81 protein-coding genes and 2 pseudogenes are annotated in these 104295 nt (G+C 45.3%); 42 read left to right on the top strand and 41 right to left on the bottom strand.

Annotated elements, in window-relative coordinates:
- Positions 1 to 89: 89 nt before the first annotated feature.
- Entirely contained in the window at positions 90 to 1538 is a 1449-nt protein-coding gene (locus QUB37_RS13600; RefSeq protein ID WP_333162731.1) for a RecQ family ATP-dependent DNA helicase, read from the bottom strand.
- Between the two features lie 169 nt (positions 1539 to 1707).
- Between QUB37_RS13600 and QUB37_RS13595 the strand changes: the two genes are divergently transcribed.
- Entirely contained in the window at positions 1708 to 2538 is an 831-nt protein-coding gene (locus tag QUB37_RS13595; RefSeq protein ID WP_333162728.1) for a phytanoyl-CoA dioxygenase family protein, read from the top strand.
- A 271-nt stretch (positions 2539 to 2809) separates the two neighbouring features.
- Here QUB37_RS13595 and QUB37_RS13590 read toward each other — a convergent pair whose 3' ends face one another.
- Entirely contained in the window at positions 2810 to 3193 is a 384-nt protein-coding gene (locus QUB37_RS13590; protein ID WP_333162726.1) for a hypothetical protein, read from the bottom strand.
- A 33-nt stretch (positions 3194 to 3226) separates the two neighbouring features.
- On the opposite strand from QUB37_RS13590, the gene QUB37_RS13585 reads away from it, so the two are divergent.
- Together QUB37_RS13585 and QUB37_RS13580 are read left to right on the top strand one after the other, a co-directional pair.
- A complete protein-coding gene (locus tag QUB37_RS13585) occupies positions 3227 to 3397 on the top strand; it encodes a hypothetical protein (protein WP_333162723.1) in 171 nt (56 codons plus the stop codon).
- Positions 3398 to 3634: 237 nt separating this feature from the next.
- The gene (locus QUB37_RS13580) at positions 3635 to 4189 is read left to right on the top strand and encodes a M23 family metallopeptidase (protein WP_333162736.1); all 555 of its coding nucleotides are present in this window, start codon (positions 3635 to 3637) and stop codon (positions 4187 to 4189) included.
- Positions 4190 to 4344: 155 nt separating this feature from the next.
- Here the strand turns inward: QUB37_RS13580 and ftsH are convergent, their stop codons facing one another.
- Positions 4345 to 6279 carry an ATP-dependent zinc metalloprotease FtsH gene (gene ftsH, locus QUB37_RS13575; RefSeq protein WP_333162721.1) on the bottom strand — a complete coding sequence of 645 codons (1935 nt, stop codon included), beginning with the start codon at positions 6277 to 6279 and terminating at the stop codon, positions 4345 to 4347.
- 458 nt (positions 6280 to 6737) lie between these two features.
- Between ftsH and QUB37_RS13570 the strand changes: the two genes are divergently transcribed.
- Entirely contained in the window at positions 6738 to 7283 is a 546-nt protein-coding gene (locus QUB37_RS13570; RefSeq protein WP_333162734.1) for an NADPH-dependent FMN reductase, read from the top strand.
- Between the two features lie 167 nt (positions 7284 to 7450).
- On the opposite strand, the gene QUB37_RS13565 is transcribed toward QUB37_RS13570, so the two are convergent.
- On the bottom strand, positions 7451 to 7681 hold the full coding sequence (locus QUB37_RS13565) for a hypothetical protein (protein WP_006635545.1): 231 nt from the start codon (positions 7679 to 7681) through the stop codon (positions 7451 to 7453).
- Between the two features lie 132 nt (positions 7682 to 7813).
- Between QUB37_RS13565 and psb32 the strand changes: the two genes are divergently transcribed.
- Positions 7814 to 8536, top strand: coding sequence for a photosystem II repair protein Psb32 (gene psb32 / locus QUB37_RS13560; RefSeq protein WP_333162719.1), 723 nt, complete (start codon positions 7814 to 7816; stop codon positions 8534 to 8536).
- Between the two features lie 59 nt (positions 8537 to 8595).
- On the opposite strand, the gene QUB37_RS13555 is transcribed toward psb32, so the two are convergent.
- Positions 8596 to 8979 carry a DUF4346 domain-containing protein gene (locus tag QUB37_RS13555; protein WP_333162717.1) on the bottom strand — a complete coding sequence of 128 codons (384 nt, stop codon included), beginning with the start codon at positions 8977 to 8979 and terminating at the stop codon, positions 8596 to 8598.
- A 333-nt stretch (positions 8980 to 9312) separates the two neighbouring features.
- Here QUB37_RS13555 and dcm point away from each other — a divergent pair, with 333 nt between their 5' ends.
- Positions 9313 to 10275 carry a DNA (cytosine-5-)-methyltransferase gene (gene dcm, locus QUB37_RS13550; RefSeq protein ID WP_333162716.1) on the top strand — a complete coding sequence of 321 codons (963 nt, stop codon included), beginning with the start codon at positions 9313 to 9315 and terminating at the stop codon, positions 10273 to 10275.
- Positions 10276 to 10332: 57 nt separating this feature from the next.
- On the opposite strand, the gene QUB37_RS13545 is transcribed toward dcm, so the two are convergent.
- From QUB37_RS13545 to QUB37_RS13530, 4 genes and pseudogenes are all read right to left on the bottom strand, one after another.
- Entirely contained in the window at positions 10333 to 10716 is a 384-nt protein-coding gene (locus tag QUB37_RS13545) for a hypothetical protein (RefSeq protein WP_333162714.1), read from the bottom strand.
- A gap of 200 nt (positions 10717 to 10916) precedes the next feature.
- Entirely contained in the window at positions 10917 to 11327 is a 411-nt protein-coding gene (locus tag QUB37_RS13540) for a hypothetical protein (protein WP_333162712.1), read from the bottom strand.
- 290 nt (positions 11328 to 11617) lie between these two features.
- Positions 11618 to 13426, bottom strand: a complete 1809-nt coding sequence (locus QUB37_RS13535; protein ID WP_333162710.1) for an aspartate kinase — start codon at positions 13424 to 13426, stop codon at positions 11618 to 11620.
- Between the two features lie 294 nt (positions 13427 to 13720).
- A pseudogene (locus tag QUB37_RS13530) lies at positions 13721 to 14484 on the bottom strand (Uma2 family endonuclease).
- Positions 14485 to 14595: 111 nt separating this feature from the next.
- Here QUB37_RS13530 and QUB37_RS13525 point away from each other — a divergent pair.
- On the top strand, positions 14596 to 15255 hold the full coding sequence (locus tag QUB37_RS13525) for an HAD family hydrolase (RefSeq protein ID WP_333162708.1): 660 nt from the start codon (positions 14596 to 14598) through the stop codon (positions 15253 to 15255).
- Between the two features lie 407 nt (positions 15256 to 15662).
- A complete protein-coding gene (locus QUB37_RS13520) occupies positions 15663 to 19007 on the top strand; it encodes a PAS domain S-box protein (RefSeq protein WP_333162706.1) in 3345 nt (1114 codons plus the stop codon).
- 594 nt (positions 19008 to 19601) lie between these two features.
- Here the strand turns inward: QUB37_RS13520 and QUB37_RS13515 are convergent.
- Positions 19602 to 21890, bottom strand: a complete 2289-nt coding sequence (locus tag QUB37_RS13515) for an iron uptake porin (RefSeq protein ID WP_333162704.1) — start codon at positions 21888 to 21890, stop codon at positions 19602 to 19604.
- A 164-nt stretch (positions 21891 to 22054) separates the two neighbouring features.
- On the opposite strand from QUB37_RS13515, the gene QUB37_RS13510 reads away from it, so the two are divergent.
- The 3 genes from QUB37_RS13510 (at position 22055) to QUB37_RS13500 (ending at position 23686) form a co-directional block, all read left to right on the top strand.
- Complete coding sequence (locus QUB37_RS13510; RefSeq protein ID WP_333162702.1) at positions 22055 to 22789, top strand: sucrose-phosphate phosphatase; 735 nt, start codon at positions 22055 to 22057, stop codon at positions 22787 to 22789.
- Complete coding sequence (locus QUB37_RS13505; RefSeq protein ID WP_333162700.1) at positions 22786 to 23073, top strand: hypothetical protein; 288 nt, start codon at positions 22786 to 22788, stop codon at positions 23071 to 23073. Before QUB37_RS13510 ends, QUB37_RS13505 begins: the two co-directional genes overlap by 4 nt.
- 247 nt (positions 23074 to 23320) lie before the next feature.
- On the top strand, positions 23321 to 23686 hold the full coding sequence (locus QUB37_RS13500) for a DUF6464 family protein (protein ID WP_333162698.1): 366 nt from the start codon (positions 23321 to 23323) through the stop codon (positions 23684 to 23686).
- Here QUB37_RS13500 and QUB37_RS13495 read toward each other — a convergent pair.
- The 6 genes from QUB37_RS13495 to QUB37_RS13470 all read right to left on the bottom strand — a co-directional run bounded on the left by QUB37_RS13495 (position 23673) and on the right by QUB37_RS13470 (position 33287).
- Positions 23673 to 24023 (bottom strand): late competence development ComFB family protein, encoded by a 351-nt coding sequence (locus QUB37_RS13495; protein WP_333162696.1) that lies wholly within the window; start codon positions 24021 to 24023, stop codon positions 23673 to 23675. The two genes, QUB37_RS13500 and QUB37_RS13495, sit on opposite strands and share 14 nt — an antisense overlap.
- A 74-nt stretch (positions 24024 to 24097) precedes the next feature.
- On the bottom strand, positions 24098 to 24406 hold the full coding sequence (locus QUB37_RS13490) for a DUF1830 domain-containing protein (RefSeq protein WP_333162694.1): 309 nt from the start codon (positions 24404 to 24406) through the stop codon (positions 24098 to 24100).
- Between the two features lie 1068 nt (positions 24407 to 25474).
- On the bottom strand, positions 25475 to 25861 hold the full coding sequence (locus QUB37_RS13485; protein WP_333162692.1) for a response regulator: 387 nt from the start codon (positions 25859 to 25861) through the stop codon (positions 25475 to 25477).
- A gap of 297 nt (positions 25862 to 26158) precedes the next feature.
- On the bottom strand, positions 26159 to 29605 hold the full coding sequence (locus QUB37_RS13480) for a PAS domain S-box protein (protein WP_333162690.1): 3447 nt from the start codon (positions 29603 to 29605) through the stop codon (positions 26159 to 26161).
- A 270-nt stretch (positions 29606 to 29875) separates the two neighbouring features.
- Positions 29876 to 31798 (bottom strand): response regulator, encoded by a 1923-nt coding sequence (locus QUB37_RS13475; protein ID WP_333162688.1) that lies wholly within the window; start codon positions 31796 to 31798, stop codon positions 29876 to 29878.
- Positions 31799 to 32000: 202 nt separating this feature from the next.
- Positions 32001 to 33287, bottom strand: a complete 1287-nt coding sequence (locus QUB37_RS13470; RefSeq protein ID WP_333162686.1) for a chemotaxis protein — start codon at positions 33285 to 33287, stop codon at positions 32001 to 32003.
- 245 nt (positions 33288 to 33532) lie between these two features.
- Here QUB37_RS13470 and QUB37_RS13465 point away from each other — a divergent pair, with 245 nt between their 5' ends.
- The 4 genes from QUB37_RS13465 (at position 33533) to QUB37_RS13450 (ending at position 37846) form a co-directional block, all read left to right on the top strand.
- A complete protein-coding gene (locus QUB37_RS13465) occupies positions 33533 to 33775 on the top strand; it encodes a hypothetical protein (protein WP_333162684.1) in 243 nt (80 codons plus the stop codon).
- 301 nt (positions 33776 to 34076) lie between these two features.
- Complete coding sequence (locus tag QUB37_RS13460) at positions 34077 to 36623, top strand: ATP-binding protein (protein ID WP_333162682.1); 2547 nt, start codon at positions 34077 to 34079, stop codon at positions 36621 to 36623.
- 107 nt (positions 36624 to 36730) lie between these two features.
- Entirely contained in the window at positions 36731 to 37015 is a 285-nt protein-coding gene (locus QUB37_RS13455) for a four helix bundle protein (protein ID WP_333162680.1), read from the top strand.
- Between the two features lie 153 nt (positions 37016 to 37168).
- Entirely contained in the window at positions 37169 to 37846 is a 678-nt protein-coding gene (locus QUB37_RS13450) for an N-acetylmannosamine-6-phosphate 2-epimerase (protein WP_333162678.1), read from the top strand.
- 181 nt (positions 37847 to 38027) lie between these two features.
- Here QUB37_RS13450 and QUB37_RS13445 read toward each other — a convergent pair whose 3' ends face one another.
- Complete coding sequence (locus QUB37_RS13445) at positions 38028 to 38387, bottom strand: phage holin family protein (RefSeq protein WP_333162676.1); 360 nt, start codon at positions 38385 to 38387, stop codon at positions 38028 to 38030.
- A gap of 224 nt (positions 38388 to 38611) precedes the next feature.
- Here QUB37_RS13445 and mrdA point away from each other — a divergent pair, with 224 nt between their 5' ends.
- Positions 38612 to 40426, top strand: coding sequence for a penicillin-binding protein 2 (mrdA, locus tag QUB37_RS13440; RefSeq protein WP_333162674.1), 1815 nt, complete (start codon positions 38612 to 38614; stop codon positions 40424 to 40426).
- A 110-nt stretch (positions 40427 to 40536) separates the two neighbouring features.
- Here the strand turns inward: mrdA and QUB37_RS13435 are convergent, their stop codons facing one another.
- Both QUB37_RS13435 and QUB37_RS13430 read right to left on the bottom strand, forming a co-directional pair.
- On the bottom strand, positions 40537 to 41277 hold the full coding sequence (locus tag QUB37_RS13435; RefSeq protein ID WP_333162671.1) for a Uma2 family endonuclease: 741 nt from the start codon (positions 41275 to 41277) through the stop codon (positions 40537 to 40539).
- A gap of 309 nt (positions 41278 to 41586) precedes the next feature.
- Positions 41587 to 42618, bottom strand: coding sequence for a hypothetical protein (locus tag QUB37_RS13430; protein ID WP_333162669.1), 1032 nt, complete (start codon positions 42616 to 42618; stop codon positions 41587 to 41589).
- A 102-nt stretch (positions 42619 to 42720) separates the two neighbouring features.
- On the opposite strand from QUB37_RS13430, the gene QUB37_RS13425 reads away from it, so the two are divergent.
- Together QUB37_RS13425 and QUB37_RS13420 are read left to right on the top strand one after the other, a co-directional pair.
- Positions 42721 to 43656, top strand: coding sequence for a metallophosphoesterase (locus QUB37_RS13425; RefSeq protein WP_333162667.1), 936 nt, complete (start codon positions 42721 to 42723; stop codon positions 43654 to 43656).
- A gap of 27 nt (positions 43657 to 43683) precedes the next feature.
- Positions 43684 to 44166, top strand: a complete 483-nt coding sequence (locus QUB37_RS13420) for a PD-(D/E)XK nuclease superfamily protein (protein ID WP_333162665.1) — start codon at positions 43684 to 43686, stop codon at positions 44164 to 44166.
- Positions 44167 to 44254: 88 nt separating this feature from the next.
- On the opposite strand, the gene QUB37_RS13415 is transcribed toward QUB37_RS13420, so the two are convergent.
- Entirely contained in the window at positions 44255 to 45130 is an 876-nt protein-coding gene (locus tag QUB37_RS13415; RefSeq protein WP_333162663.1) for a DNA adenine methylase, read from the bottom strand.
- 274 nt (positions 45131 to 45404) lie between these two features.
- Here QUB37_RS13415 and QUB37_RS13410 point away from each other — a divergent pair, with 274 nt between their 5' ends.
- The 3 genes from QUB37_RS13410 to QUB37_RS13400 all read left to right on the top strand — a co-directional run bounded on the left by QUB37_RS13410 (position 45405) and on the right by QUB37_RS13400 (position 47201).
- Positions 45405 to 45608: a DUF751 family protein gene (locus tag QUB37_RS13410; protein ID WP_333083642.1), complete on the top strand. Its 204-nt coding sequence runs from the start codon at positions 45405 to 45407 to the stop codon at positions 45606 to 45608.
- Positions 45609 to 45951: 343 nt separating this feature from the next.
- Positions 45952 to 46344, top strand: coding sequence for a PadR family transcriptional regulator (locus tag QUB37_RS13405; RefSeq protein ID WP_333162661.1), 393 nt, complete (start codon positions 45952 to 45954; stop codon positions 46342 to 46344).
- A 323-nt stretch (positions 46345 to 46667) separates the two neighbouring features.
- Positions 46668 to 47201, top strand: a complete 534-nt coding sequence (locus tag QUB37_RS13400) for a cofactor assembly of complex C subunit B (RefSeq protein WP_333162659.1) — start codon at positions 46668 to 46670, stop codon at positions 47199 to 47201.
- Between the two features lie 325 nt (positions 47202 to 47526).
- Here the strand turns inward: QUB37_RS13400 and QUB37_RS13395 are convergent, their stop codons facing one another.
- On the bottom strand, positions 47527 to 47850 hold the full coding sequence (locus QUB37_RS13395) for a DUF3155 domain-containing protein (protein ID WP_015176770.1): 324 nt from the start codon (positions 47848 to 47850) through the stop codon (positions 47527 to 47529).
- 106 nt (positions 47851 to 47956) lie between these two features.
- The gene (locus tag QUB37_RS13390) at positions 47957 to 48091 is read right to left on the bottom strand and encodes a hypothetical protein (protein WP_333162657.1); all 135 of its coding nucleotides are present in this window, start codon (positions 48089 to 48091) and stop codon (positions 47957 to 47959) included.
- A 154-nt stretch (positions 48092 to 48245) separates the two neighbouring features.
- On the opposite strand from QUB37_RS13390, the gene QUB37_RS13385 reads away from it, so the two are divergent.
- A complete protein-coding gene (locus QUB37_RS13385) occupies positions 48246 to 49631 on the top strand; it encodes a GAF domain-containing sensor histidine kinase (RefSeq protein WP_333162655.1) in 1386 nt (461 codons plus the stop codon).
- 28 nt (positions 49632 to 49659) lie between these two features.
- The gene (locus QUB37_RS13380) at positions 49660 to 50352 is read left to right on the top strand and encodes a hypothetical protein (RefSeq protein ID WP_333162653.1); all 693 of its coding nucleotides are present in this window, start codon (positions 49660 to 49662) and stop codon (positions 50350 to 50352) included.
- Positions 50353 to 50369: 17 nt separating this feature from the next.
- On the opposite strand, the pseudogene QUB37_RS13375 reads toward QUB37_RS13380, so the two are convergent.
- From QUB37_RS13375 to QUB37_RS13360, 4 genes and pseudogenes are all read right to left on the bottom strand, one after another.
- Positions 50370 to 50616: pseudogene (locus tag QUB37_RS13375) on the bottom strand (hypothetical protein); the annotation flags it as partial.
- A 360-nt stretch (positions 50617 to 50976) separates the two neighbouring features.
- Positions 50977 to 52512 (bottom strand): ATP-binding protein, encoded by a 1536-nt coding sequence (locus QUB37_RS13370; RefSeq protein WP_333162651.1) that lies wholly within the window; start codon positions 52510 to 52512, stop codon positions 50977 to 50979.
- Between the two features lie 176 nt (positions 52513 to 52688).
- Entirely contained in the window at positions 52689 to 57992 is a 5304-nt protein-coding gene (locus tag QUB37_RS13365; RefSeq protein WP_333162649.1) for an ATP-binding sensor histidine kinase, read from the bottom strand.
- A 557-nt stretch (positions 57993 to 58549) separates the two neighbouring features.
- The gene (locus tag QUB37_RS13360; protein ID WP_333162647.1) at positions 58550 to 63418 is read right to left on the bottom strand and encodes a CHAT domain-containing protein; all 4869 of its coding nucleotides are present in this window, start codon (positions 63416 to 63418) and stop codon (positions 58550 to 58552) included.
- 569 nt (positions 63419 to 63987) lie between these two features.
- Between QUB37_RS13360 and QUB37_RS13355 the strand changes: the two genes are divergently transcribed.
- Entirely contained in the window at positions 63988 to 64182 is a 195-nt protein-coding gene (locus tag QUB37_RS13355; protein WP_333162645.1) for a hypothetical protein, read from the top strand.
- A 98-nt stretch (positions 64183 to 64280) separates the two neighbouring features.
- On the opposite strand, the gene QUB37_RS13350 is transcribed toward QUB37_RS13355, so the two are convergent.
- Complete coding sequence (locus QUB37_RS13350) at positions 64281 to 64571, bottom strand: hypothetical protein (protein ID WP_333162643.1); 291 nt, start codon at positions 64569 to 64571, stop codon at positions 64281 to 64283.
- A gap of 220 nt (positions 64572 to 64791) precedes the next feature.
- Here QUB37_RS13350 and QUB37_RS13345 point away from each other — a divergent pair, with 220 nt between their 5' ends.
- From QUB37_RS13345 to QUB37_RS13335, 3 genes are all read left to right on the top strand, one after another.
- A complete protein-coding gene (locus QUB37_RS13345; protein WP_333162640.1) occupies positions 64792 to 66366 on the top strand; it encodes a nucleoside transporter C-terminal domain-containing protein in 1575 nt (524 codons plus the stop codon).
- Between the two features lie 378 nt (positions 66367 to 66744).
- A complete protein-coding gene (locus QUB37_RS13340; RefSeq protein WP_333162732.1) occupies positions 66745 to 67350 on the top strand; it encodes a DUF3318 domain-containing protein in 606 nt (201 codons plus the stop codon).
- A 47-nt stretch (positions 67351 to 67397) separates the two neighbouring features.
- A complete protein-coding gene (locus QUB37_RS13335; protein ID WP_333162638.1) occupies positions 67398 to 67670 on the top strand; it encodes a hypothetical protein in 273 nt (90 codons plus the stop codon).
- Between the two features lie 43 nt (positions 67671 to 67713).
- Here the strand turns inward: QUB37_RS13335 and QUB37_RS13330 are convergent, their stop codons facing one another.
- The 4 genes from QUB37_RS13330 to QUB37_RS13315 form a co-directional block, all read right to left on the bottom strand.
- A complete protein-coding gene (locus tag QUB37_RS13330) occupies positions 67714 to 67944 on the bottom strand; it encodes a hypothetical protein (protein ID WP_333162636.1) in 231 nt (76 codons plus the stop codon).
- Between the two features lie 95 nt (positions 67945 to 68039).
- Complete coding sequence (locus QUB37_RS13325) at positions 68040 to 68270, bottom strand: hypothetical protein (protein ID WP_333162634.1); 231 nt, start codon at positions 68268 to 68270, stop codon at positions 68040 to 68042.
- Entirely contained in the window at positions 68251 to 68757 is a 507-nt protein-coding gene (locus QUB37_RS13320; protein WP_333162632.1) for a CdiA C-terminal domain-containing protein, read from the bottom strand. Before QUB37_RS13320 ends, QUB37_RS13325 begins: the two co-directional genes overlap by 20 nt.
- A 183-nt stretch (positions 68758 to 68940) precedes the next feature.
- Positions 68941 to 69198: a helix-turn-helix transcriptional regulator gene (locus tag QUB37_RS13315; protein WP_333162630.1), complete on the bottom strand. Its 258-nt coding sequence runs from the start codon at positions 69196 to 69198 to the stop codon at positions 68941 to 68943.
- 151 nt (positions 69199 to 69349) lie between these two features.
- On the opposite strand from QUB37_RS13315, the gene QUB37_RS13310 reads away from it, so the two are divergent.
- Positions 69350 to 69760 (top strand): hypothetical protein, encoded by a 411-nt coding sequence (locus QUB37_RS13310; RefSeq protein ID WP_333162628.1) that lies wholly within the window; start codon positions 69350 to 69352, stop codon positions 69758 to 69760.
- 54 nt (positions 69761 to 69814) lie between these two features.
- Here the strand turns inward: QUB37_RS13310 and QUB37_RS13305 are convergent, their stop codons facing one another.
- Together QUB37_RS13305 and QUB37_RS13300 are read right to left on the bottom strand one after the other, a co-directional pair.
- Positions 69815 to 71620 carry a glycosyltransferase family 39 protein gene (locus tag QUB37_RS13305; protein WP_445300026.1) on the bottom strand — a complete coding sequence of 602 codons (1806 nt, stop codon included), beginning with the start codon at positions 71618 to 71620 and terminating at the stop codon, positions 69815 to 69817.
- A gap of 144 nt (positions 71621 to 71764) precedes the next feature.
- On the bottom strand, positions 71765 to 72982 hold the full coding sequence (locus QUB37_RS13300; protein WP_333162624.1) for a glycosyltransferase: 1218 nt from the start codon (positions 72980 to 72982) through the stop codon (positions 71765 to 71767).
- Positions 72983 to 73122: 140 nt separating this feature from the next.
- On the opposite strand from QUB37_RS13300, the gene cofH reads away from it, so the two are divergent.
- Complete coding sequence (gene cofH / locus QUB37_RS13295) at positions 73123 to 74280, top strand: 7,8-didemethyl-8-hydroxy-5-deazariboflavin synthase subunit CofH (protein ID WP_333162622.1); 1158 nt, start codon at positions 73123 to 73125, stop codon at positions 74278 to 74280.
- A 3-nt stretch (positions 74281 to 74283) separates the two neighbouring features.
- A complete protein-coding gene (locus tag QUB37_RS13290; RefSeq protein WP_333162620.1) occupies positions 74284 to 74889 on the top strand; it encodes a hypothetical protein in 606 nt (201 codons plus the stop codon).
- Between the two features lie 58 nt (positions 74890 to 74947).
- On the opposite strand, the gene QUB37_RS13285 is transcribed toward QUB37_RS13290, so the two are convergent.
- Positions 74948 to 75232 carry a hypothetical protein gene (locus QUB37_RS13285; protein ID WP_333162618.1) on the bottom strand — a complete coding sequence of 95 codons (285 nt, stop codon included), beginning with the start codon at positions 75230 to 75232 and terminating at the stop codon, positions 74948 to 74950.
- A 218-nt stretch (positions 75233 to 75450) separates the two neighbouring features.
- Between QUB37_RS13285 and QUB37_RS13280 the strand changes: the two genes are divergently transcribed.
- Entirely contained in the window at positions 75451 to 75687 is a 237-nt protein-coding gene (locus QUB37_RS13280) for a helix-turn-helix transcriptional regulator (RefSeq protein WP_333157786.1), read from the top strand.
- Positions 75688 to 75718: 31 nt separating this feature from the next.
- Here QUB37_RS13280 and QUB37_RS13275 read toward each other — a convergent pair whose 3' ends face one another.
- From QUB37_RS13275 to QUB37_RS13260, 4 genes are all read right to left on the bottom strand, one after another.
- A complete protein-coding gene (locus tag QUB37_RS13275) occupies positions 75719 to 76660 on the bottom strand; it encodes a hypothetical protein (RefSeq protein WP_333162616.1) in 942 nt (313 codons plus the stop codon).
- On the bottom strand, positions 76650 to 77786 hold the full coding sequence (locus QUB37_RS13270) for an AAA family ATPase (RefSeq protein ID WP_333162614.1): 1137 nt from the start codon (positions 77784 to 77786) through the stop codon (positions 76650 to 76652). Before QUB37_RS13270 ends, QUB37_RS13275 begins: the two co-directional genes overlap by 11 nt.
- Positions 77787 to 77992: 206 nt before the next feature.
- Positions 77993 to 79231 carry an LL-diaminopimelate aminotransferase gene (locus QUB37_RS13265; RefSeq protein ID WP_333162612.1) on the bottom strand — a complete coding sequence of 413 codons (1239 nt, stop codon included), beginning with the start codon at positions 79229 to 79231 and terminating at the stop codon, positions 77993 to 77995.
- A gap of 125 nt (positions 79232 to 79356) precedes the next feature.
- Positions 79357 to 80415: a transposase gene (locus QUB37_RS13260; RefSeq protein WP_333162610.1), complete on the bottom strand. Its 1059-nt coding sequence runs from the start codon at positions 80413 to 80415 to the stop codon at positions 79357 to 79359.
- A gap of 464 nt (positions 80416 to 80879) precedes the next feature.
- Between QUB37_RS13260 and QUB37_RS13250 the strand changes: the two genes are divergently transcribed.
- The 7 genes from QUB37_RS13250 (at position 80880) to QUB37_RS13220 (ending at position 94841) form a co-directional block, all read left to right on the top strand.
- Positions 80880 to 81971 carry a hypothetical protein gene (locus tag QUB37_RS13250; RefSeq protein ID WP_333162607.1) on the top strand — a complete coding sequence of 364 codons (1092 nt, stop codon included), beginning with the start codon at positions 80880 to 80882 and terminating at the stop codon, positions 81969 to 81971.
- A gap of 357 nt (positions 81972 to 82328) precedes the next feature.
- Positions 82329 to 84083 carry a DUF3352 domain-containing protein gene (locus tag QUB37_RS13245; RefSeq protein WP_333162606.1) on the top strand — a complete coding sequence of 585 codons (1755 nt, stop codon included), beginning with the start codon at positions 82329 to 82331 and terminating at the stop codon, positions 84081 to 84083.
- A gap of 840 nt (positions 84084 to 84923) precedes the next feature.
- The gene (locus QUB37_RS13240; protein WP_333162604.1) at positions 84924 to 88958 is read left to right on the top strand and encodes a CHAT domain-containing protein; all 4035 of its coding nucleotides are present in this window, start codon (positions 84924 to 84926) and stop codon (positions 88956 to 88958) included.
- On the top strand, positions 88958 to 89164 hold the full coding sequence (locus QUB37_RS13235; RefSeq protein ID WP_333162602.1) for a hypothetical protein: 207 nt from the start codon (positions 88958 to 88960) through the stop codon (positions 89162 to 89164). Before QUB37_RS13240 ends, QUB37_RS13235 begins: the two co-directional genes overlap by 1 nt.
- Positions 89165 to 89310: 146 nt before the next feature.
- Positions 89311 to 91692: a dynamin family protein gene (locus QUB37_RS13230; RefSeq protein WP_333162600.1), complete on the top strand. Its 2382-nt coding sequence runs from the start codon at positions 89311 to 89313 to the stop codon at positions 91690 to 91692.
- A gap of 6 nt (positions 91693 to 91698) precedes the next feature.
- On the top strand, positions 91699 to 92514 hold the full coding sequence (locus QUB37_RS13225) for a hypothetical protein (protein ID WP_333162598.1): 816 nt from the start codon (positions 91699 to 91701) through the stop codon (positions 92512 to 92514).
- 11 nt (positions 92515 to 92525) lie between these two features.
- The gene (locus QUB37_RS13220) at positions 92526 to 94841 is read left to right on the top strand and encodes a dynamin family protein (protein WP_333162596.1); all 2316 of its coding nucleotides are present in this window, start codon (positions 92526 to 92528) and stop codon (positions 94839 to 94841) included.
- A 374-nt stretch (positions 94842 to 95215) separates the two neighbouring features.
- On the opposite strand, the gene QUB37_RS13215 is transcribed toward QUB37_RS13220, so the two are convergent.
- Together QUB37_RS13215 and QUB37_RS13210 are read right to left on the bottom strand one after the other, a co-directional pair.
- A complete protein-coding gene (locus tag QUB37_RS13215) occupies positions 95216 to 95515 on the bottom strand; it encodes a DUF4351 domain-containing protein (RefSeq protein WP_333162594.1) in 300 nt (99 codons plus the stop codon).
- Between the two features lie 53 nt (positions 95516 to 95568).
- On the bottom strand, positions 95569 to 96858 hold the full coding sequence (locus QUB37_RS13210) for a transposase (RefSeq protein WP_333162592.1): 1290 nt from the start codon (positions 96856 to 96858) through the stop codon (positions 95569 to 95571).
- A gap of 865 nt (positions 96859 to 97723) precedes the next feature.
- Here QUB37_RS13210 and ccsB point away from each other — a divergent pair.
- The 3 genes from ccsB (at position 97724) to tilS (ending at position 100765) form a co-directional block, all read left to right on the top strand.
- On the top strand, positions 97724 to 98794 hold the full coding sequence (ccsB, locus tag QUB37_RS13205) for a c-type cytochrome biogenesis protein CcsB (protein WP_333162590.1): 1071 nt from the start codon (positions 97724 to 97726) through the stop codon (positions 98792 to 98794).
- A gap of 272 nt (positions 98795 to 99066) precedes the next feature.
- Complete coding sequence (locus QUB37_RS13200; RefSeq protein ID WP_333162588.1) at positions 99067 to 99492, top strand: KGK domain-containing protein; 426 nt, start codon at positions 99067 to 99069, stop codon at positions 99490 to 99492.
- A gap of 127 nt (positions 99493 to 99619) precedes the next feature.
- Positions 99620 to 100765 (top strand): tRNA lysidine(34) synthetase TilS, encoded by a 1146-nt coding sequence (gene tilS, locus QUB37_RS13195; protein ID WP_333162586.1) that lies wholly within the window; start codon positions 99620 to 99622, stop codon positions 100763 to 100765.
- On the opposite strand, the gene hmpF is transcribed toward tilS, so the two are convergent.
- Complete coding sequence (gene hmpF / locus QUB37_RS13190; protein WP_333162584.1) at positions 100762 to 102507, bottom strand: pilus motility taxis protein HmpF; 1746 nt, start codon at positions 102505 to 102507, stop codon at positions 100762 to 100764. The genes tilS and hmpF overlap by 4 nt on opposite strands.
- A 751-nt stretch (positions 102508 to 103258) precedes the next feature.
- Between hmpF and QUB37_RS13185 the strand changes: the two genes are divergently transcribed.
- Positions 103259 to 104245: an RNA-guided endonuclease TnpB family protein gene (locus tag QUB37_RS13185; protein WP_333162582.1), complete on the top strand. Its 987-nt coding sequence runs from the start codon at positions 103259 to 103261 to the stop codon at positions 104243 to 104245.
- The last annotated feature ends 50 nt before the right edge of the window (positions 104246 to 104295 follow it).

Genomic DNA, 104295 nt, shown 5'->3' with positions numbered 1-104295 from the left:
ACTGTAATTAACTCATAATTTTGCCGGAAATATCATTCTACTATGTATTTGTGTAATTAATTGTGTCTGACTACTTATAATCGTCAATTCTATCGACAATTGTCGCAGTGGCCGCAGCGCATTGATGTAGCTTCCTTGGTAAAACCAAAAGCTTGCAGCAAAAATTGCCACCTACACTCGCGATGTTTGAGATATTTAGCCATTTCTTCCGCTGCGCTAAAGTTTTGTTTTTCGCCTTTTTGCTGTGGAGATTTATTAATCGTATAATTAAAAGGATCTTGCCATGTTAATTGTCCGCTACTGTGCAAGATTGAAAGGGCGATCGCACTTTCGGGAAATTCCCGCCCCACAGCATCTACATCACCTTTAAGTGGGAGTTTTTTGGCTAATTGCTGAGCTTCTCGGTATTGCGATCGCAATTTATCTTGAAAAAATTCCTTTCTTTGTTTATCTTCAGGATAAAGCAAACCCGTCGGTTCGCTAATCAATGTCAGGGCGATCGCCGATTTGCCGTCGCGTCCGCCTCTACCAATTTCCTGAATGTATTCCGATAATAGCAAAGGTGCTTGAAAGTGAACAACCCACCGGACATCGGGTTTATTAATTCCCATTCCGAATGCTGAGGTACAAGTCACAAATTTAAGGTCATTGTTCAGCCAAGCTGTTTCTATTTTTCGTCGTGATTCTGGACTCAAACCCGCATGATATGCTGCGGTTTCATAACCTGCTGCGTCCAACAAATCCGCCAAGTTTTCGCTATCTTTTCTAGTGCGGACATAGACTAAACCTGCTTGTTTTGGTCGAGCCTTAATAAAATTTAATAACTGCTGCTTGCGTCCTCTCGGCGTCCAGACTGTCTGCACTTGCAGGTGCAGATTAGAACGGTAGGGACTTAGCAGAAATGCTTCGGGTTTTTGCAGTTGCAAGACATTTTTGATTGTCTGCTGTGCTTCCGGGTTGGCGGTAGCGGTGAAAGCTGCGATCGCAATTTTACTATTTGCTGGTTTAGCTTTTAACAAAGCAGATCGCACTGTTCCCAAACGGCGGTAAGCTGGTCGAAAAGTATCACCCCACTGTACTAAACAGTGAGCTTCATCTAATATTAAACCGTTGATTTGGATGTGTGGCTGACTGATAATTTCCCAAACAGGTTTGCTGAGTAACGTTTCAGGAGACAGGTACAGCAATCTTAATTTGTTTTGTTGCAGCGACTGCATAGTTTGTCGGCGCTGCGCTGTTGGCAGTTGACTGTGGAGGAGGGAAGCGGGAAGATTGCGATCGCGCAATTCTTGTACTTGATTTTCCATCAGTGCGACTAACGGCGAAACTACCAACGTTAAGCCTGTTTGTAACAAAGCTGGCAGTTGAAAGCAAATTGATTTGCCACCACCTGTAGGCATAATTATAATTGTATCTTTTCCGGCTAATAAACTGCCGACTATTTCTCCTTGGGGTGGTCGAAAGTCGTCGTATCCCCAGATTTTTTGGAAGGCGGCGCGGGCTTGATTTAATGATGTTGGTTCTGGTTTGTATTTCATTTGATTTATCCCCAAATCCGACGTAATGTGAGCAGTGCGTGCCCTACATAATTAAATTTTGTGTAAGTCCTGATGTACCAATAAATCGGCTGGCTGGTTTCATAGTATGCAAGTATCGAGCAGAATAAGTGTTAATTTAATAACAGTTAATAATTTTACTTTTTGAATTATGAACGCAAGCACGTTAAGCGAAGTTTTCAGCTATCGACAAAAAACTTGTGATCTTTTCGATACCGCAGGTCTAGCAGAAGCAGTGCATGAAGATGGTTTTGCGCTGATTCCTGGTGTACTCAGTCCCTCGGAAGTGGCGCAAACAAAGGAAGCACTCGATCGCCTGCAACCCTTTGGACTCGATGGTAGCAGTTGGAGTGAATTGAACCAGCATTTTAAGTGCGTTTTTAATCGCGATCGCCTGTGGCTCTCCTATGCCGATCGACCGGGTATAATTGAATTAGCAGAAGCATTAATGGGCAGCGATTGCCATATTATCGGCATGACTGCGTGGAAAAGCGGGCCCGGTTATGATGGTTGGCGCGTCCACGTCGATCAGGTGTTTGTACCCGTGCCCGAAAGCGTGTTTGCCGTTACCGCAGCCCTCGGAGAGGATCGCACTTTTCAACTACCAGTATGGATTTGTACAGCCCATTTCTATCTCAGCGACATCGCAGAAGACCTCTGTCCTACCTACATTATTCCTGGTAGTCATAAATCTGGTCGAAAACCCGATCGCGGGGAAGAAACTTGGAACGGACACTCCCCAGAACCAGTTTTGTGCAAAGCTGGAGATGTGTTATTTTTCCGCAGTGAAATTTGGCATTCCGGCGGCAAAAATACGACCACAGATGGAACTCGCTACTTACTGCAAGTGCATTATTCCCACCGCAACATCGCGCAGAAATTTTCGCCTTGGCCCTGGCAGTTCAATCCCGAAATTATCGCTACCGCTACTGAACGGCAACTGCGGCTTTTAGGCAAACATCCTGAGTCAAATTACGGTTAAAATACATGGCTAATTCTGTTTGATAACCTGTATAACAAGCCTTAGAAGAAATATGAACACCATCTATTCTCTTCTATTCCTTTCTCTTTTCTTCTCTTTCTCTGTGTCCTCTGCGCCCTCTGCGGTTCATCAAAAAAAATATCTGTCATATAATGTCCAAGTTATTTGAGACTTGGAGTTTTGGATTTGAGATTATCATCCATTCTAGAGGCTGGTAAATCTCCGAATATCTTGAGCAATCCAAAATCCAAAATCCAAAATCCAAAATCCCCTAAGACTCCTCGCCGTCTCGGCGGCCGAGCTCGTACACGCCGCCGCCAATACAGGCGATCGTACCCATAGATACCGCCCAACCAGTGCCCAGAGACAATTCGACGCCCCAATTGCACAATCCGCCCACAATCAAAAAGGGCAGAATGCTCAACAGCGAAGCGTAAAAGGCATTTTGGGCTTCTCTGGCTTGGCGGGTTCTTTCAAACTCGGCTTCCGAGGTGTAGAGGGATCTCTCGGCAAAATTCATCCAGCGGTTGAGTTGCAGGATCACCCATTCTGTAAGGGGCGACAGCCCCCAGTACAGGGCCAAAGACCACAAAGACGCACCGGCGATCGCAGTTGCATCTATCGCAAAACTAAAAGGAAAAATTTCAGTAAGCATTGCTTGATGTGTGTTATGAATTTGAAATTTTGGATGACATCCAAAATCCCGGAACTAACTAACTATAGTGTCAAGCAAAAGCTCGATCGAATTCAACTGCAGCAGGAATTCCTCGGCCAATTTTTTTTATTACCCCTGGCTATTTACCCGGAAGCCTTGACACCGGTTTTGGATGGAGTAAGATACACGTTGTTATTAAACTGATTCGCGATCGCGGGTAGGGTTCAAAGCCAATCTTGCAGCGAATTGGCATAACTTACATCTTGCACCTCAGAAACGGGCCGGAAAGCCCGCCCCTAAAAGCTTTATTGACATTGGTGCAAGATGTAAGCCTAACAGACAACGCAAACTCCCACACACATTTAACTTTGAGCCGTGAAAAAAATCCTGCAAGACTCTAGAGGCCCGCTGACGGCAAAACGCTTTTTTCGTCTCAGACAGATGCTGCTGCTGGCACTTTCGATCGGCATTGTGTTGATCAGCCCTTATTTGCAGCAGCAGGTGGTCAAAGCTCAGTCAGGCTTACCAAGCAGAGTAGCGACGGGTAATTTGTGGCAAGAAGCTTCTTTTCCAGTCGAAAACTTTGAAACATACACCTCCGCCTTCGGGCCCCGTGGCGGCGATTTTCATTACGGTTTGGACTTGGCCGCCCCGGAAGGCAGCTATATCCGCAATTGGTGGGGCGGGCAAATTGTGGAAGTTTGGGAAGATGGCCGGTGTGGCACTGGTATGGTGGTGCGATCGGGAAATTGGGAACACATCTACTGTCACCTTAGAGGCCGAGTGCTAACGGCTAATGGAGGGCGTTATTATACCGATCGCGAAGGTACCTTGCAAATTTGGCAAGGTCAAACAGTGCCTGCGGGTGCGAGAATTGCCAGAGTTGGGATGACCGGCCGCACCAGTGGCCCTCACTTGCACTGGGGATTGAAGTACGGCGGCCGCTGGGTAGACCCGGCTTTGGTATTGCGGGAAATGTACTCCCAACAATCTTAATTGGTCATTAGTTAGTAGTCATTAGTCTTTAGTTAGGAGTCATTTTTATTGGTTTGTAGTAAGGACTAAAGTCCTTATTTTTTCGAGAATGAGGAATAAAGTCCTCACTACAAACTTGAATAACTAATGACTAATGACTAATGACTAATGACTCTTTACGTTGGCGCCAACTCTTTTTTGGTCAACTCGGTGTAGCGAGCGACAATTTTGCGGAATTCGTCGCCGTCGATCGTTTCTTCCTCCAACAGCGCTTCGACAAGTTTGTCTACCAAAGCGCGGTTTTCGCGGATTATTCGGCGAGCTTCTTCGTAGCAGTCAAAGGCAATTTCCCGGACTTGGCGATCGATCTTGATTGCCATGTCTTCGGAATACTCCGATGGCGAATTCCAGTTCTGCCCCAAAAACACCTCATTGTTGGGACTTTCAAAAGCCACAGGCCCCAAATCCGACATTCCATAAAGCGTTACCATCTTCCTAGCGAGATTGCTGACTTGTTTGATATCGCTGCTGGCACCCATAGTTACTTCAGCATCGCCGTAAATTTCAGCCTCTGCCGCCCGTCCCCCCAAAGCTACTGTAATCTGGCTTAACAGCCAAGCCCGACTCATCAAACCTTCGCTGTCGAGCATTTCCTCGTCGAGAACCAAGGTAACAAAGCCTCCGATGCCGCCGGAACGCGGAATAATCGTTACTTTTTCAAGTGGATCGGCGTTTTTGAGCATGGTCGCGACTAGGGCGTGTCCGATTTCGTGGTATGCTATCATCCACTTTTTCTTGCTGTCCAGCAGCGGATTGAGCGTAAGCCCGATCGTGATCCGGTCGATCGCATCGTGAACTTCTAAGTTACTAATCGTGTCTTTGCGACGCCTCGCAGTGAGAATAGCTGCTTCGTTGAGCAAGTTTGCCAAGTCAGCGCCGGAAAAGCCGGGAGTGCGGCGGGCGATCGTGTCTAGGGCAACTTCTGGGTCGAGTTTTTTGTTGCGCGCGTGAACTTGCAAAATCCCCAAACGCCCTTTGTAACTGGGTAAATCTACCGTTACTTGTCGATCGAACCTGCCTGGCCGCAGCAGGGCGGTATCGAGCACGTCGGGCCGGTTAGTAGCTGCAATCACAATCACGCCGCTGTTACCCTCAAAGCCGTCCATTTCTGTCAGCAACTGGTTGAGAGTTTGTTCCCGTTCGTCGTTGCCGCCGCCGATACCAGCGCCGCGCTGCCTTCCTACGGCGTCTATTTCGTCGATGAAGACGATGCAGGGGGCATTTTCTTTAGCTTTCTTGAACAAGTCGCGGACGCGGGATGCGCCAACTCCGACAAACATTTCGACAAATTCGGAACCGGAGATGCTGAAGAAGGGGACGGCTGCTTCGCCTGCGATGGCTTTTGCCAGCATTGTTTTGCCGGTTCCGGGAGGCCCGATTAACAGAACTCCTCTGGGAATTTTGGCGCCGATGGCGTTGAAGCGTTCGGGTTTTTTGAGGAAGGTTACGACTTCTTGCAGTTCTTCTTTAGCTTCTTCGATGCCTGCTACGTCGTCGAACATCACGCCGGTTTTGGCTTCCATTTGGAAACGGGCTCTGGATTTGCCGAAGTTCATGGCATTTCCTTGAGATTGGGTCGATCGGCGCAGGATTGCCATCAGCACTGCCAACACTGCAAAAATCACTAGCAAGTTTACTACTAAACTGACTGCGGCGGCGTTGTCGGCTGTTTGTTTGACTTCAAAGTCAATCTTTTTGGCGCGGATTTGCGAGTACAGTTCTCGGTTGTTGTAGTCGAACAGACTAACTGATTGGGTTTGATCGCTTTTTTGATTTTTTAGCCTAACCTTGGCAATTTTTTGAGTTTCGTCTACTTCGACTCTACTGACTTGCCCTTTTTCTATGTTGTCGATCAGTTGGCTGTAACTCATGGTGTTTGGCGCGCTGTCGGCAAACACCGGGGTCGAGAGCAATATTCCTTGAGAAATCACCAAACTGCCCAGGATGCGCCAAAGATTCCGTCCTGGAATTGATTTTTTAGGATTCTGGCTCGACTTGTCTTTGTTTACAGCTAGATGCCCCAGCCATGCGTGTTTCCAAGAATTTTTCATATTGCTTTGCCCAAGGTTGAAGAGTGCCAAGATTGACCGCTTTTGGTTTGCTACGTTCATTTATTTTAACAAGATGGCGGGTGTTGGATGGGTTTATCTCTCGCGGGCATCTTAAGAAACCCCTCAAGAGGGGGGGTTTTGAATCCACGGCTGCTCAAGAAACCGGGTTTTTTACCTCATCTGTGGGCTATAACCCAGGATTTTGCTCAAATAACCTGGTTGCTGGGCCCCCTCCACTGAACTTACCCACGGCTGCTCAAGAAACCGGGTTTTTTACCTCTTCTGCGGGCTATAACCCAGGATTTTGCTCAAAAAACCGGGTTTGTGGGCTCCGTCGGTAAATCTCAAATCTCAAATCTCAAATCTAAAATCGATTGACAGTTGCCGATCGAACTTGCTATGTTAATCATACTCGTAATGAGTACGTTTTAGTAAAGCAGTTATTGTTTTTAAGCTTTATGGTAAAAATTGTCGGCATTGGTGGAAGTTTGCGGGCTGGCTCCTACAGCCAGTTAGCGTTGAAGGTGGCAGCAGAACGGGCCGAGGCCCTGGGCGCGGAAGTTGAAATATTCGATTTGCGATCGCTCAATCTGCCATTCTGCAATGGTGAGAATGATTATATCGATTACCCGGATGTGGAAAAGCTGCAGAATGCGGTTAAGCAAGCCGACGCCTTGATTTTGGCAACGCCGGAGTATCACGGTAGCGTCAGCGGTGCTCTCAAGAATGCCCTGGATTTGATGAGTTTTGAGCATTTGGACGGGAAAGTTGCGGGTGGGATTAGCGTTTTGGGAGGGCAAGTTAACAACAACGCACTCAACGATTTGCGAACCATTTTGAGATGGGTGCACGCTTGGGTAATTCCCGAACAAATTGCGATCGGACAAGCTTGGAAAGCTTTTAGTCCTGATGGTAAATTGTTAGATGAAAAACTGTCTGAAAGGTTCGACGCATTTGCTCAAAGTTTAGTAGAAAATACGCGGAAATTGCGAGGAATTTCCTAATTGTATCTCAGGAAAAATGCAGTCTTGGACGCAACTGGCATAGTCTTTGGGTGCGTCCCTTCCCATAATTTCTCGATTTGAAGAGGTTTTTTCTCTACCAGAGCAACCTACAAGCTGTAATCTTAACAGTCAACAGCCAACAGTCAACAGTCAACATTCAACTGACTTCAAAATGGCATATCGATCATGTCTCCGAAAGGATGGGGTACGTCGATCGGCATTCTTCCGGGTTTTGACTCATATTTGTCTATCCACTTTTTGGCCAATTCCAAAGCTTCCTCCTCAGTCTTGGCATTTTGGACGGCGACGTGGCGGTTGCCGCGGCTATCCCAAACCTCGACGTAGAAGACTTTCTGGGATTGAATAATCCAACCTTTATAAGTGTCTGCTGGTTCCATAGTTAGAATCCTAAAATAATCGGGCAGGGAGTTCCACTGGCTAGCTAATTGTAAATATTGACCTGTGTAAAATGAATTTTACGGGGGTTTCTATAGTATTTTTGGAAAAAAGTCAGTTTTACGGTTAACCTCATGACCAGACTCCTGAAGCAATTATTTAACTGGAGAAAATATCTCCAACCTTTGGCGGCGGCGATCGCGATCGCCCTAATCGCATCCCAGATGGCGGTATTGCCGGCATTGGCGACTGGCGTTTACGAAATACCGGTGTTGTCAGCGGGCGATCGAACTTGGGTGTTCGACAAAGGCGACGTGCTCAGCCGCAGCAGCGAAAGCAATATCAGCAGCGTGCTCGACAACCTGGAAAACAAAACAGGGAAACAAGTCCGATTTGTCACCATCCACCGCTTAGACTACGGTGAAACGGCTGCCACTTTCACCGACCAACTGTTTGAACAGTGGTTTCCCACAAAAGAAGACCAGACTAATCAAATTTTACTCGTTCTCGACACTGTTACCAACAGCGCGGCAATTCGCACGGGGGAAGGGGTGAAATCCCTGCTAACCGATGAAATTGCCCAGAGTGTGGCTGGGGAAACCGTGCAAGTGCCGCTGCGGGAAGCCAATAAATACAACGAGGCATTTGCGGCTGCAAGTACGCGCATTGCAACTGTTTTGTCGGGCGAACCCGATCCGGGTGCTCCTGAAGTTGTTGACAACATTCAAGTTGAAGGCACGTTTAAAAAAGCTGAAGAAACAGACCAAGGCAATGCCACAGTTGTTGTGGTTGTGCTGTTGGTATTGGCGACAGTGATTCCGATGGTGACTTATTTCTGGTATCAAGGTTTTTCGTGATCGGTGCTGCTTGCATCCGATCGGTTGCCGTTTTGTCCCGAAATTAAGGCAGGGCTGCACTAATCTTGAACGTATTCTCGATCGCTCAACAATGCAATTTCTGCCCGTACAAATTCCCGTCCCAGATAAGCCGCGTGATCTAACATTGTCACCGGGCTGGGGCGGGTTTCTTCTAGGATTTTGACACAAAGTTCTTTGGCGGTTCTGCCGGTAAAAAGTGTGACCTCAGTGCGTTCTACTTTGCCGCGGGCGGGGATTGGTTTACCAGTTTCGGGATCGACGGCGAGGCCTCGATCGTCGATGATGTTGGTGAAATGTTTGGCACAAATTAAGCTGGTTTCGCGATCGAGATAAATGATGAAGTAGCCGCCCGGATCGAGGTCGAGGTGGCGTTTGGATAGCTTGTCATCGATTGCGGTGAGGTTTTCCAAGGTTTGACTCATGGTTGGTAAAAGGAAGTAAACAATAACTGTAATTTTTGCTGCTATTTCTAGTTTAGTCGGCTGCGGGACAAGTTTGGGACATTGGTTGGTTGAATGCGGGGGAAATTTCGGGCGATCGACATTCTACGCGATATCTGTGGGGACACAGCCCAGGCTAAGTCCGGTTCGGGCTTCTGAGACTTTTAATGATTGGTATAAGATTGAGGACTGTAGCAAAACTTGTTGAAATTGATAGAATGAACCGCAGAGAACGCAGAGAACACAGAGTCAAATAATAGAGAGGAACAAAATCTGTTATCATTGGGGTGAGTATTTTTTGGGATTAAATTATAAATGAACTTTATAGATTTATTTGCAGGAATAGGAGGTTTCCGACAAGGTTTTGAAAAAATTGGCTTTAAATGCGTTTTTTCCTGCGAAATTAACAGCAAATGCCGACAAGTTTACACGGAGAATTTCGCTGATGTTCCTTTTCCCGATATCAGTAACATCAATCCCACCGATTTAGCAGACTTTGAGATTTTAGTCGCCGGGTTTCCGTGCCAACCTTTTAGCATCTGTGGCAAAAAGTTGGGTTTTGAAGATACTAGAGGTACGCTATTTTTCGAGATTTGTAAAATTATCAAAATCAAGCAGCCTAAAGTTATCGTTCTCGAAAATGTCAAGCACTTAATCCATCACGACAAGGGAAATACCTTAAAAGTAATTATTGCCAGTCTGGAAGATTTAGGATACAGCGTGAATTACAAAATGCTGAATGCTAAAAACTTTGGAATTCCTCAACATCGTGAAAGAATATTCATTATTGCAACTAAAGGTAAAGAATTTAATTTTTCTCGACTTAAAAGCAAGTTTCCTCCGCAACTCAGGGAATTTCTAGACAAGACAGGAGATTTTGAAATATTGGACAAATCAGAGTATACTTTAATTGATTATCCGAGAAAGCAAGATTCGGGACTTTTGTTTGTAGGTTACAGAAATAAAGGTACTTGGAAAACTGGCGTGAGACCAAATACAGAACATTTATCGAGAGTTCACAGACAGCCTAATCGCATTTATTCGGTAGATGGAGTGCATCCGACAATTCCTTCGCAAGAAACATCAGGCAGGTTTTTTATCTACATTCCTGAGCAAGATATGGTGAGAAAATTGACGCTGAAGGAATGTTACCGTCTTATGGGTTTTCCTGAAGATTTTAAGAGTTATCCGAGTGCGGGGGAAAGTTACAAGCAAATTGGGAATTCGGTTTGTGTGCCGGTTGTGGAGGCGATCGCGCAAGAAATACTCAGCGCTTGAAACCGCCGAGTATTATCAGGGGCTTTTAACCCGAATTTTATCTGACAACTTGCGACGCTATACTTGCGAAGGTTGCCATACAATTATCGATCTCTCTGCTAACAAATCGGCTAATCTTTCAGCTCTGTCTCGGTCATCTTTCACATGAGGTAAGCCGACAATCTGAGCGTGGGATGCTGAATCAGATACTGCATCTAAACCTAATTCACGAATTTGTCCTACTTGCAGACTAGCAACTCCGTAACAATTTTGAAATTTGGCTGCACATTGTTCTGGCGAACAAACACTGGCAATTGTTACCGATAAACCCGCTTCATTGGGTCGCAGTAAATAAGCAAAAAATACAACTAAGTTTGCTTCGTCAATCCACGAGCGGCGGAGTAAAGCTCTATAGACAATAGCACCGTCAGCTAAAGAATCAAAGAGATAGTTTGGACTCATAAGTATTTAGTGATAAGGATATCATTCGCAGAACATAGCGGATAAACTCGGTTCACGAACAATAAATACTATAGCACTATTTAACACTTGAAATAGTTTTTTACACGCAATATAGAAGCTATCTGTTATTCTATTTGCCACTATAATGAATCATTAGATATTTATGACTACATCTGAGTTACTCCTAAAATATGTATGTGTCATACTTTGTTAAACCACTCTAGCCAATAAACTAAAATTGCTCCTGAAGTAATATTTTCTGAGGCATATTTATCACTATCTTGATGATAAATGTAAGCTTTCTCATCAGAAGAGTGGGGGCAGAATAAGCGTACTCTGCGATCGGCTTTTATATTTTGCCAAGCAAGTCTAATACTGCCTTGGTCATCTGTACCTGTTGAGGCTTTTGGAAAACTGTTTCCCATGCTATCGTAGGCTTCTACAACTAACTTCATAGCTGTCCTGAAAGCATATTCAGTCGGCCTCAAAATTCCGTACTCATCGTCTTCTTCTAAATCTAAAAGCTCGATCAGACGTTCGACCGTAATGCGGAAATTTGATAAACCACTATTGCTACTGCTATCAGTAATCTGTTCTTTCGCTACTGTCATAAGATTCAATCCCTTTTAGCCGATCGCCAATTTCATTTTAACACAGCCTCATGCTGTGCAATTTGCACTCAAAACTCCGATCGTTGACTGTCGATCGATATTTGTATGAACACGGCAGTGCGGTGTCCAAATCGGAATATATTTGTAGGGATACAGCAATGCTGTGTCCGCGATATTTGCAAGGACACGGCACTGCCGTGTCCCTACTGAAAACTCTAATTAATGAAATTTTTAAGCTTGTAGTTGGGATTCAGAGTCTGCCGGTGCTGAAGCGCAACTACAAACCTCAATTAGGCGGGAACTTGGATTCTTTCGGTGCCGGCAAGTTCAAAGGCTGCGTGAATTGCCTTCAAAGCAGTTACGGCTTGTTCCTCATCCACAACGCAGCTAATTTTAATCTCGGAAGTGGCAATCATTTGAATGTTGATTTGCTGGCGGGAAAGCGCTTCAAACATTTTTGCCGCTACTCCCGGATGCGCTACCATCCCGGAACCGACGACGCTAACTTTGGCTATTTGTGTATCGACTGCTACTTCGCCCCATCCAAATTCGGGGGCGGCTTTTTCGAGGGCTTTTTTAGCAGCTTCGGCGTCAATTTGTGCTACGGTAAATGCAATGTCGCGAGTTAATATGCCGTCAATATTGTGGCAGCGCTGCGACTGAATGATCGTGTCTACGCTGATATTTTCCTCGGCTAAAAGTCCGAACAGTTTTGCTGCTACTCCGGGTCGATCGGGCAATTGGCGAATTGCTAGACGCGCTTGATTGAGATCCAACGCAACGGCGCGGACTGCAGGCGGTTTGTGGGATGATGAACGCAGCCCAATAGGGGAGTTGGCAACATCAAATGTTTTGCAGAGTTCGGCAACGGCCCGATCGCAATCTTCGGCATCGATCGCACAACTAACTTTCACCTCGGATGTAGAAATCATTTGAATGTTAATTCCTGCATCCGCTAAAGTCTTAAACATCTGCGCCGCTACCCTCGGACGACCGATCATTCCCGCACCCGCAATGCTAACTTTAGCTATTGGCCGCTCTTCTGCTTTCACTTCCGGTTCTCCCAATTCTGGGCGAGAATTCTTGCCGAGGGCGGGTACGATCGCATCAGCAACCGCGACAGCTTGATTCAGCGAATTTCTCGTCACTGTGAAAGCAATATCGTTAGTATTTCCTTCATGAATTGACTGGATAATTAAGTCTACATCGAGGTTTTGTTGCGCGATCGCACCAAACAACCGCGCTGCTACGCCGGGGCGATCGGGCAAACGCAGCAGCGACACCCCTGCCTGATCTAAGTCAAATTCCACCGCATCCACCGCTGTTGCGAGCTCCAAACCCTCCAAAGGCCGAAGTTTCGGGGGTGGGGACACTACCCGCGTACCGGGGGCGTCACTCCAGCTAGAAAGCACTACCAGGGGCACGCCGTAATTCTTGGCAATTTCTACCGCGCGCGGGTGGAGGACTTTTGCGCCCAAACTCGCCAATTCCAGCATTTCGTCACAAGTGATTTCATCCATCAATTGGGCGTCGGCAACCAAGCGCGGATCTGTAGTCAGAATTCCGGGCACGTCGGTATAAATTTCGCATCTGTCGGCCCGCAGCGCTGCGGCGAGGGCAACTGCTGTGGTGTCGGAACCGCCACGCCCCAAGGTGGTAATTTCCAATTCTCCGGCATCGGCGATACCTTGGAAACCCGCAACCACAACGACTTTACCGCTTTTTAACTGGGTTTCGAGCCGACTGGGGTCGATTCGCAAAATCCGGGCGCGGGTGTGGGCGGCTTCGGTGACAATGCCAACTTGGGCGCCGGTGAGGGAAATTGCGGGCTGTCCCATTTCCTGCAATGCCATGCTCAAAAGTGCGATCGAGACTTGTTCCCCAGTGGAAAGCAACATATCCATTTCCCGCTTGTTGGGATTTGCGGAAATTTCCTTGGCGAGTTTAACTAAACCGTCGGTGGTTTTGCCCATCGCTGAAAGTACGACAACCAGAGAGTTGCCAAGCTCTGCTGTTTTTACAACTCGTCGGGCTACTTCCAAAATGCGATCGACTGTACCAACCGAGGTTCCGCCATATTTCTGAACAATTAGTGCCATAGGACTTACACAAAAAGTGATGCAATACTTTAAGCTAATATACGCAAATTTTTGATAATAACCGATGAATGTTTATATCGTTTCTGAGGAGGCTGCTAGGCGATCGGGTTTTTACAGCACATGATGTTCCTAGGGACAATGAATAGCCGTGTCCCTACCGGAACCTGCGACTTATGCGAATTTAGATTTTTGATTAAAGAATTGAAGAATTGCCAATGACTTATGAACATCCCAACCCCGATAGTCCTCAGTCATCCCCAATCTAAAATCTAACATCTAAAATCTCAAATCGAATTACTCGCCTTCTAACTCTCGCAAACGCGCTTCCAAAGCTTGAATTCGCAACTCAGCTTCTATGCGCCTTTGTCGTTCTCGTTCTGCCACTAATTCGGCTTGTTCTGCCCGTTCCTCTGCCGCCGGCAGCAAATTCCCGGAGGCATCGCACCAGCGCAGCCAAGGCAGTTCTACGCCCTGATAAACCCCTTGCCAAATGCCTAATTCCACTCCTATTTGTGCGATCGCGTAATGTCCGCGCTGATTTTGTGGGACTAACTCGAAGCGATCCTCTACCAAATGATACACTTCAACTTGTGCTTTTGTGACTTCATAAATGCCGTAAAAAGCAGGTCAAATTATCCGCTCGTAAATCCATAATTTTCCCTGGCGAGGAGTCCTATCTCTTTCTTCACTGCCATCGCCAGAAACAAATTCAAGTACAATCAGAGGCGGCATTAATTCCCGCCACATGACATAGGAATGGCGCAGATTTCCGTCAAGAGTTGGCGGCACGTCGGGAACGTAAAACAATCAGGTGCTTTGGCTCCTCTTTCTGGCGGTTCCGGGGGCCGGGCCACTCGCCAATAAATACCGGAATCTTGACCGATGCAGTATTGTCCGTCGGAATGAACTTGGTCTAAAATCGGTCTAATTGATGTTGTTAACAGGATGCTTTGAGGATGTTCTTGAAAATTTTTTACAAAAGTACGGTCGGAGTCTGGTAATTGATTGTAGTCAGGGAAATCTGTGGCTAGAATTTCTGATTTTTCGGTAACACTCATGTTGACCTCTTGAATGTTGAAAAATTATACTTATAGTTGGTAAATGAGAAATTAATTATGCTATTATATCGTGGCAAACCTCCGATTGCTAGATAGAATATATTAAATAATATGAGTCAGTACAAGTTAATTATTTTTGACTTCGACGGCACTTTGGCAATTACTCACAAAGCTATTGTATTTTGCTTTACCCAAACTTTTGAAAATTTCAATATTGTCCCGCCTGCTGCTGATACTATTATAGGTACGATCGGCATCAATTTACCAAATAGTTTTAAAATTCTCCATCCGGCGATCGAGGAAAGCGCAATTCCCGAATGGGTTGAAACTTACCGCTCTTATTATCGGACTGAAGGTGAAAAGCAGGTAGAGTTATTTAACGGGACAAAGCAAGTCTTGCAGTTGGCGCGTCAGTCTGGATTGAGCCTGGGAGTTTTCAGCAACAAACAGGTTACTTTTGTTAATGTGTTACTAAAAAATTTGAGAATTCACAGTTTTTTTGATTTGATATTAGGTGATAACGGACAAATAATTCCGAAACCAAATCCGACTGCTTTTCACTCGATTATTAAACCGCTGTTCCCGGAGTTGGATAACAGTCAAATTTTAATGGTTGGCGATACAGCGATTGATTTGCTGTTTGCTAAAAATGCTGGGATAGATGTTGGTTGGGCGGCTTACGGATATGGCGATCGCGCTCAGTGTCTCGCCCTAGAGCCGACTTTCGCGATCGACGATATTTCAGAACTTGCTGTGTTCGTTCAAAATTAATTTTTCCTCGGTTTGTTTTAGAGAAGAGTTTGACTCATTTAACTATAAAGGATTTAATTATTTTTTTTACTAGAGCCGGATAATGTAGTTTTTATTTAATTAAAAAAATAAATGAACGAAATTGTAAGCCGCCTAAACTCTGCCAAGTAAACCATACCAGAGATAGAGTTATCGCTGGAACAACTATTATAAATTAACAACAAGGATTCCTTTGAAGGTAGAAGGCAGAAGGCAGAAGGCAGAAGGAAAAAAAACCGAGGGAAGCCAGATTTTATTTAGGTAGAATTTACCGCCCCAATTCTGCATGATAGCCTTTTAACTTCTGCCTTCGGAAAACAGACAATTCTGTTAAACTATAGGGTGTGCTGGCAGTCGGTATCTACAATAAACTCAATTTATAGAAACTCATGCAGATCGATATAAGCATTCCTTCTGAAACGCTATCGCCGACTCGTACTGGCGGCACACCAAATTTAATAGAAGAAGTCTGGAGGCTGTACGATCGCGCCCTGGCAGCTACCAGCAACGGCATCGCGATCGCGGACGCTACCCAGCCGGACAGGCCTATAGTTTACTGCAACGGTGCTTTCGAGCGGATTACAGGCTACAATCGCAGCGAAATAATCGGGCAGAACTGCCGCTTCCTGCAAGGCCCGGATACCGATGGCGCTGCCGTCGATCAAATCCGCGTGGCCCTCAAAGAACAACACGACTGCAAAGTAGTTCTGAAAAACTACCGCAAAGACGGCACCGCCTTCTGGAACGAACTCAGCATCTCGCCGGTGCGCGACAGCAGCGGACTCGTTACCCACTTCATCGGCGTCCAATCTGATATCACCGATCGTAAACAAGCAGAAGAAGCCCTCAAACAAGCCGAGGCAAAATACCGCAGCATCTTTGAAAACGCCACCGAAGGCATATTTCAAACCGCCCCAGACGGGCGCTACCTCAGCGCTAACCAGGCACTCGCCCGAATGTACGGCTACGATTCCCCGTCAGAACTGATCGCAAAATGTTCGGCAAAAAACCTTTACGCCGATCGCACCCGCCGCGCTTCCTTCATGGCAGAAATCAGCAAAAACGGCTCCCTGAAGGAGTTTGAGTCCTGCGTCCGCCGCAAAGACGGCAGCACTACCTGGATCTCGGAAAACGTGCGCGAAGTCCGCGACGAAAACGGCGAACTCCTTTACTACGAGGGAACTGTGGCCGAAATCGTCGCCCGCAAAAAAGCCGAAGCAGCCCTGCGAAATCAAGAATACTGGCTGAAAACCGCGATCAACGCCGTCCCCGACGCGATCAACCTCACAGACAGCGAGGGGCGCTGGCTGATTGCCAACGACTGCGCCCTGCAACTTTTGGGGTGGGAAACCGCAGACTACCAGGGCAAAACTACTGCCGAACTAGCTGCCGCCGCCGATCCCAGAGTCAGAGAAATCCTGCTAACTTGGCAGGAAACCGACGAAACCACCTGGCAAGCAGGCACTCTCACCTCCAGCCGCCAAATAGTCTCCTTGCCTACAGGTGGCAGCAATTTGTTTGAAGTGCGAAAAGTGCCACTGTTCAACCCCGACGGTTCGCGCAAAGGTTTGGCAGTGGCGGGGCGGGACATCACGCAGGAAGTGGCAGCGGATGCAGCTTTGCGAGACAGCGAACAGCGGTTTCGGGCAATTTTTGAACGCGCTGCGATCGGCATGGTAGTCGCTACCCTCGAAGGTGTTGCGATCGCCACTAATCCGGCATTTCAAGCCATGCTGGGGATCTCGGAAGCTCAACTGCGGGGTGTCGGCCTCGACGACTGCGCGCATCCGGAAGACGCACAAACTTCGCGCGAGTTGCGCCAACAGTTGGCCGCGGGCTTGCGCGAAGCTTACCAAATCGAGAAGCGCTACCTCCGCCAAGACGGCAGCATCAGGTGGGGACGCCTCAGCGCCTCTGTTATCGACAGCAGTCAGGGAACGCCACAGTTTATTTTGCAAATGGTAGAGGATATTACCGATCGCAAAGAAGCCGAGTCAGCTTTGTTCCAAAATGAGGCTAAGTGGCGATCGCTAATTCTCAACAGTTCCGACATCATTACTATTCTCGACGCCAGCGGTCGCATTGTTTACGAAAGCCCTTCTGTAGAAAGAGTTTTAGGCTACGAACCCGATGAACTCGCCGGTCAAATTGCTCTCGATTTGATCCACCCTGACGACCTTGCCTCGGTGATTTCCGACGCCGAAAAACTGATCGCAAATCCAGGCGATCCGATCGCCCTAGAAGGTCGGTTCCGCCGCGCTGACGGTTCTTGGTGTTTTCTCGAAGGTGTCGGCATCAACTTGCTAGCAGACCCCGCTGTGAAAGGAATTGTGATCAACTCCCGCGACATGACGGCGCGCCGGCAAGCAGAGTATCGCCTCAGCAAAATCAACGAGTGCTTTTTGGGATTCACCACCGACGCCGCTGATAACATCCAGCGGCTGACATCCTTAGCCGGCGAGCTTTTGGGCGGAAGCTGCGCCATCTACAGCCGCGTCGGTGGCGGTCTGCTGCGGGCGATCGGGACTTGGCAAGCGCCGCCGGACTACCCGCTAGTCGATCGCGCCGAGGGCCACATCTGCACCGACGTATGCAGCAAAGGAAGCGATCGGGCTGTTGCGATTCCTGACTTGCAGAGCACGATCTACGCCCAAACCGATCCCGCTGTCATCCGCTACCAACTGCGAAGCTATCTGGGACAAGCAGTGCGGCTGGGCGGCAATTACGTGGGTGCGCTGTGCCTTCTCTACACTGAGTCGATGATCGCGCCCACAGAAGCCGACTGCAAGCTGATCGGAATTATTGCTGGGGCGATCGGAGTTGAGGAAGAACGGGCCGCCGCCGCCGATCGCGATCGGCAAAAATCCCAAGAATTGCAAACAGCTTTGCGCGAATTGCAGCAAACTCAAATGCAGTTAGTACAAACCGAAAAAATGTCTTCCCTCGGACAGGTGCTAGCAGGAATTGCCCACGAAATTAACAACCCAGTTGGCTTTGTCGCCGGCAACCTCTGCCACGTCCGAGGCTACGTTCTAGACTTATTAGAAATCGTGCAAGTCTATCAAGAAGAGTACCCAAATCCCCCAGCAAAAATTCAGCAACAAGCCGATGATATAGACTTAGAATTTCTAGCAGAAGACCTGCCAAAATTGCTCAATTCAATGCAGACCGGATGCGAGCGAATTGTAGAAATTATTCAAACTCTCCGCAATTTCTCGCGGGCGGACGAAGCGAAAATCAAGACTGCCGACATTCACGAAGGTTTAGAAAGTACCTTGTTAATGTTGAACAGTCGCCTGAAAGCAAAACCCAACTGGCAGGGCATTAAAGTGATTAAAAAATACGGAGAACTGCCGCAAATAAACTGTCATCCCGGACAGTTAAATCAGGTATTTATGAATGTATTGGCAAATGCGATCGACGCCTTGGAAGAAAGCAGCAACCAAGCAAAAGACACCGCAGATGATACCTTTCCTACTATCACGATTCAAACTGAAACGATTGATAATCAGAGCATTTTAATTCGGATTAAAGACAACGGTCAGGGCATTCCCGAAGATCATATTGTGCGTTTGTTTGACCCGTTTTTCACCACAAAACCCGTAGGTAAAGGCACAGGTTTGGGTTTATCAATTTCGCACCAAATTGTCGTTGAAAAACACAACGGCCAATTGCAGTGCCTATCAGAACCCGGTAAAGGTACTGAATTTATCATCGAAATTCCAATTCGTTGACATCAGGACGACGCTAATTAGGATATCATGCTTGATAGGATGGGTATTTTTATCCCAATCCGCTTTAAAAAACCCTTGATAAGACTGGTTGAAACCGCTCATACCCAATCGAAGTCCGAGTCCAGACTGACTAAGAAATAAACGGGGTATTTAAGCCGAATTTGGTATTAGACGAACATGAGAGGCAACAAGTGCTTGGATATCAAATCTGTTAGCATCGCAATTATTCCTACCTCTATTCTCGACCTCTGCGTTAACCAGCGTCAATCCCTTGTCATCTGCAGTTAATAAATTATATTTTCAAAACCGCAGATACAGGTAGATAAACACAAATTAACGCAGATGAATTCTCTTAATTTCGCTTGCACCATCCATCGGTGATTGTTGACTGTTGACTGGATTTGACTATTCCGATGCAACCGAAATTGATATGGCACCCTACCCTAATGCGGTAAGTTGTTTCAGGCGTACCTTACATATAGCAGTTTTCAACTGAGTCACGTAATCTACACTCAGCGCCCCATTACCCATTATTAATGTGTACCTGACTCAACTGAAAATACTATAATTAGGTTCAAGTCAGCCCTAATTTACTTAAAAGCTAAACTGAGTCCGCAAATTGCCCACAAAAATTGTCGGGTTGTTATCGAAATTATTGGCATTGCCGATCGCATAAAATGCTGGCACGATCGAAACATGGTCGGTGATAGGAAAATAATAAGTTGCCTCAATTTCGTACTGCGTGCCACCGTTACCCCCGCCAGAAATCAGAAATCTCCGACCGCCAGTAAAGTCAAAAGGTACTAAATATGACACCGTAAGCAAAGCTCCTTCTTTGAACAAATCGGGAAATGCAAGTCCTAACTGATAAGATTGATTTTTGATCGTGCCGTCCGGTCGGTTAGTCTTGGGAAATATGTTGGTTTCGGCGTAGCCGTAGCGGCCGAAAAGACCAAAGCGGCGAGTGACTAACCAATCGAAATTGAAACTATAAGTATTCGCAGTCGAATTACCCAGGCGGCCACCAAAACCGTCATCTGCCACACCGTTTAACGGCTTGCTGTTAGGAGATCCAATTAAGCCGCCGATTTGCTGGATGTTTGAACGGCTGTACAAAAAGCGCAAATTAGTCCGATCGCTCGGACTGAATGTTAATTCTGCTGTAGTCGTATTTGTCCCACCAAACAAGCCTTGAGACGGATTGGAAGCGGAATTAAACACGGAAGTTGGCAAAAATTCTGTACTCTCGCCCAAATAGCCAAAACGCAGTTTCAATGCGCGGGCGATATCCCACAAAACCACAGCACCGGCACCGCGTCTGGTAGCGCTTAACAAAGGGCTGTTGTTAGAATTAAAGCTGCTCGCACCGTCTACGAAAAAGTTAAACCGATTGTTGTCAAAGTAGCGGTAGAAATTAATCCTCGGCCCGACTACTACTTGGAAGCGGTTGCTAAGCGGGAACCGATAGGAAAGTTCTCGCAGGGTAACTTCATTGGGATTCACCCCAGCAGTCTGGTCGAGAAAAGGAGTGCCAAAGGTATTGAACAGGCCCGTAGAAGTATATTGGTTGGCTGGGGAATTGCCGTTACCTACAGCTAGCTGTGTAATCAATTCGTCTTTCCCTGTAAAGGAAGTAGTGAGAGTCAACCAAACTAATTGGCTGAAAGTGATTTCTGGATCATCGTCCACTCTCTGCACAATTGGTCTATTGGTGACTGGATCGCGTCCGGCTACTCGATCGAGCGGAGCAGCATTTCCATTTGTTGCTTCAACTCGGACTCGATCGCCCGCAAAAGCTCCAGTCAGGTTAAACCAAGCAAATCCGTTGAGTTTAGTAGTAGTTGAAAATTGGTTTGCCTCCAATTCGGCAGTGCGGGCTTCTAAAGCATCTACTCGACCGCGCAATGTAGCTAATTCTGCTGCAAATTCTTCTTGCAATCTTTGCAAAGCAAGTAAATCTTCTCGCTTGACTAAATTACCAGTAGAACCGCCAAGTTGTTTGGTAATTTGGTCTAAGCAAGCGTTTAATCCGGCGGCAAATTCGTAGCGAGTCATTGCTCGATTGCCTCGGAATGTGCCGTCTGGATATCCCGCAATGCAGCCGTATCTTTCTACTAAGGATTGCAAGGCTTGAAAAGCCCAATCTGTCGGCCGCACGTCGGAGAGTTGGGAAACAGATGTGACTTGTGCTGCGTCTTCTTGTATGCTGAGGTCATCAGCGTTTCCCGTCTCGCTGCTGATGTCGGCAACTTTGCTGGCTTCAGCAACTTTTTGAGATTGAGGAGAGTTTGCAATTTCTAACTCCTGTGGGGGCAATTCGCGAATTGCCTCCGTTATTTCTGGGGTTGTTGTTGCACGATCGACTGTTGCTATATCTTGTTTGGGTAAAGCACGATTCACCCATGCTATATCTGTTTGAGGTAAAGCACGATCGACTGTTGCTGCATCTGTTTCGGGTAAAGCGCGATCGACTGTTGCTATATCTTGTTTGGGTAAAGCACGATTCACCCATGCTGCATCTGTTTCGGGTAAAGCGCGATCGACTGTTGCTATATCTGTTTGAGGTAAAGCACGATCGACTGTTGCTATATCTTGTTTGGGTAAAGCACGATTCACCCATGCTATATCTGTTTGAGGTAAAGCGCGATCGACTGCTGAGTTAGTCTCTGCGGTAATCGCCGCTAACTGCGGTATCTCAATCTTACCTGCTGCCAGCGCTGCATCTGGGGTAGCCGTAGGGACGGCACTCGCTTCTAGCGCAACTTCTGGAGTTGAGGTATCCTGAATTTGAGCTGTTGCTGCGATCGGCCCCAAAGGCACTGCCGCACCAGAAATCAAGAAAGACAGCCAAAAAGCTTTAACAGAGGTTGCATTATTCACCATAAAACTCACACCACTTGTTGAAAACTAAATCTGGCCAAGCTTAACCGATAAGCTTGCTTATAAATGTAGTTGGTTTAACAAATTCTTATAAATAGTTAAAATTATTTTAGGAAGCGATCGATTCCCAATCCCTAATCACTGATGACTACTGACTAATTCCCAAAATGAAGTTTTTATTAGTTACAGATTTAGACCACACGCTAGTCGGAGATGACGAAGCAACTCAAGTTTTAAACCAGCGCTTGCAATCAAAATTGCGATCGCAAATTTGTTTGGTTTACGCTACCGGGCGTTCTCATGCTTCAACTTGCGAATTAATTGCCCAAAAGCAACTGCTAGAACCCGACTATTTGATCGCAGGTGTAGGCAGCGAAATTTACCAAAACGGAACCCTCGATTTAGATTGGGCGGAGTATCTTTCTCAAGACTGGGATAAAATGGCGATCGCCTCTTTAGCTCAGCAGTTTTCCCAGCTTAAACCCCAATCCCCAAAAGAACAAAATCCTTGGAAAATCAGTTATTGTTTGGAACCAGCAGCAGAAAATAGCTCGACTGTCCAGGCTTTGCAGCAAAAGTTAACTGAATCGGGGCTGCCAGCTCAAATCATTTTTAGCAGCAATAGTGATGTGGATCTTTTACCGCAAACTAGCAATAAAGGCAATGCCCTTACTTATTTACAAAAGCGCCTCCAAATTCCATCTGAGGCAACATTAGTTTGCGGTGATTCTGGCAATGATATTAATATGTTTGAACAGGATGTCCGGGGAGTAATCGTCGCTAATGCTATGTCAGAACTCTTAAAATGGCATCGCGAATTTGGCACTGAAAATCATTATTTAGCTGGTTCTGCTTGCGCTTGGGGAATCATGGAAGGAATGGCATATTTTTGGGAATTGTGATTACCAAAAATTCGGTTTGGTTTGTAGTTAGCTGTGAAGTCCTCAGTACAAACGCACCCCAAGCACCCCAAGTCCTGCAAACCGTTAAAATCTGTTCAGGAATCTCAACCGCCTATCGATCGAACCTGCGAGTTGCGATACCATCAGCGTGTACTGCTTTATCAAAGCTAATCGAACTTAACTTTAGCTACCTCAAGCGAGTTGAAGTTTATTTCCTAGCCTTTTGGGCCCAACGTAGTGGAGGGAGTCGGCTATCCCCCGATCGCCAAAGGTTCTATAGTTAAGTGTAGCGCCTCAACCGAAATTACTTTCTCTAGGAGAAGTTATTTTTCTAGATGAGGAAGATGTAGGTTTAGCTCACATCTTGCACCATTCTCACTTAAAAAGCCTTTCGTGCCTGTTCCACAAAGAGTGAAGTTCTGGTGGAGTGGGCAGGATATCCCGCCCATAAAAGGCTTATTGAGAAGGGTGCAACATCTCAGTTGAGTCAACTATTTGCCCCTTTAGTTCAGTTCGCGAACGCACCGCCAAATGGAACAAAATACTTTACCCGTAGAGGTGATTCTCTCTCACCCCCGCCAATATTTAGGTAGCATTCGGCTGGATTGGACGCCGCAACCGGGGAACTATCTAGATTTAGAGGGACAAACCTACGCTGTCTTGGAACGCCACCACCGCTATCAACTCAAATCCGGCCGCTACCGACTGCAAAAAATTGCCCTGTACGTGCAGTCGGCCACACCGCCGACGGAAAGAACTTTTGTAAGCGGTATCTGGGTTATCGGAGATGCTAGCTGTCGCTTTAATGCTCGATCGGAAATTTTGCGCTGTGCTGTCAATCCCAATGGCCCGTGCAACTGCTGCTGCGATTACCAAGAAACTATCAAAACCAACTAGCAACTCTCGAATCGAATTTAACTTCTTCAGGAAGGCAGTAATCTATCTTCTGATAGCTGTGGAGCACCTCGCGAATGCCAGTATGAATCAAATTTTCTATGTGCAGCAACTGCTCCGAAGAACAGCGAACCTGAACTGTTTGGTTTGACACAGACTCGCCGGAGTCGATCGCAGTATATCTATTAGGAACTCGGCTGAGCACATAAGCAATTAAATCTTGTCGCAATCCCGAAGGCGAAAAAGCTTGTTGGTATGGGTGCTTCGGATAAGACTCCAAGATAATTTCTACTTCCTCTGTGACTACAGCTAAGGTAATATTGACAAGATTTTTCTGCATTTTCCCCGTCCCCAAACACTCGTTAACTAATATTTTCGTGACCGTTCTCGATCTCGTCTGATTTCTCATGAATTTTAACCGGCTAATACCGCCAATCGTTCTTCGGTAATCATCAGCTCGAACTCGGAACTTACCTCTTCTATAACCCGCAGCACGTAGCAGGGAATCTTGTCCGATAAAATAGCACTTGCCACCGTACCAGTGTGAATTTCTAAGACTGCTTCAGCAGCAGCTTCAAACATCAGTCGCTGTCCCGGAAACATCACTCTTTCAAAGTACCAATTAGGAATGTTCCCAATCCGAACCACTTGAACTAGGTTGGTAACATTTGCGTAATAGCACAGAATCTGGTTGTTACCTTTATAAGATAGCTGATCAGACATTGAAAAAATCTCCACACTCTTTCAAAAACTTACTGAGACTTGGCTTTGCCTGTTAGTGGCAATTGCGAGTTTGGCTCTCGATCAAACGACCGACTTATTTTTGGGGTGTTATTCGAGATCGCAAATCACATCTTCAGTTATTAATTTTTGTAGCTTTGAGTTATCCTGCCAACACTTAGAGGTATGGCGCATAAACTCCGTTTTTCCAGATTTAAAAACCCGGTTTGTTTGGTATGCAGGGCCTAGGTCCTGACTTATTGAGGTTGGTTGTGCTGTAGCAGCAGTTAATTGAAAGTACCGTCACTTTCCCGAACTCTCCTGACAACAGATTCACTCTTTGGCAGCGGAATGGTGCTGAGAGTGTGATCGGCCTTCAAATCCAGAGCTTCGAGTAAACTTTATCTAAAAAATATGAGGAAATTATGAAGACCATCATTTTTTTTGATAAATATACTTTTGCCGAAGCAGGGATTACAACACTTAGGCAAAAACCTGGTTTTTTACCCAAAAACTTGGCTGCATCTGTCATCCGGGGTTAAAAAACCAGGTTTCTGAGGGAACTCTGCGTCAATCTTGGATTAGCAGGCCGAAACCGGGTTTTTTAGCAAAAAACTTCGCTGCATCTGTGATTCCGGGTTAAAAAAAACCGTTTTTGACACAAGTGTGCGTAACTTCTGGCGGGGTTATTCGGCCTGTAAATACGGTATTAGCCGATCGGCTTTGCGGGTAACAAAAAACCCCGACTCCCTGAGATCATCTCTAGAACTTCTAGGGAATCAGAGTTTAAATTAACCAATCACCGATCGATCTCAAAGCTAAATTAAAAAAATGAGGAAATTATGAAAATAACAGGAAAAACTAGAACTTTCCTGGACGCATAAACCCGGTTCAATAACATAATTTCATGATTTTTGCAAGAATCAAGGGAATGAGAAAGCGGATTTTTGATCGTCATCCGGTTTTAATGCCCCCTTGATTCTTCCGTCGGGCTGGGCTGACTTTGTTGGTCTAGTAGCGGTTTCAACTGCCGAGTTTGATCTGCTATCTGCGATCGAATTTTACCCCAGTTTAAAGCAACGGTTCCCAACCCAGAATTTCCGCCACTTGCTGTGCCAAATTCAAAGGATCGAAAGGCTTTGCAATCACCCCCGCTACCCCCAAATCAGCAAATTCGCTCAAATCCATCGCCTGCACCTTAGCCGTCAGGAAAATCACCGGAATCCCGCGAGTAGCCGCATTGTTTTGCAGCAAACCAAACAGAGTAGGTCCGTCCATATCCGGCATCATCACATCTAGCAGAATAGCGTCAGGGAGTTGAGTTTCAGCTAAAAGCAATCCTTGGCCGCCGTCGGGCGCGCTTAGTACCGTCCAGCCGCCTAAATGTTCCAGACAGGTCTGAATCACGCTGCAAAGGTTTTTTTCATCATCGATTACCAGAATGCGTTTTGCTGACATAATTAAAACTCAAATTTTAAATTAATCATGGTAAACTAATCATCGTAAACTGAAAAATGACTTTTGCACCCTGGCTCATCAACCCGCTTTATTCACAGATGTAGCAACAGGAAGAACCAATAAAATAAAGAGTTTCAGCAATTAAAAACGTCCTAATCGTCGGGAACGGTTGCTATATTTTGCAGATCCCCTACTTAAATCGAGAACAGAAAAATCGAAATATCACCCTCGCCAACTCACCCTCCCCGCGTGGGTTGCCAGGAACTTGAGCTTTCGCGAGATCTTATCAAAGCAATCTCAAACCTCCAAACTTTTTCCCCCTTCGCCTTCCAACGGTGCAGGCACTGTGAAATAGAAACTGCAGCCTTGTGAGACAACACTTTCGACCCAAATTCTGCCGCCGTGCTGCTGTACTATGCTGCGACAGATAGCCAAACCCAAACCCGTACCTCCTTTTTGGCGGGAGTCAGAAGCATCGACCTGTTGAAACCGTCCAAAGATAGTTTCTAGTTTATCTGCAGGAATCCCCCGCCCTCGATCTTTGACTTCAAATAAAACCCGATTGCCCAAATCTTCAACCCTGACAGTTACTGTACTCCCTGAAGCGGAAAATTTAATCGCATTGCTCAACAAATTTACCAGCAGTTGAACGATTCTGTCGGGGTCAGCCCAAATTTGGGCTGACCCCGACAGAATCGACAAATCAATGTTATTTTCAGCAGCCAAAGAAAGTACAGCTTCAGCAGACTTCCGCATCAAAACCTGGGCATCGCACCACTGCTTGACGAGGATAACTTGGCTCGAATCGAGCCGCTCTAAGTCGAGAATATCGTTTACCAAACGCACTAACCGTTCGGTATCGCTCGAAGCGATGTCTAACATCTGTTTGGCAGTTTCCGGTTTACTTTTCAGTACCCCAGCCGCCAGCAAACCTAAAGAACCGCGAATGGACGCAAGCGGAGTTCGCAGTTCGTGGCTGACAATCGAAATAAACTCATTTTTCATTTTTTCAATTGCCCGACTTTCTGTGATATCTGTAACTGTGCCGACGTGACCAATTAGTTGAGATCTGTCGGAAAAAATCGGAGCTGTTTTAAGCCGACAAAACCGAATGGTTCCGTCTCGCTGGATGTGGCGGAATTCGCAGGAAAATTCCCCATCTAGCGATTGCGATTGGGACCACTTAGACAGAATTAGTTTGAGGTCTTCGCGGTGAACAAACCGCATCCAGCCATTGCCTAAAGCTGCTGCCGGTGCGAAGCCGCCAATTGCTTGACAGCGGGGATTTGTATAGGTACATTTCCCCTCAGTATCGATTTTGAAAATGCCCACGGGGGAACTCTCGCTCAGAGAGCGAAATAAAGCTTCGCTTTCCTGAAGTTCTGCTTGAGAGCTTTCTAGTTCTCTGGTTCGCTGCAAAACTCGCATTTCTAACTGTTCGTTGAGCTGTTGGAGGGCGGCTTCAGCAAGTTTGCGATCGCTAATATCCCGGTGCACTGATACCCAGTGGGTAAATTCACCATTTTCGTCCGCTATGGGCACAATGCTCATTTCTACCCAAAATTCCGTCCCGTCTTTGCGGTAATTGATCGAGTCAACCCGCACAGGCTGCCAGGTTTTCAAAGCTGTCCGAACTCGATGGAGACTGGCGCGGTCTGTTTTTTCTCCTTGCAAGATGCGTGGCGTTTTGCCCACAACTTCTTCTAGCGTATAGCCAGTCATCCGCGTAAAAGCTGGGTTGACATAAATAATTCGCGGGCCCGGTTCCTCAATCGGTTCAGCTTCGGTAATTAACACGGCGTCGTTTGTGGTGGTGACTGCTGATTCCAACAGGCGCAACTGCAATTCTCTAGCTTTGCGATCGGTAATTTCTGTAACTGTCCCCACCATCCGCACTGCATCGCCGGCTTCGTTGTAAAAAAACTTACCTTTTCCCTCGATCCAGTGAATGCTGCCGTCGGGCCAAACCACGCGGTATTCCAGAAAGTAATCTGCTCGCTGGGCCAGGGTCTGATTTATAGTATTATCCGTATTTTTTAAATCTTCTGGGTGAATGCAAGCTGCAAAACTTTGATAAGTTCCCGCAAAAGTTCCCGGGGTCAACCCAAACAACTCTTCGTGTTCCCTCGACCAAACAATGCGATTTTTCTGCAAGTCCCAGTCCCAAAATCCGATTTTGGTAGCCGACAAAGCTAAGCTAAGCTGCTGATTCGTTTTCCGCAACTCCATGCTAGTAATAGCAACCCGTAGTTCTTGGGCTATTTCGATTTCGCACCGCTGCCAAGGCAAAGATTTTAACCTAACAGTTTCTTGCCACAAGTCAAAGGAATTGCGAGGAGACAGCGGCCGACTGCCATCCGGTTTAAATTCGATTTCCCCGTCTGGTTTGCCGGCCCAGTTGACAGTTTGAATTGTTTCGGGACGGAACCACAAAATGTAATAATTTTGCATTTCGGACATGGCAAGGACGAGCAAACCGCTAGCAACTTCTTTAAACTTCTGCGAGGGCGGATACAGTTTGGAGAGAGAATCTGTATGAAAAATATCATTATTTATTTGAGTTTTTATCCAAGCAATTAAGTTTTCTATTTCTAGCAATTCCGGGGTGTTGCCGATGGTTGTTAAATTTTCATTTGCACACACAACTCCACCAGTAGCGCCCACTAAGGTCAGCAATTCATCTCCGGATTTAAGTAAACCTTCTACAAACCAGTGTGATTGAGGAATTTTGGTAATAAACTTATGGCAATTTTCTTTTAAATAAATTGCATATTCCCAATTTTCGCTATCTTGTTTGTAGCTAAGTTCTAGATTCACAAACTTGGCTAGCAGTTCGCAAGCCTTTCTTGTTTCGTAGCTGACATACTTTCGTGTTGGGTGGTGACAGGCGATCAATCCCCAGAGTTTTTGATCTTTGATTAATGTCAAGGTCATGCTAGCACCAATGTTCATATTTTTGAGGTATTGAACATGGCAAGGGGAAACTGTTCTCAACAAAGAGAAGCCCAGATCCAGGGGGCGACCGGTCAGCGGATTGCAGTGAGGAATTAGTTCTACAGGCTGACAGTTAATATCGGGGATAAACCGAATTAAATTCATGGTGAACAGGTTTCTTGCCTGGGGGGGAATATCGCCAGCCGGATAGTGCAGTCCCAATAAAGGAGCCAAACTTTCTACTTTGTCTTCGGCGACAACTTGCCCCGCACCTGTGGCATCAAATTGATAGACCAGGGCTCGATCGAAACCGATCATCCTCCGCACTTCTTCAACTGCTGTCTGACACAGCACTTGCAGGTTTGGTGTTCTGTGGATTTTGTCTACTGGCTCTTGGACTAAATGATAAAAATTGAAAGCATCGCTAGGTTGTGGGGAAACAGCCGACTCGAGTTCAAGAATTAATGCTGAACTAGATTGATGCAGCGTCCCCTGAAAAAAAGACTGGCGGTTTTGACTTTTGAATGATAGTCTGATACCGTTAGATTGATCGCCGTTTTCAAATAAAGCTTTTTCTATAGCCTCAATTTCCTCAGTTGCGACAAATTCCTGTAAAAATTTGCCCAAAAGTTCTTCGGCATAAATGCCGAGATCCTCAAAAATATTGTTACTAACTTGCAAAATTTTTAACTCAGGAGGTTCCAGCACTAAAAGGATGCCATGAGGTTGGATCGCAGCCGGGGCGTAAATTAGTTCGCAGTCGCTGTCATTGAGATTGTCTGTGTCTGAGGGCAATACCATTGCTTTCATCTGATTAATAATTCTCTAAATTAGTCTGTGTTCTTGATCGGCGGGCAAGCATCAATCAACAGCACCGCGTCGAAATCACACAATCTAACAATCCCAAGTCTTGGCGAAGGCTTCCTGATTTGTTGCGGACACGCACTGCATATTTGCTCCTAGTTATACCAGTTTAAAAAAAGAATACAACTGTAGGTACGTGCTCGAAACCCATATCTCATCAGTCATTCCCAGTTCTTCACTTCTTTAATTCTTTAATCTTTTAAATCTAAAATGGGATTAGCGCTGTGCCTGAGCCAGTCTGTTTCTGAGTTGAGTCCGCTCCAAACGATTCAGGAGGCGAGCAATTAATTCCGGTTTCACGATCGGCTTATTCACGTAGTCGTCAGCACCTGCGACAAACATTTGGCGCACTATTTCCGATTCGGAATGAGCTGTCAAAAATAGTACGGGGAGCTTGCTCCAGCGCAAATCGTTGCGAACTGCCAAACACAGCTCGATACCGCTGTAACCGGGCATCTCCACATCTAAAATTAGCAAATCCGGACAAGTCGTTTCGAGTACCTCCCAGAACTTTTCGGGATCGTCCAATGTTGTTACTTGAAATCCCCAAGGTTGTAGAATCACTTGCAGTGCAGCCAATAGATCCACGTCATCGTCTACCACCATAACTTTAGCTTCAGCAGGGCCCGTCTGGTCGAGTAGTTGGGCGACTGCTTTGAGTATATCTGCTGGGGGCATAGATTTGTGTAAAAAGCCCGAAGCTCCCAAACGAGCAACTTCTATTCGATCGCTCAATTGATTGTGCCCGCTAAAAACCATCACCGGAATTTCGGGCTTTTCACTGCGGAGTTCGGCTAGGAGAGAAAGTCCGTTTTCCTGAGATTTGGAAAATGTCAAATCCAGCAAAATCGCGTCGGGAGGCTGTTGAGAAATCGCATTTCTTGCCGCTTGCGGAGAGTTGGCAACTTCTATCTGGAAGCCGGAACCGGATGCTACTGTTTTCAGTTGATCGCTCCCAAAAGTATCATTATCAACAATCAGCATTCGGCGCTTTTGGGAAACCGCAGGAACCAAATCGCCTTCGGGTTCGGATGAGGGGTGATCGAATATCTGTTTGAGCTTATGCAGAAATCCCTCAATCTGCTGAGCCGTCCCCGGTTTGAAAATGTTTTCAGGCTTGAACAAATGTTCTATCTGGCGCGCAACTTCCGAACCTTTCGGCAGCCCTAACGTTCCCAAAGAACCGACTAATTTGTGAGCTTGAGCCTGGGCTTCCTCGCGCACTTCGCCCTCCAAGCTTCCGTTTTTCAGTTGAGCGATCGCGCGATCAAATATCGCCACCTTTTCTATAAAATTAGCTTTTAAATTTCCCCGCATTTGGGCAATCGCATTCAATACTTTGAGGCGGCGCTCGTCTTTGTTTAATTCCGGGTTCGACCCGCTGGATTCAGTAGATAAAGTCTCTTGAGTTTTAGCAGTTTCTGCCGTTTCCTGCCCAACTTGTTGCCTCTCAATCTCCTCCGGCAGACTTTTGAGCCGATAGCCCAATCCGTAAACCGTTTCCACTAAATCTACAGTCATCCCGGCTGCTTTCAGCTTCTGCCGCAGCCCCTTGATGTGAGCGGTAACGGCTTCTTCTTGAGGAAATTCGCCTGCCGACCAAATGCGATCGAGGATGGCGCTGCGACTGAAAATGCGCCGGGGATTTCTCAGGAAAAGTTCTAGCAAATTGTACTCTTTGGGAGTCAAGTGCAGCACTTTTTCGGCATAAGTTACTTCGGTAGTGTCTGGGTTGACTTGCAGTTTTTCCCAGGTCAAATTTGTACTTGACAAAGTTGCCTTACCCCGGCGCAGCAAAGCCCGAATTCGAGCGATTAATTCTTCGAGATTAAAGGGTTTGACCACATAATCGTCTGCACCCGCCTCTAAACCTTGGACTCGATCGTTGCTGCTATCTAGGGCTGTCAGCAGTAAAATCGGCATTTGGCAGCCGGACGATCGCAATTTCCGACACAAACTAATGCCGTCGAGTTTAGGAATCAGCACATCCAAAACAATCAGGTCGTAATCGTATGCCTGTACCAAATGCAACGCTGTTTCACCGTCTGCTGCCGCATTCACATTGTAATTGTGAGACTCCAGCGCTTGAGTCAGCAAACTGACTGTAACTGTGTCATCTTCTACCAGCAGGATTTTCATAAACGTCACCTGTCCTTCCAACTATTCTTGGAATTTTTTAGCGGTTTTTGGGGCTAATTAAATAGCCTTTTTACAACTGAAGGGAAATTTCTTCCACCTTCAGTATAACAAATAGTATTCTTGAAATAGAATAATTGTACATTATTATTTTGATTCTATTTGTTTTCCTCTCCAAATGCTTCATTAGATTCAGGGTGGGATTTTATGGCTTTTTGGACTTCAGCGCCTGCTGAATCTTTTGAATCAGATATTGCGAGGAATCTTGATGTTTAACTAATTCTTCCAACTCAGAAACTGCTACTTCTGCGTGTTCTATCTCTCGAACTAAAGAATCAGCGGTAACACTTTTTATGACTCCCAAAGGTTCTTGGATAGCGGTGTGTGAATTGAAATTTTTTTCCGCTATTAATTCTTCCAACTCTAACAGCGCCATTTCTGCGCGATCGATCTTGATCGTCACAGATTTAGCCACATTAGCACCCGCTCTTGCTGCCTCCGTGAGTTCGTGAACTCGAAGTTTAAACCGGCTGGCAATTTGCTCCATTTGAGTCCCTAATTCAAACGTTTTACTTGCCAGTCTGCCAATTTCTAGACTCACTTTGCTCAGACCGCTGGGCTGACTTCCCATTTGATTGGTAACTACAGCCACCTGTACTGCTAAATGCCTGACTTGTTCGATCGCCTCCCGGATGGTTCGGGAAGTGCGATTAACCGTTTCTAAATCATTAGCTATTGCTTTGCCCACGCCCAAAATTTTATCTGTATTGTTGCAAATAGAATTAGCACCTTGAAAAGTAGCTTGAAATGCTTGGCGACCTTCCGAAGAAATTAGTTTCGCAATTCTCACAAATCGCTGATTCATTTGAGCAATTTCTTCAGCTTGTTTGACCAGTGCCACTTGCTGGGAACTGGGATTGGTCTGCAACTTTTCTGTTTGACGTTGGTAGATTTTTAAAAGCTCATTACATTCGTGAACCTTAGCCTGTTCTTGTTGAAGTAGAGCCAAATATTTGTGTCTTTCTACTCGGTATTTTTGAATAAGTTTGTTAGCTTGCGCTAAAAGCTTTGACTGGGCAATTACCAGAACTTTAACGTCTAAAAGGCGGTGGCTCTGGTCTTCCATTACCACAATAATCGGTTCATAAATCAAGTCTTTGTGCCTGTTGAATGAGGCTTGCACGGCATCGTCAATTTTCCAGTTTTCCGAAAGCAGCAAAGGCGGAATTCTAATAAAATCTAACAAGGCTCGAATCGGGTGTGACCCGTAAAGTTCTACGCGATCGGGAAAACTCATTTGCTCTCGAAATTTGACGCGAGAAATCATGCCCAATACCTGTGATTCATGAGTAATAATGACTCCCGGCAGGTCGGGTTCTTGCTCAAATCTTTCAGCCACTACCTGTCCTAGAGTTGCAGCGCTCACTTGGAAGTCGTGACACGGCAGATGTCCGATCGTGAAATCGGGGGTGAGTTGAGTTGGATTGCTCATTTACCCGGATAGTGTTAAGTACAAGTTAACAAATTATATATTAATATTATACTGGAATAAGATTGTTGAAAGTAGTCAACGACCCAGCACGGGAGTGACTGGGCTTCGGGCCTAAAACTTCATTTTTAGTTGAGCAGCCTGATACCTTTGATGTCTAGGTTTTTTGAGTAATTACACCAAGCGGATGCGTAGCTAGTCCCCTGTTCTGTCGTTAAGGGTTAAACATTTTTATTTGGGTTAAGGACGTGCCATTAGCCGAATCAGCTCAGAAAACAAAGGCGCGTGCTAACTTCACCCCAGCAATGGGAGTAGAATTGCTTAGTTTCCCTCAACAACCCGGTTCACAAACACAACCAGAAGCGATCGATGATACCGCCGTATCCCTTCCCCCCGTTTCCTCTGACCGCTTTCGCCCTCGTAAAGCGCTGCAGCGGGGATCACTCGCCCAGAAGAAAAATGACAACTATAACAAGAAATTAGCTCTCTGACCGAAAGCATCCAGGATACAAGCCTCCGGATTCATTCCTTCGCAGACTCAGGACCCAGAAATAAAAAACCTGTATCCGATGAAACTTTCCCCCCGAATTTATCTGTCGGCTCAATGCTTCAATCTCAAATCTAAAATCTCAAATCTCAAATCGATTGACCCCGAGGCCTTCTATTACCTACTTTCTGACTACTGTCATCTCAAGTCTGTTGGATGAGCGGCCTCTGCTTTGCCCCAGGTTCCGTCCTCACCACAGGGGCACTCATATTTTGTTCTTTAAAACAACCGGGAAAATATCTAGATTGAAACCAAAAACCTTAAATCGGACTTTGCCGCTAGCAACCTTTGAGGCTGCTTACCAGTTGTTACAGCAAATGGCTGAAATCCCAGGGGCGATTTGGCTCACCGACGATGCGATCGCGGATTCTCAAAATGTGGAAAATTCGTCGGAAAGGTTTGCAGCAGTGGTATCAGAGCATTTTAGCGCGCTGCTGCGGGGCAATCTATTAGATGAGTTCGCAACCAACGGACACAAACACAGCGAAAAAAATCTCCATTCGCAATTGAATGTGCAGTTGACTTTCGACCCCGGGGCGATCGCCAATTTCCTGTCTCCTCTCGCAGACAAACTCGCAGAAATAATGCCCGCACCCTCGTGGCAAATTGACATTCGCGCCCTCAAACAAGCAATTACAAATATACAGCCCAACTCGGCAGTTATTCAAAGCGAATTCACCCTAAATTTGCTGGATATTCTCGCTACTAATGCCAGCCAAAATAATCGCCTGCCCATACACAGCCAAACAGAAATAGAGGAAAAATCAGCGCCCAAAGTTATAGATCCAGAAACGCTACAGAGCCAGATTGCCGAAGCCGTCAATCAATTACAAATTGCCAGTCCCTGCATTTCATTTTGTCAGCCAGTAGAAGATGCTTTGCAGCAGCAGCTTGAACAAGAGCGACTTTTGAATCAGGTCACAACTCAAATCCGCCAGAGTTTGGAATTGCCTGTAATTTTGTCAAAAGCAGTTGAGCAAGTGCGAGAGTTTTTGGAGGTCGATCGCCTGTTAATTTATCAATTTGAAAAAGTGCCAGCGCCGCACAATGGCGAGTTAGCTAAAGAAATACCGACAGCGGTTTCTGGGTCTGGCGAAATCCAAGAAAATTCCTGGTCTTACTTGTATTTAGGTCGCGTCACCTACGAAGCTTTAGCCAACGATACTATCTCGTCTGTACTCAATTTTAGTGAAAGCGCGCAGTGTTTTACCAATGGAGTCATTGACCGAGAGAAATATCGCAAAGGCTTGGCTTTGTGCGTCGCGGATGTGGAAACAACTTACTCTTCGCACCCTTGTTTTTTAGAGTTGATGCGGCGGGCGAAGGTGCGGGCGAAGTTGCTAGTGCCGATCGTAGTTCAAGACGACTTGTGGGGGCTGCTAATTGCCCACCAGTGTACTTTTCGGGAGTGGGAAGAAAGCAAAAAAACATTTTTGCGGCAAATAGCAGAACATTTGGCGATCGCCATTTACCAAGCCGAACTTTATGCACAAGTCCAGCAGCAAAAGCGCACCTCAGAACAGCGCGTAATAGAGCGCACGCAAGAACTGCGCGATGCCCTGGTTGCGGCCCAGTCTGCCAGCCTCGCCAAGAGCGAATTTTTGGCAGCTATGAGCCATGAATTGCGGACTCCTCTCACTTGCGTCATCGGCATTTCCGACACGCTGCTGCGGTGGTCTTACGGCAAAGTTGGCAGTAAAGAAGTGCCAGTGCAAAAGCAGCGGCAGTACCTGCAAACTATCCGAGACAGTGGCGACCACTTATTAGAATTAATTAACGATATTTTAGATTTATCGCAAGTAGAAGCGGGAAAAGCAATATTAAAAATTAGTGAATTTTCAATTTCTAAATTAGCTTCTCAGAGCCTGCACGCTCTCAAAGAAAAAGCGGCGGCTAAAGGCGTGGAACTGCTGCAAGAACAGCGGATACAACAAGAGTGCGATCGCTTCATCGCTGACCCACGCCGCTTGAGACAAATTCTCTTCAATCTTTTAGGAAATGCGATTAAGTTTACTCCCAAAGGCGGGCGAGTCATCTTGCGAGTTTGGGTGACAGAAGATAAAAATCGAACGCCGGCAGTGCGACAGCCCGGTACTGCACCTGCGGGCAGTACCGCTGTTTTTCAAATCAAAGATACCGGCATTGGAATTCCCGAAAATCAGCGATCGCTTTTGTTTCAAAAATTCCAGCAGTTGGATTCCCCCTACCGCCGCGAATACGGCGGCACCGGTCTGGGATTGGCTTTAACTAAACAGTTAGTAGAGCTTCACGGCGGCGCGATCGAAGTCAATTCTAAAGTTGATGTCGGCTCTACTTTTACCGTTTTTATACCCATCCAAACTCTAACCAAAGATGAATCCACAAAATTCACCTATGAAAAATCCAATTCATCTTTACCGCTGCATTATTCTTCGCGGGGCAACCTCGTACTCGTGGAAGAAGATGAAGAAACTGCCATGCTGATTTGTGATATCCTGACAGCAGCAGGACTGCAAGTGGTGTGGATGATTGAAGGTTCGGCGGCGGTGGAACAAATTGAACTTTTGCAGCCGAATGCTGTGATTGTCGATATGCGTTTGCCCGGTATGAATGGCTGCGAAATAATTCACCAACTGCGTCAAAAACCCGCTACTGAAAATATTAAAATTCTAGCTTTAAGCGCTAATGAAATTCCCCCAGATCAGATATCTTTCGTGACGGCGGGAGCTAACGATTGTTTGGCTAAACCGATTCATCCTGAGCAACTGCTTGACAAAATTATTTCTTTAATGGCCGGGATTGGTAATGGGTAATTGGGCATGGGGGCATTGGGCATGGGGCATTGGGCATTGGGCATGGGGCATGGGGCATTGGGCATTGGGCATGGGGCATTTAATATAATTCAGTTTTTGAGGCAATTATGGGAAGACCTGATTTTGAGGAATTAGAGGTTTATAAGTTCGCGGAAAGTGTGGCGAATCAGATTTGGGAAATTGTTAAAAAATGGGATTACTTCACAAAATATACGATGGGTAAACAGATCGTTCGGTCTGCTGATAGTGTCTGTGCTAATATTGCTGAAGGAAGAGGTCGTTATAATGACCAAGATAATCGGCGTTTTGTAAAAATTGCGAGAGGCTCTTTGTACGAAACAGTAAACTGGTTAAGATTAGCCTACGCTAGACAACTTATCACAAGCGAATAAGTCAGCAAATTTAAACCAATTGTCGATAAATCACTACCAAAAATTAATGCTTATTTGAGTTCAATAGGGCACAGGGAATAAATTACAAAAAAGCCCGATGCCCGATGCCCGATGCCCGATGCCCGATGCCCAATTCCCCATCCGCAATTCCCCATGATTAATTGTCAAATTCCTACAGGATTAATTGTTTCTTGTCAAGCACCTGTTGATTCGCCACTGCACGATCCGATCGTAATTGCGGCAATGGCTAGAACCGCCATCAATCGAGGTGCATCGGGCGTGCGGATTGACACTCCGGCTCACATTGCAGCGGTGCGAAAACAGATATCCGCTCCCATAATTGGGATTTGGAAGCAGCAATTGCCGGGATGCGAGATTTACATTACTCCTCGGTTTGAAGACGCGCGGGCGATCGCCGCTTCTGGAGCCGATATTATCGCCGTTGATGCTACTCTGAGAAACCGTCCTGCTGGAGGCGAAGACTTAAAGACATTAATCGCCCAAATTCACAGCGAATTGGGCAAATTAGTGATGGCGGATGTAGATACAATAGAAGCTGCGATCGCGGCAACCGAAGCTGGTGCAGATACTGTAGCAACTACTCTTTTTGGCTATACTGCCCAGACGGAAAATTTCTCGCCGCCGGGATTTGATTTGCTTGCGGAAATGGTAGAAAAGCTTAAGGTTCCCGTTATCTGCGAAGGTGGGATATCGGGGCCGGAAATGGCTAAAAAAGCCTTGGATTTAGGAGCGGCGGCTGTTGTTGTCGGGACAGATATTACTGGGATTGATCTTAAGGTGACAGCCTATAAGTCGCTGATGGGGAAGTAAGAAGGAAGAAGGAAGAAGGAAGAAGGAAGAAGGAAGAAGGAAGAGGGAATAGGGAAGATGGGAGAAGGAAGATGGGAGAAGAAATATTCGGCGATTGAAATCGCTTGTAGAGAAACAAAACGCGCAAGGTAAGGGTGGGGAATATCGGGCGATTTCAATCGCCCTTTATCAGGGGAAGTTGCTAAATCAGTGCGCCGTTGATAAAGCTGCTAACTACAGCCAAGGCGATCGCCCCCTGTACCGCGCTCCAGAGGCCCATCCGCAAACTAAATCCTTCAACTAACTTCGCAGCCGAGGAAAAAATAATCACGTTCATTACAAAAGCAAACAGGCCCGAAAGCAACCCCAGCGTCAGTAGGTTCGGCACGAAAAAAACTGCTTTCAGAATTGGCAAAATTAAAACATTCAACATTCCCAAAGCCACAGCAGAAATTACTGCTTTCGGGGTGCTGTCAATTTCTACGCCGATCGGCAGTTGAGAAATGAGTAGCAAGCTGCTACCCGTCACCAGCCAAGCAATCAAAAAATCGATCGGTTCCACAGCGCCCCTACCTCTTTAACAGTTGAATTGTCAGAAAAACCTGATATTTAACATACAGCTTATATACCTTAATCAAACAATCCCGCTGATCCGTCTGCCAATCGACAGAATTCATACCTGTTACTAAAGAGTTAGAAGTTATAATCCCTGTAATCATCTGCCAAATCATCCGGATGGGAACCGTATCAACCTGTTAGTTGAATAAAAAGAGCAGATTAATTAATATGGCTGGCGATTTTTCTTTTAACTCTAAAATCCGATTCGACAAAAATGGCTTGGACAATGCTTCACGGCAACGCAGCCGATCGCTCCAAGTTATGATTTTTATGCTGTTCGTCACTACCTTGGTGACGCTACCAATATTTCGTCTAGCCGAATTGCAACTGGTACAGGGAGCCTACAACCGACAGCGGGCGGAAAATAACCGCATTCGCCCTGTGTCAGTCGCAGCGAATCGCGGTCAAATTTTAGACCGCAACGGCAAAATATTTGCGGCCAACCGCGTATCTCGATCGGTCTATGTGTGGCCAAAAGAGCGATCGGCCAAGGAGTGGCAAGAGATCGCCGCTACACTAGGCCCGATCGTCAAACTTCCCGCAGCCGAAATTGTCAAAAAAATCGATGCCGCTGGCTACAGATCAGCCCTGCCGGTGCGAATTAGTAAGGATATTGATGTCGGTACTTTCGTCGCTTTGGGAGAACAAAGTAATGCTTTGCGGGGAGTTGAAATTCGCGTAGAATCGAGCCGAGACAATCCCAACCAGCAATTAGCAGCTCACCTTTTGGGATACGTCGGCGAAGCTAGTTTAGATCAATTAAAAGCTAATCCTGCATATCCGATGGGAATGATCGTCGGTCAAATGGGAGTTGAAAAATTAGCCAATTCAACTTTAGAGGGCGTTTGGGGAAACCGTTTAATCGAGGTAAATGCTAAAGGCGAAGAAATCCAAGATTTAGGTGTAAAAGACCCTATTCCCGGCAAACCGGTGCAGCTAACTTTAGATTTAGATATGCAGAAAACTGCGGAAAAAGCTTTGGGCGATCGTCTGGGTGCAGTTGTGGCGATCGACGTAAAAACCGGAGCTCTTTTAACAATGGCTAGTTGGCCGACATTTGACCCCAATATTTTCACCCGCAAGGTGACTCAAACAGAATGGGATCGGCTGCAAGGGCCAGAAAAACCGTTTTTAAATCGAGCCGTTCAAGGTTATCCAGTCGGTAGCACTTTTAAAATTGTCACTGCTATAGCGGGGATGGAGTCGGGCAAGTTTTCTCCTGACTCGACTTTGGCCACTTCTTCTTCAATTAACATCGGCGGAATTTCTTTTAACGAACACAGCGGCGGTTACGGCGTTATCGGCTTCCGCGATGCTTTAGCCTACAGCAGCAATACGTTTTTCTATCAAGTAGGTATGGCTGCAGGCCCCGAACAAATGGCGAAATGGGCTAAAGCGATGGGCATTGGCGGTACTATTAATTTAGACCTTTTGGGCTTGGAATCCGCCAATCACGGTCAAGTTCCGATCCCAGCAGAGAAACAGAAAATGTATGGGGAAGATTGGTATGTTGGCGATACAGTAACAATGTCGATTGGTCAAGGTTTGGTACTTTGTACTCCCTTAGAATTGGCTGTGATGGTGTCAACTGTTGCTAATGGCGGTTATCGAGTTCAGCCGCATTTATTGGCTTCTCAAACCAACACTCCTATTACCAAAAAAGTTCCCACAGGTATTAAGCCTGCAACTTTGAATGTTGTTCGCCAGGGATTGATTGACGTGGTGAAAAAAGGTACTGGCAAACGCATGAATGATGGTACTATTCCTTTAAGTGCTGGTAAGACTGGGACGGTGGAAATGCCCGGTCATCCTGACAATTCTATGTTTGTGGGTTTTGCTCCTGCTGACAAACCGGAAGTTGCGATCGCAGTTATAGTTGAAGGCGGCGGATTTGGTTCTGTATCGGCGGCACCAATTGCTCAAGAGGTATTTAGAACCTATTTCCAAAAGCAGGGCTTTAAGCCTACTAATAAGCCTCTCTAGTCATTAGTTAATAGTTGACGGTTGACTGTTGACGGTTGACTGTTGACTGTTCTCATTTTGTCCCATACTTCGATCGCACTATTCTTGATATCTGGGAAAAGTGCGATCGATCAAAAGTTTTCCCCTACCAATCGTCTCACTTCCACGGTTGATAAATTCATCATTTGCGCTACCTGTTCCAGACTCATTCCAGAATTTAAGAGTTGAGTTACGAGCTGGCGCAATGTTGACTCCGCAGCCAGTCGTCCCAGGTTTTCTTCCTTATGAGTCTTCAAAAACTCACCCGTTTCAGGAACTCTAAACCTCAATTCTCCTGAAATTAGATGCAATTCCAGTCCCAGCACTTCACTGAACAACCACAGCGTATCGAAATCGATATTGTTGGCTGCAATCGGCTCGTAATGATTGTTTATTAGACGTACTCCCTGTAAAATCGGATTTAGGTAATCTCCCGACGGATCGTACTGAAAGTATTCCCTAACTCCCAAAGTCCGATAAATTTCCGGTTTGGTTTCTTGGTCTTTCGTCTGAGTTGTTTCCGAAGTAATTTCTAGGACAAAATCTGGAGTAATTCCGCCTTCTTCCCAAACTTTATAATTATCCCTTTTGCGGTTGGCAACTCCAAACACCACATAAATATCGGGAGCAACAACCGCTTGGTTATTCCCTTGTTCATAATAAATGAAAGAATTGGCTGACACGTAAACATCAGAACGTTCTTGAAAGTAAAGCTTGACAGCTTCAACACTGTAAGTCATGTAATCGCGCGTGATGTCCCTTTCAGCCATCGGCTCTCCGTCGCTGCTGGGATATTCAATTTCTAGTTGTTCGACTTGAGTTAAAATTGTCATTTTTCAATTTTCCTCAAAGTTAATTAATTTAATGTCGGGTAAATAAGCGTTCTAAGGTTTCTAGTGAGAACTTCATTGTTAGTAGTTTTATGAGAAATGAATTCCTGACTACAAACCTATTTAATTGTGGTCGTGACCGCTGACATGAGATGATTTAATGCTAGCATTCTGTCGGTATTTTTAAAAGTTAGAGATTCCTCAAAAAAATCAACAGCCGTAAGGTACGCAGGGAATACGCTACATAATTATGTTATGCGTCCTGGACTTTAAGGCTGGTAAGATGGTGTACAGATACAGACTATTTAAATTCTAATTAATCCCTCTGTCTAAAATAATCATTTCCGAACCAACAACCGGACTTCTAGCTATTAATTTCCCTTCCATATTCGCAATTTCTAACTTGCTGAAATCGAGCGAGTTAGCCTCCTTCCACATCTTTGTTGCGAGTTGATTTTGCTCAACTACACTGAGTTTGTACCAATCTTCAGCGACTTTTACTGTCAAAATGCTGCTGGAAAAATTAGCTTGAACAGACTCAACTAAACCGCCGCCCAGTCGATTCTTAATGTCAGTAACTTGATTTTGAATCGTAGCAATCAGAGACTGTTCCGGCGTAAGCGGTGGCGGTGGGATAATTTCTACTGGTTGCGGTTTTTCCGGCGCAACTAAATCGGGCAACTTGCTTTTGAATTTAGCAGAGATTGGCTCAGACGGTACGATCGCCTCTGGGGATTTCGGCGTTCCCGATGCCATAAAATCATCAAAAGTTTGCGGCGACTGCTGCGCTGCTGGCAAAGGCACTTTTGCTACTTTCTCCGGCGGTTTTGGGGAGAAACTGTTGAAAGTTAAACCGACTACAACGATCAGAGTTGCTGCTATGGCGGCGTTTAAAATTGGATCGGACAGCTTCTGGTTCGTAGATGGTGGCAGTAGCGATCGCACTAGCCGCAAAATACTTTGCCAAAGTACACCGACGTTCTGTAAAAAGCTCCCTTCCCTGCCTTGGGATACAGGCTTTTTATCAACTTTTACAGCAACTTTTGGTCGCACGCTGTTAACTTCCGCAGCGACAGCGGGAGGAGTTACTGTTGCTGAGTCAGAAGCGATGGGCGCGATCGGCTTTTCTTGCTGCAACGAGGGTTCGGCTGGTACTTTTTTGCCTTTTTTTCCCAAATTCCCAATCGATGCCATCAAAGTTTTGATTCTCTGATTTTTGGGAACCGCGCTACTGGCATTTTGAGTTTTGCTGCCAGTGGGGGCAGACTTTGCAGCCGAATCAACCTCCGGTGTCGGAGATTGAGATGGTTCTGGAGTTGACTGGTTTAGTTGTTCTTCTGACATTTTCTCTGCCTTGGGGCGTTGCAAATATATCTAAACGAGATAAATTTTAGTTGAGTCATCTCAACCTTAATTTATCATTTAATTAGTTGTAACCGAACCAAAATGAGCATCAAACGTCGTCACTTTCTAATTTTAGGCAGTCTCAGCAGCTTAGGTTTTGCCGCAGTCTCGAAAATTATTCAGCTTCGGACTTCCTCCGGTAGAGACACCAATGCTGCTGTGCCTTCTAATGTTGAGGCAGAAAGGGCGATCGTCCCTTTGCCGGCCTCACCGCCTATTTTACGCTTTATTTCGGTGGCCGACACCGGTACCGGCGCTGAAGGTCAGTATGCTGTGGCTGAGGCGATGGCGCAATATCACCGGGAAAACCCTTTTAATGTTGCTGTTCTCGCCGGCGACAATATCTACAATAACGGCGAAATTGAAAAAATTAATGCTGTTTTCGAGCGGCCTTATCAGCCATTATTACAGCAAGATGTAAAATTTTATGCTTGTCTGGGAAATCACGATATCCGCACTGCTAACGGCGATCCGCAAGTTAAATATGCGGGTTTTAATATGCAAGGTCGCTACTATACTTTTCGGCGCGATCCCGTACAGTTTTTTGCTTTAGATACCAATCGCAATGCCGATTGGAAAAATCAGCTTGTGTGGCTGGAAAAAGAGTTGAGTCAGAGCACCGCACCTTGGAAAGTTGTGTTCGGTCACCACCCGATTTATTCCTCTGGGGTGTACGGAGTGAGTCAATCTTTTATTAAGACTTTGACGCCTTTGTTTCAAAAGTACGGCGTGCAGCTTTATATCAACGGACACGAGCACAGTTACGAACGCACTCGCTCGATTAACGGTACGACTTATTTAATTTGTGGGGCCGGCGCGGGCACTCGTCCGGTGGGGCGTTCTGAGTGGACAGAGTATTCTGCTAGCCGCCTGAGTTTTGCGACGTTTGATGTCTATGAAGACCGGATGTTTGTCAGTTCTATCGGTACTGACAAACGGGTTTTTGACAGGGGAGCGATCGAAGTGCGATCGGCTTAATTCAGATTATATTCAGGAGCCAACAAAATGAATAGGGGTTGTAGAGCCAATAAAACTGGTTTTGTTTTAGAAACAACTGTAGAAGGTACGTTGAGAGGCCACGGATATCTCGAAATATGTCCCCAGTTGCCGAAAAAGCGCAAGCGAGATTGGCTCTTGATCTCTACGGAAAATCCCAAGCGATATGCTAAACAGGTTTATATCGGGTATAGCATTTATGAAACTGAAATAAATGTCGATTTTTATATTGTTAATTCCGGTTTGTTTCCTCTAGGTCTAATTGTTGAGTGCAAGTGGCAAGAAGACAAAGGTTCAGTAGATGAGAAGTATCCTTACCTAAATTTAAATATTAAAAATTGTTATCGGGTGCCAACTATTGTTATAGTGGGTGGGGACGGTATGAGGCAAGGTTCGATCGACTGGTTTAAAAAACAAATTCCTGACAATCAAAATCTGTTGGCAGTCCACAAGCTCGAAGGTTTCATTACCTGGGCCAACAAATATCTGTAACAGGACTTAGGGAACTTTCCTGCGTGTGGGGCAACCACGTATTGATCCTACGAAATATGCTTAATTAGAGACTTTGCGTAAGTAAGACTTAAAATGAACGTATTAATAATTCCGTAATTTTTCCGCGCTTAAAACTATTAGAATTAATTCCCCTAGATGCTGATATTTCAAGGAGTTTTGGCAGAGATTTATTTGGAAAAACTTGAGTATCGCTGTAGATTTTTTCGATAAAATCGCAGTTTGAATTAGACAGCATAACTTTCACGCCCCGTTCTGCAAGTTCTGCAAAAACATCTCTCAGTTTAAGCTGTTCCGATTCTTTGAAATTATCCCGGCTGTAAGTCGTGAAGTTACTGGTGGCACTGAGTGGATAATAAGGCGGGTCAAAATAAACAAAGTCTTCGCTGCTGGTAGCAAAATCCAAAATTTCATCGAATTTTCGGACTTCAATTTGAGCGGGAGCGAGTAAAGATGAGACCGATCGTAGTAAATCTGCTTGACAAATATTAGGGTTTTTGTATCGACCTATGGGAACATTAAATTCGCCTTTTGAGTTTTCTCTGTAGAGGCCGTTGTAACAAGTTTTATTTAGGTAAATCAGGCGTGCTGCTTTTTCTGTATCTGTTGTGTAGGAGCGCGATCGCACCGAGTAATAATAATCTTTATTGTTCTTGCTGTGTTCTGACTGGTGAGCGAACAAAAGCTCAATTAGCTCCTCAACTTTATCCCTGACACAGCGATAAGCATTAATTAACTCAGGATTAATATCTGTTAAAACAGCTTGCAAACCAGGGTGCTGCTGTGCTAAGTAAAAAAATACAGCTCCGCCACCCAAAAAAGGCTCGTAGTAAGTTGTGAACTTTTCAGGAAAATAAGGTTGATATTGTCCAATCAACCTAGTTTTGCCTCCTGCCCATTTCAGAAACGGACGTGGCAAGACGAAAGAAGGTGCGGCAGCAGACATTTATCTAGAAATAACGGCCCTATAATATTTATCACAACTAGAACTCAATAGACATACTTCTGAAGTTCTTACCGGAGGTCGCGTGGCATTAAACAGACAGTGCCGCAGCGATCGGCGAAAAGTTTTCGTTAGAATTATATATGTCAGCCTGGCCGGCAAAAATGCCCGATCGCCCGATCGGCAGATTTAGCTCCGGCTGTGCCAAAATTGTCTAACTCGCTCACAAGTGTTACCAGCCAAAGATTTTGCTGTGACACTTTACCCCACCAAGCTCATGCAAGATTTTATTAATAACGTCTCTCGCTACCCGCGCTTTTTCATTACGATATGTCTGGGAATTTTCTTTTTCCTGTTCGAGCGACTCAAACCCCTGCTCGATCGACCGACAAGTGCGATCGCCCTGATTAGTTCGATTGTAGCGACTTTTGTCTTTCTAACTTTTACACTGCGGGCTATGTTAGGCCTGAGTTCGGTTTAAAGCCAAGCTAGAACGCAAACATCAACGGCAAATTCAGTTACAACACTAACTCCCAAAGTAACTGCCAACTCTTGCAGGCGATCGCACACTTGACAATAGTCGCTGCGATAGATTGGAAGAGGAAAAAAATTGCGCTAGTTACGCCAGTGCTCCTTAACCAAGGGGCAGGCAAACATTACCGAAGTGCAGGACAAGCGTTTGGGGCTATCAACATTGACTGGGGAAATACTGCACCTCTGTTTCCCCCGTGTCCCACTTAATCATTAGGAAGCGGCACACCCCGCCCCGCTTTCCTCTCCCGTTAACCTGACGGTATCACGAGAGTTTCCAGCGGACAAGACAGATGAAGTTTGAACATATCTATCAATTTTTTCAAGACCCCCCTCCTGTTTATCTAAACAAGGAACTAGCTGTGTGCTACATTCTCTCCGTGTTATTGCGCGGAGATTCCTACGGGACAGAACTGATTGGCCAACTAGAGAGGGAATTCCCCATCTACCGACTTTCTGATACCGTTCTCTACAGCGCTTTGAAATTCCTCGAAGATGAAGCCGTAATCACCGGTTACTGGAAAAAAGTAGAAGGACGCGGCCGCCCCCGTCGGATGTATCAAATCCTCCCTGAGTGGCGGCACCAAGCTCAAGACCTCGCTCGTCTCTGGCACGAGTACATTGGTCAGGGAAACGGCGCGTCAGAGCGTCGAGCCCGCTCCTTGGAAACTGGTCAGACGGGTTAACCGAGTTGGAATCGGATGCCTAAACCCTGGAGATGCTGGCGCTACTTGCAAAGCGATTTGCCTGTCCGAAGCCTTCGCTTTGCTCGATCGCCCGCCGCACAGCGATTAAAGCAGCTACACTACGTCAGGACTTACGCATTGTCACTTGAGAATTAGCGATGATGGCGAGATATGGGAATTGGGTGATGGAGAGCAAAACGGCTTGCAGAAGAAGCTTTCTGCGAATCTTGGTAAAAAAGTGTCTGCGTAGGTCCTCGATCGCTTTCGTATGTCAAGTTCTGTAAAGTAATAGTAGATCATTTCAATTACACAAACTTCTACCGATGGATACTGCTGTTCTTCCTTCTACCTTTGTGCTAACGCTACTGCTGGCTGTTGGCTTGTTTTTCTTCATCAAGGCTTCAGTCAAAGATCGAATCGAACAAGTCAAGCTGGCTTCCGAGAGCGCCCAAGAGTCACTGTTAACCGAGTTACAACAGTATTTTGCCCAGAGAGCTTACCGAGTTGCAGCCATCGATGCCCCCAACTATAAAGTCACGTTTGAGGGTTTTGTCAGGCCGAGTTGGTTTCTGGCTATTTTTCTAACCCTGCTGAGTGCAGGTGGCACTCTGTGCTTGGGGCTGGTTTTGGGAATGCTAGTTCCTCAGCAGGGTCAAATTTTCCTAGCTTTGGTACTGCTGTCCCCGCTGGCGGGGGTATTTTACTGGAAAAAAGCTGGACGCTCTGAGCAAGTCTCCCTCAAACTCGAATCAGTTGCTGAGTCGGGAAGCCATACCAAGAGCTTTGTTACTGTCAGAGCTCACCGTGATGAACTAGCAGCCATGCAAAAAGCTTTAGATTTGAAACCGATAGATTAAAAGTTTGACGCGGAACGTTTTTTGATATGCTAGATGCCGTAGTTAGACTTCTAGCTGACAAACCGATGACTCAAGAGCGGCTCTCTCGTTGGCTCTTTTTTGATTGACAAAACAGTCAAAAAAAACCATTATCCTGAAAGTGCCAATTGTGGCGATCGCCCTTGGGCTGCGATCACGCCTGTTGCGATGGCTCCTTATACCCTAATTTCTAAGGACTTTTCGCATAAATTTCAGTTGGCACTCTCCAGACAATGAGAACTCTCGCGCTTTGGTTAAAAGACTTAGAAAAACATTGCTGTCAATGTTTTGAGCTAAACATTTTGAGCTATGCGCGGCCCGCTGACACCACAGGAATTTTTTCTGTGGTAGCTTCCAGCATCACCTTTAAGCTGGGAAACAAGAAATGGTTCTCTTCTACGTATTGGGCTCCAAATAAACCTTTTTCAGCCCAGAAGTATCTGTCAGTGGTATGCTCGTTACGCTTGACTAACAGCAAAGCTGGGGGAGCAATGCCTTCTGCATGGATGAACTTGCGAGCCGCTGTTACGGGTTTATCTTCGCCGCTCTCGATGCTATATTGAGGCACACACTCTAAAATTCTGCGTCCTTCTTGTCGGCGGCGACTCTTGCGTTTGCGTCTCCTGGCCAATTTCTTTACCTCCTCTGTGAGCAGACAGTATGAGCAGACAGGTTGTAATGATAGCTACCAAATCCGAGGCCAGTATATCCGTTCTAGCTCCAAAAATCAACTGTTTTTAATATATCGACATAATCTTAACATTCGTGCCGATCGACAAAAGTGTAGCGGTTGTGGTATGGTTGGCCGCAAGTTCCGGCAAGAGCCAAGCTTGGGGATCGGTGGAAGCTGCGCCGACGGCGATGCGGGGCAATTTTGGTTCATGAAAGCCCCATGCCTTTAACCTAGCTGCCTTCTATCAAAGGGAATAAATCAGAAATCGAGAAGTCTCTCATCAGTAATCGGTCGCCAATCATTTGTAATTTACTTAGAATTCCGTTAGATATCTTAATGTGGCGCTCATGTTAATGCCAGCCAGTTCAGAATTTGTCAAACTTTGCCGCTCGCAGGTAGCCATCGCCGTTAGTTTGGGAGCGAAATTCAGCGCGGTATACCTGACACAAGAGTTGGTAGAAGGCAGCGAAGCAAAGTTGGTGCCGATCGCAGTTTACCCAGAAACCTCAGCCGAATCGGAAGAAAATCAGGGGTTGAGGTTCCAATCTTCCGAAAGCTCGACAGTAAAACCGGTACCGCGACTGCTGGCGCCGCCTGTTGAGGTGGAAGAATCAACGGTAGGGGCGATCGCTCCCGAACCGCTTCCGGGTAATGAGCGCAGTTCCCATCAGTGCCAAGGCCCGGAGAATGTGTGGCAGCAACGCAGGCAAATTGTGACGCCTCTGATACACGAGGGAGCTGTAATGGGACTCCTAGTCAGCGGTCGGCAAGACAGGCCTTGGAACGAGCCAGAAGAGGCTCAAATACAACAAATTGCTCGCACCTTAGCCCTAGCCTGCATTTTAGACCAGCGATCGCAGTGGATGCAGCAGGAATTGGGTACGAGTCGGCAAATCCAGGCTCAGGTTTACGACACGATGCACAATTTGCTGCATCAGTTCAAAAGTCCGCTGACAGCGTTGCGAACTTTTGGCAAGCTGTTAGCGCGGCGGCTGGTACCGGAAGACAAAAACCGCAATGTGGCTTTTAGTATTGTCCGAGAGAGCGATCGGCTGCAAGAGTTGCTCGGCCAGTTCGATCGAACTGTTGACACCGGCGAAGCACATATAAAACTGCCATCGCGCACTTCAGAAAAAGCAATGTCCAATGTGGAATCAATCCGGCATTCTCCTCTGTCGCTGTCACCTGCGGTCAATTTGGAGGAATCCTGTTTTGTTACAGAAGTCTTAAAACCGCTGTTAACTTCCGCTGAGGCGATCGCATCTGAAAGGAATCTGAAATTGGTAGCCGACATGGAGGCGGATTTGCCACCAGTCTGGGCCAACGATCGAGCTTTGCGCGAGGTTTTGAGCAATTTAATTGACAATGCTTTGAAATATACCCCGGCCGGCCGCCAAATTTATATTAAAGTAAGGTACAAAGCAGCGGATGGCGATCGGGCAGGATACAGCCAATTGCCTGCCATAGCAGTTGCCGTCAGCGACACAGGTTCCGGCATTCCTCCCCAGGATTTAGAGCATTTATTTGAGCGGCACTACCGGGGAGAAAAAGCGCAGACAGAAATTCCGGGTACAGGATTGGGTTTGGCGATCGCCCGCGATTTAGTCCGCCAAATGCAAGGAGAAATAGAAGTATTTTCCCCAGTCAATCCTGAATGGCTACCCTTTGCAGAAACTAATTTATTATATCCAACGGATCGTGGCACTACCTTTGTGGTTTGGCTACCAGTGAATAATTAACGAACTCCATTGCTGAGAGACATTTTTTATGAAACATCTGCCTTTATTCGATAAAATTCCCAAGTTATCAAATTCTTTAAAAGTTTTCAAGAAACACTTTTTGGGTGTACCCCTTTTAGCTTTTTTTAACATTCTGACTATTGTGATTTTGGGCGGGCTGAGCGTATATGCCAAATTTAACAACAAGGGACGCGGAGTTGAACGCCTATTTAGCGATCCTTTTAATTTCTGGCTCCCTTATGAAGGAATTCTAACCGGACTTTCCGAAGTTATCGGGTGTCTCCCAGTCGCAATTTGTGCATTTACTTTCGGAGTGTTGCGCCAAAAAGATCCGGGTAGTAGAGCGACGATATTCTTATTTTTTAGTGCTTTACTCCTGGGAGTTTTTTACCTGGATGACAGGTTTCGGATGACTTTGATTATGTCTCGGTTGGGAATATCTAAGAAATTAATTTATTTGTGTTATGGTAGTGCAGTTTTCCTTTACGGAGTTAAGTTTTGGCGATACATCAACACTACTCCTTACCTGCCATTAGTTGGAGCATTCATCTTGTTTGCTATCTCGCGGTTGGAGGATATTGTAAACACTCCAAATCAAGGACTACACGCGATTTTAGAAGATGGCACTAAATTATTAGGTCTAGTGAATTTAGCCCTGTATTTTTGGTACGTCTGTCATCATGAAGTTTGGCGGCATTTCCAGCAAAGCGAAAAGCGTTGATCGCCTCGATGGTATTACTACAAAAAAAGCCGTTGCTTAATTAGGGTATCACTAAGCAACGCAGGCGATCGCATAAAACCCAAATAATTTCTTTGATTGTGAGATGGCATGGGAAAATTAGCAAATTTTAGATAGTAAATTAATAATCGAAGAGAATGTCTGATCAACTTGTTGTCTGATTTAGAATAACAAAAAGTTTTTCGTTTCAAACGAGCTATCAGGATGTATTAATCTTGTATTTTCGCGCTCAACTCTTGTCCTATATATACAGCATATTCCATGTAGATGTAGATCGCGATCAACCGGGTTTCGAGCAACAGAATCAGTAATGATGCGAGAACTCTAAAAAAAACCGTGAGAGCGCGGTGCAGCTTTAGACACGGCAATGCCAATCCCCTACGGGGATTGAGCCCATCAGGGGTTTACTTCATAAACCTGTAATCTGCTCTAAGTTAGAAGAATATGGCTAAAGCCGCAGCGCCTATCCCGAACCCAGAAGGGGGGGACTTGCTGCGGGGAAAAATTCTGTCATAATTCCGATTAATGAGCAATTACCAATTAGCAATTACCCTGTTCTCATGCAACTGAAAAACAGTATATGATCAATTCAGCCCGATGAGTTTTCTAGGCATTCGCTACGGTGGCGATCTTAGTGGCTCTACAGATAGTCGGCAGATCAATAATAAACTGCGTTCCCTGCTCTGGCGTAGAAATACACTCCAATTGACCGCAGTGTTTTTCTATCAGAATTTTTCTGCTGATGGACAATCCCATGCCTGTACCTTTTCCTATAGGCTTAGTAGTAAAAAAGGGAGTGAAAAGTTTAGCACGAACTGTTTCTGTCATGCCCACACCATTATCAGAAATTGTTACCAGGATGTGGGAAGCCGAGCTACTGTTGTCATGCGAATTGCCGGGTACAACTTCAGTCCGAATCAAAATCTGGGGGTTAAAAACTGCACCATCTTCTCTACTTAGCCGCTCTTCTAAAGCATCTATAGCATTCGCTAAAAGGTTCATAAACACCTGATTGAGCTGACCGGCATAACAGTTCACAAGCGGCAATGCACCATAGTCTTTTATCACATTGATAGCAGGGCGATCAGACTTAGCCTTTAGTCGGTGCTGTAAGATCATCAAAGTGCTATTAATGCCTTCGTGGATATCTACTGATTTAATTTCAGTTTCATCCAACCGAGAAAAATTGCGTAGAGAGTGAACAATATTGCGAATGCGTTCGATCCCTAACTGCATGGAAGAAAGCAATTTTGGTAAATCATCTATGATAAATGGCAACTCTGCATCTTCTATTTCATGGATAATTTCTGCTTCTGGTTGCGGGTAATGCCTTTGATAAAGATTCAACATATTAATGAGTTCTTTAATATAGTCGTTGGCGTGGGACAGATTGCCATAAATAAAGTTAACCGGATTATTGATTTCATGAGCTACACCTGCAACTAATTGACCGAGACTAGACATTTTTTCACTTTGAACTAGCTGGAGTTGTGTTTCTTGGAGTTCTTTGACAAAATGCTCTAAGGCAACAGATTTTTGGTGTTCTTTTTCTTCACTGATACGGAGTGCTTTCTCTACTTGTTCGCGCCGCTCTATTTCAGACAGCAAATTCTGGCTTAGAGAAAAACTTCTCAAAGCTGTTAGCATGGTAGTGTATAGCTTTGATGTCGTTAATTCAGTTTTAGTTTTATAGTCATTAATATCGTAATTGATAATAATGCTTTTTTCAGGTACTTGTCCGGGTTGACCCGTGCGTAAAATAATTCGCACTAACTGATTGCCTAAAACTTCTCGGACATATTTAACAAAGTTTAAGCCAGCATCATCTGTTTCCATAATTACATCAAGTAAGATGATGGCAACATCAGGATTTTCTTGGATTAGCTGTTTAGCTTCACGAGCGGAGTAAGCATTAATGAAAGTTAAAGATTTATTTTCAAAAACAAACTTCCTTAGTGAAATTTCGGTAGCGGTGTGAACTTGAGCCTCATCATCTACAACTAAAATTTTCCAGCTTTCACTCAGTTTTTCTTCTGGGGTTTCATCTGCAAACAATATCTCGTCATCCGAGTCGATTACTTCGGCAAAGTATACTGTTTCTGGAGATGGTTGAGTTAACAAATCGTCAAAATCATTTTTCATTGCTGTACACCTTTATTTTTTACTAATGTTTAGGTTTGAAGTTAGAAAACCTGTTAAGAAAAAGGCAGAAGGGAGAAGAGTTACACAGCAACCTTTTCAGTCATCCTTATTTTATTTTTAATACGGTGGACTTACTTAGTTATCTTGGTTACACAATCGGAATTGGAACTCTACATTTATGAATCAATTTGCATGGGTAATTTAATAATAAACTTGGTTCCTCTTCCCACCTCACTTAGACATTCAATTTCACCTTTGAGTTTTTGCGTGACTAAATTGTAGACAATATGTAAGCCTAACCCACTGCCACCTTGACCACGCTTAGTGGTAAAGAATGGCTCAAAAATTTTACTTAAGTTTTCTGGGGGAATACCTTTACCTTCATCGGCGTATTCAAACCTTAGCCGATTACCTTCTTGCTCCCAAGCAAAGATTAGTTCCCCAGAAATCCCTGGTTCGTAGGCATGAATCAGAGAATTGATTAGCAAGTTTGTCACAACTTGGGACAATGCTCCTGGATAAGAATCTATAGCAATTTTGCTATCTCCCTTAATTTTAAGCGAATGTTGGCTATTTTTCAACTTTGGTTTTAATTGTAATAAAATTTCATCAAGATAAGGTCGGATCTGGAAAGTACGCCGTTCTTCGCTAGAGCGATCTACTGCTACTTGCTTAAAGCTTTGAATCAAGGCTGCAGCCCGATCTAGGTTAATTAGAAGTGCCTTACTGCTTTGGGTAGCAATATCGACAAACTCTTCTAAATCCGAGCGCTTCATTTTGCCACTTTTATAAATAGATGCAAATTCTGTAGTATTTTCTGCCAAAGCTGAAGCAACAGTGACACCCACTCCGATGGGAGTATTAATTTCATGGGCAACACCAGCAACTAATCCTCCCAGAGATGCCATTTTTTCAGATTCGACTAGCTGAGTTTGGGTGGCTTTTAAAGCCTCTAGGGTGTTCGATAATTGTTGAGTACGATCGCTCACTAATTGCTCTAAGTTTTGATTAAAATCCTGTAAATTTTTGTAAAGTTGAGCATTCTCAATAGAAATAGCAATTTGGGCAGATAAAAGTTTTAACAATTCTAGACGATCAGTAGTAAAAGCCCCTTCAGTCAGGTTATTTTCCAAATAAAGAAGGCCAGTCAGCTTACCTTGGTGCAGCAGAGGAGTGCAAAGAATAGACTTCGGTTGAGTAGCCGCAATATAAGGATCGCGGGTAAACTGTCCCTCTTGAGAGGCATTATTTAACACCACATTTTCCTGAGTGCGAATCACATAATTGGCGATCGCACAAGCCAGCAAAGGAGTTCCCCCAGAAGCTGCTATCGGATTGAGAGGAAGCGATTGCAGCACACTAACTTCATCCTCCTGCACCGAACCTTCCGCCTCTAGCGCCCAGTTTCCCGCTTTTTCTAAAATCAAAAAACCTTTTTGCGCCCCCGCATTCTCGATCGCAATTTTCATCAATCTTTCCAGCAACCTACTCAAAACAATTTCACCCGAAATCGCGAAAGAAGCTTTCATCACCGTAGCTAAATCTAGCGTCTCTCCCAAATTGTTGCTAGTAGTCGCCGTCGTAGTTCGGTTAACCTTTGTTTGAGTAGTCGTCTTCCCTGAAGTTCTCGCGATTAATTGGGGATACTTCTCCTCTAAATTTTCAACTTTACGTTTAGCACCCCAGTATTGGTAGCCATAATGGGCTTTAGTCAAGTAGATTTGGGCAAAATCTTCTTTATCTTTCCCCAACCAGAACTTAGCAGCAAGAAACGCCGCCAGCGCTTCATTCTGAATAAAATCACCCTCTCTAGCCTCGGCTATCGCGCGATCGTACAAATCCATCGCCTCCAAATCTCCACCTGAAATTCTCGCCATTTCTGCCGCCACCAGCCAGAACTTATGTGCAAAACTTTCCGAGCAGTTATCCGCCCAAACTTTGATTTGTTTCTGATTAGCTTCTAATTGCTGCCAGTAATCTTGTCGCTCCGATTCAGAAACCTCTGAATACAGAGCCGTTAAAATCAGACAACGGTAAAAATAATGGTGAGCACTAGAAATATGACCCATCAAATAATCGATCAGCTCTGCCGCGCGATCAGATGCTTCTAGCGCCTCACTATACTGTTCGTAAAGATAGAAAGTCTGCGCCTTTAAAACATAAAACTCGCACAACGCCGCCATACTTTTACGGTCACCAAAATTTCCTAAATGCTCTTTTTCGCTAATTTCATCCTCTTCGCCCATCAAATTCAAAATTGCTATCTTATTAGCAATAATAATATCAATCGCCCAGAAGTTTTTAGTTTGCTCGCAAAAATGGAGCGACTTGCCAATATCTTCCAAGAGATTATTCAAATTCATGCCCTGGAAGAAATAGGTAATAGTTTGAAACATCCGGTTATAACCCGTCCATTGCAAATTGCCCGATTGCAAGCCAACTTTATAACCTTCGTTATTAATTTCCGCCGTAGTTTTGAGCGGTCTCACCCAGCAGTTTAAGTAATTGGCAAAAATCACGCTATCTTGGCAGTTTTGAGACAAGTTATTTGAATTTTCGCTCAGAGTCAGAGCGAGTCTGCCAAACTCATAAGCCGATTGGTAATCCCCTAAAATTGAATTCAGGATAATTCCATAACATGAATAGCAGTAAGACCCTCCCGCTACAAAACCGTACTTGAGAGAAAGGTTAATCGCTTTGATTACAGTCAACTTCCACAGTTCTTGAGATGAAAAGAACGTTAGCGGTCCCATGTTGCCCAATAATTTCATAGCCATTTGTTGAGCAGGATCTTGCATTTTTTCGGCATGAATTAATGAAGCAATTTCTTGGTTTGCCAAGTTGGCTTTAGCTGCCGCCATTTCCGCATTAACCGCCTCGCTTAAATTATCTTCAGCCAAGTCTATGCCCAGCAAGTGAAGGGCTTTTAATCCCGATTGAACTGCTGCTTCATATTTACTCAGCAGAGTGTACTGCACGATCAAAATGTTGTATAGTTCGGCTTTTTCTAGCTCAGATTTTGCCTGGATAAATGCCACTTCTATTAAAGCTTCTGATTCTTCAAAATTGCCGTTTAAATATTCGGCTTCTGCCAGCTCCTTATAAAAGGTAAAAGCTAGTTCGTAGGAGTCTTGCCAAATATCGCCCGGTAAAATTTCTCGACCGAATTTTAAGTAGTCTCTGGCAGCAGCATAAGCCGTTGCATCTTTGGCTTTGCGAGCTGCTGTTAAATTTAAAATAGCTAGTTCAATTTTCTCGTGATCATCAATGATTAAAGTCCGACCCGAATTCAAATGATCAGCAATTTCAAAAATTCTTTCGGCTCGTCGCTCAGGAGAAATATTTGCCAGTAACAGACGACCAATTTGTAGGTGAATTGCGGTTTGCAGTTTTGAGTCAATCAATGCGTAACCGGACTGCTGCACGCGGTCATGCAAAAATTTATAAGTAGTAATTACTAAGTCTGAGTTAATTATTTCTGATTCGCTAGCACCTAACTCAGAAGTAGCTAAGATTAATCCCTCTTGGATGGCGGGCAATAGTTCTTGAAAGGTGGTTCCCCACGATTTTTCGTTAATAATTGAAAGAGTATTTAAGTCAAAACTATTACCCACGCAAGCAGCCAAACGCAACACTTGCTGAGTTGATGCGGGCAGTCTTTTCAATTTTCCTAGCATCAATTCAATGACGTTATCAGTAATACCTACTGATTCAATTTCTGATATATTCCAATCCCAGTTTCTTTTTTGAAAGTTGAATTTCAGCAGGTTTTCTTGATAGAGAGTTTTGAGAAACTGATTGACAAAAAAAGGATTACCTTGAGTTTTATCGAGAACTAACTCGGCGAGGGGGAGGGCTGATTTTTGGTCTTTACGTAGGGTATCACTAATTAAGTTAACTATGTGGTGAAGGTGTAAGGGAGCTAAAGTAATTCGCTCGATTCTTGCACCTTGATTTTGCAGCTCGTCCAAAGTCATCATTAAAGGATGAGATGGGTTAACTTCGTTGTCTCGATAAGCACCAATTAGAAATAGATAGTTGGTTTGCTCATCTGCTATCATTACTTGTAGCAATTTCAATGTGGCGGCATCAGCCCATTGTAAATCGTCGAGAAAGATGACTAAGGGATAGTCAACTGAACAAAAGACGCGGATGAATTTTTGAAATACTAAATTAAAGCGGTTTTGTGCTTCTGTAGCGCCTAGTTCTTGTACGGCGGGCTGTTGGCCAATGATTAATTCTACTTCAGGAATGACATCGACAATGATTTGACTATTAGCGCCAACGGCTGCTAATATTTTTTCTTTCCAGGTATTGAGTTGATTTTCGCTTTCTGTTAAGAGTTGCTTGACTAATGATTGAAAGGCTTTGACAACGGCGGCGTAAGGGATATTTCGTTGAAATTGGTCGAATTTTCCGGCTATAAAATAACCTCTGGCTTTAGTAATTGGTTTATAAACTTCTTGTACTAAGGCGGATTTTCCAATGCCAGAGTAACCGGATACTAGCATCATTTCGGTGCTGCCTCTGCTGACTCGCTCAAATGCTGCTAATAAGGTTTCAACTTCTGTTTCTCTCCCGTAGAGTTTTTGAGGTATCTGAAACTTATCTGTAATATCTTTTTGGGCGATCGCAAAATCAGCAATTCCTCCCGTATTTTTTAATTGTTCTAGGCATTCTTCTAAGTCAGCGATAATTCCCCAAGGGCTTTGATATCTGGCTTCAGCGGTTTTCGCTAATAGCTTCATCACAATATCAGAAACAGCTTTAGGAATTTCTCGATTGATTTGATGGAGCGGTACTGCTTGTTTAGCAATGTGACAGTGGATTAATTCCATTGCATCGCTGTAATCCCAGGGCAATTGCCGCGTTAGCAGTTCGTAAAAAGTGACTCCTAATGAGTAAAAATCAGTGCGGTAGTCGATCGCTCTGTTCATTCTGCCTGTTTGTTCCGGCGATATATAGCTAAGAGTGCCTTCTAAAACATTAGGATTTTTTAGGGTAGGATTTTCGCGCTTTAAAACAGTAGAGATGCCAAAATCTATAATTTGAACTCGCCCTGTGGTTGAGTTAATAATAATATTGCTGGGATTGATATCTTTATGAATAATTTTATGTCGATGAATTTCACCTAAAGCCCTGGTTATTTTAATAGCTGTTAATAAAAACTCTTCTAAGGTAAGTTGGTGAGAAGCCAATAAGAGCTTTAATGAGTCTCCACCACAATCCTCGAAAATGATAGCCAAACTGTTATGGTATCTTTCTAAGCTGTAGGTTTTAGGCACACTTTCTAGGTGAAGATTGTGTGTAATTTCGTATTCCTGCTTGTATCTGACTAACGAAGCTGGCATCGGATAATCTTGTTTGAGAAATTTGAGAATTACCGGTTGGTTGTCTTGCTTTCTCAGTCCCCGGTAAACTATAGAATTATTACTTTCATGGATCTGGTTGGTAATGTCGTAGCCCGGTAAGTTAATCATTCTTACAGCCTCTTGTCAGTATTAATACTCAATTATTAGTTTAAAAATTGTTAATTAATTAAGTAGATGTATCCTCTAATACATAATATTATCTGAAAAATTAAGAAAAACTTAAGTTTCAAAAGAAAAGTTATTTTTTATTAACATATCTTCAAAATAAGACGGCTAAACATTCGGGTCAGGAGTACGATCGCTCCACAGTTTCCTGCAAAATCCGGCAAAACAGAGTGAAGTGCGATCGCCCTTAGTCTTCATAGGAGATTTGGGCGTTGCATAATTAGAGTATAAATAGGGCGAATCACCATGCAATCAAAGCGAGTGCAAATTAACCCATATCCGTAAAAACACTAAGAAAAAAGGAAAACAGAACCACATTTGTGTCAAATGCGATGTCAATTTATCGCTGATGATGAGCCCCACGCCTTATTACAGCGAGAGTGTGAAACCCGAATGCCTAAAAATGTATGTCAATAGTATAGGTTTTCGGGCAATTAACGAATCAAGGGAGTTCATCACACCACCCTAATAACTTCGATAAGACTTGTGGGAAAACTCCATTACCAAGGATTGCCAATCATTGTAAAGGCGGCCCAATAATAAGGATGCAAAAGCACTCGATCGCCCCGCGTCGCAATTTCCGGAGGCAAAATTAGACTCATAGAGAGCCCTTCGACTCGCAACATCCCGTCTTGAATCCGCACGCGCCCCCGCAGCATCTCCAATTGCGCGCGCCGCAAAGCCTCCGCTTTAATCATCAAATTGCCACCGCGTCTGGGGGCGCGCAACTGCCGATAAAACTCAGTCATCAGCCCCAAAGTCCCCTCATCGCTGACTTCCCACAAACTCGCTAAAGCGGATCTAGCACCGCTAGCTACCGCCAAACCCGCAAACCCCAACTCCGCCTCTTCGTCGCCCAAAGCGGTACTGCACGCGCTTAAAACTAACAGATTCACCGGCGGTTCATTCCAGCGCAACTGTGGCATTTGATCCAGGCGCAATTTAGTATCCCACAACTGAATGTAAGAATTTTTCGGTTCCCCAGGCTGGAATTCGCTGTGAGTTGCTAAGTGAATGATGCCAAAAGGTCGATTTGCCCGCTGAGCTTGCAAATTTCCCAGAGTAAAATCTTGATTCAAGAATAATTTTCCTTCTGAGGGCGGCGCGATCGACTCTAACTCCACCGGTACCGCTGGTAATGGCGCTTTATCTTCAAATACCGACGCCCCCATTGCCAAAATTTCATCATCCGCAATATTGTCGTAGCCGATATCAGTTAAACTCAGACTCGGCATCACGCTAATGCTGTATTTCTCCACTAAAAAGCCTTTGCCGTCGTGAAGGGCAGCAAACGGCACACTCCGCAAACCTGCTGCCGGAATTACAATTAAATTGTCAATTTTTAAAGCTGTCAATTCTGCAGCAACTGGTGCAATTAACCACCGATAAAGTTTTTGCGCCGTATCCAAATAACTAATGCTGCTTCTTTTTCGGGGATTAGTTATTTCGCTTTGCAGGGCGTCGGCTAGTTGCAACACCTGCCACCGCGTTGTCGCCGGAACTACAACGCGCATCGGTTGAGCGTTAGCTGTGACTAACACTAATTCTAAATACTCCCCGTTAGGAACATCGGGAATTTCTTGGCCCTGCGGCGACAACCTCTGGGCTAACTTATCTTCTAAGGGGCGAGGGGGTTCGGAGGTGAGTTTTTTTCTCACAGGCAATAGATTAGATAAATCCCGACTTGCCACCAGCAGTGAACCATCTTCTTTGGCTGCGGCTGCATCCGATCTCCTGAGCCAATTCATATAAATAATTGCAGATTTTGCCCCTGTAATTTGTTCGTTTTTGCGAAGAGTTTCGTAAATTACCGATAGATTAGTAATCGGCTTTCTTGGGGGCAACTCCAGATACTTTTCGTACTCGCGAGTAAAGGTTTGTTCAAATTCTAAAACTCCCGAACCTGCCGCATCTAATCTGCGAGAAGGAGCGAAAATATCCTGGCTCATTGGGGAATTTCTGTCTCGATTGGGCGATCGCAATTCTACTTGCAAAGATGCAGGAAATGACAGCGCCGGATCGGGATTTACGGACTCTAGAGGCGGTTCGGGAATTGGTTCGGGAATTGGTTCGGGAATTGGTTCGGGAATTGGTTCGGGAATTGGTTCGGGAATTGGTGCAGGAGTAGAGGGCGCGGCCGGTGTAACTAGGGAAATCTGATTTGGTAAACTTCCTTGGGTGTAAGTTTGTCCAAAAGAAAAAGTGGGCAAAATGGCGTTTCCCCCGCCAGCATTAATGCTTCCCAGGGTTCCATTGTCGATCGCGCCGCCAACTACAAAAGGTCGATCGATACCGCCTCCGTGGCGAATTGCGATCGCCCCCGCCCCCGCACCTCCGGCAGTAGAAATACTCGAAGAATTGCCCGATATATCGTTGAAAACATTGTTCGAGCGAAACAAACCGAGGGTTGTCACATCAACGCTGCCACCAGTGCCACCAAGGCCACCTTGAGCATTGATAAAGCCCAACTGAATGTTATCAGTCGCGTTCAGGGAAACGCCTCCGCCGTTGCCGTTTGAAGTGCTGCTGGAGTTGATATCTAGAGCCGAAATGCCCGCTTTCGAGATGACATCAATATTTCCGCCGATCGCCCCCGAAGCGTTCAAAGCTCCGGCAGTTAAAGGCCCAGCATTGGTTTGGAGAGCGATCGCGCCTCCTGTTCCCGTTGCCGATGACGAGTCGATCGCGCCTGCTGCAACAGTATTTCCCTCAACCCGAATCCTCCCACCGTTCGAGGTAATATTGCCCGTCCGAACCTCGCCGCTTCCTTGCAGATTCACGCTGCCACCATCCGTCCTTAAATTACCCTCTAGGAGGACATTTTCTGCCTTGATATCGGCTCCCAAAGCGGCCGTGCTGCCCCCCCCGAAGGTAGCGGAATCGCGGGCGTTAACGCTCAAACTGCGCGCTGTAATTGTGGAAGCAGCCGTCACGCTAGCAGCATCGGCCGAAAGCAGGCCCAACCTCTGAGTTTGACCGACTAGGCCGCCAAAAGTAATGTTGCCGCCAGCGCGCAGCGTCAAATTATTAGCCCGGCCCGGCGTGCTGTCGAGGCTATTGGCAAAAGTGATATTGCCGGTAGTGGTGGCTAGGGCGGCACTGCGATCGACTGTGACGTTACTATTGAAAGTCATGTCGCCAGATGTCGCAATATTGCCCGATACCTCGGTACTGCCGGCGTTGACAGCCAAACTCGCCAGCGGTGCAGTTTGACCGACTGTAGCGCCGAACAGCACTCGCCCAGCGTCAAGTCTCAGGGCGTGAGATCCGTCTAGGCTACCGGAGAACAGAATGTTGCCGGTAACTTCCGTGCTCAAAGCCACGTCAGCATTGAGGGATGCGTTTCCTGTGAAAGTGAGATCGCCGCCGGATGTCGCAATGTTGGCGTTGAGATCAGTTTGAGGCGCGTCGAGAGTCAAGCTAGCGCTGCCGCTTGTACTCAGGGGATTGTTGATCGCGATCGATCTGCCTTGAAGTGTCAGCGGGCTGTTGAAGGTAATGGGTGCAACGATCGCGATCGACGAGCTGCTACCGTTTTCGCGCCCGATCGCGATCGAGCCGAAATCCCCCGCCAAAGCGCCGAGATCCGTTGCCGTCAAGTCCAAAATGCCCAAAATATCGCCGGTGCCACCGATCCGAATCGCTCGGCTGTCGTTGGGCTGCAAGCGAATTGTTCCCCCCGCACTGCTGACAGAATTGCTGCCGCCTCTGAAGTCAATACCGTTAGCAGTGATAGCGATACTGCCGCCGTTAGCATTGAGTCCGCCCAGAGAGATGCTGCTGCCAAAAATGTTGATGTTGCCACCTTGAGTCTCGATTAAATCGTTGGGGTCATTGACAACAAACACTCCGCCCGATCTAAATGTTACGGTGTCTCCGGTTCTCGCTTGCAGGGAAAGTTTGTTATCGGGCAAGTCTTGGAGGGTTATATAGCCGGGGGTATCTAAAACCACGTTGCTGCCGGCCGCCATCTGTTCCAACTGCACTTCTGAGATCGATGTTTCATTGGGTTCTGGTTCCGATTCCAGTTCCCCGCCAGTCGATCCCCCGCTGGTGGATCCGTTACCGCTGACGATCGTAATATTTGCCGGATCGAGCCACAAATTGCCGATCGCACCGTTAGTCGCGCGGGTATCGACCTCTCCTTGGAAAGTTAAAGCATTTTTGCCGGAAACTTCTACTCTGCCGCCGTTACCTGCGGCAGTGCCCCCGCGAGCACTAATATTGCCCAAGAAGCGAGTTATATTGTCTGACCAAATTACCGCAGTGCCGCCATTGCCGCGGTCGATCGCGTTTGCTGCGATCGTAGAATCAGGACTAACATAAGTTACCTGGGCGTTTGGCACTGGTTCCATCCCCTGGAAACCGCCTCCGACGCGCACAGTACCTCCGCCGTCTGTCCCGGAAGCATCGATATTTGCGCCGAAGAGTCCGACTTTTTCTCCTAAAATATTGACTGTGCCGCCAGCATTCCCAGAAGGGCCAAATACATTTACAGAACCAGAGACGATCGCACTTCCCCCATTTATCCCCACTGTTTGGCCGCCAGTCAGTACCAATTGACCTTGTGCGTTAGTCGTTAAACCTGTGGCTGACGCTACGCCGGGGCCTGTTAGCAACTGAGGCAAAGAAACCGGGGCGATCGCCGATTGTTCTGACTGCAAAGACGGAGTAATTTCTAAACTTAATAAATTGCCAGCTTGACTGATACGGACTGCATTTTCTCCCGGAACAGCAGCCACAGTAATTTGACCGCCTGGAGCCGATAATTGTCCTGTATTAATAACAGTGCCACCGAGCAAAGTTAAACTTTGCCCGCTACCAACTGCCAAGTTTCCTGCATTGACAATTGCCCCTATTTGTGAGTTATTAAAATTAAATTGATTGGGATTTCCCACTAAAGCTTTGTAATCATTAATTCCGGCAGAATTGAACCAGTTATCGCCGAACCCAATACCTGTAGCAGTTGTCGCGAAAAAAGACCCCGGCACGTTTAATCTAGCATTTTGACCGAAGACAATTCCCGCCGGATTCATTAAGAATAAATTTGAGTTGCCGCCGCTTACAGAAATCAGACCGTTAATGACGGAAACATCCCCGCCGGAAATCCGCCCTAAAATATTTTGAATATTTGGATTAGTTAGAAAATTAGCGATTTGACCTTCGCTGAGATTAAACTGACTGAAGCTGTGAAACAGATTGGCCCCGTTTCCTGACAGTTGTCCGCCACTAATATCTGTACGGTTTTGCTCGGACTGAACAACAGTATTTGTGCCGTCAGTAGCGGGAACGACAGGTTGCGATCGCACTGCTAGCGGTAGCAGCCAAAAACCTAATGTCAAAATTAGAGCAGAACGAAAATAGGTCATTAGTCATTAGTTATTAGTCATTAGTTATTAAGCTGTGGCGGCATTTAAATTGTCTGTCAAAAAACAATCAAAGTCTTGTGGGGAGTAGGAGTTGGGCCTCCCGCCCGCCTCGAATATGCAATTTAAATGCGCGACAGCTTAGTCATTAGCCAGAAGGAAGAAAGAAGAGGTTCGAGGGAAGTCAGAAAAGCCAATTGCCTATTGCCAATTCTCTATTACCAATTCCCTGTTTTGCCCATGCCTCATGCCCCATGCCCCATGCCCCATTCTAATCTCTTATCGTTTTGATTTTTTTTGAGCTGTAATGTTCCGCCAAAGTGCCAATAAACTTAAAAAGGTCGATCGAACACCGCCACCGCCGGGGGTCGATCGCACTCCAAAACCACCCGTTGCCAGAATGTGGGAAATTCAATAAAAATTTTGTATTGATCTGTAACAAGTGTATTGACAAAATCCCCCCAGAGTCCTATGATTGGAGCACTGATTGGGTGGGAAAGTAAAAACCCACACAATAACTGGCTCCTCTAATAAAGTTAAAAACAAAATATTGATGCTTTTAGAGACCAACCATGCAAACTCCAGCTTTCCCATTTCTAACTGAACAAATAGTAGAGCGGATATTTTCGTCAGGCGAACTGACTCGCGATGACAGACAGCGAATTCAGTCAATGCTCTTAAATGAGTCGATCGGCGAAAATGAATTGAGCTTAATTGAAAGAGTCATGGAAGGCGTAGTCAAGGGAATCCTTGACGTGATGAATTAGTTGATAACGGGCGCGAACATATCTAAATGTAGGGTGCGCCGAGGCACACCTTACCCTAATTTTAAATAAAATCGAAAATCGAAAATTCTGTCACCGTTCTAAAAATCATCATTCGGGCCGTAATCCGGGCCCTCATCCGAGCTAGTATCACGACGCACAAGTTCAGAAGGAGGCCTATCGTTACTCCAGGCCCACCACACGGAATCGCACTGGCAGCGGTAAAATTCTTGCCACTTGCGGCGGTTGAACTCGGTGTATACTGGCGATCGGCGATTAATCCAGACCTCAGTGGCATCCGTACAGCTAGCACCGCACTTGGGACAGCAAAACTCATTAGCGTGAACCGCCGTCGCAGTCCATTCAGGAGGATGTGGAGCAAAAGCTTCCATGTGTTAGAGTTTCTATCTAAACTGCTGGTAATTAAGGCAAATCAAGGCTTGCTAAAGATCCGCAGAGTTCGGAATGACCTAAGCAATGACATAAGTACGCTGTTGAGTGCGTAATTTATCTGCCCGTTATTTTTTTTAGCATTTGCCGTCAGATGAATAGTATAACTGATGTGGTGCAAACCGTCGATCGGCATTCTCAAGTATTTCAAGGACTAGGCTCATGTCTATCTACAATCTTATCTCGTTTCTGGGCATTTTTGGCTTATGTGCGATCGCCTGGGTTTTTTCAGAAAACCGCAAAGTTCAGTATATACCTTGGCGCGTCATCATCTGGGGCATTGGCCTGCAATTAGTCTTAGGATTTTTAGTATTCCTGTTCCCCCCAACTCGCATCGCCCTAGAGTGGTTTACTAGCTTACTGGATGGAGTATTCACCGCTGCTGACGCTGGAGCGAGGTTTGTATTCGGGAGCAATGTTGTACCCATACCTGGTAAAGAGCCGGCAGTTAATTTAGGATATATTTTTGCCTTTCGAGCTTTACCGACAGTCATCTTTTTTTCTGGCCTCATGGCCTTGCTATACAACATCGGCGTGATTCAAATTGTCACCGAACTTTTTGCCAAAATATTTTATACGACAATGCGGTTGAGCGGCGCAGAAGCCCTCAGTGGCGCTGCTAATATTTTCGTAGGAATTGAAGCGGCAATTGTCGTCAAGCCTTATTTGCCCAAAATGACTCGTTCGGAAATTTGTGCAATCCTCTCTTGCTGTTTTGGGACTGCCGCTTCTTCAACTTTAGCAATTTACGTTAGTTTCCTCAAGCCAGTTTTTCCAAATATTTTAGGGCATTTAGTTTCAGCCTCAATTATCGCCATACCCGCTTGTTTTGTCCTCTCCAAAATCTTAGTACCAGAAACAGGCGTGCCGCTGACAATGGGCGGCATTCCCAAGGAAGAACGGAAGCCTAAAGGCCGCGAGTTTGTGGGCGAAGAAATTTCCGAAATGGACGGCGCAGAATTCAAACAAGAGACTGTAGGGGGAGAACCCATTGAACGAGTCAGCCCTTTGGATGCAGCGATAATTGGTGCATTGGACGGTGTAAAAATGGCGGTAGCCATTGCCGCTGTTTTGATTTTAATCTTAGGCTTAGTTTCCTTAATTAATCAATTCTTTGGCTGGCTGGCAATTTTGCCAGGCCCCATTGGTGGCTTTTTCAAAGTTGTCACCTTAGCAAACATTATGGGAGTTTTATTTTATCCCCTGACGCTATTAACAGGAGTCTCCATTGACGACTCTTGGCAAGCATCAGTAATCATCGGTCGCAGGCTATTAGAAACAGCGATTCCGCCCTATCAAAGTTTAGCAGAAGCGGGGGCAAAAGGACTGGTGAGCGATCGTACAGTTTTAATTGTCAGTTATGCCCTTTCCGGCTTCGCCCACTTAGCCTCCGTCGGCATATTTGTCGGCGGTACGATCGCCCTAATTCCATCCCGTCGCAAAGACATTTCCGAACTTGGTTGGAAAGCATTATTTGTCGGCACTTTAGCGACAATGATGATCGCTTGCATCGCGGGAACCTTCGACACCGGAGACGCCAGCATTTTAGGCGCTAAAACAGCCCCTGCTGCCCCACTAACAGCCCCTGATTCTCCGAAACCGCTGCCATCCCCAAACGCTAATTCAAAGCCGTCAGTTGCCCCAGAAATTGCCAGCCCGAAGCCTTCGGCTAATACTCAAAAAGCGACTCCCAGAGATCAAGAATCTCCCTCTCCCGCATCCAAGAAAAACCCTTAATTATCTTCTATGGACTTGTAGGGGCTGGTTTTTCCAACAATATTTAACTCCCGTTAAAAATCTTGTAAACCCGCCCCCGCACAACCAATAATCTAGATTAACTTTGATTTGCATCAGCTCAGTTATGGACACGCTCAAACCAAAGAAACCGGGTTTTTCATCAAATCTGTGGTTGTCACAAAGTATGCTCGCAAAAACCCGGTTTCTGGCCACCCGTGCATCAGATTGCGATTTGCCCTTGGGTGAGTGAGGGCGGGTTTTAGAGATTGTAGGTTTTAGACAATTATGGTTGGTGAACCCGCCCCTACAAGCCCCTGATGGATGTTGTTGTTTTTTATGCCGATGCAAGCAATTCCCAATTCCCAATTCCCAAAATTTATGAATCCCGATCCAGAAATTCGCCGCCTGCTAGATGTGATGCCCGCTTCCGGCCGCATGATGTGTAAAATTATTAATAAGCCACAACAATCAACGGTAATTGACTGCGATTTTCCTTTGCCTTGGAATCAATATCGCCCGATTTATATTAATTTTGATTTGTGGCGGCTGCTATCTAAGCCGCAGCGGGATTTACTGCTATTGCGGAATGTAAGTTTTCTGTGCAGTTTTAAGTGGTTTAAACCAGATATTTATCAAGGTGCGGCTCTGGCGGGAATTGTCGGGACTGTTGTAGAGTTGTTGCAGGGAGATGCGATCGGCACTGCGATCGCGGGCGGTTTGACGGGACTCGCCATGACTCGAATTTGGCGCGACAACCGCAGTTCCCAAGTAGAGTTAGATGCTGACGAAGGGGCGGTTAGAGTAGCGGGAAGGCGCGGTTACAACGAAGCGGAAGCTGCCGGACATTTGCTTGGGGCGATCGAGGCTGTGGCGCAGATTGAAGGGCGCAGTTTGGATTTTAATGAGTTGATTCGGTGTCAAAACTTAAAGGCGATATCGGGTATTTCGGCGGTGGGCGTGCCCGATAGTGTCAGGCAAGATTGAAAAAAACGTAGATATAATCAAGAGGGAAACCCCTAAAATCCACACCTATGTTAATTTTGCCAAAACTGGAAAACCTGCGCGATACTCTACCTATAGAAGGAGCTGTCCGCATTGAATTAGTGGAAGGCATACCCATCTTTAAAGCCTCCACCGCTGTCAAAAATCGCATCCAAGAACTGTTGGACAAACAACAAACTTTGCCCCTCAATCCTGACGAAGAACAAGAACTCAATCTTTACGAAGAAATCGACGATTACCTCAGTTTTGTCAATCGGACTGTCCGCAATATTTTCCTGGGGCAGATTCAGCCTACTGTGTAGAAATGTCCGCTTTACCAATCAGTATCAGCTACACCACACAGCATTAGAAATCCTCCCTTGGGAAATTCGCCCATTCTTCCCTACGAACTTCATCTATGTCAGTCGCAGATAGTGCCATTCCCAAGTCAGCACATAAACCCCACAATGATTTGCGGGGAGTAGGACAAACGACAACTAATTCTCGTTCTATCTCAGGAACCATCCACTTAATCAACCGTAACTTTTCCGAGAGAGACAACTGCTTAACAAGACTGAAAAATGCCTCGAAAGTCATGTTTTTATGTGGGAATGTTCGAGCGATATAATTTTAGCATTTTTGCTAATCGCAAAAGCGATCGACAATGACTTACTCTTGATACCAATCGCAATTCAAACCAGCAACTCACCAAAAATTGCTTGTTCTCGAATAGCCTGATAATTTTTCAAAATCTCCGACAACCTCAGCAAAGCTTCTAATTCTCGTGCTTGTTTCGGAGTCAAATCTCTCCGTTCCGCTGCGTAAATAAGTTCGCCAAGCACAATCAACCTAGCTTCAACAGGAATATTATTTTTGATACCCAGCTCGATTCTTTCCTTAAAACTATTGAAAAGATTCTCCATTGTCCAATTCCTCCCTCGTTAACTCTTGAACTTTACCATCATTAAAAATCAATGTGATTTTTTGCAACAGCCTTTCAGTATCCCAAACCATCGCTCTGGTAATTCCTTTATTGATATCTGCAATATCAACCTCAGTATTTATATGATAAGCTACATTGCGAGCGCGTTTTTTAGCGACAGCTACGCCTCTTTGAACTGTATTTTTGATACTGACTGCTTCTGGACTCAGCTCTTTAAACTCCCAGATTTCCCCATCAATTTCAGCATCAGGTGTTCTGATGCCTGGTGAAGCTTGCTCGCTCAATAACTTCACTCGTCGCCCAAGTCTCGCCAAAACTTCAGCGATAAACCGCTCAGAATCATTGGTATTATGGTTTTGATGGATGAGTACGAAGCCGCCTGTATCCTCATTATAATAATACCGTTCATACTCAGGCTCGGCAAGGTTGTAGATGTTCTGACTTTGCTGGATATAATTTGGCTTCACGGTCAATCTTTAGCCTGATTTTATGATTGTAGCTTACTGTTTTAGGGAAACCGATCGCCCTTTTTCTCTCTACTGTGTCATCGTCCGATTTAGGGTAGGGGGAAATAAAAAAGCTCGATTCCTGTCGCAAGCTTGGCTAATGCACTTATTTTAAGCAAAAGTGCGATCGACCGATCCATCCCCCTATGACTCCTCCTCATCTACTCGCCGACTGAGATAATCCGGCAACTCATCAAAACATACCCCCACCAAACGGCAAAAATCCCTCATTTGCCGAACAGTCATCGTAGGTTCGTCTCCCTTTTCCCATCGCCGCACCGACGAAGCCGACACCCCCATCCGCACAGCCAACTCTTCTTGGCTCAAATTAGCGTCCTCCCGCAGTCTCCGAAAAGGCAACTCTTTTTCTGGTTGCCGTTGACGTTGCCTTTTTTTTACCATATTATTATAACAGATTAAATTAACCGCTTAATTTAAGCGCTTAAATAGCTTGTAATAGGCACAGCCATAGCCAGAACAGACTGCACTAAAAATAAAAGGTGCAATTCTGTCACATTCCTATGGGCAAACATACCCAATTTAGAATACAGCCATGAACACCCCAGAAACTGCGAATGCCTGGATTATTTACCGACTGCTGCCCAACTTTCAGCGCTTACCTGTCGCGCAATTTCGCAGCCGCAGCGAAGCAGAATCTTCCCTGAAAGTCATCCGGCAAATGCTACCCAATACCGAATTAATACTTGCTTTCGAGGTTGGGCCAGACAATCCAACTACCGAACTCAATCAGCCCCCTGCTAAAGAACCAAACTTGCCAACTTCAGCTAACCGAGAACTCTTGAAACTTTTCATTATCAGTTCTCGTCCTGTTGTTTCCCGCGTCATTCATTCTTTTCACCGCGATAATTTTGCCTGCGTTTCTGACTGGAGTCCGCTTGTCCCAACTCAAAATCCCGGTGAAGTGATGAGCGTCTTAATTAAACATTTGGCTGCTGACTCTTAGTGACGGTCTAGTTCCCGCCTTTGTAGGGGCAATCCCTCCGCGATCGCCCCTTACCTATGACCTAGAACAATGATAAACTTGATATTCATACCCATCTACCGCAGGCAAATCGCGCGATTCAACCTGACATTTCTGTGATTCTAGATTGACAGGTGCGCGAAAATTAACCAACCACAAATCAAGCGGGCGTTCTAATTGACTGAGTGTTTTGTCAAGAGTCCCTGCCGCTATTTCCGGCCCCTCCCTTCTCTGATTAGCCAAAAGAAACAGCGGAGAATCAAAGGCTTTAACGTCCTCCTCCTTCCCTTTTCCTTCTTCCCTCTTCCCTCTTCCTTCTTCCTTCTTCCTTCTTCCTTCTTCCTTCTTCCTTCTTTCCCATTCCCACCCTATCCCCATCAATTCTCCTATTTCTACATGAGTCTTTTGAGTAGTGGCAATTAACACGGGAACTTTCGATAATTCGCGGATAACCGGAATTAAAAGGTCTGGTTTGTAATATTTGCGATAGCCGAGATTGGAATTTACTGTGACACCGCTAAAAAAACCCATTACTAAAATTAGCAGAACTGCTTTTTTGCCAGCCATTTCCATAGCAGGTAAATTAAACGATTGACTTTTTACTGTAGGTGTGTTACAAATAACCGCCAAGGTTGCTCCTAAAAGCAATATCACCCCCGGAAAGTAGACGAAATTGTATCGTGCGCCGCGTGTGAGGTCAATGCCGAGAATATATGCAAAGCTGAAAAATAGGAAAATTGCTCCTAGCACAAATCCGGCGAAAATAACAGTACCTAAACGAGTATCGGGCGCTGTTAAAGAATTTTTAAAAGCGCTAAACAGGATGGGAAGCACCAATATAAAAAATATTGTCATGACGATCGCCGATGCTACTACTACTACCAAATTTGGTGACTCCACCGGCAGCAGAGAGATGACAGTGATCCATCCAGCTAAAGCTTGAAAAATCGGCGCAATCCAATCTATAAATGTGCGATCGCCGCTGACAATCCAATTAGTTAGTTCGCTGCCGTATTTATTCGACAAAAATACCGGCAGCCAAACTAAACCGCCCGCCAAAGTACCCATCGCTACTGCGAAAAGCCGCCAGAGGATTTGAAATTGCCAAATATTAGGCTGCTGGCTGTTGTCAATTGGCAGCTTTCCATGAAACTGCATCCAGATTACAGCAATTAATGCTATTGCTTCCGCACACAAAGTCAGTGCAAAAAAGTAGTGAACCGCAATCCCTAAACAATTAACAACAACCCACAACAGCACCGCCCAAATAGGCAGGGGAGCGCGCTGTTGCAGCTTTTTTGCAGCTAATGTGAGGCAAAAAAGAGAGGCAATAACTAATAAGATTCCTAAAGTGTAATGGCGAGCTTCCTGAGCGAGATAAATCCCGTAGGGAGAAACTGCCATCATCGCGGCCGCACATTGACCGACTAAACGAGAACTAAAAGCGAATTTGCCTAAAAAGTAGATAGCTGGAACTGAAATCACGCCCAATAAAGCAGGAAGAGCTCGCCCTATCCAAACTAAACTATCCTCGGTAGGCCCAAACAGTCGCATCCACCAGTGGGCGAGCATAAAATATACTGGTGGATGGTTGCTTTCTAGCAGCAAATTGCGGAGCACGTCGGCGGTGTCAGCATCGGGGCGCAATTGTAGGGGTTGTAATAATGTAGAAAGGTCGATCGCGCGATCGAGCGGCACCCCGCGAAAACTGTTGCCCAAACTAAAAACTAGGGTCGAAAACTCGTCTGTCCACAGCGGTTTCGAGTCCAAATTGGCAAAGCGCAAAATAAAGGCGATCGCAGTCCACAGCAATAGCAACAACAGTTGTTTGTTCTTAATCATTAATTCAGTCATTCAAAGGCATAGGGAAGAAGAGTTATTAGTAATTAGTCATTAGCCATCAGTCATTTTATCAATTATCAATCACCAATTACCAAATACCAATTACCAAATACCTATTCCCCCTTACCAATTACCCCTTACCAATTACCTATCTACTTCCGTTACCCGCCAGCTCAACTTCATATTAATCCAGAAATTCCACAGAGTCACAGCCGCGATCGCAATTAAATTAGCCAAATATTCATTCATCCCAAAAACATTAAACAGCACATTAACCAGCAGCACATTCAAAATCAAACCCATCAAGCAAATCGTATTAAATTTCAACAGCCGTTTCAATCGCTGGCGCTTTCCTGGCTGTCGCTTAGAAATATCCCCAAAAGTCCACAAATCATTCCACAAAAAGTTACTGATAATTGCACATTCAGCCGCAATGATCAGACTGCGAGTCAGCTCCCAATTGAGGATATCCCGCAGCACGTACAAAACCCCCATATTCACAAACACGCCGCTGAAACCCACCATGCCAAACCGCAGAAACTTGCCCATCGGCCAGCGGGCAAACCGCAACCGAAGCAAATGTCGCAAATACTCAATATACTGTTTCCAGGTAACTTTGCTCTCGCCTTCTTGCCGCTCCTGAAACACGTAACCAACTTCTCCAATCCAGCGGATGTCCCCCCTGCCGAGCACTTCAATCAATATTTTGTAACCAGCAGGATTCATGGTTTTGCCAGCTATGCAAGTGCGGCGCACCATAAAATAGCCGCTCATCGGATCGGAAACTCGGCCCACCACTCCCGGCAGGATCACCAACCCCACGGTTTGAGCGCCCCGCGATAAAAATCGCCTGATAACGCTCCAGTCGCTCACACCGCCCTCGGCGACGTGGCGGCTCGCTGCGGCCAAATCGGCTCCCCGCTGAATTTCTGCTAAAAGCTGCAATAGCGTCTCCGGGGGATGCTGCAAGTCGGCATCGATGACGCCCAAAACCTCACCCTGAGCTGCCTGCCACCCGCGAATTACCGCTGTGGAAAGTCCCCGCTCCTCTTCCCGGCGCATTACCCGCAATTGCGGATATTCCGGTGTCAGGGACAGGGCGACTTCCCAGGTGCGATCGGGGCTGTCGTCATCGACTACAATTAATTCGTAGTTGCCGGGAAGGATACCATCAAGCAATTGGCTCAATTTTTCCACAATACTCTGGATATTCCTGCACTCGTTGTACGTGGGAATTACCAGGGAAAAATAAATTGGTGGTGTGCCTGCGTTTACAAAAGTTGAACCGAAAGTCTGTATAGCAGGAATTTGCAAAGGCCCCGACGGCACTGGCAATACCTGATTTGGTTGGTAGCTGCCCATAATTTGAGTGTTCAGAAAATAAAGGATGGTTTTGTAAGACTTGAGATTTTAGAATATCGTTCCTCTATAGTTGATTCGTTAAAATATAAAAACGCCTTAATTATAGGCAGCAATTCTGTAGCTTAGCTAACAAAAAAACTGTGGATGCAATTCTCGATCGAGCTTTACAAGGTTATAATATCTCTTCTGCAGAGGCCTTGGTACTTTTGCAGCAAAGAGATCCCGATGCGCGAGCTTCTATTCAAACAACCGCTGATTTGCTCCGCCGCCGACAATCAGGGGATACTGTCACCTATGTTATAAATCGGAATATTAACTTTACTAACATTTGCGAGCAGCATTGCAGTTTTTGTGCATTCCGCCGCGACGAGGGAGATGAGGGTGCTTTTTGGTTAGATGCAGCCCAAATGCAGGAAAAGGCAACTGATGCAGTGCAGCGGGGTGCAACGGAAATTTGTATGCAGGGGGGCTTAAATCTTCAAGCTAAGCTGAACGGCGCATTTTTACCTTATTATCTGCAATTGGTGAAAACTATTAAGGATAAGTTTCCTCAGTTGCACTTGCACGCTTTTTCGCCGCAAGAAATAGAATTTATTTCCAGAGGAGATAATCTTAGTTTCAGCTATGTAATTTCGGCTTTGCGGGATGCGGGAGTTGGTTCGATGCCGGGAACTGCGGCGGAAGTTCTCGACGATTCTGTGCGACGGGTGATTTGCCCGGAAAAACTAAATTCGGCAACTTGGCTGGAAATTGTGGGAACTGCTCACCGTCTGGGTTTGCCGACAACGAGTACGATGCTGTGCGGGCATATTGAGACGGCAGGGCAGCAGGTTTTGCATTTAGAAAAAGTACGATCGCTCCAACAAACTGCGATCGACCAAAACTATGGGGCACGCATCACAGAATTTATTTTACTACCATTTGTCGGACAGGAAGCACCGGCACCTTTGCGGAGTCGAGTCGGCCGCGACCAACCAATTTTAGCAGATACATTGTTACTCACCGCTGTATCGAGAATCTTTTTAGGCAATTTGATTTCCAATCACCAGCCGAGTTGGGTAAAATTAGGTTTAGATGGAGCTACTGAAGCGCTGAAATGGGGCTGCAATGACATCGGCGGTACATTGATGGAAGAGCACATTACTACAATGGCCGGTGCGGTTGGCGGCAGTTGTCAATCTGTCGAAGATTTGCAAAATGCGATTAGTTCTTTGGGGCGGAGTTATCAGCAAAGAGATACTATTTATCGACCTTTAGGGGTTGATAAATTGGCAGTAATAAGTAGTAGGATAAATTGAGCGATGTCTTATAGCGAGTTCACCTCAATTATCAAAGTTAAACAAGCCTTTGGATTAACAACTGTAGAAGGGCCGCGATTTCTACCGCAAATAACTCCGATCGTTCCGAGTGTAACCCTGACAGATTTTTTGGCAAATAGTTTACCCGTAGCTGTGGCGACAGGTAGCGAAAAAGCTCGTTCGGAAATGATTATTACTCCGGTACTGCTGGAAGTCAGGAAGATTTTGCAGCAGAATATTAGCTTGTTTTCGGGGGAAGACTTTACGGTTGATTATGAAACTGGACTAAACGGGATTTGTGATTATTTGATTAGTCGTTCTCCAGAAATGTTGGAGATTGAAGCACCGGCAGTGGCGGTTGTTGAGGCTAAAAAAGCTGATTTGAAGACAGGAATTGGACAGTGCGTTGCAGAAATGGTGGCAATGCAGAAGTTTAATGAAGCAAAGGGGAAACCAATTTCAGTTATTTATGGCAGTGTCAGTAACGGCACACAGTGGCGATTTCTCAAACTTGAGGAAAAAATTGTATCGATCGATCTTAATGACTATGCCTTGCCTCCGGTGGACGAAATTTTGGGAATGCTGGTTTGGATGGTACGAGATGGCTGAATAAGCGCGATCGCACTTTTGACTAAATTCTAGAAAGAGCGATCGCACATTTATGACTTCATTGCAGCCGGATTAATTTGACTAACAGACTCATGATTTCTCCCTGATCGGGTGTAATAATGATGCGATTGTCGGGAATGGCGATCCTCTTCGAGGGCTGCGCTAACGGATGAGTCCAACGAACAGCTTCCTCGTAGCGCAATGCGTGCAGTTGGTGGATAGTTCGCCGTACCCCCAGCGGCGAACCGATGATGACGTGACGGACTGCTTCGCGATCGCCCTCAAAGGTTTGGTTGGTTAAAACATTCGGCGATGTTTGGTTCGATGATGAATCTTGCAACATAGCTTTGACAAATAATTTTGGATAGGTTTGATGCTTTGTAACGGTAAAACCGCGTACAATAACAAGTTGAAGAAAAGACAGCAATTCCCCTACAGCACAAGTTGCGGTTCTGGTGCTGTCTCGTCTTTATGTGTTTTATTAGCGTAAACCAATTTACGGTTAACCGTCAAGTGATTTGCGTAAATTAATTTACGGTAAGGGTCAAGCTGCTTGTGGAAATGCCGGAAAAATCAGAGCGATCGCCCCTAATGCGGCTCAGACTTAAGCGATCGCTGACCCAAAAGCAGCTAGCAGACGCACTTGGCGTTACGGAAACAACTGTAAGGAACTGGGAATCCGGGCGCTCTGTACCGAAGCTAACGCCTGTTCAATACAAGAAGTTGCTAGAGATTCTGCAAATTACCTCTGCTGAATTACCAGACCAATTTGGTTTTCCCAGCGATGCTGATGGATAGAAAATGGAATATTATAATTGAGGCGTTTTATTTAAACGAACTCATACAATGTTTTGAAAAAAAAAGGAATATGAGACTTAACATCGCTACTTTGGTCTGAATAAAATCTGCCAATTTCTAACGATAGTTGCTCTCTAAATACCCAATCTTCCCGGCTAAACTCACCAAATGGCTTAATTTGATGCCAATAATCCTTAGCTTTTTTAATTGTCAGCAAAACTGCGATCGACTGGTTCTTATGCGTTTCATCTACACCATTTTGAAACCGCTCTTTCCACGAAGCCTGAAATGCTTGAACTTCAGTACAATTCAATCCCGAACAGTAACTAATGCGATCGAACGCTCTCTGTAGGTTGTTCTGTAAATCCAAGTCGCTACAAATTGCATCCGCCATATTCAGATAAATATTTGCGAGTACCGCAGGATTTCCCTGATACATCGGCTTGTTACAACAATTGTCAAATATTGGTTGAAGTTCAGGTATCAGAAAGTATGCTTCTTTATGAATCAAACCTGTAACCCAGATCCGGTGCTGTGCTGCGTTTTGCTCTTTCACCTCTGATTTTTCGTAAAGATTCCGAAAAATTGCTTCTGTGTCTGTAAAAATATAATTGTCGATCGTTTGCAGTTGCAAGTCTAAATCTATCATTGCAAAAAGTCGATCGGGATCTAAATATGAATTAGTGGTATCCTTTTCGTGTAATATTGAAAGAGTAGAGTAGGTGTCTATTACATCTTTGCGATCGCCACAGTTAAAAAATTCCGGTCGCTTCTGTCTCCACCATATCGGAACGCAAGCCTTATAAAAGTTGGCATCAGGCATTTGCTCCATTGCTTTATAAGCTTGAGGTGACTCTCTACCCTGCGTCTTCCGAATATCACCTTCGCACAATACTACAATTTTGTTTTTAATTCGGGGAGATTGAAGAATTGCCTCGCAATGTTTTTTTAGGTGTTCTGGATTAAGACTCATTTCTAATATTAGATTCTTGTTTGATCAGTTTTGGCTCAATTTCTTTAACGTGAGCTGGTGTTAGAGCTTCACACAATGCGTAGGAGTGAGTTGCCAGTATATATTGATTGCTGGGAGCCCACTCTTTTAGGTCTGATATAATTTGATATTGCCAATCTGGATGAAAAGCAATTTCAACTTCATCCATCAAAACAATAGCATCTTCTATGTTGCGGAACTTGAGCCATATATAAATGCTAAGTCTTTTTAGTTCGCCGTGACTTAAATCTTCTGGATATAGTTCTATAGTTTCACCATTATTATACAATTTAAAATTCACGCCAGAAAAATCTTCATCTAAATTTATCCTTTTATTTGATAACATCAGATTTAAGTTGTTAATTAGAGCTTGATAACTGTTCCCGTAGTTACCTGTTTTTATCGCTTCTGTGAAGTCGCGATCGCGAGCAGCTTTAAATAATTCAATAAGTAGCTCTACAGCAAGGAAGTCATATGTAAACAAGCCTTGTAATTCAGATTTGGCAGAGTCGAGTATCCCGTAATAACCACCATCTCCCTTACTTGAGCCTCGAAATAATAGTTTTTTATATTTTTGGGGAAAAAATAAAAAAACTTGTGTTGAAGGAGCTGCTAGAAAAATTTTATGCGACAGTTTGTTTAACAATAATTTAGCTTCATCGTTTTTTAGATTATTAAAACAACATAGTAACTCTGTATTGGGATATTGATTATTATTAGATTGTTTAGCATTTAAATAATCACATATAATTATATCGTTTGACTTTATTTCTTCTTCAAAACTATCTTCTAAAATATCAAATTTCTTACGACAATAAAATTCTAGTTTGACAATTTTTCCTCCCGCCCAAATGTCAATAATGGCTAAGACTCTTTTGTCTTCCCCACCATCTACTTTAAATCCCTGAAGCAGATTTTGTAAATATAGTTTTTTAGCTTCATCAAAAGAACAGTGCAGTAGTACAAAAATTAACTGCAACAGCGTACTTTTCCCTCCGCCATTTTGACTTCCCAGCGGAAAAATTTTAGGAAAAAAATCTTTTTCAAAAGTGATGTCAATGTCCTTTAAACCGCGAAAATCAGGAACTTGAACTCGTAGCAAGTGCATAAAAAACTCCTGGTGTTGGGTTGCATTTTTTATTGAAACCCTGAGCCACAATCATTTTAGATTATAACTCACATCTTTTACTATTTTCAAGAACAGGCTTTCCGGCCTGTTTCACAACATATTAAATTAATGCTTTTTAGCTGAGTCCGGCAGTCCGCCAGGGCATGAATTCCCTGGCGGCTTTTCGGTTTAAGCAGGAGATGAGATTAAACCTTAAACTTCTCCACAATCCGTCTCATCGCTTCTTCCACATTCTCCCGACTATTAAACGCCGAAATGCGGAAATAACCCTCACCCGCCGCACCAAAACCAGAACCCGGAGTTCCCACCACATTGCAAGTTTCCAGCAACTTCTGAAAGAAATCCCAACTCGACAAACCGTGAGGCGTTTTCACCCACACATAAGGCGCATTTTCGCCGCCAAAAACCTGGATTCCCGCCGCTGTCAATTTCTCGCGAATAATCGCAGCATTTTCCATGTAAAAATTGACTAAAGCCTGAATCTGTGCCTTGCCAGCCTCAGAATAAACCGCCTCAGCACCGCGCTGCACGATGTAAGAAACTCCGTTAAACTTAGTAGATTGGCGGCGGTTCCACAGCTTCCAAATTTCGACATCGGAACCATCTGCAGCTTTTCCAGTCAAAGTCTTCGGTACAACTGTCAGCGCACAGCGAGTACCCGTAAAACCAGCATTCTTTGAAAAAGAACGAAATTCGATCGCACAATCCCGCGCCCCTTCAATTTCGTAGATAGAATGCGGCAAACTCGGATCGGTAATATACGCTTCGTAAGCCGCATCGAAGAAAATAATCGAACCGTTAGCTTTAGCATAATTTACCCAAGCTTGCAAGTGTTCCTTGGTTGCAGTTGCCCCCGTCGGGTTATTCGGAAAACACAAGTAAATTAAATCGACTTTTTTGTCTGTGGGAATTTCCGCAGTAAAATTGTTTTCTGCTGTAATTGGCAGGTAAACTAAGCCGCCGTATTCGCCATTTTCGTTTGCATCTCCCGTGTGTCCAGCCATCACGTTAGTGTCTACATACACCGGATAAACTGGATCGGTAACTGCGATCGTGTTATTGTTGCCAAAGATATCGAGAATATTGCCACAATCGCACTTAGAACCATCAGAAATAAAGATTTCCGAAGCATCAACATCGCATCCCCGCGACTTGAAATCGTGCTCGGCAATTTTCTCCCGCAGCCACTCATAACCTTGTTCCGGGCCGTATCCTTTAAAGGTATCCCGCGAACCCATTTCTTCCACCGCCGCCACCATCGCTTGGCGACAAGCTTCCGGTAGTGGTTCAGTCACGTCGCCAATCCCCAGCCGGATGATGGGTGCTCCAGGATTCGCCTCTGCAAAGGCTTTCACCCTGCGCCCAATCTCCGGAAACAGGTAGCCAGCTTTGAGTTTGAGGTAGTTGTCGTTGATAGTTGCCATAGTTCGATCGCTACAAATGTCGTAGAATAGCTTACTGCTACATAAGATTGACATAAAGCGGACAAGACTAACATCTCGGACACTTAAAACTTACTTCCTGCTTCTACGTAGGGAGTCGGCTCCTTCTACTCCACAGGCGTGAATTCAGGACTAGCCATCCTTACTCTATCTCTTGAGACCGACGCTAAATTAATTGCGGCATTCAAATCTCGATGACAACTGTTACCACAAGCCTCACAAACAAACACTCGCTCCGAAAGTGGCATCGGTTGAATGTTACCGCACTTTGAGCAAGTTTTAGATGAAGGATACCATCTATCTACCACTTCGACAACAGTGCCGTAGATGGGAGATTTATAAGTGAGTTCTCGTCGAAATTCATAAAACCCTGAATGTAAAATTGCAGCAGCCAGTTTGTGATTTGCTGCCAAGCCAGAAATATTTAAATCTTCGATGCAAATGTGAGCGTACTTTTGGCTGATTTCTGTCGTTGTTTTCTGTAAGAAATCTCGCCGTCTATTGGCAATATCGGCGTGTTTTTTAGCAAGCTTTCGATAAAATTTCCGAGCGTTTTTAGAGGTTTTGATACCAACTTTTCTATTTCCTAATTGCTGGTGACGGTGGCGGTACTGTAGTTTCCCTAGCTTGATTTTCGCTGTTTTTAGGGAATCTGGCAGTTGGTATACCGTACCGTCACTCAAGGTGGCAAAGGTGGATACTCCTAAATCTATGCCTATCGGTTCAGATACGGAGTGATATAAAGGGGGGATTTTGTCCGCTTTTATGGTAAAACTGACGTACCATTTATCCGCAGTACGGCTGATGGTAAATGTTTGAGAACAACAGTTGTACCCGATAGCTTCTTTCAGACGAAACGTTCCCAATGTGGGAATTTTTATGCGATTGCCAGCCATCTGAAATATTGGCCCATTGCTGCTGTCTACGGTAAAGGAGTCCCCGGACTTCTTGCGTTTGAAATTAGGAAACCCGCTCCCCCCTTTGAAAAAGCGTTCGAGGCCGTTATTGAAGGCAATGAAAGCGTTTTGATAAACGCGGGATGATAAAGTATTAGTCCATTGATATTCTGGTTGTTTTTTGATGAAGTTGGTGAAGGTTTTTTTATTTCGGCAATCTTTCGGGTACGGCTGACTTTGATGTCCATCACGCCCATGTACAGGGTACAAGCCAAGTTGTAGCAAAACCGAGCGTAACCAGCGTGTCGCGCCATTAGGGTACGTTCAGCATTGTTGAGTTTGAGTTCTAGCTTCAGGGCGTACATACCCAGGGAGCGAGTCAGGAGTGCCAACATTAATACTTATTTTACCAGTCACAGACCGCGAAAGGACAAAAACACCGTGTTTTTTTGGACAAGATGTCTTTAATGTCAAGAAAAGTTTATGAAACTGCCGTTTAGTATCATCTCCCAATTGTCTCTCTCAAGCAGCAGCAAGTTCGGCAACCAGCAGTGTACGGGATTTAACCTATGTAACCGATGGATGTTGGGCCAAGACAAAGATTTTCCCACTCGGACACTCAAAAACTCCGCCAATCCGCCATTACAGGCAATCTGCGTACTTGCTCACCAGCCATTGACCAAAAAATCAAACTATCTTGTATAATCAGAATAGTGTGCAGCGCAGAAACAATTATGGACGAGATCGAGTACGCCAAACTCTATCAAGAACTGGCGGCAATTCTGGATGAGTTTAATTTGGGTTGGGTAGTTCAACAAGTAGCGGATACTGTAGAGATAGGCAAAGTAATTGAAGAGCGATCGCTCAAACGAAAAACACCCCTGCTGAAGATAGAAGATTATACCGCAAAAGAACAACTTTTGCTGTTAATTAATGCTGTAGAACAAGCGACGGTCAACACTTCCGAAATGGAAGACGAAATTGCTTATTTCTTGAAAGTAGAATCAGAAACTTCTCCCCTCGGCACAAAAATTACCTTTGCCAATTCAGGTGGCGAAACTGCCAAAACAATTGAGTTTACCTCCAGCGTCACAGCCCCCCGTCACAAACAGGCGATCGCCCTCAAGCACTTACTGGAAAAACTGCCCTCTGGGCCCAGCAACTACGCCATCAATTCCGAAATAAAAAGCAAATTAAAAAGCTCGATCGATCCTGATTTCAACGAAGTGGCAGAACAAGCCAGAATTTTTGACGCTTACCTATTCACCATTCTGCTAAAAGCAGTTGCTAATGAAGGCGGTACTATTTATTACAACAATGTTTTAGACGACGAAACACCGAAATATTTAACATTTAGAAAAACAGCGGGAAAAATCCACGGAACTGCACATCCATACACTCATGCTGTTGTGGAATTTCCCGACAAACCAGCCCTGGAAGTTCACCTAGGAGTAAAAGTCCAAGGTAGAGCCGGAGTTCTGCACAACTGTAACGTTTTAATTTTGTACCAAAAAGAAGCGAATATCTGCCGTTTGCTCAACCGCGAACCCCGGCACTCGCAGGTAATTTTAGCAGTAAAATCGGAACACAGCACCTCAGAACTTAAACTAGAAAGCGCTGGTGCTTTTATCGGCTTAGCCTCAGACATTCGCTATGAAGGCGGCAGCTATTTCATTTCTAACAGTTACTCGCAACCCGTAGCAAAACTCCTAACTACCGCTCGCAAAAAATGGGAACACAACATCTTTCCCCGATCGACAAACGATGTCCACAGGCTAATGTACTCGTTTCAAACTATCTTTAAAGACTTTAAGGCTAGAAACTAACATCAGGGAATTGGGAATTGGGCATCGGGAATTGGGAATTGGGAATTGGGCATCGGGAATTGGGAATTGGGCATCGGGAATTGGGAATTGGGCATCGGAAGTAGTTAGTGTAGGACTTATGCGTAAATACCAAAGAAACCAGGTTTTTTACCAGGATTCAACGCTCAAATCCAGTATTTAGTAAAAGAAAGGGTTTCTGCGTCTAGGACTATAGTGGTTAGTGGTTACTGGTTAGTAGTTTTTCTAATAACAAATAAAAAACAACAAATTACCAATGCCCCATGCCCCATGCCCCATCCCCCATGCCCCTTCCCCAATATAATTTATGATGTTGCGAGCACCAGAACCTTACGAATAATGTTTAAGAAAGATAAATCTTCCCTGTTGTTTACGATCGGAGCCGCCACACTTCTGATCGGTTTAGGCTTTGTCACCTACTACCTCGTCATCTCCCGTGGGCCCGCCAAAGATTTGCCGGCGGGAGCAACCGTTGTCCCGCAAGATACGATGATGGCCCTATCCATCACCACCGATGAATCCCAGTGGAATAGACTGCGAGAATTTGGCACGCCGGAGTCAAAAGCTTCGTTTGAGAGGTTTTTAACGGAAATGCGCGATCGCCTCCTCACAAGCAACGGCTACGCCTACCAGCAAGACATTCAACCCTGGGTTGGTAACACAGCAATGGTAGCCTTTCTCCGCAACAAAATAGCTATACCAGCCCCCTCGCCGGCACCCAACGCGCCCCCATCTCCGCCAATTCAACAGTCAGTGGCAATTATCCTGCCAATTGCCAACCCGATCAAAGCCAAAGAATTATTAACAAAACCCAGGCCTCTCAGCCAAGGAAAAATAGTTGAGCGTAATTATAAAGGCGTCCAAGTCACAGAAACTCAAGGCGTACCCGATCGCAATTTCTCAGTCGCGGTACTCGGCACAAGCTATCTAGCAGTCACCACAGATTCTAGCGCTACAGACAGAATAATCGACACCTACAAAGGCGAACCTTCCCTCGCCAAAACCCCTGGCTATGCAGACGCCATAGACAAAATAAAAAGTCCAGGCGCCTTCGGTCAAATCTACGTCAATATGCCCGTTGCCGCCGCCTATGCTGCCGCCAACTCAGCCCGCGAAATTTCGCCAGAAAGCCTCGAAAAATTGCAACAAAATCAAGGATTTGCCACCACAGCAACGCTGGATGCAGAAGGAATTGAATTCAAATCAGTCTCTTGGCTGAAACCAGATTCTACCAGAAGGATAGCAGTAGAAAACAATGCTCTAAAAATGGCTAACCGCCTGCCAAGCAATACAATAATGATGGTATCCGGCGGCAACTTGCAGCGTTTGTGGCAAGACTACGTATTAGGAGCCGATGCGAACCCGATTTCCCCGATTAATCCCCAAGTTTTACGCACAGGTTTAAAATCCACTACTGGCCTGGATTTAGATAAAGACTTGATGAACTGGATGGCGGGAGAATTTTCTCTATCATTAATACCAGCGCCCGCCCAGAATCCCAGAGACAAATTTGCTGCCGGGTTTGTATTTATGGTGGAAACAAACAACCGGGGCGCAGCCAACAAATCCCTGAAACAGCTTGATGAAACGATGAGAATGAAAGGGTTTAGAGTTGAGGAAATTCAAGTCGGCGGCAAACCTGCGACAAAATGGACATCACCGTTTGGAGGGATTACGGTAACTCGCGGTTGGATGAACGATGTAGCGTTTATGACAGTAGGAGCTCCAGTGGTTGATACAATCGTTCCGGCACCGAAAAGTCCGCTTTTAAGCAGCGAACTGTTCCAGAAAACAGTACGATCGGAACTTAAACCCCACAACGGCAATTTCTTCATCGACACCGAGAGTGCGTTTAACCCGAAAAACCTAGCTTTGCCGGAGTTTCCTCCCAGCCAAAAAATGTGGATTGATGCCACGCGGTCGCTCGGCGTTACAGCGGCCGTCATTGGCGATCGTACCACCCGTTATGACGTTTTTGTCGGTCTCAAAAAATCCACTCAATCCACTCCTTCTGCAAATCCTTCCCCGCGTCCTGCTTCACCGCGCCCTGCTTCACCCAGTCCCTCGCCCACTATCCAAACTTCACCAAACTAACTCTTAAATCCTTCCACAAATCCGCCTGCACATCCCCTTAAACACCCACAGGGCGACAGATTAAAACCGAAACACAGGCGCCAGAAGGAACAAGCAAGAAGCAAAGACAGGACTTACGCATACAGACTAAAGAAAGCGGGTTTTTTGATCGTTTCTGCAGGCTGCAACGAATTATTTTCGTTAACAAAACCGCTTTCTATGCAGCCTTGCGTCCAGGACTACCAAAGAAACCGAGTTTTTTAAGCCTTGGACTGCAACTAAGTGTTTTCGTAAAAAAACTGGGTTTCTGCGTCTAGGAATGAAGAAGCAATTGACCGTTTCTGACGCACCCTACACTTTGTGTAACCGTTGCGTCCAGGACTTCTTATTTTTGTCAGAATTTTAAGGGTCGGCAATTGTAGAGCCGGCTTTTTTTGTTGTTTATAAAAGGAAAAGAAAGATTTTTTACGTGGATTTTCCCCCGTCAGTTCTGGCTGCAGAAGCCGATTTTTTAAATAGCCATACTTCCTTCAAACTCTCACTAATGTAAAAAAAACGGTTTCTAGGGGTCGGATTGCGTCTAGGAAAGCCAGTTTTTTTTATATGTCATCGGGAAGATACAGATTCTAGGCATTGTGAGTTATATTTAAATTCTGGAGAAGATACGCTCGGGGAATTGCAAATGCAGAGGCAAATTTTACAGGGAAATTTTCCTCAGTGAGTCGGGAAAGTGAGTCTGGAACGCACTTGCAGTCCGAAACCCGGTAGCTTCATAAATATACAGTCTTTAACCCCAAATTTTCAGAGAAACTAGGTTTATTTACCTAATTTTTCTGTCTATATTTTCCCCATTAAAAACCTATGAAAAGCGCCCAAAATATTCAAATAAAGGCTAAATTGCTGTCTAAAAAAAGAATAAGCAAACTGGCAGTTTATCTGCCAATTATCTTAATAAATCTTTACTTTTTGCAAGCAAAAGCCGAAGGTCAAACAATTGTTCCAGCGGCGGACGCAACGGGTACTACCGTCACTCCTGCAGCCCAAAACGGAACTCCTGGGCAGCCAACTCGCTTCGATATTGAAGGCGGACAATTATCGAGCGATAAAGCAAATCTTTTCCACAGCTTTACAGAATTCGGCTTGTCGGAAAATCAGATTGCCAACTTTATATCAAACCCCAACATTCGCAACATTTTAGCGGGCATAGGCGGCGGCAATCCCTCGATTATTAACGGCTTAATTCAAGTAACCGGCGGCAATTCTAACTTGTTTCTGATGAATCCCTCCGGCATCATATTTGGCAACAGTGCCAGCTTAAACGTGCCGGCTTCTTTCACAGCTACCACCGCCACCGCGATTGGATTTGGTTCAAACTCGTTTAACGCCAACGGTAGTAGCACTTACACATCTCTGACAGGCGCGCCCAATTCCTTTAGTTTTGGGGCCGATCAAGCAGGAGCAATTATCAGCACGGCAGACTTAGCAGTCAAGTCAGGGCAGAACTTAACCTTGCTCGGCGGCACCGTTGTCAGCACCGGCAGCGTTTCGGCCCCAGGCGGTCAACTTACCGTAGCATCAGTATCCGGGACAAATTTAGTGCGCGTCAGCCAACGAGGCAATTTGCTGAGTTTGGAAATCGAGGCGCCCTCAGCGACTAGCAGCACTGAAACATCCAGCACAGCTTCGACATTCTCGATCGCATCTTTGCCCGAACTGCTCACAGGCATTGGTGAAACAAACGCTACAGGCCTCAGCGTCAATGCCAACGGTGAAGTGGTACTCACGGCGTCTAACCGAGCAGTAGCTGCGGGGGACGTTGCAGTAAAAGATGCAAACGCTGGGGCGATCGACATTCAAGCAGCCAACACCATTGCAGTCAGCGGAAACCTGACAAGTTCCCAAGGCGGCCCCATCGCCCTAGAAGCTAGTGGCGACATTAGCACTGCGGATCTCGACTCCCACTCTGACACCACCGCAGGCGGCAACATCACCGTCACCAGCCGTACAGGAAAAGTAGAAACAGGTAATATCAACGCAGGGTCGATCGACAAAACCAGCAACGCCGGAAACGTTAGTATTGCAGCACCCTCAAGCAGCATTCAAACAGGGTTCATAGACGCCAACTCCGAAGAAAAACAAGGCGGCGCAGTCACCCTCAACGCCCGCAACGACATCGAAGTAACCCATATCAACACCGAAGGTCGAACAGGCGGAGGAGAGATTGACATTACAGCCGGCGGTAATTTCCGAGCTACAGGCACTTTCACAAACGATAACAATTGCTTGTCGCAAGCTTGCAGCATTTCCGCATCCACTACTGGTAGCGCCAATGGTGGAGATATCACCATTCGCCACAATGGCGAAGCCTCGAACACTCCTTTCAGCGTCGGGGCCGACTATAACAAACTCAACGGTACTGCTGGCAGCATTGCCACTGGGGGTCCAAAGAAGGAAAATGTTATTACACAGGGAAGTTATTTCAGCCCCGATCCTCAGATAGTACAGCCGACCCAAATTAACATTACGGCTTCTTCTGTCTCGCCTGCACCAACACCCGCACCAACTCCTGCACCAACACCCGCACCAACTCCTGCACCAACACCCGCACCAACTCCTGCGCCAACACCAGCGCCAACACCCGCACCAACTCCTGCGCCAACACCAGCGCCAACACCCGCACCAACTCCTGCGCCAACTCCAGCGCCAACTCCAGCGCCAACACCCGCACCCGCACCCGCACCAACACCCGCACCCGCACCCGCACCCGCACCCGCACCAACACCCGCACCCGCACCAGCACCAACTCCAGCACCCGCACCAGCACCAGCACCAACTCCAGCACCCGCACCAGCACCAACACCAGCACCAACACCAGCACCAACTCCAGCACCCGCACCAACACCAGCACCAACACCAGCACCCGCACCCGCACCCGCGCCAACACCAGCACCCGCACCCGCACCCGCGCCAACACCCGCGCCAACACCCGCGCCAGCGCCAACACCTTTACAAACACTAACGCCGGAACCAGCGCCCGCACCAGCGCCCGCACCCGCGCCAACTCCTGCACCAGCACCCGCACCAGCGCCAGCGCCAGCACCCGCACCCGCACCAGCGCCAGCGCCAGCACCCGCACCAGCACCAGCGCCAACTCCTGCACCAGCACCAGCACCCGCACCAGCGCCAACTCCTGCACCAGCACCAGCACCCGCACCAGCGCCAACTCCTGCACCAGCACCAGCACCCGCGCCAACTCCTGCACCCGCACCCGCACCAGCGCCAACTCCTGCACCAGCACCCGCACCCGCACAAACATTAACGCCGACGCCAGCACCAGTCTCAAATGTGCCACCAGCACCGACAATTACTCAAAACCCAGCACCAGTCTCAAATGTGCCACCAGCACCAACTGTTACTCAAAATCCAGTGGTTGCGCCTGCTGCTGCGCCGATAAATCTCGCGCCGACACCGGAACTCGCAGCCAACCAGCCACCCAGCACAAATCCTTTATTTTCGCCCAGCTTGCAAGAGCAAAACCAGATATCTAATTCCTTGCAACAGCGCATTTCACCTCCCGCGTCTGGGAATCTTGACGCTTCCAATTTGCCAACTAACGTCGATGCCGTTATTTTTCCCGTGGAGGAGAGATTTACCAGGGAGTTTGCCGATTACCTAAGTTTGCCATCCACAACTGCGATCGCCACTCTAGAAGATGCCCAAAATACCCTTCGCAGTGTCCAACAAGCCACAGGCATCAAACCAGCTCTCATTTATATCAGCTTTGTACCCAGGGGTTCTACAGTCGATCGGCCTTACAGCAGTTCGTCCATCTTGCGCGTAGAACAGCAAATTCAAGCCTCTGACGAACTGGAAATGATGGTGATCACCCCGGAAGGTGTGCCCGTTCGCCAGCGCATCCCTGGAACCTCTCGCGCCCAGGTAATGGAAGCTGTTGGGAAATTTCGCGATGAACTGACTAATCCGGTAAAGCGCAATACTAAAAGTTATTTGCCCTTGGCTCAGCAACTCTACCAGTGGATGGTAGCGCCGCTCGAAGCAGAACTGCAAGCCAAAGGCATTGAGAATTTATCTTTTATCTCAGATATGGGGTTGCGATCGATACCGATGGGTGCCCTGCACGACGGCAAAGGCTTTCTGGTAGAGCGTTACAGTGTTGGATCGATGCCGAGTCTGAGTTTGACAGATACCAGCCTCGCCAATTTTAAAAATACCCAAGTTCTGGCAATGGGGGCGTCGCAATTTCCAGATATGAGTCCTTTACCTGCGGTGGAAATAGAAGTATCGACAATCACGCCGCAGCAGTGGCCGGGTAAGTCTTTCTTGAATGAAGCTTTCACCCTGGCTAATTTGAAATCGCAGCGCCAGCAGCAGCCTTTTGGGATGATTCACTTGGCTACTCACGCCGAATTTCGAGCGGGAGATCCCAGCCAATCCTTTATTCAGTTGTGGGATACTAAATTGCGTTTGGATCAGTTGCGGCAAATGAATTGGCACAGCCCGCAAGTTGAAATGTTAGTTTTGAGTGCTTGCAGGACTGCTGTGGGCGATCGAGAGGCCGAGTTGGGGTTTGGCGGGTTAGCCGTGCAAGCCGGGGTTAAATCGGCGATGGCGACTCTTTGGTATGTCAGCGACGAGGGCAGTTTGGGATTGATGACGGAGTTTTACGGGCAGTTAAAAACTGCTCCGATTAAAGCAGAAGCACTGCGGCAAGCGCAATTAGCGATGTTGCGGGGAGAAGTGCGAATTGAAGGGGGGATGCTGCACACTTCTGTTGGCAATCTGCCGCTACCCCCGGAATTGGCAAACGTGGGGAGTCAGAATTTTTCTCATCCTTATTATTGGTCTGCTTTTAGAATGATTGGTAATCCTTGGTAATGAGGTTTGTTTTAGTCGATCGATTGTTGGCTAATTGTGCGAGATTTCGATCAGCGGGTTTGGGGAATATGGGTATAATCGATCGCAATTTAGAGCGCTCCTTCGGCGTTTTTGCGATCGTTTCAGACCTGGATTCAGCAACGCCCGCTGATAATCTAATTGAATACCTGCAAAAATCTGAAGAGCCTGTTTGTAACTTTATTTAAATAAAGAAAGTGCGATCGCCTCTTGACAGGTTATAGTATTATACCTAGAGTCATAATTAAACAGTGCTGCTGTCAGCCCTCTATGACTTGCGACTTAAATATGTTAACTAGAATACATATTCACTATCAACACCAGTATTTAACACATGAGTAAACAATTATACAAAGTTTTTGACGAAGTAGAATTCCAAGCTCAACTGCTTGCTAAATACTGGAATAATTTTTCTACAGAAATCTCCGAATATTTACCAGATACATATCAGCCTGAGATACAAAAACTTTCTAGTAAATTAGACGAGGCTTTAAGCACTCTGGTTGATGCACTCCGTAATCCAACTCTGACTCTGGCGACTACAGGAACTACCAGTAGTGGGAAAAGCACTTTGGTAAATTTGTTATGTGGAGCCGAAATTGTCCCCGTAGCCGTAAGTGAAATGAGCGCAGGGGCAGTCACTATCGAATATAGCAAGGAAAAGTCTCTAATAATCCATGAAACACCAGGAGCATTGTGGGAGTGTGGCGAATGGAGAGGTATTACTGAAGATCGGATTTATCAGCGCTTATACCAAGTAATGATAAGTTATATCGAAAACAGAGAAAAACAACCGAATTTAGCTTGCCCACAATCTACCATCTTTTACCCTTTCAGGCTTGTCAAAGAGTCTAAACTGGAACTACCACAAGGAACAAGGGTGAAAATTCTTGATTTACCTGGTTTGGCTTATGTGGGCGATCAAGGTAACGCAGATGTTATTAAACAGTGCCGAGAGGCATTGTGCATAGTCACATACAATAGTGCAGAAACCGATGCACATAAAGTAAAAAGTTTACTGCAAGAAGTTGTACAGCAGGTAAAAGATTTGGGTGGTTCTCCTGCACGTATGCTCTTTACTCTGAATCGGATTGACGTTTTTCGAGCCGACGGCAAAAATTGGCCTGAAACAGAAAATCGCTTTGTTGAAAAAGCTATATGTGATATAAAAAACGAATTGACTGAACAATTAAAAGAATATACAGAAGATATTGAGAAGTTACAAGTTGTCAAACTTAGTACATGGCCTGCGCTACTAGCCCTTCAGATCCAAAATAATGATGATATCTATAGTGGTGAAGCCTGTAAAAAGGCAGACAACAATTTTAACGGATTAATTAATGAAAATATATTAGAAGACCTGCCACGTAACGTACAGAAATGGTCGAGACACGATCGAAACCGAGTTGCTGAAGCATTATGGCAAGAATCTTATGCAGAAGAGTTTCAGCAGCACTTAAAGGAACATATTAATCAACACTTTCCACAGTTAGTAATACCGCAAGCTATAGAACGTTTTAATGTAGCTTCTGGAAATGCTGTAGCAGAGTGGGCTGTACAAACAACAACAGCTATTCTTAACAGTTCAGAAGCAGGTTATCAACAGGAATGCGAAGAAATATCACGCATTAGGTCATCACTTGAACTGTTCTTAGAAGATAGCTATACAAATTTGAGGAAGCCGTTTGAACAGATAGATACGAAATTTAAAGAAGTCATAGAAAAAAAGTCAGAAGACGACCTTGTATTATATCTAGAGAAAACCCTAAAAGATCTCCAGAATGTTGAACCTTATAAGGAATTGGGAGAAAAATTATACCCGCTTTATGGATGGAGCCGAGAATTAGGTAAAGGGATAAATCAAGTTTTAGACGCAGTAGCAGAGTCTTTAGAGAATGGAACAATCATCTTAGAAAGCCCATATCTAAAAAAAGCCAATGCTTCAATTGTCTATTTATTAGCAAACAACTTAAAACGGTTAGTTAAGTTAGGCTATACTCCTTCTGTTGCTAATAACGGTGAAACAATAGAAGCAAGAACAGATGAGGATAAAGATAAACTCAAACAACTAAATGAAGAATTAAACGAACTCTCTATCCATCTTAATCTAGTCATAGAGGATGTTTTAAGGCAAATATCGAGCCAAGAAATAGATAGAATGTATCAGGCAGTTGTCGAGCTTTTTAAGTGTCATTTATCACATTTAGAAAAGGGAGCTAATAATATTGCCCCCAACATAATAATTCGATTCCCTGAATCCCAACTTAACCAAGTCAATAATGAACTATTATTCAAATTTAATTTTGAATCTAGCTTTGAAATTACACCAAAAACCTGGAAGGAAGAAACTAGAAGTTTTTTCCACTGGTTGTGGATTGTTCCCAAACATAATACCCGCTCTAGTGATAATGCTAAAATCCCTAGCATAAAAAGTTTATTTGAAGGCTGGAGAGTTCAGGCTGGAAAAACACAGGTTAAAATCGTAGATCAAATCGCCCAGTGGTTACTGGAGCAAATTGATTGCCTAAATAAGAATGTAGATAAAATTCAAAATGATATTTTTGACCGTTATCAAGCTAGACTTGATAAAGCCAACCAAGAAATTACTTTAGATTATGAAAATAAAAAAAATGTTTGGGAACCTATGCAGCAAAAATCTCAAGACCTTGCAAGAGAATTTGCTAGATTGGGAACATTTTTAAAAGAGGAGCATTAAAATCTAGTGGAAAACGAAAATCCCAAGAATCTATACGAGCAAGTTGCTAATAACGTACACGATCAAATTAAAGGAACTGAAAGAGGCATTTTATATGAGACTATTCAGATAATAGTTTGTGAAAAACAATCACCATCGCAAGAACAAACAAAAAAAATATGTGATTATTTTGGGATAAAACCTAATTCTGATAAAGATGAAGATCAGAAAATTATTGATAACTTGTTGGATGCAATGATCGATCCTCAAAGATTCAAAATATCTGCCATATCTGCCATATCTGCAAAAGTAGTAAACAAGTTTTCAGGAGTATTCATGGAGTGGATTTTTGTAGCAGCAGCCTTTACATTTGTTGGATTGTTTTTTTACAAGCAAAATCTTGATAAAAACCAGCAGGAAAAAAGAACCTCGAACAAAGCGCTTGAAGGAACAAAAGAGCACCCCAGTTTTCCGCTTCCAATTCCTGCTGATTTATGCCTGATCGTTCCAGCATCTATAGCCAGCAATTTCAGAAATAGTTCAATTTTAGAGGTTAAGGATCTAACACATCTCATAGATAATGCGTCGTATTTCTTATGTACTACTGTTACAGTTGCTGACTCAAATGAGCAAAATTTAGAAATAATGACAAATGAGGATATTCCACCTGATAGCACGCGAGAAGTTTATATCAGAATCAATATTAATGATGGTGGAAACCTGATTGACCAAAATATTGCTCGCTATTTAAAGAAGGATTTACCACCTCAAGCTCAGTGTAAATTAAAAAAATTAGATTGTCTCAAAAATTTATCAGGTTTAGAAAAATTTAACCGCATTTAAGGAACCTCAAAATGGATTGGAAAACAGCATCTTCTTACTATGAGGCTCGTCTTAGCGACGCTCTAAACGTGCAGCGACACGCGCTTAACTTGGCTATGTTACCCCAAGCTGAAGTTCCGGCTCGATTAAAAGAGGTACTTTTACAAGAAGCAGAACCAACTCGTCGCCAACTTGAAAGACTCAAAAAACGCGAGTTTCGCATCGCTGTTGTCGGGTTAGAGAAAGCAGGAAAAAGCACCTTTATTAATGCTTGGTTGCAATGTGATTTACTTCCAGCAAAGGGAGGAAGATGCACATTTACCACAACACAAATTTATTCAGTTGAAAACGAGTCTGAACAAAGGCTGGAAGTACAAGCGAGAACTGAAGAAGAGTTTATCAACTTACTCAAGGAACTGGAGAAAGTTGGGGCGAAAGAAGACCTAAATACTATACGAGCAAACGAAATAACATTACAACAGGTAAGAAGAGAAGGTAATCTGACTTTTCCCTTTACTAGACTCGAAGATATTAGAGAACCACTCAAGAAGTATGTAGCAGATGAAAAGTATGCTCACGCTGTTTTAGAAGCTAGACTTTATACTAACAAACTTGCTCAAGCTGAAGGGATCGTTTTTTATGATGTTCCGGGTTTAGATTCAGGTTTAGCAAAGCACGTTGATGAAGCACAAGCAATGCTCTCTGACTGTGATGCGGTGATATTGGTACAGCGGTTTACTAGCCTCCGAGAAAAGGAACTAGAAATAATCAAGTTTACCGAACTTGGCGATAAAAACGTCACCGTTGCTGATAAGCTTTTTGTATTTTTAAGTCGGATTGATTCATTAGGTAGTGCAGAGGCGCTTAAAACACATATTGAAGAAGCATCTCAAGACTGGTTAAAGCGTGCAAAGCTTCCACCTGAACGCATTGTATATGGTTCAGCCGGAGCCTATCTAATTTTGAATGGTTTAGCAGGAGAACAGACTAAGTTAGAGATTGGGGATGCAAGTAATATCGAAGCTCAGTTGAAGAGACTGACTGGAATTACCGATGACGAAACTCTGAATAAAAATGGTACTGGAATTCCAGAAATTAAGGAAAAAATATTTAACTATATCAACACTGAGCGTGTCTCGATTTTAAAAAAAAGATGCGACGCGTCTATCAATAATATTTTCAGCAATTCTGAACAGATTTATATTACAGTCAGCAAAAAGTATCCAGAAAATCCTGAAGAAGCCAAGCTATTTGAAGAAAATAATCGGCGGGTTTTATTTACCGAATGGTGGAATCAAAAATGGGAAACAATCAAAGCTGATTTACAAAAATACTATGAATATTCTGTTGTAAACAAATCCCTAGATAGTTCTAATGCTAAGTCGTTCACTCAAATAGAAAAATTTAGAGAACGATATTTACAAATCGTTGACAATGAAATGCAGAAACTCAGGGAGGAAACATTTAAAAAGAAAGATACTATCTTTCTTGCTAACTCCAATCCAGAGTTTGACCGCATGAAAGCCAATTTTGCTTGGCGTGATGATTTGTACGGTGATATTAGTAAGCTTCTCTCTGCAATTGCTCATCAACTTGCTTTAGAACTTAAGGATGAAGCATTAAAATTAGTTGAATATATGACAAGTTTATTATGGGAAAGTAATCAAGTAAAACCCAGGCTAATTGAAAATTCCGAGGAATATTTTTTAGCAAAACTAGAGAATAGCTTAAGCGTATTATTTTTACGCTTTGCGCGTCCAGTTGCTGAAGCGCTGATTCGCGGCCCAGTTAATAGTGATACTCGAAATAAAATAATCAAAAGTTTAGGGGTAGATATTGAAATTATTGATAACTACTATAGTGGGGAAGAAGCTGCATTTAGGGTTCTCAAAAAATATGTAAAATATGGTTCAGATTTACTATTTAATTCGGAGATTCGGCAACAAGTATTAGGAGTTACAGGAATAGCAACACAAATTGCTGGGGTAGCAGCGCAAATAGTAGGAGATTTTTCTAATGACATAAAATCGCCACAAGAAGAAGCTGTAGTTTTTGAGGTAGGAAATGATATTATTGCGTTTGAAGAATACTTAGTTTATGCAATTTTCAGTGCGGCTGGTTTCGAGTCATACTGTATTCAAGAACTGAAGGGTTTAGTTGATAGTTTCCGAGACAAAGAAGGTACTTGGACTGGCGTTGCTCTCAATGAGTGGTTGCAGGGAAATCCACTTCTGTTTGCTGAAATACCTGATAAGTTGAAGTCACAAGAATCGAATTTAGAAGTTAGCGAACGATTGAGGCAATTATCTATTGCTTTAAAAAGAAGTCGTTCGCCGGAGGTACTGTGAGGGACTGAAACTACAGGAAAATAGACCTTTTGCAAAAGTCCTTTTAATGAAATTTTAGGACGCGCTCTCCGGTCCATCCCACAAAAATCATCTTTTCTTGTGGAATGGGGCGGAGAACCCGTCTTAGCTATTTTTTGCAAGAGGTCTAATTTAACATAAGTCTGCAGGTTCGATCGCCCAAAACATATTCCACCATCATCAATCCGCTTCTAATCCGCCGGAATCATCCCCGATCGCACCCTGAACATCCTCTCAGCAACGGCGGATGCACGAAAAGAACCCTAAAACCCAGGAAATAGAGGGGGGGTACGTTTGATGTGTTGGTGCGCGTAAATGGGGCGATCGCCCCCTCAAGTGCAATTCTTAACCTCGTATCAATCTCCCTGCGGCAAATTCTCCAGCCAAACCTCTAAATCCTCGATCGACTGAAAATCTAACAATTCCTCTGCTAGAGTTTCAATTTGCTCGATCGACAAATCAGCAATTCTAGTCGTGATAGATTCCGGTAATGTTCCAACTCGCCGATTTAACAGACGGCGATTTAACAGACGTAAAATCAAGGCTCTTCCTTCTTGTTCGCGGCCTTGCACAATGCCTTGTTCAATGCCTTGTTCGATGCCTTCTTCCTTCGCTTCCCGATAAAACCGAGTTTCCTCAAGCGTAATCCCTAACATCGCCTCTGCCTCCCTTCGGTTCAAATTTGTAAACTTTTGACATCCTCCCACCACTAATTTGGAGTACCGAATATAGTGGGGGATTCCCAATAATTCTTGGTTCGCAGTTCATCGAGCCAACTTAGAGCAAGAACGTCTCCGTTCTTAAGCCAGAGGTTAGTTTCTCCCTGCGCTTTTGAGCTTTTGGCTCCAGATTCCGTATGCCCTACGGTACTGTTTAAATATTCAGCTAACAGCTTGAATCCTTTTGCCAAAATGTTTTTTGCGGCATTGTGGTCGCGATCTAAAACCGTGCCACACTGGTTACATCGATGCGTCCTGGTGCTAAGAGTTTTCTTCACTTTCGATCCACAGCACGAACAATCAACAGTCGTGTTTCGAGGTGGAACAGCGATAACAATGACACCGTGAACCAGGGCCAAATATTGAAGCCATTGAGTGAATTGACACCATGATGCGTCGCTAATAGACTTAGCTAAGTGGTGATTTTTCACCATGTTTCGTATCTTCAAGTATTCGTAGACAATTAGGTCGTTAGATCTAACTAGCGCCAGAGCATCTTTACGAGCCTTGTCTTCACGCTGTCTACTTACCTTGAGATGTTGTTTGGCTAAAGCCCTGCGAGCTTTATGGTATCTATTAGACTGCTTTTTGCCCCTGATATGCTTCTTAGAAACCCGGCGTTGCAGCATCTTGAGGCGACGTTCGGACTTTCTCAGATATCGAGGGTTATCGACAGTATTTCCATCAGAATCGGTGTAGAACTCTTTAAGCCCTAAGTCGATTCCCGTCATTTTTCCTTGAAACTCATGCTCCTCTCTTCTATCCCAGTTCACTAAGAACTGAGCGTAGTAGCCATCAGCAAGTCTGATAACTCGAACCCTAGAGATTTGTTTTTCTGAATACCAGACCAAATCCCTAGAACTCCATAAGTTCATCGCTCCTACTTCAAAACCATCGGTGAAGGTTATCTGTCTTCTATCAGCAGATAATTTCCATCCACTGTTTTTGTACTCAATGGAACGGCTGAACTTCTTGTATTTGGGGTAGCCTTTTTTACCAGGCTTACCCAATCTACAGTTTTCATAAAAACGCCCAATAGCAGACCACGCTCTATCTGCGTGAGCCTGTCTAGCTTGAGAGTTAAGCTTCTTCGTCCAAGGGGTTTCCTTGTTTTTAGCTAGTACCGAGCAAAGCTTTTGGAGGTCATTCCTAGTGACTCCTTTGTTATCTTCCCAATATCGCAGACAAGTGTTGCGGATGAATTGTCCGGTGCGGATTGCTTCATCCAACTTACTGTACTGTGATTGAGTTCCTTTTAACTTTGCTTCTATTACTAACATGGTAGAATGATACCACATTTTACCCAACACAAACACGGGTAGAATTATAATGATTCGCTATCGCTCAATCGTTAGCTGGTCGGCATTCATCTCGCCGCTAAACCATCGGGGGTACTCGCGGATCTAGATAAATCCCCCTCGGTTATAGCGGGAGCCTTCTGCGGACATTAAGGTAAAATATTGAATCTCGACGCATTAACCCAACATCTCCTCTAGCCTGTGGAACTGATCCAACCGTCAGTCGATTTTAGATTTTAGATCTTAGATTTTAGATTTGACTCGCCTTGATAAATCTGGGAGGTTGAGCTTTAGTCTAAAATTTGGGGAGTATCCACAACGATTGTCGGGGGCTTCCGTTTTTTTGCTGGTTGCAAAAACAGCAAGTCGGTAATCAGCTCAATCAATTCTAAAGGATTCCAGATAGCCCCAGATCAAAAAACATCCTATATTTTTAGTCCTAGACGCACTCCCGACAAAGAAACAGGGTTTTTTACTTAATCTTCGAGTACGAACGAAGGATTTTCCTAAAAAAACCCGGTTTCTGGCCCCCTCTGCGTAAGTCCTAATTTTGTTAATCGGCGATCGAATTTCGCCCATCAGCATTCCGTGTTTCCTTACTGGGAACTCATCCAACCTCAAGCCGTCAGCCAGAATCAACAAGCGTGACTTGACGGGGTGACACTCGTCGGGTGGGTCAATAGTAGCTTGTTTGATGCGTCCGCGCGATCGCCCGCCCGTACCTCAACAACCGCCAATCACTCATAATTGCCACAAAAATTCAAAATCCCAAACCCAAAACTGCCCAACGCCAGTACGATCGATCTAGTTAGCAAAAATAAGTAAAAACACTACCGGAGTAATTTTTATGGATCTGGTCGTACTCCAGAACTGGCTGGACAACATCTCCTTTGCCGTTTTGTTCTCCACAATGCTCATTTACTGGGTTGGCGCAGCATTCCCCGGCATTCCCTACCTATCGGCCCTAGGAACCGCCGGAATGGCCGTCGCCAACCTATCCATCGCCGCTTTACTCGGTTCTCGATGGATAGAAGCCGGCTACTTCCCCTTAAGCAATCTCTACGAATCCCTATTTTTCCTAGTTTGGGGAATCACCACCATCCACCTAGTCGCGGAAAACATGAGTCGTTCCCGCTTAGTAGGAGTAGCCACATCCCCCGTAGCAATGGCAATATCCGCCTTTGCAGCCCTGACTCTGCCCGCAACCATGCAATCTGCAGAGCCCCTAGTACCCGCCCTCAAATCAAACTGGCTGATGATGCACGTTAGCGTCATGATGCTCAGTTACTCAACTTTAATGGTAGGAGCGTTACTGGCGATCGCCTTTTTAATCGTCACCCGCGGCCAAAAAATCGAACTCACCGGTAGTTCCTTCGGCACCAACAGCAACCGCAACGGCAACTACCGCCTCCAACGCCCTCAAAACCCCGAACCTCAAATTACAGAAACCAGCGCCGACAGCGCATTAGTTTTCAGCGAACCCTCTTTCAACTCCAACAATAACGGTTTGGGAACCACCGCATTGCTCGAATTAGCAACCGTTCAAACCCCATCAACCGCCCCAACTCAAACCGCAGAACTTCTCTCGCCCCAGCGCTTGAATCTAGCAGAAACTCTTGATAACATTAGCTATCGCATCATCGGTTTAGGATTCCCCTTACTGACAGTTGGCATTATTGCGGGTGCGGTTTGGGCTAACGAAGCTTGGGGATCATACTGGAGTTGGGACCCGAAAGAAACTTGGGCGCTAATTACTTGGTTGGTATTTGCTGCCTACCTGCACGCCCGCATTACTCGTGGCTGGCAGGGAAGACGCCCAGCGATTTTAGCAGCCACAGGTTTTGTGGTAGTTTGGATTTGCTATCTAGGCGTTAATCTGTTAGGCAAAGGTTTACATTCCTACGGTTGGTTTTTCTAATTCCTGAGCCACCAATGGGCCACAGGAGAACAGGATAAGTCAAAGCATTGGGATTAATATCATCTCCGGTTGTAGGGTGGGCAATTCCCACCTTACTCAACCAGCGAGATTCTAATAATTAACTCCCTCTTCCTTCTTCCCTTTTTTTACCCGATCGCGAAGTCTAAGGGCTTTCTTCCTTATTAGAACTTCGCTCTTCCTCACATCCGTTACATCCGTTACAAAATTCGTTGCCGAACTTCCTTCATTCATTAAAAATAAGGACAATTAATATGGACGAATCGAAAATATTTCCCCAAGAAGACGATGTTGTGTCTGCCCCTACCAGCGCTTTGATGTATCAATGTACATTCAAAGTCAGCGAATTTATGGCAATTATGCAGTCAAAATTGGTAGACGAAAAATTATTTTCAGACGGCTTGGATTGCGAGCTATTAAGTGCTGGCAAAGACTGGACTAAAGGAAAACTTAGAATGCGTCTGGAGTTCATTCCGCTTGAACCTGAAATCAAAGAGCAAAAAGCCCTTCCTGCCGCTGCCGAAAGATCAGACACCGTGCAAAAATACGCCGTAGATAGCTCAAATCAAACCGATATAGATGAGCCATTAAAGCAATGTAACTCGACAGAAATAAGTAATCATTTTCCTATTTCTAGGTATCCAGACCGCGACCCCCAAAGTATAGGAATGTGGAGCTAAAAAGGCAAAGATTGAGAAATTGGGAGAGGGGGATGCTTCCCCTTCTTTGCTTAAAATCCCTCCGTTAAATCACGGACACTGCTCGTTTTATAACTTCCTTATTTTTGCTTAATAAAAAACTGCTCTCATGGCTGAATCTTCCAATTGGACGCACCTGCACGCTCAAGTACACAGGACCCTGCTTTACCGACAAATATTGCCCTCAAATCAGCGATTGCTAGTAGCAGTATCCGGCGGACAAGATTCTCTGTGTTTAATTAAATTACTGCTAGATTTGCAGCCTAAATGGGGGTGGAACCTAGCTATTGTTCACTGCGATCATCGTTGGCGTTCTGACTCGCAAGCATCGGCTAATCATGTAGAACAATTAGCTAAAAACTGGGGAATATCCTACTATTTGGATACAGCCTCGGACATCCCCAAAACAGAAGCAGCGGCTAGACAGTGGAGATATCAAGCTTTAACCGAAATTGCGATCGCCCACAACTACCCCTACATTGTTACAGGCCACACAGCCAGCGATCGCGCCGAAACCCTCCTCTACAACCTGATTCGCGGCAGCGGTGCCGACGGACTTTCTGCCCTCACTTGGACACGGCCCCTACTTGATTTTCAATTGGCGATTGCCGATTTTAGATTGGGGAATTCCGGCGAAAATCCCAACTCCCAAATATCGGCCGATTTTAGATGGGAAAATCAGGATGAAAATTCCCAATCGAAAATCCAAAATCTAAAATCTAAAATCTATTTAGTTCGTCCCTTGCTCGAAATAACTCGATCGCAAACAGGTCAATTTTGTCAAGAGCAAAAACTACCAATTTGGGAAGATTCCACAAATCAAGACTTGCAATACACTCGCAACCGAATTCGATCGGAATTATTGCCTTATTTGGAAACTCATTTCAACCCAAAAGCCCAACAAGCCCTAGCTCAAACAGCCGAACTCCTCCGCGCCGATGTAGAATATCTCGAACTTGCAGCCAGCGACTTGCTACAGCGAGCAATGTCTCCAATTGCAGACAGCCCGCAGGTGAATTTTCAACTTCCCGTCAAGTTAAATCGCCCGATTTTGCGGGAAGCACCCCTGGCCTTGCAGCGACGGGCAATGCGACAACTACTGCAACAAATATTGCCCTCGGCGCCCAGTTTTGAAAGCGTAGAAAAACTAACCAGCTTAATCGTAGCGCCCAACCGATCGCAAACCGATCCATTTCCTGGAGGAGCGATCGGTCGAGTCGAACACCCTTCGATAATTTTAGATATTAAATTTTAAGCTGTGATCAAACTCGAAAGGACTTGCCGCAAATCGGAAACTACCCGATCTTGCTCCTCTCCCGTCTGCTGCACGCGATCGAGTTCCCCCGCCGCCGCTTCGAGCTTTTGGCGTAGCGCAGTCAAATTGTCCTGCACCGGCTGCAACATTTCTTGATAAACATTCACCCTGCCCCAGAGTTGCGCCACTGCACCTTTCTGGTTGAACAAATTCTGCTCTAACTGCTTGAGTTCGTAGCGTTTCGCCTCACTTTCCCCATTTTGGCGGTTGACATTTCCCTCAATTTGAGATATAGCTTCCCGCACCTGCTGAATTTCGTTTTCCAGTCTTTGCAATTCTTGGCTTTGCTGCTGCCGCTGAGTATTGAGCTGTGCGACAATCGGCCCCAAATCAATATCTCCTCGCTCTTGTTTTGGAGTATTAGCAGTACCCAGTCGCCGCCACAGCACTCCCTGATGCTGCTTTAAAACATCTTCCCGTTCCTGCAACCGGAGGCGCTGTCCCACCAGAGTTTCGTTTAACATCTGATAACTTTCGAGTTCATCTGCCATTTCATTTTCCAAAGCCATGCGATCATACTCGCTAGCAGCTTGAATTTTCTCTTGGAGTTCCTCGATTGTCTCCCGCTGCAGAGTTAACTCCTCCTCTTGATCGTTAACAAACCGGAACACCTTTTCCAAATCCTGTTGCAGATGTTGCACCAGCCCCTGTAACTCATCAACAGGCATCTTCTCCAAAGCTGACACATCTACTTTTTGCTCCGTACCCGCAGTACCCGAAGCAGATGCGAGCCTGGAAACTTGCTGGTAAAGATCCTCAACAGCCCGCACCTGCACAGACACGGACTGAGCTTGGTCCTGCTTAGCGCTGAGGGTACTTTGCAGGCCTTTAAGCTCCGCCCGAGCCCCGGCCAAACCTTCTTGAGATTGGTACCACTCTTGCCAGCGGTTTTGGAGGCTCTGATTTTGTCGATCGACCTCTTCTTGTTGCTGTTGAGCTATGCTTTGTTTTTGCTCCAACTGCTGCCAGTGCTGATCCAGAATTGCCTGCTGAGCGCCCACCGCACCAAAAGACTGATTCAGTTGTTCCCGCACCCCTTGAGCCGAAGCAATTGCCCCTCCCAACTTCTGCATCAACTCCTGAATCCTCTGGGTTTGCTGCTCATCAACCACTGCCCCCTGCGGAACCTCAGACTGCTGCTGTGCCACCCGTTGCTGCTCGCCCCGCAACTGTTCCCAAGCCGTCTCAATTTCCACGCGACTGCGATCGACTTCTTCTCGCAATCGGTTAGCTTCATCTCTAGTATTTTCAATTTCCGAGCGCTGAGCCTCCAGCCGCTCCAACTCCTCTTCCATTTGAGCCAACTGCTCTTCGCGGGCTTGCATTTCCATTTCCCGGCGATTGAGTTCCTGACTCGAAAACGTCAGAGAAGCCTTCCACTGTTCAATTTCCTCTTCCTTATCCTTAAACTTGTCCTGCAATCGCGAGAAATTTTGCAGAATGCTCACCAACTGGCGGGCCGCCTCCTGAATCCGTTGCACTTGCTTGCTAGCGCTCAACTCAACCAGCACCAGCGTGCCGTCGTTAAACTTATTAGCTTCCTCAACTGGGATCCCGTCATCGCCTGGTACGGCACTCCAGTTATGTTCGCCCCGCTGACAAGCTAGCAGTTTCAGTTCAGCCTTACCGCCACCGAGACCAAAGCCGCTTTTCTGTTTTTGTACTTCCGCTAGATACAGCACACTAATAGTCCTCTGCTTCGTAAAACCTATCCCAACTTACTTTAAGTTACTTAAAGGCCTAAAAGATAAGTGGTGTTTACTTCCTACGCTGTTGGGTAGACGGCTAATTCCAACATAAGTAGGCTATCCCCCTTAAGCCAAAGGTTCTTGACTAAAGATAACACTGCGTGTGATCATTAGTCAACTTACCTAAAGTAAACAAGTATAGGCAAGTAATGATAACTTTTTGCCACTTAAGTCTTACTTTTTGGTATCGTTTGCCCAATCGGGGGATAGCATTTTTTTCTAACTTTTCTTCAGCACTCACGCATAGCACTGCCTCACGGGAGAGCCTCCAGAAAGTACGGCCGCCGCCAGTTGTCTGGAGGAATGAGAGAGCAGTACCAATGCCGCTTGATTCAAGACTAGCTCTCACTGCGGGGACTGCCATAGGCTAAAGCTGAAAAAGGTCAGTCCGTCAAAAACTTTCTATTTATTGTACCAGGCTTTAGTTGCTGCTCGATCGTCAGAAAAGCCATCGCTGCCCCCAAGCGGGCGCCATCCTCCGGCGGACTAGGGATTTGAACCGCGCTGCCTTAGAATAAGGTAATGACGCGAGCCTATGACGCTCGCGGAGGGCGAGCAAAAAGGTCGATCGGCACTGAGGGTGAGAAACTGTAACCAAAATCCTACTCACCTCTACTCATTCCTTCTGAAATGAGTAGGGACTGAAGCAGTATATAGCGGGATTCAAAGCGAGAGAGAGGTAAAAATGCTGTTAGGCTTCAAAACCGAATTGAAACTGAATAATCAACAGCGCACATTGTTAGCCAAGCATTGTGGAGTAGCGCGTCATGCGTGGAATTGGGGATTGTGGTTGACCAAAAATATACTCTTACACAATAAAACCAACGAGAGTGAAAAGCTCAAATTTTCCACAGCTATTGACTTGCACAAACTGTTAGTAGCTATGGTGAAATCAAAAAATCCTTGGTACTATGAATGCAGCAAGTCTACACCGCAGCAAGCATTAATGGCATTGCGCGAAGCATGGAAACGGTGTTTTAACAAGACTGGGGGAGTGCCGAGATTTAAGAAGAAAGGGCGGCGTGACTCTTTCACGTTAGAAGGCGCAGTTAAAATCTTGGGTGACAATAAAATTCAAGTTCCTGTTATTGGCATTCTGAAAACTTATGAAAGATTGCCACAAGTATTAACCAAGTCTTGCACGAGATCCCGTCAAGCCGACAGGTGGTTTATCAGCTTTCGGTTTGACGCCCAACAGCAGGAATCAGGCAATACAAGCATTGTAGGAGTTGACCTCGGCATTAAAGCATTAGCTACTCTCTCAACAGGTGAAGTAATTACTGGCGCAAAATCCCACAAAAAATATGCAGCCAAAATGTCAAGAATGCAATGGCTAAACCGCCATAAAGTTATCGGTTCAAGCAACGGTATAAAAGCGCAAGTCAAGATAGCGAGACTGCATAGAAAAATAGCTAACATACGTAAAGATACGTTACACAAGTTGACGACATTACTTGCCAAAAACCACGGTGTAATTGTCATAGAGGATTTGAATGTAACCGGAATGATGGCTAATCATAAGTTGGCTGCGTCTGTTGCTGATATGGGATTCTTTGAGTTTCGTCGCCAGTTAACCTACAAATGCGAGTTGTACGGTTCAAAGTTGGTAATTGCTGACCGTTGGTTCCCGTCCAGTAAAACCTGTGTGCGATTCGTTCAGTCGAAACCGTGAAAACGGGGGATAACTGGCTTCTATGGGGTAATCCTTAAAAGGATTGAGTT

The organism is Microcoleus sp. AT3-A2 (assembly GCF_036705685.1).
Classification (GTDB): domain Bacteria; phylum Cyanobacteriota; class Cyanobacteriia; order Cyanobacteriales; family Microcoleaceae; genus Microcoleus.
This window is presented reverse-complemented; position numbering and strand designations above follow the sequence as displayed.

Bases quoted from the DNA above. Each gene is read 5' to 3' on its own strand.
- QUB37_RS13240 (WP_333162604.1), top strand. From the start codon at position 84,924: ATGAAAAGCGCCCAAAATATTCAAATAAAGGCTAAATTGCTGTCTAAA.
- tilS (WP_333162586.1), top strand. From the start codon at position 99,620: ATGGCTGAATCTTCCAATTGGACGCACCTGCACGCTCAAGTACACAGG.
- QUB37_RS13215 (WP_333162594.1), bottom strand. From the start codon at position 95,515: ATGTTAGGGATTACGCTTGAGGAAACTCGGTTTTATCGGGAAGCGAAG.
- QUB37_RS13340 (WP_333162732.1), top strand. From the start codon at position 66,745: ATGAATCCCGATCCAGAAATTCGCCGCCTGCTAGATGTGATGCCCGCT.
- QUB37_RS13565 (WP_006635545.1), bottom strand. From the start codon at position 7,681: ATGGAACCAGCAGACACTTATAAAGGTTGGATTATTCAATCCCAGAAA.
- QUB37_RS13580 (WP_333162736.1), top strand. From the start codon at position 3,635: ATGCTGCTGCTGGCACTTTCGATCGGCATTGTGTTGATCAGCCCTTAT.
- QUB37_RS13595 (WP_333162728.1), top strand. From the start codon at position 1,708: ATGAACGCAAGCACGTTAAGCGAAGTTTTCAGCTATCGACAAAAAACT.
- QUB37_RS13385 (WP_333162655.1), top strand. From the start codon at position 48,246: ATGCCAGCCAGTTCAGAATTTGTCAAACTTTGCCGCTCGCAGGTAGCC.
- QUB37_RS13520 (WP_333162706.1), top strand. From the start codon at position 15,663: ATGCAGATCGATATAAGCATTCCTTCTGAAACGCTATCGCCGACTCGT.
- QUB37_RS13470 (WP_333162686.1), bottom strand. From the start codon at position 33,287: ATGAGCAATCCAACTCAACTCACCCCCGATTTCACGATCGGACATCTG.
- QUB37_RS13410 (WP_333083642.1), top strand. From the start codon at position 45,405: ATGCAAGATTTTATTAATAACGTCTCTCGCTACCCGCGCTTTTTCATT.
- QUB37_RS13310 (WP_333162628.1), top strand. From the start codon at position 69,350: ATGAACACCCCAGAAACTGCGAATGCCTGGATTATTTACCGACTGCTG.
- QUB37_RS13325 (WP_333162634.1), bottom strand. From the start codon at position 68,270: ATGGAGAATCTTTTCAATAGTTTTAAGGAAAGAATCGAGCTGGGTATC.
- QUB37_RS13590 (WP_333162726.1), bottom strand. From the start codon at position 3,193: ATGCTTACTGAAATTTTTCCTTTTAGTTTTGCGATAGATGCAACTGCG.
- QUB37_RS13475 (WP_333162688.1), bottom strand. From the start codon at position 31,798: ATGAAAATCCTGCTGGTAGAAGATGACACAGTTACAGTCAGTTTGCTG.
- QUB37_RS13540 (WP_333162712.1), bottom strand. From the start codon at position 11,327: ATGACAGTAGCGAAAGAACAGATTACTGATAGCAGTAGCAATAGTGGT.
- QUB37_RS13280 (WP_333157786.1), top strand. From the start codon at position 75,451: ATGCCGGAAAAATCAGAGCGATCGCCCCTAATGCGGCTCAGACTTAAG.
- psb32 (WP_333162719.1), top strand. From the start codon at position 7,814: ATGACCAGACTCCTGAAGCAATTATTTAACTGGAGAAAATATCTCCAA.
- dcm (WP_333162716.1), top strand. From the start codon at position 9,313: ATGAACTTTATAGATTTATTTGCAGGAATAGGAGGTTTCCGACAAGGT.
- QUB37_RS13350 (WP_333162643.1), bottom strand. From the start codon at position 64,571: ATGGAAGCTTTTGCTCCACATCCTCCTGAATGGACTGCGACGGCGGTT.
- mrdA (WP_333162674.1), top strand. From the start codon at position 38,612: ATGGCTGGCGATTTTTCTTTTAACTCTAAAATCCGATTCGACAAAAAT.
- QUB37_RS13185 (WP_333162582.1), top strand. From the start codon at position 103,259: ATGCTGTTAGGCTTCAAAACCGAATTGAAACTGAATAATCAACAGCGC.
- QUB37_RS13345 (WP_333162640.1), top strand. From the start codon at position 64,792: ATGTCTATCTACAATCTTATCTCGTTTCTGGGCATTTTTGGCTTATGT.
- QUB37_RS13405 (WP_333162661.1), top strand. From the start codon at position 45,952: ATGAAGTTTGAACATATCTATCAATTTTTTCAAGACCCCCCTCCTGTT.
- QUB37_RS13265 (WP_333162612.1), bottom strand. From the start codon at position 79,231: ATGGCAACTATCAACGACAACTACCTCAAACTCAAAGCTGGCTACCTG.
- QUB37_RS13420 (WP_333162665.1), top strand. From the start codon at position 43,684: ATGAATAGGGGTTGTAGAGCCAATAAAACTGGTTTTGTTTTAGAAACA.
- QUB37_RS13525 (WP_333162708.1), top strand. From the start codon at position 14,596: ATGAGTCAGTACAAGTTAATTATTTTTGACTTCGACGGCACTTTGGCA.
- QUB37_RS13600 (WP_333162731.1), bottom strand. From the start codon at position 1,538: ATGAAATACAAACCAGAACCAACATCATTAAATCAAGCCCGCGCCGCC.
- QUB37_RS13555 (WP_333162717.1), bottom strand. From the start codon at position 8,979: ATGAGTCAAACCTTGGAAAACCTCACCGCAATCGATGACAAGCTATCC.
- QUB37_RS13275 (WP_333162616.1), bottom strand. From the start codon at position 76,660: ATGAGTCTTAATCCAGAACACCTAAAAAAACATTGCGAGGCAATTCTT.
- QUB37_RS13485 (WP_333162692.1), bottom strand. From the start codon at position 25,861: ATGTCAGCAAAACGCATTCTGGTAATCGATGATGAAAAAAACCTTTGC.
- QUB37_RS13490 (WP_333162694.1), bottom strand. From the start codon at position 24,406: ATGTCTGATCAGCTATCTTATAAAGGTAACAACCAGATTCTGTGCTAT.
- QUB37_RS13365 (WP_333162649.1), bottom strand. From the start codon at position 57,992: ATGATTAACTTACCGGGCTACGACATTACCAACCAGATCCATGAAAGT.
- QUB37_RS13400 (WP_333162659.1), top strand. From the start codon at position 46,668: ATGGATACTGCTGTTCTTCCTTCTACCTTTGTGCTAACGCTACTGCTG.
- QUB37_RS13435 (WP_333162671.1), bottom strand. From the start codon at position 41,277: ATGACAATTTTAACTCAAGTCGAACAACTAGAAATTGAATATCCCAGC.
- QUB37_RS13510 (WP_333162702.1), top strand. From the start codon at position 22,055: ATGAAGTTTTTATTAGTTACAGATTTAGACCACACGCTAGTCGGAGAT.
- QUB37_RS13515 (WP_333162704.1), bottom strand. From the start codon at position 21,890: ATGGTGAATAATGCAACCTCTGTTAAAGCTTTTTGGCTGTCTTTCTTG.
- QUB37_RS13370 (WP_333162651.1), bottom strand. From the start codon at position 52,512: ATGAAAAATGATTTTGACGATTTGTTAACTCAACCATCTCCAGAAACA.
- QUB37_RS13450 (WP_333162678.1), top strand. From the start codon at position 37,169: ATGATTAATTGTCAAATTCCTACAGGATTAATTGTTTCTTGTCAAGCA.
- QUB37_RS13455 (WP_333162680.1), top strand. From the start codon at position 36,731: ATGGGAAGACCTGATTTTGAGGAATTAGAGGTTTATAAGTTCGCGGAA.
- ccsB (WP_333162590.1), top strand. From the start codon at position 97,724: ATGGATCTGGTCGTACTCCAGAACTGGCTGGACAACATCTCCTTTGCC.
- QUB37_RS13495 (WP_333162696.1), bottom strand. From the start codon at position 24,023: ATGCAGAAAAATCTTGTCAATATTACCTTAGCTGTAGTCACAGAGGAA.
- QUB37_RS13535 (WP_333162710.1), bottom strand. From the start codon at position 13,426: ATGGCACTAATTGTTCAGAAATATGGCGGAACCTCGGTTGGTACAGTC.
- QUB37_RS13315 (WP_333162630.1), bottom strand. From the start codon at position 69,198: ATGGTAAAAAAAAGGCAACGTCAACGGCAACCAGAAAAAGAGTTGCCT.
- QUB37_RS13290 (WP_333162620.1), top strand. From the start codon at position 74,284: ATGTCTTATAGCGAGTTCACCTCAATTATCAAAGTTAAACAAGCCTTT.
- QUB37_RS13570 (WP_333162734.1), top strand. From the start codon at position 6,738: ATGGTAAAAATTGTCGGCATTGGTGGAAGTTTGCGGGCTGGCTCCTAC.
- QUB37_RS13220 (WP_333162596.1), top strand. From the start codon at position 92,526: ATGGATTGGAAAACAGCATCTTCTTACTATGAGGCTCGTCTTAGCGAC.
- QUB37_RS13360 (WP_333162647.1), bottom strand. From the start codon at position 63,418: ATGACCTATTTTCGTTCTGCTCTAATTTTGACATTAGGTTTTTGGCTG.
- ftsH (WP_333162721.1), bottom strand. From the start codon at position 6,279: ATGAAAAATTCTTGGAAACACGCATGGCTGGGGCATCTAGCTGTAAAC.
- QUB37_RS13230 (WP_333162600.1), top strand. From the start codon at position 89,311: ATGAGTAAACAATTATACAAAGTTTTTGACGAAGTAGAATTCCAAGCT.
- QUB37_RS13335 (WP_333162638.1), top strand. From the start codon at position 67,398: ATGTTAATTTTGCCAAAACTGGAAAACCTGCGCGATACTCTACCTATA.
- QUB37_RS13430 (WP_333162669.1), bottom strand. From the start codon at position 42,618: ATGTCAGAAGAACAACTAAACCAGTCAACTCCAGAACCATCTCAATCT.
- QUB37_RS13210 (WP_333162592.1), bottom strand. From the start codon at position 96,858: ATGTTAGTAATAGAAGCAAAGTTAAAAGGAACTCAATCACAGTACAGT.
- QUB37_RS13250 (WP_333162607.1), top strand. From the start codon at position 80,880: ATGGACGAGATCGAGTACGCCAAACTCTATCAAGAACTGGCGGCAATT.
- QUB37_RS13355 (WP_333162645.1), top strand. From the start codon at position 63,988: ATGCAAACTCCAGCTTTCCCATTTCTAACTGAACAAATAGTAGAGCGG.
- QUB37_RS13330 (WP_333162636.1), bottom strand. From the start codon at position 67,944: ATGACTTTCGAGGCATTTTTCAGTCTTGTTAAGCAGTTGTCTCTCTCG.
- QUB37_RS13235 (WP_333162602.1), top strand. From the start codon at position 88,958: ATGAGGTTTGTTTTAGTCGATCGATTGTTGGCTAATTGTGCGAGATTT.
- QUB37_RS13200 (WP_333162588.1), top strand. From the start codon at position 99,067: ATGGACGAATCGAAAATATTTCCCCAAGAAGACGATGTTGTGTCTGCC.
- QUB37_RS13500 (WP_333162698.1), top strand. From the start codon at position 23,321: ATGGAACAAAATACTTTACCCGTAGAGGTGATTCTCTCTCACCCCCGC.
- QUB37_RS13585 (WP_333162723.1), top strand. From the start codon at position 3,227: ATGACATCCAAAATCCCGGAACTAACTAACTATAGTGTCAAGCAAAAG.
- QUB37_RS13545 (WP_333162714.1), bottom strand. From the start codon at position 10,716: ATGAGTCCAAACTATCTCTTTGATTCTTTAGCTGACGGTGCTATTGTC.
- QUB37_RS13270 (WP_333162614.1), bottom strand. From the start codon at position 77,786: ATGCACTTGCTACGAGTTCAAGTTCCTGATTTTCGCGGTTTAAAGGAC.
- QUB37_RS13380 (WP_333162653.1), top strand. From the start codon at position 49,660: ATGAAACATCTGCCTTTATTCGATAAAATTCCCAAGTTATCAAATTCT.
- QUB37_RS13425 (WP_333162667.1), top strand. From the start codon at position 42,721: ATGAGCATCAAACGTCGTCACTTTCTAATTTTAGGCAGTCTCAGCAGC.
- QUB37_RS13415 (WP_333162663.1), bottom strand. From the start codon at position 45,130: ATGTCTGCTGCCGCACCTTCTTTCGTCTTGCCACGTCCGTTTCTGAAA.
- QUB37_RS13480 (WP_333162690.1), bottom strand. From the start codon at position 29,605: ATGAAAGCAATGGTATTGCCCTCAGACACAGACAATCTCAATGACAGC.
- QUB37_RS13245 (WP_333162606.1), top strand. From the start codon at position 82,329: ATGTTTAAGAAAGATAAATCTTCCCTGTTGTTTACGATCGGAGCCGCC.
- QUB37_RS13300 (WP_333162624.1), bottom strand. From the start codon at position 72,982: ATGGGCAGCTACCAACCAAATCAGGTATTGCCAGTGCCGTCGGGGCCT.
- QUB37_RS13285 (WP_333162618.1), bottom strand. From the start codon at position 75,232: ATGTTGCAAGATTCATCATCGAACCAAACATCGCCGAATGTTTTAACC.
- QUB37_RS13305 (WP_445300026.1), bottom strand. From the start codon at position 71,620: ATGATTAAGAACAAACAACTGTTGTTGCTATTGCTGTGGACTGCGATC.